The organism is Acidovorax sp. NPDC077693, from assembly GCF_044542805.1.
Lineage (GTDB): Bacteria > Pseudomonadota > Gammaproteobacteria > Burkholderiales > Burkholderiaceae_C > Acidovorax.
Window position 1 is genome coordinate 1 of sequence record NZ_JBITVD010000020.1, and the last position, 113,540, is coordinate 113,540.

93 protein-coding genes and 1 tRNA gene (1 of these 94 running past the window's edge) are annotated in these 113,540 nt (G+C 67.4%); 59 read left to right on the forward strand and 35 right to left on the reverse strand.

Features of this window, described 5'->3' with window-relative positions; genetic code table 11:
* Positions 1 to 509: 509 nt before the first annotated feature.
* From ACIGHN_RS23490 to ACIGHN_RS23505, 4 genes are all read right to left on the reverse strand, one after another.
* Positions 510 to 1,271 carry an SDR family oxidoreductase gene (locus ACIGHN_RS23490; protein WP_396506457.1) on the reverse strand — a complete coding sequence of 254 codons (762 nt, stop codon included), beginning with the start codon at positions 1,269 to 1,271 and terminating at the stop codon, positions 510 to 512.
* Between the two features lie 121 nt (positions 1,272 to 1,392).
* Positions 1,393 to 2,028, reverse strand: a complete 636-nt coding sequence (locus ACIGHN_RS23495; protein WP_396506459.1) for a DUF2889 domain-containing protein — start codon at positions 2,026 to 2,028, stop codon at positions 1,393 to 1,395.
* Positions 2,029 to 2,136: 108 nt separating this feature from the next.
* Positions 2,137 to 3,570 carry an aldehyde dehydrogenase family protein gene (locus tag ACIGHN_RS23500; protein WP_396506461.1) on the reverse strand — a complete coding sequence of 478 codons (1,434 nt, stop codon included), beginning with the start codon at positions 3,568 to 3,570 and terminating at the stop codon, positions 2,137 to 2,139.
* A gap of 105 nt (positions 3,571 to 3,675) precedes the next feature.
* Positions 3,676 to 4,380 carry a Crp/Fnr family transcriptional regulator gene (locus tag ACIGHN_RS23505; protein WP_396506462.1) on the reverse strand — a complete coding sequence of 235 codons (705 nt, stop codon included), beginning with the start codon at positions 4,378 to 4,380 and terminating at the stop codon, positions 3,676 to 3,678.
* 176 nt (positions 4,381 to 4,556) lie between these two features.
* Between ACIGHN_RS23505 and ACIGHN_RS23510 the strand changes: the two genes are divergently transcribed.
* Both ACIGHN_RS23510 and ACIGHN_RS23515 read left to right on the forward strand, forming a co-directional pair.
* On the forward strand, positions 4,557 to 5,081 hold the full coding sequence (locus ACIGHN_RS23510; protein ID WP_396506463.1) for a DUF962 domain-containing protein: 525 nt from the start codon (positions 4,557 to 4,559) through the stop codon (positions 5,079 to 5,081).
* Positions 5,082 to 5,269: 188 nt separating this feature from the next.
* Positions 5,270 to 6,142: a bile acid:sodium symporter family protein gene (locus tag ACIGHN_RS23515; protein WP_056417090.1), complete on the forward strand. Its 873-nt coding sequence runs from the start codon at positions 5,270 to 5,272 to the stop codon at positions 6,140 to 6,142.
* A 158-nt stretch (positions 6,143 to 6,300) separates the two neighbouring features.
* On the opposite strand, the gene ACIGHN_RS23520 is transcribed toward ACIGHN_RS23515, so the two are convergent.
* The 5 genes from ACIGHN_RS23520 to ACIGHN_RS23540 form a co-directional block, all read right to left on the reverse strand.
* Entirely contained in the window at positions 6,301 to 7,464 is a 1,164-nt protein-coding gene (locus ACIGHN_RS23520) for an ABC transporter permease (protein ID WP_396506465.1), read from the reverse strand.
* Positions 7,465 to 7,745: 281 nt separating this feature from the next.
* On the reverse strand, positions 7,746 to 8,918 hold the full coding sequence (locus ACIGHN_RS23525; protein WP_396506466.1) for an ABC transporter permease: 1,173 nt from the start codon (positions 8,916 to 8,918) through the stop codon (positions 7,746 to 7,748).
* A gap of 259 nt (positions 8,919 to 9,177) precedes the next feature.
* Entirely contained in the window at positions 9,178 to 10,344 is a 1,167-nt protein-coding gene (locus ACIGHN_RS23530) for an HlyD family secretion protein (RefSeq protein WP_396506467.1), read from the reverse strand.
* 8 nt (positions 10,345 to 10,352) lie between these two features.
* Positions 10,353 to 11,786, reverse strand: coding sequence for a TolC family protein (locus ACIGHN_RS23535; protein ID WP_396506468.1), 1,434 nt, complete (start codon positions 11,784 to 11,786; stop codon positions 10,353 to 10,355).
* Between the two features lie 138 nt (positions 11,787 to 11,924).
* Positions 11,925 to 12,746: a metal-dependent hydrolase gene (locus ACIGHN_RS23540; protein ID WP_396506469.1), complete on the reverse strand. Its 822-nt coding sequence runs from the start codon at positions 12,744 to 12,746 to the stop codon at positions 11,925 to 11,927.
* 149 nt (positions 12,747 to 12,895) lie between these two features.
* On the opposite strand from ACIGHN_RS23540, the gene ACIGHN_RS23545 reads away from it, so the two are divergent.
* The gene (locus ACIGHN_RS23545) at positions 12,896 to 13,516 is read left to right on the forward strand and encodes a TetR/AcrR family transcriptional regulator (protein ID WP_056167970.1); all 621 of its coding nucleotides are present in this window, start codon (positions 12,896 to 12,898) and stop codon (positions 13,514 to 13,516) included.
* Positions 13,517 to 13,594: 78 nt separating this feature from the next.
* Here ACIGHN_RS23545 and ACIGHN_RS23550 read toward each other — a convergent pair whose 3' ends face one another.
* The 3 genes from ACIGHN_RS23550 to ACIGHN_RS23560 all read right to left on the reverse strand — a co-directional run bounded on the left by ACIGHN_RS23550 (position 13,595) and on the right by ACIGHN_RS23560 (position 18,712).
* Positions 13,595 to 13,981, reverse strand: a complete 387-nt coding sequence (locus ACIGHN_RS23550) for a VOC family protein (protein WP_056167973.1) — start codon at positions 13,979 to 13,981, stop codon at positions 13,595 to 13,597.
* A gap of 156 nt (positions 13,982 to 14,137) precedes the next feature.
* Positions 14,138 to 16,513: a DUF1631 family protein gene (locus ACIGHN_RS23555; RefSeq protein WP_396506471.1), complete on the reverse strand. Its 2,376-nt coding sequence runs from the start codon at positions 16,511 to 16,513 to the stop codon at positions 14,138 to 14,140.
* A gap of 117 nt (positions 16,514 to 16,630) precedes the next feature.
* A complete protein-coding gene (locus ACIGHN_RS23560) occupies positions 16,631 to 18,712 on the reverse strand; it encodes a sodium-translocating pyrophosphatase (protein WP_056417106.1) in 2,082 nt (693 codons plus the stop codon).
* A 262-nt stretch (positions 18,713 to 18,974) separates the two neighbouring features.
* Here ACIGHN_RS23560 and ppa point away from each other — a divergent pair, with 262 nt between their 5' ends.
* From ppa to ACIGHN_RS23575, 3 genes are all read left to right on the forward strand, one after another.
* Positions 18,975 to 19,514 carry an inorganic diphosphatase gene (ppa, locus tag ACIGHN_RS23565; protein WP_056417109.1) on the forward strand — a complete coding sequence of 180 codons (540 nt, stop codon included), beginning with the start codon at positions 18,975 to 18,977 and terminating at the stop codon, positions 19,512 to 19,514.
* Positions 19,515 to 19,801: 287 nt separating this feature from the next.
* Complete coding sequence (locus ACIGHN_RS23570) at positions 19,802 to 20,971, forward strand: esterase-like activity of phytase family protein (RefSeq protein WP_396506474.1); 1,170 nt, start codon at positions 19,802 to 19,804, stop codon at positions 20,969 to 20,971.
* 241 nt (positions 20,972 to 21,212) lie between these two features.
* Complete coding sequence (locus tag ACIGHN_RS23575) at positions 21,213 to 23,108, forward strand: methyl-accepting chemotaxis protein (protein ID WP_396506476.1); 1,896 nt, start codon at positions 21,213 to 21,215, stop codon at positions 23,106 to 23,108.
* A gap of 218 nt (positions 23,109 to 23,326) precedes the next feature.
* Here ACIGHN_RS23575 and ACIGHN_RS23580 read toward each other — a convergent pair whose 3' ends face one another.
* A complete protein-coding gene (locus ACIGHN_RS23580; protein WP_056417159.1) occupies positions 23,327 to 24,133 on the reverse strand; it encodes an alpha/beta fold hydrolase in 807 nt (268 codons plus the stop codon).
* A 241-nt stretch (positions 24,134 to 24,374) separates the two neighbouring features.
* On the opposite strand from ACIGHN_RS23580, the gene ACIGHN_RS23585 reads away from it, so the two are divergent.
* Positions 24,375 to 26,255, forward strand: coding sequence for a methyl-accepting chemotaxis protein (locus ACIGHN_RS23585; protein ID WP_396506477.1), 1,881 nt, complete (start codon positions 24,375 to 24,377; stop codon positions 26,253 to 26,255).
* Between the two features lie 597 nt (positions 26,256 to 26,852).
* Positions 26,853 to 28,655 carry a methyl-accepting chemotaxis protein gene (locus ACIGHN_RS23590; protein ID WP_396506478.1) on the forward strand — a complete coding sequence of 601 codons (1,803 nt, stop codon included), beginning with the start codon at positions 26,853 to 26,855 and terminating at the stop codon, positions 28,653 to 28,655.
* A gap of 383 nt (positions 28,656 to 29,038) precedes the next feature.
* On the opposite strand, the gene ACIGHN_RS23595 is transcribed toward ACIGHN_RS23590, so the two are convergent.
* From ACIGHN_RS23595 to ACIGHN_RS23610, 4 genes are all read right to left on the reverse strand, one after another.
* A tRNA-Ser gene (locus ACIGHN_RS23595) sits at positions 29,039 to 29,128 on the reverse strand.
* Between the two features lie 63 nt (positions 29,129 to 29,191).
* Positions 29,192 to 30,412 carry a GGDEF domain-containing protein gene (locus ACIGHN_RS23600; protein WP_396506480.1) on the reverse strand — a complete coding sequence of 407 codons (1,221 nt, stop codon included), beginning with the start codon at positions 30,410 to 30,412 and terminating at the stop codon, positions 29,192 to 29,194.
* A 273-nt stretch (positions 30,413 to 30,685) separates the two neighbouring features.
* The gene (locus ACIGHN_RS23605) at positions 30,686 to 31,615 is read right to left on the reverse strand and encodes an SPFH domain-containing protein (protein ID WP_056414665.1); all 930 of its coding nucleotides are present in this window, start codon (positions 31,613 to 31,615) and stop codon (positions 30,686 to 30,688) included.
* A gap of 75 nt (positions 31,616 to 31,690) precedes the next feature.
* Positions 31,691 to 32,116, reverse strand: coding sequence for an NfeD family protein (locus ACIGHN_RS23610; protein WP_056414662.1), 426 nt, complete (start codon positions 32,114 to 32,116; stop codon positions 31,691 to 31,693).
* 146 nt (positions 32,117 to 32,262) lie between these two features.
* On the opposite strand from ACIGHN_RS23610, the gene ACIGHN_RS23615 reads away from it, so the two are divergent.
* Positions 32,263 to 34,629, forward strand: coding sequence for an arginine/lysine/ornithine decarboxylase (locus ACIGHN_RS23615; RefSeq protein WP_056414659.1), 2,367 nt, complete (start codon positions 32,263 to 32,265; stop codon positions 34,627 to 34,629).
* A gap of 242 nt (positions 34,630 to 34,871) precedes the next feature.
* Entirely contained in the window at positions 34,872 to 35,432 is a 561-nt protein-coding gene (locus ACIGHN_RS23620; protein WP_056414656.1) for a fasciclin domain-containing protein, read from the forward strand.
* 104 nt (positions 35,433 to 35,536) lie between these two features.
* Here the strand turns inward: ACIGHN_RS23620 and ACIGHN_RS23625 are convergent, their stop codons facing one another.
* On the reverse strand, positions 35,537 to 36,400 hold the full coding sequence (locus tag ACIGHN_RS23625; RefSeq protein WP_396506481.1) for a DNA ligase: 864 nt from the start codon (positions 36,398 to 36,400) through the stop codon (positions 35,537 to 35,539).
* Positions 36,401 to 36,488: 88 nt separating this feature from the next.
* Positions 36,489 to 37,289: an enoyl-ACP reductase FabI gene (gene fabI / locus ACIGHN_RS23630; protein ID WP_396506483.1), complete on the reverse strand. Its 801-nt coding sequence runs from the start codon at positions 37,287 to 37,289 to the stop codon at positions 36,489 to 36,491.
* A 117-nt stretch (positions 37,290 to 37,406) separates the two neighbouring features.
* Between fabI and ACIGHN_RS23635 the strand changes: the two genes are divergently transcribed.
* The 4 genes from ACIGHN_RS23635 (at position 37,407) to ACIGHN_RS23650 (ending at position 43,096) form a co-directional block, all read left to right on the forward strand.
* Positions 37,407 to 39,212, forward strand: a complete 1,806-nt coding sequence (locus ACIGHN_RS23635; protein ID WP_396506485.1) for an extracellular solute-binding protein — start codon at positions 37,407 to 37,409, stop codon at positions 39,210 to 39,212.
* Positions 39,213 to 39,316: 104 nt separating this feature from the next.
* A complete protein-coding gene (locus ACIGHN_RS23640) occupies positions 39,317 to 40,348 on the forward strand; it encodes a microcin C ABC transporter permease YejB (RefSeq protein ID WP_056414646.1) in 1,032 nt (343 codons plus the stop codon).
* A 13-nt stretch (positions 40,349 to 40,361) separates the two neighbouring features.
* Positions 40,362 to 41,414, forward strand: coding sequence for an ABC transporter permease (locus tag ACIGHN_RS23645; protein ID WP_056414644.1), 1,053 nt, complete (start codon positions 40,362 to 40,364; stop codon positions 41,412 to 41,414).
* Positions 41,411 to 43,096: an ABC transporter ATP-binding protein gene (locus tag ACIGHN_RS23650; protein ID WP_396506487.1), complete on the forward strand. Its 1,686-nt coding sequence runs from the start codon at positions 41,411 to 41,413 to the stop codon at positions 43,094 to 43,096. The genes ACIGHN_RS23645 and ACIGHN_RS23650 overlap by 4 nt, the downstream gene beginning before the upstream one ends.
* 240 nt (positions 43,097 to 43,336) lie before the next feature.
* Here the strand turns inward: ACIGHN_RS23650 and ACIGHN_RS23655 are convergent, their stop codons facing one another.
* Positions 43,337 to 43,933: a lipocalin family protein gene (locus tag ACIGHN_RS23655; protein ID WP_396506489.1), complete on the reverse strand. Its 597-nt coding sequence runs from the start codon at positions 43,931 to 43,933 to the stop codon at positions 43,337 to 43,339.
* A gap of 202 nt (positions 43,934 to 44,135) precedes the next feature.
* Here ACIGHN_RS23655 and ACIGHN_RS23660 point away from each other — a divergent pair, with 202 nt between their 5' ends.
* The 4 genes from ACIGHN_RS23660 to ACIGHN_RS23675 all read left to right on the forward strand — a co-directional run bounded on the left by ACIGHN_RS23660 (position 44,136) and on the right by ACIGHN_RS23675 (position 46,303).
* Complete coding sequence (locus ACIGHN_RS23660; RefSeq protein WP_396506491.1) at positions 44,136 to 44,291, forward strand: hypothetical protein; 156 nt, start codon at positions 44,136 to 44,138, stop codon at positions 44,289 to 44,291.
* Positions 44,292 to 44,395: 104 nt separating this feature from the next.
* Positions 44,396 to 44,863 carry a polymorphic toxin-type HINT domain-containing protein gene (locus ACIGHN_RS23665; protein ID WP_396506588.1) on the forward strand — a complete coding sequence of 156 codons (468 nt, stop codon included), beginning with the start codon at positions 44,396 to 44,398 and terminating at the stop codon, positions 44,861 to 44,863.
* Between the two features lie 197 nt (positions 44,864 to 45,060).
* Positions 45,061 to 45,483 (forward strand): hypothetical protein, encoded by a 423-nt coding sequence (locus ACIGHN_RS23670; protein WP_396506493.1) that lies wholly within the window; start codon positions 45,061 to 45,063, stop codon positions 45,481 to 45,483.
* Positions 45,484 to 45,778: 295 nt separating this feature from the next.
* Positions 45,779 to 46,303, forward strand: a complete 525-nt coding sequence (locus tag ACIGHN_RS23675) for an RHS repeat-associated core domain-containing protein (RefSeq protein ID WP_396506494.1) — start codon at positions 45,779 to 45,781, stop codon at positions 46,301 to 46,303.
* Between the two features lie 330 nt (positions 46,304 to 46,633).
* Here the strand turns inward: ACIGHN_RS23675 and ACIGHN_RS23680 are convergent, their stop codons facing one another.
* Positions 46,634 to 46,993, reverse strand: a complete 360-nt coding sequence (locus ACIGHN_RS23680; RefSeq protein ID WP_396506495.1) for a FlxA-like family protein — start codon at positions 46,991 to 46,993, stop codon at positions 46,634 to 46,636.
* Between the two features lie 29 nt (positions 46,994 to 47,022).
* The gene (locus ACIGHN_RS23685) at positions 47,023 to 47,961 is read right to left on the reverse strand and encodes a LysR family transcriptional regulator (protein ID WP_396506496.1); all 939 of its coding nucleotides are present in this window, start codon (positions 47,959 to 47,961) and stop codon (positions 47,023 to 47,025) included.
* 116 nt (positions 47,962 to 48,077) lie between these two features.
* Here ACIGHN_RS23685 and ACIGHN_RS23690 point away from each other — a divergent pair, with 116 nt between their 5' ends.
* The 5 genes from ACIGHN_RS23690 to ACIGHN_RS23710 all read left to right on the forward strand — a co-directional run bounded on the left by ACIGHN_RS23690 (position 48,078) and on the right by ACIGHN_RS23710 (position 52,911).
* Complete coding sequence (locus tag ACIGHN_RS23690) at positions 48,078 to 49,085, forward strand: tripartite tricarboxylate transporter substrate binding protein (protein WP_396506498.1); 1,008 nt, start codon at positions 48,078 to 48,080, stop codon at positions 49,083 to 49,085.
* Positions 49,086 to 49,110: 25 nt separating this feature from the next.
* On the forward strand, positions 49,111 to 50,016 hold the full coding sequence (locus tag ACIGHN_RS23695; protein WP_396506499.1) for an alpha/beta fold hydrolase: 906 nt from the start codon (positions 49,111 to 49,113) through the stop codon (positions 50,014 to 50,016).
* A gap of 69 nt (positions 50,017 to 50,085) precedes the next feature.
* Complete coding sequence (gene leuC, locus ACIGHN_RS23700) at positions 50,086 to 51,504, forward strand: 3-isopropylmalate dehydratase large subunit (RefSeq protein ID WP_396506500.1); 1,419 nt, start codon at positions 50,086 to 50,088, stop codon at positions 51,502 to 51,504.
* Positions 51,501 to 52,151, forward strand: a complete 651-nt coding sequence (leuD, locus tag ACIGHN_RS23705; RefSeq protein ID WP_396506501.1) for a 3-isopropylmalate dehydratase small subunit — start codon at positions 51,501 to 51,503, stop codon at positions 52,149 to 52,151. Before leuC ends, leuD begins: the two co-directional genes overlap by 4 nt.
* Before the next feature lie 193 nt (positions 52,152 to 52,344).
* Complete coding sequence (locus tag ACIGHN_RS23710; RefSeq protein WP_396506502.1) at positions 52,345 to 52,911, forward strand: YcxB family protein; 567 nt, start codon at positions 52,345 to 52,347, stop codon at positions 52,909 to 52,911.
* A gap of 39 nt (positions 52,912 to 52,950) precedes the next feature.
* Here the strand turns inward: ACIGHN_RS23710 and ACIGHN_RS23715 are convergent, their stop codons facing one another.
* Positions 52,951 to 53,970, reverse strand: a complete 1,020-nt coding sequence (locus ACIGHN_RS23715) for a PhnD/SsuA/transferrin family substrate-binding protein (protein WP_396506503.1) — start codon at positions 53,968 to 53,970, stop codon at positions 52,951 to 52,953.
* Between the two features lie 372 nt (positions 53,971 to 54,342).
* Between ACIGHN_RS23715 and ACIGHN_RS23720 the strand changes: the two genes are divergently transcribed.
* From ACIGHN_RS23720 to ACIGHN_RS23750, 7 genes are all read left to right on the forward strand, one after another.
* On the forward strand, positions 54,343 to 55,296 hold the full coding sequence (locus ACIGHN_RS23720) for a hypothetical protein (protein ID WP_396506505.1): 954 nt from the start codon (positions 54,343 to 54,345) through the stop codon (positions 55,294 to 55,296).
* A 39-nt stretch (positions 55,297 to 55,335) separates the two neighbouring features.
* Positions 55,336 to 55,842 carry a hypothetical protein gene (locus tag ACIGHN_RS23725; RefSeq protein WP_396506507.1) on the forward strand — a complete coding sequence of 169 codons (507 nt, stop codon included), beginning with the start codon at positions 55,336 to 55,338 and terminating at the stop codon, positions 55,840 to 55,842.
* 149 nt (positions 55,843 to 55,991) lie between these two features.
* Complete coding sequence (locus ACIGHN_RS23730) at positions 55,992 to 57,218, forward strand: hypothetical protein (protein ID WP_396506508.1); 1,227 nt, start codon at positions 55,992 to 55,994, stop codon at positions 57,216 to 57,218.
* Positions 57,215 to 59,413 (forward strand): ATP-binding protein, encoded by a 2,199-nt coding sequence (locus tag ACIGHN_RS23735; RefSeq protein WP_396506510.1) that lies wholly within the window; start codon positions 57,215 to 57,217, stop codon positions 59,411 to 59,413. Before ACIGHN_RS23730 ends, ACIGHN_RS23735 begins: the two co-directional genes overlap by 4 nt.
* Positions 59,414 to 59,474: 61 nt before the next feature.
* Positions 59,475 to 60,905 carry a hypothetical protein gene (locus ACIGHN_RS23740; RefSeq protein ID WP_396506512.1) on the forward strand — a complete coding sequence of 477 codons (1,431 nt, stop codon included), beginning with the start codon at positions 59,475 to 59,477 and terminating at the stop codon, positions 60,903 to 60,905.
* Between the two features lie 53 nt (positions 60,906 to 60,958).
* Positions 60,959 to 62,365, forward strand: a complete 1,407-nt coding sequence (locus ACIGHN_RS23745) for a leucine-rich repeat domain-containing protein (RefSeq protein WP_396506514.1) — start codon at positions 60,959 to 60,961, stop codon at positions 62,363 to 62,365.
* Positions 62,366 to 62,452: 87 nt separating this feature from the next.
* Positions 62,453 to 62,629 carry a hypothetical protein gene (locus tag ACIGHN_RS23750; RefSeq protein ID WP_396506516.1) on the forward strand — a complete coding sequence of 59 codons (177 nt, stop codon included), beginning with the start codon at positions 62,453 to 62,455 and terminating at the stop codon, positions 62,627 to 62,629.
* Here ACIGHN_RS23750 and ACIGHN_RS23755 read toward each other — a convergent pair.
* From ACIGHN_RS23755 to ACIGHN_RS23765, 3 genes are all read right to left on the reverse strand, one after another.
* Positions 62,618 to 63,262, reverse strand: coding sequence for a GNAT family N-acetyltransferase (locus tag ACIGHN_RS23755; protein ID WP_396506518.1), 645 nt, complete (start codon positions 63,260 to 63,262; stop codon positions 62,618 to 62,620). The two genes, ACIGHN_RS23750 and ACIGHN_RS23755, sit on opposite strands and share 12 nt — an antisense overlap.
* A 94-nt stretch (positions 63,263 to 63,356) precedes the next feature.
* Positions 63,357 to 65,978: an ATP-binding protein gene (locus ACIGHN_RS23760; protein ID WP_396506520.1), complete on the reverse strand. Its 2,622-nt coding sequence runs from the start codon at positions 65,976 to 65,978 to the stop codon at positions 63,357 to 63,359.
* 164 nt (positions 65,979 to 66,142) lie between these two features.
* Entirely contained in the window at positions 66,143 to 67,060 is a 918-nt protein-coding gene (locus ACIGHN_RS23765) for a LysR family transcriptional regulator (RefSeq protein WP_396506522.1), read from the reverse strand.
* 126 nt (positions 67,061 to 67,186) lie between these two features.
* Between ACIGHN_RS23765 and ACIGHN_RS23770 the strand changes: the two genes are divergently transcribed.
* From ACIGHN_RS23770 to ACIGHN_RS23785, 4 genes are all read left to right on the forward strand, one after another.
* Entirely contained in the window at positions 67,187 to 68,569 is a 1,383-nt protein-coding gene (locus ACIGHN_RS23770) for an acyclic terpene utilization AtuA family protein (protein ID WP_396506523.1), read from the forward strand.
* 13 nt (positions 68,570 to 68,582) lie between these two features.
* Positions 68,583 to 68,981 carry a hypothetical protein gene (locus tag ACIGHN_RS23775; RefSeq protein WP_396506525.1) on the forward strand — a complete coding sequence of 133 codons (399 nt, stop codon included), beginning with the start codon at positions 68,583 to 68,585 and terminating at the stop codon, positions 68,979 to 68,981.
* A gap of 68 nt (positions 68,982 to 69,049) precedes the next feature.
* A complete protein-coding gene (locus tag ACIGHN_RS23780; RefSeq protein ID WP_396506526.1) occupies positions 69,050 to 70,045 on the forward strand; it encodes a Bug family tripartite tricarboxylate transporter substrate binding protein in 996 nt (331 codons plus the stop codon).
* A 206-nt stretch (positions 70,046 to 70,251) separates the two neighbouring features.
* Positions 70,252 to 72,384, forward strand: a complete 2,133-nt coding sequence (locus ACIGHN_RS23785) for an alpha/beta hydrolase domain-containing protein (RefSeq protein WP_396506527.1) — start codon at positions 70,252 to 70,254, stop codon at positions 72,382 to 72,384.
* A 441-nt stretch (positions 72,385 to 72,825) separates the two neighbouring features.
* Here the strand turns inward: ACIGHN_RS23785 and ACIGHN_RS23790 are convergent, their stop codons facing one another.
* Positions 72,826 to 73,719 carry a LysR family transcriptional regulator gene (locus ACIGHN_RS23790; protein WP_396506528.1) on the reverse strand — a complete coding sequence of 298 codons (894 nt, stop codon included), beginning with the start codon at positions 73,717 to 73,719 and terminating at the stop codon, positions 72,826 to 72,828.
* Between the two features lie 128 nt (positions 73,720 to 73,847).
* On the opposite strand from ACIGHN_RS23790, the gene ACIGHN_RS23795 reads away from it, so the two are divergent.
* The 3 genes from ACIGHN_RS23795 to ACIGHN_RS23805 all read left to right on the forward strand — a co-directional run bounded on the left by ACIGHN_RS23795 (position 73,848) and on the right by ACIGHN_RS23805 (position 75,974).
* Entirely contained in the window at positions 73,848 to 74,714 is an 867-nt protein-coding gene (locus ACIGHN_RS23795) for an MBL fold metallo-hydrolase (RefSeq protein ID WP_396506530.1), read from the forward strand.
* Between the two features lie 312 nt (positions 74,715 to 75,026).
* Positions 75,027 to 75,320: a hypothetical protein gene (locus ACIGHN_RS23800; protein WP_396506531.1), complete on the forward strand. Its 294-nt coding sequence runs from the start codon at positions 75,027 to 75,029 to the stop codon at positions 75,318 to 75,320.
* 6 nt (positions 75,321 to 75,326) lie between these two features.
* Positions 75,327 to 75,974: a DsbA family protein gene (locus ACIGHN_RS23805; protein WP_396506533.1), complete on the forward strand. Its 648-nt coding sequence runs from the start codon at positions 75,327 to 75,329 to the stop codon at positions 75,972 to 75,974.
* Positions 75,975 to 76,357: 383 nt separating this feature from the next.
* Here the strand turns inward: ACIGHN_RS23805 and ACIGHN_RS23810 are convergent, their stop codons facing one another.
* Both ACIGHN_RS23810 and ACIGHN_RS23815 read right to left on the reverse strand, forming a co-directional pair.
* Positions 76,358 to 77,506, reverse strand: coding sequence for a zinc-binding dehydrogenase (locus tag ACIGHN_RS23810; RefSeq protein WP_396506534.1), 1,149 nt, complete (start codon positions 77,504 to 77,506; stop codon positions 76,358 to 76,360).
* Positions 77,507 to 77,679: 173 nt separating this feature from the next.
* A complete protein-coding gene (locus ACIGHN_RS23815; RefSeq protein ID WP_056172084.1) occupies positions 77,680 to 78,546 on the reverse strand; it encodes a LysR family transcriptional regulator in 867 nt (288 codons plus the stop codon).
* Between the two features lie 304 nt (positions 78,547 to 78,850).
* Between ACIGHN_RS23815 and ACIGHN_RS23820 the strand changes: the two genes are divergently transcribed.
* Together ACIGHN_RS23820 and ACIGHN_RS23825 are read left to right on the forward strand one after the other, a co-directional pair.
* Positions 78,851 to 79,813, forward strand: a complete 963-nt coding sequence (locus ACIGHN_RS23820) for a DMT family transporter (protein WP_396506536.1) — start codon at positions 78,851 to 78,853, stop codon at positions 79,811 to 79,813.
* Between the two features lie 152 nt (positions 79,814 to 79,965).
* The gene (locus ACIGHN_RS23825; RefSeq protein WP_396506538.1) at positions 79,966 to 80,343 is read left to right on the forward strand and encodes a hypothetical protein; all 378 of its coding nucleotides are present in this window, start codon (positions 79,966 to 79,968) and stop codon (positions 80,341 to 80,343) included.
* A 51-nt stretch (positions 80,344 to 80,394) separates the two neighbouring features.
* On the opposite strand, the gene ACIGHN_RS23830 is transcribed toward ACIGHN_RS23825, so the two are convergent.
* The 3 genes from ACIGHN_RS23830 to ACIGHN_RS23840 form a co-directional block, all read right to left on the reverse strand.
* On the reverse strand, positions 80,395 to 81,441 hold the full coding sequence (locus tag ACIGHN_RS23830; protein ID WP_396506540.1) for an alpha/beta hydrolase family protein: 1,047 nt from the start codon (positions 81,439 to 81,441) through the stop codon (positions 80,395 to 80,397).
* A gap of 325 nt (positions 81,442 to 81,766) precedes the next feature.
* The gene (locus ACIGHN_RS23835; RefSeq protein ID WP_396506541.1) at positions 81,767 to 82,726 is read right to left on the reverse strand and encodes an NAD(P)/FAD-dependent oxidoreductase; all 960 of its coding nucleotides are present in this window, start codon (positions 82,724 to 82,726) and stop codon (positions 81,767 to 81,769) included.
* Positions 82,689 to 83,177, reverse strand: a complete 489-nt coding sequence (locus ACIGHN_RS23840) for an Rrf2 family transcriptional regulator (protein WP_218338841.1) — start codon at positions 83,175 to 83,177, stop codon at positions 82,689 to 82,691. Before ACIGHN_RS23840 ends, ACIGHN_RS23835 begins: the two co-directional genes overlap by 38 nt.
* A 255-nt stretch (positions 83,178 to 83,432) precedes the next feature.
* Here ACIGHN_RS23840 and ACIGHN_RS23845 point away from each other — a divergent pair, with 255 nt between their 5' ends.
* The gene (locus ACIGHN_RS23845) at positions 83,433 to 84,188 is read left to right on the forward strand and encodes a class I SAM-dependent methyltransferase (RefSeq protein WP_396506543.1); all 756 of its coding nucleotides are present in this window, start codon (positions 83,433 to 83,435) and stop codon (positions 84,186 to 84,188) included.
* A 155-nt stretch (positions 84,189 to 84,343) separates the two neighbouring features.
* On the opposite strand, the gene ACIGHN_RS23850 is transcribed toward ACIGHN_RS23845, so the two are convergent.
* Positions 84,344 to 85,294 (reverse strand): LysR family transcriptional regulator, encoded by a 951-nt coding sequence (locus ACIGHN_RS23850; RefSeq protein WP_396506545.1) that lies wholly within the window; start codon positions 85,292 to 85,294, stop codon positions 84,344 to 84,346.
* Between the two features lie 117 nt (positions 85,295 to 85,411).
* Between ACIGHN_RS23850 and ACIGHN_RS23855 the strand changes: the two genes are divergently transcribed.
* From ACIGHN_RS23855 to ACIGHN_RS23905, 11 genes are all read left to right on the forward strand, one after another.
* Positions 85,412 to 85,810: a 4-oxalocrotonate tautomerase family protein gene (locus tag ACIGHN_RS23855; protein ID WP_396506546.1), complete on the forward strand. Its 399-nt coding sequence runs from the start codon at positions 85,412 to 85,414 to the stop codon at positions 85,808 to 85,810.
* A 69-nt stretch (positions 85,811 to 85,879) separates the two neighbouring features.
* Complete coding sequence (locus ACIGHN_RS23860) at positions 85,880 to 86,362, forward strand: cupin domain-containing protein (RefSeq protein ID WP_396506547.1); 483 nt, start codon at positions 85,880 to 85,882, stop codon at positions 86,360 to 86,362.
* A gap of 126 nt (positions 86,363 to 86,488) precedes the next feature.
* A complete protein-coding gene (locus tag ACIGHN_RS23865) occupies positions 86,489 to 87,199 on the forward strand; it encodes a class I SAM-dependent methyltransferase (protein WP_396506548.1) in 711 nt (236 codons plus the stop codon).
* 92 nt (positions 87,200 to 87,291) lie between these two features.
* On the forward strand, positions 87,292 to 90,507 hold the full coding sequence (locus ACIGHN_RS23870) for a hypothetical protein (protein WP_396506550.1): 3,216 nt from the start codon (positions 87,292 to 87,294) through the stop codon (positions 90,505 to 90,507).
* A 146-nt stretch (positions 90,508 to 90,653) separates the two neighbouring features.
* Positions 90,654 to 91,901 carry an ROK family transcriptional regulator gene (locus tag ACIGHN_RS23875; protein ID WP_396506551.1) on the forward strand — a complete coding sequence of 416 codons (1,248 nt, stop codon included), beginning with the start codon at positions 90,654 to 90,656 and terminating at the stop codon, positions 91,899 to 91,901.
* Positions 91,898 to 93,388 (forward strand): sugar ABC transporter ATP-binding protein, encoded by a 1,491-nt coding sequence (locus ACIGHN_RS23880; protein WP_396506553.1) that lies wholly within the window; start codon positions 91,898 to 91,900, stop codon positions 93,386 to 93,388. The genes ACIGHN_RS23875 and ACIGHN_RS23880 overlap by 4 nt, the downstream gene beginning before the upstream one ends.
* Positions 93,369 to 94,385, forward strand: coding sequence for an ABC transporter permease (locus ACIGHN_RS23885; RefSeq protein ID WP_396506555.1), 1,017 nt, complete (start codon positions 93,369 to 93,371; stop codon positions 94,383 to 94,385). Before ACIGHN_RS23880 ends, ACIGHN_RS23885 begins: the two co-directional genes overlap by 20 nt.
* 424 nt (positions 94,386 to 94,809) lie before the next feature.
* The gene (locus ACIGHN_RS23890; RefSeq protein WP_396506557.1) at positions 94,810 to 95,799 is read left to right on the forward strand and encodes a substrate-binding domain-containing protein; all 990 of its coding nucleotides are present in this window, start codon (positions 94,810 to 94,812) and stop codon (positions 95,797 to 95,799) included.
* A gap of 430 nt (positions 95,800 to 96,229) precedes the next feature.
* Entirely contained in the window at positions 96,230 to 97,243 is a 1,014-nt protein-coding gene (locus ACIGHN_RS23895; RefSeq protein ID WP_396506559.1) for a sugar phosphate isomerase/epimerase family protein, read from the forward strand.
* Positions 97,244 to 97,415: 172 nt separating this feature from the next.
* Positions 97,416 to 98,582: a Gfo/Idh/MocA family protein gene (locus ACIGHN_RS23900; protein WP_396506560.1), complete on the forward strand. Its 1,167-nt coding sequence runs from the start codon at positions 97,416 to 97,418 to the stop codon at positions 98,580 to 98,582.
* A gap of 39 nt (positions 98,583 to 98,621) precedes the next feature.
* Positions 98,622 to 99,191 (forward strand): sugar O-acetyltransferase, encoded by a 570-nt coding sequence (locus ACIGHN_RS23905; RefSeq protein WP_396506562.1) that lies wholly within the window; start codon positions 98,622 to 98,624, stop codon positions 99,189 to 99,191.
* A gap of 218 nt (positions 99,192 to 99,409) precedes the next feature.
* On the opposite strand, the gene ACIGHN_RS23910 is transcribed toward ACIGHN_RS23905, so the two are convergent.
* On the reverse strand, positions 99,410 to 99,763 hold the full coding sequence (locus tag ACIGHN_RS23910) for a hypothetical protein (RefSeq protein WP_056172054.1): 354 nt from the start codon (positions 99,761 to 99,763) through the stop codon (positions 99,410 to 99,412).
* A 243-nt stretch (positions 99,764 to 100,006) separates the two neighbouring features.
* Positions 100,007 to 101,485 (reverse strand): PLP-dependent aminotransferase family protein, encoded by a 1,479-nt coding sequence (locus ACIGHN_RS23915; RefSeq protein WP_396506564.1) that lies wholly within the window; start codon positions 101,483 to 101,485, stop codon positions 100,007 to 100,009.
* A gap of 201 nt (positions 101,486 to 101,686) precedes the next feature.
* On the opposite strand from ACIGHN_RS23915, the gene ACIGHN_RS23920 reads away from it, so the two are divergent.
* The 8 genes from ACIGHN_RS23920 to rbfA all read left to right on the forward strand — a co-directional run.
* Positions 101,687 to 102,526, forward strand: coding sequence for a c-type cytochrome (locus ACIGHN_RS23920; RefSeq protein WP_396506565.1), 840 nt, complete (start codon positions 101,687 to 101,689; stop codon positions 102,524 to 102,526).
* A 13-nt stretch (positions 102,527 to 102,539) separates the two neighbouring features.
* Positions 102,540 to 103,835, forward strand: coding sequence for a c-type cytochrome (locus ACIGHN_RS23925; RefSeq protein ID WP_396506567.1), 1,296 nt, complete (start codon positions 102,540 to 102,542; stop codon positions 103,833 to 103,835).
* A gap of 82 nt (positions 103,836 to 103,917) precedes the next feature.
* Positions 103,918 to 104,337 (forward strand): thioredoxin family protein, encoded by a 420-nt coding sequence (locus tag ACIGHN_RS23930; RefSeq protein ID WP_396506569.1) that lies wholly within the window; start codon positions 103,918 to 103,920, stop codon positions 104,335 to 104,337.
* Positions 104,338 to 104,571: 234 nt separating this feature from the next.
* Entirely contained in the window at positions 104,572 to 107,922 is a 3,351-nt protein-coding gene (locus ACIGHN_RS23935; RefSeq protein ID WP_396506589.1) for an SNF2-related protein, read from the forward strand.
* A 313-nt stretch (positions 107,923 to 108,235) separates the two neighbouring features.
* Positions 108,236 to 108,829, forward strand: coding sequence for a ribosome maturation factor RimP (rimP, locus tag ACIGHN_RS23940; protein ID WP_056414514.1), 594 nt, complete (start codon positions 108,236 to 108,238; stop codon positions 108,827 to 108,829).
* A gap of 74 nt (positions 108,830 to 108,903) precedes the next feature.
* Positions 108,904 to 110,391, forward strand: a complete 1,488-nt coding sequence (gene nusA, locus ACIGHN_RS23945; RefSeq protein WP_056414511.1) for a transcription termination factor NusA — start codon at positions 108,904 to 108,906, stop codon at positions 110,389 to 110,391.
* Positions 110,392 to 110,415: 24 nt separating this feature from the next.
* On the forward strand, positions 110,416 to 113,280 hold the full coding sequence (gene infB / locus ACIGHN_RS23950; RefSeq protein ID WP_056414508.1) for a translation initiation factor IF-2: 2,865 nt from the start codon (positions 110,416 to 110,418) through the stop codon (positions 113,278 to 113,280).
* 180 nt (positions 113,281 to 113,460) lie between these two features.
* Positions 113,461 to 113,540, forward strand: partial view of a 30S ribosome-binding factor RbfA gene (gene rbfA / locus ACIGHN_RS23955; protein WP_056172037.1) — the 5' end (the start) only. 295 nt of this gene lie beyond the right edge of the window; the window shows 80 of its 375 coding nt (coding positions 1-80); the start codon lies at positions 113,461 to 113,463; the stop codon falls past the right edge of the window.

A 113,540-nucleotide genomic window follows, 5' to 3' on the forward strand; every position in this document is an offset into this window, starting at 1 on the left:
GAGCAGGCAATCCCGCCTTGCGAGCCGATCAGCACGGTCAGCGATCCCTGCGTGATCGGCCCTCCGGATTCCGTCAGATCTCCCAGCCTTGCTGCGGGCTTGCCCATGGTGATTCCCTCTTCATATCATTTGTTGTGGCGACGGCCCCCTCTGGAAGGGGGCTTCAAATCGCCGCGCATGATAGGTTCGAGGGAGTGCAAAACAGCTGCCGGGGCGTGCTTGTTTTGTCGTCCGATACAACTCTTACTGGGTCATTGGAGACCTGTCGAAAAGACGTTGTAGTTCAGTGCTTCATTGGGATTTTCGAGGTGCATACGCATTCAAAGATCTTGATGGCGAGGGAGGTACGCCGGGCTGGCTACACCTGCTGCTGAAGGCGCGCAGACGTCGGCTGTGTTGCCAACATTGCTGCCAGCTCTGCGGCAGGCCGCACGCGGCCTGAAAAAACCGAGCGTTGCGCGGCGCGCCGGCAAGCGCACCCTGCACTGACAGGCGCCGCCACGGCGCCATCACACGCAGCGCGCGCCGTCCACCTCGATGCACACGCCGCTGATGAACGCGCCTTCGTCGCTGGCCAGGTACAGCGCGGCGTTGGCCACGTCCAGCGCGGTGGAGAAGCGGCCCAGCGGGATGGTGGCCAGAAACTTGGCGCGGCGGGCCTCGTCCACCGGGCCGCCCGCGAATTCGGCGGCCAGGCCGGTGTCGGGGTTGAACACGGGGTTGATGCAGTTCACGCGGATGTTGTCGGGGCCCAGTTCGGCGGCCATGGACTTGCTGGTGATGATGACGGCGCCCTTGGAGCCGTTGTACCAGGTCAGGCCCGGGCGAGGGCGCAGGCCGGCGGTGGAGGCGATGTTGATGATGCTGCCGCCGCCCGCCTTGCGCAGTTCGGGCACGGTGTGGATGGCCGACAAGTAGATGCTTTTCATGTTGATGGCATAGACCTTGTCGAAGTCTTCTTCGCTCACTTCCAGCATGGGGCGGTTGCGGTGTGTCCAGCCGGCGTTGTTCACCACCACGTCCAGGCGGCCGTACAGGCGCACCGTTTCGGCCACCAGGGCTTTCACTTCCGCAGAGCTGGTGACGTCGGCCTTCACGAACGCCGCGGTGCCGCCAGCGGCGGTGATCTCGGACACCACGCGCTGGCCGCCGGCTTCGTTGATGTCGTTCACGATGACCTTGCCGCCTTCAGCGGCCAGGCGCTTGGCGATGCCTTCGCCGATGCCGTTGCCGGCGCCGGTGACGATGATGGATTTGTTCAACACGCGCATGGAAAGGCTCCTCGATTCAGTCAATCAGATACAACAATAAAAACGTGAACAATCAAATTCGATAGCAGCTGACGCCTGTGTAGACAGCGGTAGCGGCATTTTTGAATGCGATAGCAGGGGGTCACGCGGGTGGCGCCGTCGCGGTGGCCGTCTCGGTAGGGCGGTCGGCGTCGGGCGCGGCCTGTAGCGCAGCCTGCACCGCGCCTGCGACCTGGGGCGCGCGCCGGTAGAACTGCGGAAAGTATTCCTTCACGCCGTCGCCGTTGAAGTCCCAGCCCGTGCATTGCCCCAGGTGGCGGGGTGGCTCGTCGGGGTGGGCCGATGCGAACACGGCGGGCACCGACTGGAACGCCGCGGTCGCCAGGTTGAACAGCAACTCGCGCAGGTGCGTGCAGCTTTCCACGCCGCCCAGGTGCTTCTGGATGGACTGGCGCCAGCCGCGCGCCATGCTGCAGCCGACCATGCGCTGCAGTGCGGGCTGGGCGGCGGTGCAGTCCTTGAGCGGGTGCGCGTCCATGGCGACGTCGATGGCCTGCACCACGAGCTGGCGGTTCACCGTCACGCGCAGCCACATGTGGTGGATCGGCTCGCCGGCCCGGCGCGTGCCCGTGGGGTCGCGGAAGGAGGGTGCGTCGTAGGCCTTGCTGTCGTGCAGCTCGCCTTCGATGTCCCACAGGCCGTCTTCACGCTCGAAGCCCTGGTAGTTCACCCGGCGGACGTGCTTCAAGGTGCGGGGTGCGGGGGGGCTCAGCGGCATGTGGTTTGGGGCGTCGACAACAAGAAGAAGCACAGGTTAGGGCCGGCGGGCCGCGCCGTCGCGCGCGAACGCGACAGGCCAAGGGCGGAAGGGCCGGCCGCGCAGCGATCAGCCGTACTTGATGGCGACCGTCTTCAGCGTGGTGAAGCCGTACAGCGCCTCGAAGCCCTTCTCGCGGCCGTAGCCGCTCGACTTGACGCCGCCAAACGGCAGCTCCACACCACCTGCGGCGCCGTAGTTGTTGATGAACACCTGGCCGCTGTGCACGCGCTTGGCCATGCGGAACTGGCGGGCGCCGTCGCGGGTCCAGATGCCGGCCACCAGGCCGAATTCCGTCGCGTTGGCCAGCTCTACCGCGTGGTCTTCGTCCTGGAAGGCCATGGCCGACAGCACGGGGCCGAAGACTTCTTCCTGTGCCAGGCGGTGGTTCACCGGCACATCGCGCAGCAGCACGGGGGCCTGGTAGTAGCCGGTGTCGGGGGCGTCGGGCACCACGATGCCCTGGCCCACCATGGGGATGCCGGCCACCTGGGCGTCCGACAGGAAGTCCCACACGCGTTGCTGCTGTGTCTGGCGGATCAGCGGGCCCAGGTCCAGGTCCATGGCGGCGGGGCCCACGCGCAGCTTGTCAAACGCTTTGCCCAGGCGCTCGAGCAGGGGCTCGTAGATCAGCGAGTCGATCAGCACGCGCGAGCCGGCCGAGCAGGTCTGGCCGGAGTTCTGCACGATGGCGTTGATGACCACGGGAATGGCGGCGTCGAGGTCGGCGTCCGCAAAGATGATCTGCGGGCTCTTGCCGCCCAGCTCCAGCGTCACGGGGCAGTGGCGCTCTGCGGCCACCTGCTGGATCAGCGTGCCGATCTTGGGGCTGCCGGTGAAGCTGATGTGGTCGATGCCGGGGTGGCGCGCCAGTGCGTCGCCCACCTCGTGGCCGTAGCCGGTGACGATGTTCAACGCGCCCGACGGAAAGCCCACCTCGGCCGCCAGTTGCGCCACGCGGATCAGCGACAGGCAGGCGTCTTCGGCCGGCTTGACCACGCACACGTTGCCCGCCGCCAGGGCGCCGCCCACGCTGCGGCCGAAGATCTGCATGGGGTAGTTCCAGGGGATGACGTGGCCCGTCACGCCGTGGGGCTCGCGCCAGGTGAGCACGCTGTAGCCGTCGGGGTAGGGGATGGTCTCGCCGTGGAACTTGTCGCAGGCGCCGGCATAGAACTCGAAGTAGCGCGCCAGCGCGATCGCATCGGCCCGCGCCTGCTTGGTGGGCTTGCCGCAGTCGCGCTGCTCCAGCGCGGTGAGCTCGTCGGCATGCTCCAGGATCTTGGCCGAGAGCTTTTGCAGCAGCCGGCCGCGCTCCACGGGGGCCACCTTGTGCCACACCGCGTTGTAGCACTGGCGCGCCGCATGCACCGCCGCGTCGATGTCTTCGGCATTGCTGCGCTGGATCTCGTCGAAGGGCTGGCCGTCGGACGGGTCGATCACGGGAATGGTGCGGCCCGAGGCGGACGCCAGGGAGGCGTTGGCAATGTAGTTCAGTTGCATGGCCGCCATTTTGCCCGGAAATGGAATGTGTGCTTAGTATTTGTGTGCAAAGCGCTGCTGCCGCCCTGCCAGCAGGCGCAGCGCGCTATGAGTATGAGAGCAAATTCAGTGGCAGGACGCGCGCAATGCGGCCAGGTCCAGGATCTCGACCTCGCCGCGCTGCACGCGCACCAGGTGGCGCTGCTCCAGGTCCTTGAGGATCTGGTTGGTGGTCTGGCGCGAGATGGCCAGCATCAGCGACAGCTGTTCCTGCGAGATGGACAGCACGCGGCGCGACTGGCCCTCGGCCGTCCACTGGCCGTAGCCCTCGGCCATCATCACCAGGCGCCGCGCCAGGCGCTGCGGCGCGGGCAGCAGCGCCAGCTCTTCGATGGCGACGAAGGCGGTGCGCAGCTTGTCGGTCAGCAGCAGCGCCAGCGCATGCCAGTGCACCGGGTGGGCCTTCAGCCAGGCCTGCAGCCGCTCGTGGGGCACCTGCAGCAGCGTGCTGGCCTCGGTGGCATGCGCATCGTGCGTGCGAGCCGAACCGTCGAACACCGAGATCTCGCCAAACCAGTGCGGCGGCTCCAGCCGCGTGAGCAGCGCCGAGCGCGCCTCGTTGGCGCGCCCGCCCGTGCCCGAGATGCTGATGGCGCCACGCACCACCGCATACAGCCCGCAGGGCGCATCGCCGCGCAGGAACAGCACCTCGCCCGCGTGCAGCTGGCGCAGGTGCGCCATGTCGATCAGGGGCTGGGCGAAGTCGGGCGGCAGGTGCGAAAACCAGCGGCCGGACGCAAGGATGGGCAGGTAGGCGGCAGGGTCGGTCATGCGGTCTGGATGGGGTCTGGATGGGGTCTGAACGCGGCGCGGTGTGGGAGTGTGTGGGTGACGGAGGGCGGGGGGAAGCCGGTGCCAGTGTGCCTTTTTTGTCGTGTGCACGACAGACGCTGGCGGGGCCGCGGCGCGAGTATCGATGCTGCTCAAAACAATAGCCGGAGACACCCATGAAAACCCTGATCGACCACCTGGCCCAGTACGCCGACTACCACCGCGACCCGCGCAACATCCATACCCATTTTGTGGGCGTGCCGATGATCATGTTCGCGGTGGTGGTGTTGCTGTCGCGCCCCGCGTGGATGGTGGGCGATCTGCCGCTGACGCCGGCGCTGCTGTGCGCGCTGGCCGCCAGCATCTTCTACATGCGGCTGGACACGCGTTTCGGCCTGACCATGGCCGCGATTTTGGCGGCCATGCTGGCCGTGGCGCAATGGCTGGCCTTGCAGAGCCTGGCCGTGTGGCTGGGTGCAGGCATCGGCCTCTTCGCAGTGGGCTGGGTGATCCAGTTCGTGGGCCACTACTACGAAGGCCGCAAGCCGGCGTTCGTGGACGACCTCATGGGGTTGCTGGTGGGGCCGCTCTTCGTGGTGGCCGAGTGGGCCTTTGCGCTGGGCCTGCGCAAGGACGTGCAGGCCGCCATCGAAGCGCGCAGCGGCCCGGTGCGCCTGCGCACGGGGCAGGCCGCGGCATAACGCGCGCCGCAGTCTCGCTGCACGCGCTTGCTCGTTTCTTTTCTCCTCTTCTCCTCTTTTCCCCTTCTCCTTTTCTTTGTCTTTGTTGGCGGGATCGCGGCACGCGGCCCACAGCGCCTGGTGGCGTTGTGCGCTGCCGTGGTTGCACGCCTTGAACGGAGCGCGGCCCCCGCTGGCCGCGTGCGCCCATGAGTTTCGTTGCCATCCTGCCCACGCTGCTGTTCATCGCGCTGGGCCTTGTCATGTTCGGCCTGGGGTTGTCGCTCACGGTGGGCGACTTCACGCGGCTGGCGCAGCACCCGCGCGCCGTGGTGCTGGCCCTGGTGCTGCAGGTGCTGGTGCTGCCCGCGGCGTGTTATGCGCTCATCGTGCTGCTGGGCGTGGCGCCGCTCTACGCCGTGGGGCTGATGCTGCTGGCCGCGTCGCCCGGCGGCGTGTCGGCCAATCTGTTCAGCCATTTGTTCGGCGGCAATGTGGCGATGAACATCTCGCTCACGGCCATCAATACCGTGCTGTCCATCGTGAGCCTGCCGCTCATCACCAACTGGGCCATCGGCACCTTTGCGCACACGGGGCAGGTGGTACCGCTGCAGTTCGGCAAGGTGGTGGAGGTGATCGTCATCGTGCTGGTGCCGGTGGTGCTGGGGATGTGGGTGCACCGGCGCGCACCGGCTTTCAGCGCGCGCATGGAAAAGCCGATGAAGATCTTCAGCGCCGTGGTGCTGGCCGCGTTCGCGCTGATCGCCATCGCCAAGGAATGGACGGCGCTGGTGGAGTCCTTCGCGGGGATCGGCCCGGCGGTGCTGTTGTTCAACGCCATCAGCCTTGCGTCGGGCTACTACCTGGCGCGTGCGGCGGGGCTTGCCAAGTCGATGGCCACGGCCATCAGCTTCGAGATCGGCATCCACAACTCCACGCTCGCGATCTTCATCGCGCTGTCGGTGCTGGAGAACTTTCAGCTCGCGCTGCCGGCGGCCATTTACTCGGTCAGCATGTATGTGATGGCGACGCTGTTCGGCATGGTGGTGCTGCGGCGGCGCGGCGCGACCCCTGCCACGTGATCTGCGTGCGGCGTGGGCGTGATGAGGTTGTGAGCCGCGGCCGCCGTTCGGGCTGAGCCTGTCGAAGCCTTGCGCAGCGCTTCGACAGGCTCAGCGTGAACGGCGATGGGCGGTTCGGTGCAGGCATCACGGCATCACGGCATCACGGCATCACGGCATCACGGCAGGCGTTCGCCTGCCACGGGCCGCGCCCGGTACAGCACCCCGGCCGTGCACACCGCACACAGCGCCACCAGCGCACACAGGTAGGGCAGGGCGGCTGACAGCGGCGCGCCCAGCTGGTTGAGCCGCAGCGACGCCTGTACGCCCGAGGTGCTGGGCAGCAGCCAGCGCAGCCACTGCAGCGGCCCGGGCAGCGCCTCCACAGGCCAGGAGAAGCCAGCGACAAAGGCGATGGGCAGGGTGGTGAACAGCAGCACCTGCAGCGCGCGTTCGCGGTTGCCGAACCACAGCCCCAGCAGCGCGCCCAGCGCCGCGATGGCGGGCACGTAGCAGGCCAGCAGGGCCAGCGCGCCCAGCGGGTTGCCGCCGCGCGGGTAGTCGTGCAGCACGAAGATCCAGCCAAAGTAGAACAGCCCGCTGGCCCAGCCCAGCGTGCACAGCGCCAGCAGGCGCCCCAGCCAGGTGGTGGCATCGGCGCGGTGCTGCCCGGCCTCCACCCAGGTGCCGGCCAGCAGGGCCGCGCCCATGAGCAGCGTCTGCTGCAGGATGAGCAGCGCCACGGCGGGCACCACGAAGCTGCCGTAGCCCTCGGTGGGGTTGAACAGCGCCACCATCTGCAATTGCACGGGCGCGCGGCTCGCACGGGCCTGCTGCACGCTCTGGCCGCCGGCCTGCAGCTTGCGGATCTCGACCCCGGCGGACACGGTGCCCACGGCCTCGGCAAAGCCGTACTGCACGGCCTTGTTGAGCAGCGCGTAGGCCCCGTTGGCCTCGATGCTGACCACGGCGTTCTCGCCGCGCACCACGCTCCGCTTGAGGCCTGCGGGGATGACCGCATAGCCTTCGATCTCGCCGCGCCACAGGGCCTCCTGCGCCTCACGCTCGCTGCCGGTGACCAGGCGCACCTCGATGCGCGGGTCGGCATCGGCAAAGCGCGTGATCTGGCGCGACAGGCTGCTGCGGTCCATGTCCACCACGGCCACGGGCACGCGGGTGAGCACCTCGTCGGCGTAGAACCAGGGGTAGAAGAAACCGTAGAGCACGGGCGCGCCGATCAACAGCAGCAGCACGCCCTTGTCGCGGGCCACGGTGGCCAGGGCCAGCAGCCAGGCGTGCAGCAGGTTGCGGGGGGCGGTGGGTGGTGGGGGCAGGGCTGTCATGTCAGATGGAGGCGGCGGCGCTGTGCCGCCGGCGATGTGTAGGGCGCGCAGGTATTGCTCCCTCTCCCCTTGCGGGAGAGGGCTGGGGAGAGGGGGAGGTGGTTGCGGGCACTCTGCCACTTGCTAAGGCCCCCTCTCCCCAACCCCTCCCCCGCGAGGGGGGAGGGGCTCTGTGGGCGTGGCAGCCGCTGGCGAGGTGCACAGGCATTGCTCCCTCTCCCCCCGCGGGAGAGGGCGGGGGAGAGGGGGTTGCAGCCGCATGCCCGTCGCCGCACTTCATCTCACCGACCTCCCCACGTCTCGGGCCGCTGCACTGCGCGATGCAGCCCCGCCGTGCCCACCAGCCACAGCACCACGGTGGCCACCAGCAGCGCCACCACGGTCGACACGCTGGTGGCCAGCGGCGCGCCCATCTGCAACTGCTCGATCTGCAGGCGGATGTAGTGCGTGAAGGGCATGGCCTCGGCCCAGGCGCGGGCGCTGGCAGGCATGCCGGCCAGTGGAAACGCCACGCCGCTGAAAGCAAAGGCCGGTGCGGCAAAGAAACCCGCGCCCGACAGCGCCGTGCGCAGCGATAGTGTGACCGCCGCCAGTGCCGCGCCCGCAGCGAGCGACACGGCCATCAGCAGCGCCAGCGCGCCTGCCACCCACCACAGGCTGCCCGGCGGGTGCCAGCCCCGGCCCCAGGTGATGCCCACCAGCGCGAGCAGCCCCACCAGCGTGAGCGAAGCCCAGGGCAGCGCCAGCTTGCCGATCAACGCGCCTGCGGTGCCGAAGAATGGACCCGTGCCCAGCCATTCCCCCACGCTGCGGTCGCGCAGCTCGCGGCCCACGGCCCAGGCGCCGGCCGTCATGGCCAGGATGTGCAGCAGCGCGGGGATGAGCGCCGCGCCCAGAAACTGCTCGTAGTTGCTGGACACATTGAACAGCGCCACCATCTGCGTGTGGATGGGCTCCATGCTCACCCGCACGGCCCGGGCCGGTTCGCCGCGCTTGTTGCGCGCGGCCATCTCGATGCCGGCCGACAGCGTGCCCACCGCCGTGCGCACGTCGCGCTGCAGCAGGCCCGAGTGCGTGCCCATCTGCGCGTTGTGCAGCAGCGTGACCTGCGCAGCGCGGCCTTCCTTCACGGTGCGTGCAAAGTCGCGGGGAATGATCACCACGGCATACACGTCGATGCTGCGCAGCCCGCGCTCGGCCTCGGCCCCGTTGGTGTAGTGCTGGGTGATCTGCACGCCCGGCGTGGCGTCCAGCATGCGCACCAGTTGGCGCGACAGGCTGGAGTGGTCCTCGTCGACCACGCCCACGGCCAGGTGGCGCGGCAGCCCGGCCGAGAAGATCCACCACAGCAGAGCCACGCCCAGCAGCGGCACCCAGGTGACCATGGCCAGGTCCCACGGGTCAGCCCAGAGGCGGCGGGCTTCGCGGCAAAAGCTGTTTACTATCGAATTCATAGCTGCTCGCGCTTGTTAGACAAGCGGTAGAGGCATTTTTCTCTTGAATTCCCACTGCTGGGCAAGGCCCGAGCCCGAGCACGAGTCCCCATCGGAGTCCGTCGAGTCGATGCGCAAAGCCGCACCCCGCCCCCGTCCGTTCGGGCTGAGCCCGCCGAAGCCAGGGCGCCTGTGCCGCGCAGTCTTGCGGCCATCACGTGCCGAAGGGCGCGGCGCAGCCGCAGGGGGCTGAGGAAGCACATCGAAGCCACCACGCCCGTCACTGCACCAGCACCGTCATGCCCGGCCGCGCGCCTTCGATGGGGGCTGCGGGCCGCGCCCGCACTTCGAACGTGCGCACGTCGAACCCCTGGCCCGCACGCGTGGCGCGCCAGGTGGCGAAGTCGGGCAGGGCGGCGGTGTGGTAGACCTTGAACTTCACGGTCTTGCTGCCGTCCTTGCCGTCCTTGCCGTTCAGGGCCGGCAGCGTGGCGTCGAATTCCTGGCCGATGGCAAAGCGCTGCAGGCGGTCCTCGCGCACGTTCAGCACCACCCACTGGTCCTTCAGGTCCACCACCGTGACCACGGCCACGCCCTGGGGCGACAGCTCGCCGGTGCGGGCCAGCACCTTGGCCACTTCGCCGGCCACGGGGCTCTTGAGTTCAGTCTCGGCCTGCGCGGCCTGCACCTCGGCCACCACGCCGGCCACCTGGCGCGCCTGGGCGCTGGCGGCCGAGCGGTCTTCGGGGCGGGCGCCGGCGCGGGCCAGGTCGTACTGCGCCTTGGAGGCCAGCGCCTGGTCGCGCGATGCCTTGAAGTTGGCCTCGGCCTCGTCGCGCTTTTGCGCGGCCACCAGGCCCTCGCGGGCCAGGCCGTCCACGCGTTTGAAGGACGACTCGGCCAGGTCCGCGGCGGCCACGGCGCGCTGCCAGTTCAGGCGGGCCATCTCCACCTCCTGCGGGCGGGCGCCATGCTGGGCCTTGTCGGCCACGGCCTGGGCGGCCTCTTGCGCGGCGGTGGCCTGGGCCAGCTTGGCCTGCACCTCGGGGCTGTCCATGCGGATCAGCGGCGCGCCCACGGCGATCTGGTCGCCTTCCTTCACCAGGATCTGTGCAATGCGCGCGGTGACCTTGGGGGCGATGTCGGCCTCCTGCGCTTCCATCTGGCCCTGAAAGACCTCGGGCGCGGGCTGCGAGGCCTTCCACAGGCCGAAGCCCACGAAGCCCGCCACAGCCACCACGGCGACCGTGCCGATCACCGCGGCCTTCTTGCCGTTGCTTTTGTTGTGGGTGGGGCCGGACGTGTGGGCCGCGGGGGCCGTGGTGGCCTTGGTCGCATTGGTCGCATTGGCGGCGGCGCTGGCCGTGCTGGCGGTCGGGGGCACGCCGGCGGGCGTGCGGGCGCCGGTGTCGGTCGGCTCGGCGGGGGTGTTCGTGTGGTTGCTCATGGGGGGGCTCACTCTACTTTCAGGGCGTCGGCGCGCGCCATGTATTTGCCAAAGTCTTCCGACAGGCCGCAGCTCTCCAGCAGGTCGGCCAGGGCCTTCACGTAGTCGTGGGCGGCCTGGGCGCGCTCGGTCTGGGCCTTGGCCTGGTTCACCTGCGCGTCGATCAGATCGAGCGTGGTGCTGGTGCCGGCCTTCAGGCCCGCAGCGCGCAGGCGCAGCACTTCGTCGGCCAGCTCCAGGCTGGGGGCCATGGCCCGGAACTGGCGGCGCGCCTGCTCCACGCCCAGCCAGCGCTTTTCCACCAGCAGGGCGATGTCGTTTTGCGCCTGTGCGCCGGTGCGCTCGGCCTGCGCGATCTGGCGGTTGGAGGATTCGGCCAGCGCGTTGCGGTCGATGGAGTCCCAAAGCGTCCAGCGCACGCCCACGCCCGCCACCCAGTCGGCTTCCTTGCCGGTCTTGAGCTGGCGCTGGCCGAAGGCGAACACCTGGGGCTTGCGCAGCGCCTCCTGCGCGGCGTGCAGCTGCGTGGCCTGCTCCTTCTTGGCCGCCACCTTGGACAGGCCCGGGTGGCGCGCAAGCGCGGTGTCGATGAACTGCGGCAGCGGCGGCAGCGGCTCGCCCAGCACGAACAACGGGCTGGTGGGCGTGACGCGCTCGCTGGCCTTGAGCGTGCGGGTGAGGGCGGTGGCGGCCAGTTCGGCATCGTCGCGCGCCTTGCGGGCGTTGCGGCGGGCTTCTTCCAGGGCAGAGCGGGCCTGCAGGCGCTCGACGCGGGCGATCACGCCGGCGTCCAGCATCTTCTGGGCGGCTGCATCGTGCTGCTCGATGGTGGCCAGGGCCGATTCGCGCAGCACGGCCGCGCGCTCGGCCAGCTGGGTGCCGAAGTAGCGCTGCACCAGCAGCGTGGTCGCCTCGTGGCCGGTCTTGGCGGCGTCGGCTTCGGCCTCGTGCGTCATCGCGTCCAGCAGGCCGCGCGCCGCGTTGCTGGCGCCGCCCATGTAGATGGGCCACACGGCCGAGACGGACGATGTGGTGTCGGTCTTGTGGCGGTTGAGCGTGTAGCTCGATGGCAGGTGCGGCAACTGGGCCAACGGTGCGGCCAACTGCGGCGGCAACTGCGACAGCACGCCGGGCAGCACGCGGTTGAGCGGGTTCAGGTCCACGTCCAGGTTGGCGTTGTAGGCGTAGGCTGCGCCGGTCAGGTTGACCACCGGGCCGCCCAGGCGCTGCATCGCGTCGCGGCGCAACTGGGCGCTTTCGACGGCATTCTTGGATGCTGCGAGCTGGTCGGAGCGCTGGCCCAGTTGCTGCAGCGCGGTGTCGAAGGCCATCGGCTCGGCCCGCGCGGGCAGCGCGGCGAGTGCCAGCGGGGCGGTGGCGATCAGGCACAGCAAAGCTTCGCCTGCCCGGCGCGTGCGCCGGTGCGGTCGGGTAAGGGTCATGGTGTCAGCTCTTGGGGGTCAGGCCCGGCGTGGAGGGCGCAGGGCCGGTGGTGCATTGCCAAGCAGGTGGGTGGAGTTGTAGCAGCACAGGGCTTGCGGGTCAAAGGGGCGGTGCGCAATGTGTTGCGGCAGGGGCCGTCAGCGTGCACCCACGGGCGTGAAGGCATCGCTGTGCTCGGTCAGCCAGCGCAACGAAAGGTCGCTGCCGTGCTGGCTGGGGTGGAAGTCGCGCCGCAGGTACGCGCGCCAGGGCTTCCAGGTCTCGCGCACCAGGCCGCCATGGCCCAGCAGCGTGCGTGCCGCGCTGGCCCAGGTGCTCCACTTCCACAGCGTGCCGTCCTGGCGCAGGTTGGCCACGGTCTGGCGCAGCGCATCGGCCAGGAACACCACGGTGATGCGGCGAAACCAGGTGATGCGCCAGTCGTGGTTGCCGCCCAGCGCCTGGTACAGGTCGAACGCCGTGTTGCGGTGCTCGGACTCTTCGGCGCAGTGCCACTGCCACATGGTGGCCAGGCGGGGCTCTGCGCCCTCCAGCATCTCGGGGTGGGCCAGCAGCCATTCGGCCAGCAGCGCGGTGAAGTGCTCGTTGGCGGCGGTGACGGCCAGCGGGTGGCGCGGGTCGGCGCCTTCAAAGAGTTTCATGCGCTCTTGCGCGCGCGGGGCCCATGCGTTGACGAAGCCCTGCTTTTCAAGGTGGCCGTTGAACAGCGCATGGATGCGGCGGTGCGTGGCCTCCTGGCCGATGAAGCCGCGCACCTCGTCGGCAAAGCGGGCCTGCAGGTCCGGCGGCAGCGCCTTGTGGCCGCCCTTCACCGAGTCGATGAAGAACTGTTCGCCCACCGGAAAGCTCATCGACAGCGCATTGAAGAAGGCCGAGCGGAACGCGTCGCCGCCGCACCAGTGGCGCGCAAACGGCGTTTCAAGATCGATCAGCAGGCGGCGGACAACAAGCTCGGTCATGGACAATACTCCCTGGATATCCCGGCGAGGCGGTGTGGTACTGATGTGTACCAGTGATTCGCATCATGCCTTCCGGGTGTGGTACTGTCAAGTACCGGTCCATGCCGCCCCCCATTTCCGCTTTCAGGACTTCTGCCGCCGCAGTACGCATGACGCCCCTTGACGCCCCGGCCTCCGCCCCGCTCGCCACCCCCGCCCCGGAACCCCGCGCCCGCCTGCTCGAAGGCATGGCCCGCGCGGTCGCATCCAAGGGCTACGCCGACACCACCATCGCCGACATCGTGCGCGAGGCCAGCGTGTCGCGCCGCACCTTTTATGAACACTTTGCCGACAAGGCCGAGTGCCTGATCGCGCTGTACGAGCTGGCCAGCGGTAATGCCATCGGCGTGCTGCGTGCCGCCATCGACCCGCACAGTGACTGGCAGGCGCAGGTGGAGCAGGCCATGGGCGCGTACTTCGGCGTGCTGATGCGCAACCCGGTGCTGCTGCGCACGCTGTTCATCGAGATCCTGGGCCTGGGCGCACCGGGCCTGGCCGCGCGGCGGCGCGCCAACCAGCAACTGGCCGACCTGATGCTGGACGTGGTGAACAACCGCACCGGCGAGCGCCTGCGCAAGACGCCGCTGCAGCCCACCATGGCGATGGCGGTGGTGGGCGGCATCAACGAAATGGTGCTGCAGTCCATCGAGCAAGGGCGCGCCGGCGAACTGCAGGAGCTGGTGGCCCCTGCGGCCGCGCTGCTGCGGGCGGCGGTGTTTGTGGAGTTCTAAGCGGCTCTGCGAGGCACGGAATCGTTGGCCTGCTGGTGAAGGGCCGCTGCCATTACGGAGCGTCTCCCCGCTGCGCGTTCAGACCTCGTTGGCGATCTCGATCAGATTCTCGTCCGGGTCGTAGATGTAGACCGAGCGCAGCCGTTGGCGCGCCCCCGTGGCTCCCACCGGCCCCTGTACCACCGCGATGCCCTGCGCCTGCAGGTGTGCCAGTACATCCTCGATGGGCGTGAGGGTGATGAAGCAAAGGTCGCCCGAGCCTGCGGTGGCGTGGCGCACATTGGGGTCCACCACCGTGCCCACTTCGTGCAGATTGATCTTCTGGTCGCCGAAGTGCAGCGCGTGGCGCCCGGGCTTGAACTCGCGCGCGGCCATGCCCAGGACGCGTTCGTAGAACGCAATGGTCGCCGGGATGCTGGCGACGGTCAGGACCAGATGGTCCAGGGATTGCACGGTGATGGGCATGGGGCTCCTGGAAGCGGTGGTTCAATGGTGCAGGCCTGCGAAAGGCCCGCGTGCGGATGCGGGCCGAGGCCCGGAGACAGTGCCTGGATGCCGCTGGTGCAAAGCCGGGGCAGCCTGGGGTGGCCAGCCGGCATCAACCCCCCAGGCACGGCGCAGTCACAGCCTGCTCTCCACGCTGTTGCGCATGGCCGCCTGCGCCACGGCATCGAGCGCGCCGTCCACCACCGTCTGCTGCGCCAGCACGTGCATGGCGCCTTGCTGGATGAGCCGGTCCACCAGCCGCAAGGTCATGGACTGGGTGCGGCCGGACGCGCTGGTGAAGAGGAAGAAGGTGCCGTTGGAGCCGATCCACGACAGCTGCGTGCGCTCCCAGCGGCCGGCCACCAGCAGGTTCACCCAGCTGCCGACGGCCAGCGCCGGCGTGCCGGGCTCGCCTTCTGCAGGGGCTGCCAACGCAGGCAACGGGCTCTCGGACTCGGGTGCCTGCGAGGCCTCCATGAAGCCCGATTCCTTGGCCTCGGAGGGCGCCACCCAGGGCTCGTCGTCTTCGTCCGGGGCGGGTGGTGGCGGCGGCGGCGCAGGCGCTGCCGACACTGCGGCCGGCGTGCCGGCTGGCGCCGCCGTTCGGGGCGTGGCGGGCCGTGGGCCCGGCTTGAAAGCCTGCTGGTGCAGCTGCATCAGCAGCTCGAAGACGGCCTCGGTGCGGTCCGGCGGGTAGTCGATGGAGGCCAGGCCTTCGCGCAGCTTGGGCAGCAGCTTGGGCAGCAGGCGCGCCAGGCGGCCGGTGTTCATGCGTGTCAGCTCGGGCTGGGCGCTCCAGATGAGGGCCTCCACTAGCTCCTGGTAGCGGCCCGGGTCGGTGCTGCCGCTGGTGTCGGTCAGGCGCGCCTGGGCCACGACCTTGGCCCACGGGCCCAGCAGAAAGCGCAGGATGGGGTCGGGCACCTTGTCGATGTCGGGCAGCAGCCAGATGTCGCGCGACACCTTGGCGGCCAGCAGGTGGCGCTGCTCGGCGTGCTGCAGGGCCTCGATGGCGCGCTGGCGTTCCTGCTTGCGCGCCTTTTCGCTCTCGGCCCATTTGGCGTGCAACTGCTGCAGCACCTGCTCGAAGTCGTCGGGCCCTTCGATGGTGGCGGTGGACAGCGGGCCTGCGATGTTCATGAGCGACCGCATGAAGCTCTGAAAGCCCGCCGCCTCGACGCTGTCAAACGCCTGGCTGCGGTCGGTGATGTCCTGCAGCAGGCGGCGCGCGGGGTGCTCCTTGTGGCTGAAAAAGCGCGGGTCGGCGAGCGCCAGTTGCAGCAGGGCCGGCTCCATCGCCCGCACGAACTGCTGCACGGGCCACAGCAGCCGGGCGTCGCGTGCGATGTTGTCCACCATCAGCGCCACCACCTCCATGCTCAGCGTCTGGCCCAGGCCGCTGGCATGCTGGCGCGCGGCCGCGGCAGGGGGGCTGTCCACGCCGCTGGCAGCGGGCGCGCGCGGGGTGCCCAGGCGCTCCATCATCTGGCCGACCTGGTTCATCTCCTGCAGCGCCTCGAAGGCGGCAGGCACGGTCATGGCGAAATCCGTGGCCGGCGGGTCCACGCGGGGCAGCGGGTCCAGCCCGTCGAACTCCCGCGCAAAGCGCTCGGCGAAGTCCTCCTGCACCTCGCCAAGGGCGCTGGACCCCGGCGCGGGCGCCGGTGCCACGGGCTCGTTCAGTTCGCCCAGCAGCAGGCGGCGCAGCCGGTCGAGCGTGAGCAGGGAGTCGGCGGGCACCGACGCCGCGGTGGCGAATTCGTTGTCGGCCGCAAAGCCCTGCGCGGCACCGGCCCCGGCGGGCGCGGCATACACCACCTGGCCGTCGGCCTGCCGCCTGGCATAGCCCACGGGCTGCACGCCGGTGTGCCTGAGCTTGTCGGTCTGCGCCAGGTACAGCGCGCGCAGCTCACTGCCCAGCGCCTGGGCCATCGGGCCGATCCAGTCGTGGCGCACCTGGTCGGAAACCTGCATCTGCGACACCACGGCTTGCAGTGCCTGCAGGAAGACGTCGGGGCGCAAGGGGTTCTGGTCGGGCTGCACGCTGGGCAGCCCCTGGGCTGCGCACACCAGCGCGTCCAGGTCGGCCAGGGGCCCGTCCACCGCGGAGATCAGGATCTGCCGCGCGCGGGCGCGCTCCACGCTGTCGCTGATCTGCGACTCGTCCATGAGTTCGAGTTCATCGAAATGCACGGTGAACAGCGAGCGCTTGGCTTTCTCGGGCCCGCGTGTGGCCGACTGCTCCAGCGCCTTGCGCAGCGCCTCGGGGTAGCGGTCGCTCATCACGTTGGCCAGCCGCGTGATCTGTTGCCGCGCCTCGTGCATGGCCTGGTGCTCGCCCGCGGTGCGCACCGCGTCCTGGCGCGCCTGCAGCGACATGCGCGTGGCCTCGGCGATGCGCTCCATCATGGGTTGCGCGCCTGCCACCACGCCCTGGACCAGGCGCTGGTACGCCTCGCCGTGGCCGTCGGCAGGGGCGGGGGCGGAAGCTGTGGTGTGGTTCAAGGCCATCTTCGGGAGGTAAGTATTGGTTACCGGTGGCCGTCATGGTACGCGGCAAAAAGGGGGCGCGGCGCCCCCTTGTTGCATTTTCCCGGCGGGCCTGTCCCGGGCCCGCCCGGGGTGCGCTCACCCCCCGTGAAACTTCACCACCAGCGGCACGATCAGCAGCGCCACGATGTTGATGATCTTGATCAGCGGGTTGATGGCCGGGCCGGCCGTGTCCTTGTAGGGATCGCCCACGGTGTCGCCGGTCACGGCCGCCTTGTGGGCCTCGCTGCCCTTGCCGCCATGGTGGCCGTCCTCGATGTACTTCTTGGCGTTGTCCCAGGCGCCGCCGCCGGTGCACATGCTGATGGCGACGAACAGGCCGGTGACGATGGTGCCCATCAGCAGGCCGCCCAGTGCCTTGGGCCCCAGGGCCAGGCCCACCACGATGGGCACCACCACGGGCAGCAGGCTGGGAATCACCATCTCCTTGATGGCGGCGGTGGTCAGCATGTCCACCGCCTTGCCGTATTCGGGCTTGGCCGTGCCTTCCATGATGCCGGGGATGTCGCGGAACTGGCGGCGCACCTCCACCACCACGGCGCCCGCGGCGCGGCCCACGGCCTCCATGGCCATCGCGCCGAAGAGGTAGGGGATCAGCCCGCCGATGAACAGGCCCACGATGACCAGCGGGTCCGACAGGTCGAACGTGATGGCGCGGCCGTAGCTCTCGAGCTTGTGCGTGTAGTCGGCAAACAGCACCAGCGCGGCCAGGCCGGCCGAGCCGATGGCGTAGCCCTTGGTCACTGCCTTGGTGGTGTTGCCGACGGCGTCGAGCGGGTCGGTGATGTCGCGCACGCTGCTGGGCAGCTCGGCCATCTCGGCAATGCCGCCGGCGTTGTCGGTGATGGGGCCGTAGGCGTCCAGCGCCACCACGATGCCCGCCATGGACAGCATGGACATGGCCGCCACCGCAATGCCGTACAGGCCCGCCAGCTGGTAGGCCGCCAGGATGGCCAGGCACACGAAGATCACCGGCCAGGCGGTGGAGCGCATCGACACGCCCAGGCCCGCGATGATGTTGGTGCCGTGCCCGGTGGTGGAGGCCTGCGCGATGTGCTGCACGGGCGAGTACTGCGTGCCGGTGTAGAACTCGGTGATCCACACCAGCGCGGCCGTCAGCACCAGGCCGGTGGCGCAGGCGCCGAACAGGCGCATCTGGCTGCCGCTGGCCATGATGGCGTTGTCCGGCATGATCCACACCGTGACGAAGTAGAAGGCGATGAGCGACAGCACGCCCGCGATCGCCAGGCCCTTGTACAGCGCGGGCATCACGTTCTTCATGCCGGGCGAGGCCTTGACGAAGAAGCAGCCGATGATCGACGCCACGATGGACACGGCGCCCAGCGCCAGCGGGTACACCACCGCATTGACCGGGGCGGCCGCCACCAGCAGCGCGCCCAGCACCATGGTGGCGATCAGCGTCACCGCATAGGTCTCGAACAGGTCGGCCGCCATGCCGGCGCAGTCGCCCACGTTGTCGCCCACGTTGTCGGCGATCACCGCGGGGTTGCGCGGGTCGTCTTCAGGGATGCCGGCCTCCACCTTGCCCACCAGGTCGGCGCCCACGTCGGCGCCCTTGGTGAAGATGCCGCCACCGAGCCGCGCGAAGATGGAAATCAGCGACGAGCCGAACGCAAACCCGATCAGCGGGTTGAGCAGCGTGGCCAGGCTGGCGGTGGGCGTGAGGTTGCCGTTGCCCGCCAGAAACCAGTAAAAGCCCGTGACGCCCAGCAGCCCCAGGCCCACCACCAGCATGCCGGTGATCGCCCCGCCGCGAAACGCCACGTCGAGCGCCGGGCCGATGCCGTGCGTGGCGGCCTGCGCGGTGCGCACGTTGGCCTTGACCGACACGTTCATGCCGATGAATCCGCAGGCGCCCGAGAGCACCGCGCCCACCACGAAGCCGATGGCCGTGGTGCCGTCCAGGAAGATGCCGATGAGCACGGCCAGCACCACGCCGACGATGGCGATGGTCTTGTACTGGCGGGCGAGGTAGGCGGCGGCGCCCGCCTGGATGGCGGCGGCGATCTCCTGCATGCGGGCATTGCCCGGGTCCTTGGCGAGGATCCATCCCCGCGCCCAGATGCCGTAGGCCACCGCAATCAATCCGCAAACCAGAGCCAGTATCAGGGGGGCAGTCAGCGCTGTAGTTCCAGCCATTGGTCGCTCCTTTCAATCTTTTCAGTTGCACGGAAGGAAACATCACAACGCAGGTCGGTGGTGCTTCCGCTGCGTTGCTTCCTCGTGCTACCGGGCCCGCCAGGGGGCAAGGAGTCGATTGGCCAACAGACCCAATTTACAGGCAAACGCGGGTTTGCAAGCGGGCAGAAAGGGGCGTGCGCCTAAAATCAGGGTTAATCCCGACGCTGCGCGACTTGCCGCACGCATCGCGGGTTACGTTCAGCAACCACCATTCAAAGACATGTCCCTCAACAAAGTCACCCCCGGCAAGAACATTCCTGAAGCCTTCAACGTCGTCATCGAAATCCCGATGAACGCCGACCCGATCAAGTACGAAGTGGACAAGGAATCCGGCGCGATCTTCGTGGACCGTTTCATGACCACGGCCATGCACTACCCCACCAACTACGGCTACGTGCCGCAGACGCTGTCGGGCGACGGCGACCCGGTGGACGTGCTGGTGATCACGCCGTACCCGCTGCACTCCGGCGTGGTGGTGCCCTGCCGCCCCCTGGGCATCCTGATGATGGAAGACGAGGCCGGTGTCGACGGCAAGGTTATCGCCGTGCCCACGTCCAAGATCCTGCCCATGTACGACCACTGGAAGACCATCGACGACGTGAACGCCATGCGCCGCAATGCCATCGCCCACTTCTTCGAGCACTACAAGGACCTGGAAAAGGGCAAGTGGGTCAAGGTGCTGGGCTGGGAAGGCATCGACTCCGCCAAGAAGGAAGTCACCGACGGCATCGCGGCCTACCAGAAGGCCAACAACGTCTGATGTCCGCACCCGGCTGATCGCGCAGGGTTGGAGGGTATTTGGCCTCCAGCGCTTGATAGAAAAGCGCTGGCAGCTATCAAAATTGAAGCGATCAATGAAAGCGCACAGGTCTTGGCCTGTGCGCTTTTTTCATGGCGTCGCGCAGACTGCACATCCACCCACACCCACCCACCTGTCACGCACCCGCCACACGGGCGCCCTAGGCTCGGGCGCTTTCGTGGGTCTTTGATTCTCTTCTTCCTTCATCCATCTATTCAACAGGCCCGGCAGGGCAGGGAGCGGCAGCAATGGCAATGGCAGTGGCACTGGTGCATTCATGGCGGCGCATGGCCGTGGGCGTGGCAACCGCGGTGGCAATGGCCGCCGCACTGGCAGGCTGTGGCGGCAGCGATGACGATGGCCGCGCGCAGCCCATTGCGTCGCTGCGGCTGCTGGGCAGCACGTCGCTGCCCACCGGCACGATGTTCGAGGGGGTCGAGTTCGGCGGCATCTCGGGCCTGGACCGGGCGGCCGACGGCAGCTACTGGGCCATCTCCGACGACCGGGGCGGCGAGCGGGGCACGCCGCGCTTTTACAACCTGGGCATCGACTACGACGCCGGCGGCAGCGTCAAGGTCAGGATCAACCGCCAGACGAACATGCTGCGCGAGGACGGCACCCCGTTCCCGGCCACCGCCCGCACGGTGGACCCCGAAGCCATCCGCACCGCGCCGGACGGCAGCCTGTACTGGGCCTCGGAAGGCAACTGGAGCGCCACGGCCGCCAGCCGCTTTCAGCCCTTCGTGCGGCAGATGACGCGCGAAGGCCGCTTCGTGCGCGAGTTCTCGCTGCCCGCCATGTACCAATACGTGGACAACGCCACCGATGGCGCGCGCAGCAACAAGGTGTTCGAGGCCCTGGCCGTGGCGCCGGACGGCACCGTGTACGCGGCCAACGAGGACGCGCTGATCCAGGACGGCCCCCTCACCAGCCTGCAGGGCGGCAGCGTGGTGCGCGTGACGGCGCTCGACCCCGCCACCGGCAAGGCCAAGGGGCAGTACGCCTACCCGTTGCCCAGGATCCCGGTGGACGCCGCGCCGGGCGCGCCGTTCGGGCCCGACAACGGCCTGTCGGACATGCTGGCCGTGGGCAACGGCCAGTTCATCGCGGTGGAGCGCGCCTTTGCCTCGGGCGTGGGCAACACCATCCGCCTGGTGTGGACCGAGATCACCAGCGCCACCACCGACGTGATCGGCACCGCGCGCCTGGCGGGCGCCACCTACACCCCCATGACGCGCCGGGTGCTGCTGGAGATGCCGCTCACCTGGCAGGGCGTGAAGCTGGACAACATCGAGGCCATCACCTGGGGCCACACGCTGCCCAACGGCCACCGCACCCTGGTGCTGGCGGCGGACAACAACTTCACTGCAGACACGCAGGCCAACCAGTTCATCGTGCTGGAGGTGGTGCCGCAGTAGCGCAGCCAACTGCGCCCGCCGCCTGCTGTGAGCCAATGAGGCTGCACCGCGGGTCTACAGGGCGCCAGGCGCTATCAAAATTGGAGCTTTCGACACTGCAAGCGATCCCTGCCGCAGGACGGTTGGTTGCGCAAACCGTGGAAACACCTGAGAGGAAATGCTGCGTCTCGCTGATAGACTGAGACAGCATTTTGTTACATATGGCGGGCGCATCGCGGCACCGCTGTCTGAAGGGTGATTCATGAAAGTTTCCGATCTGCGTATCGGTGTCAAGCTGGGATTGGGGTTTCTGGTGCTGGTGCTGCTGACGGCTTTGCTCGGCGCCATTGCGCTGGTGCAGATGTCGCGCATTCACGCCAATGCCGAAGCGATCGCCACCAACCTGCTGCCCAGCGTCACGCAGACTGGCGAGCTGCGTGTGTTGCTCAACCGCATGCGGCGGGCCGAGGCGGGCGTGGTCACTGCGCGCAACGTGGCGGAGGTCAAGGCGTTCTCCGAACAGGTGGCCGCACGCCACAAGGACCTGGACCGTGTCGAAGCCACGTACGAAGCCTTGATCGACATCCCCAGGGAGCGCGAGGTCTATGCCGACTACAAGAAGCGCAAGCTCGCGTACGTCGAGCTGCAGGCCAAGCTGATGGACATCGCCAAGAGCGTGGACTTCAGCACCACCGAGACGCTGGAGCTCACCGGCGACGCCATGGCCATGCTGTACGCCGGCGAGTCCGAGGCGGCTTTCGTCGCCACGGCGGAGACGCTGGGCGAGCTGCAGAAAATCAACACCGAGGCCGCGCAGCAGGCAGAGGTCGATGCGCTGCAGGTCTTCAACCTGGCCCGCATCTGGGTGCTGGCCACGCTGGCGGTGTGCGTGGTGCTGGCCGCGGTGCTGGGTATCGGCATCACCCGCGCGGTAACGCGCCCCGCGCACCACGCGGTGCAGGCCGCCCGCGCCATCGCTGGGGGCGACCTGACGTCCGAAGTACCGCCCGGCGGCAAGGATGAAATGGGCCAGTTGCTGTCGGCGCTGGGCGAGATGCGGCAAAGCCTGGTGAACACCGTGAGCACGGTGCGCGGCAGCGCAGAAGGCGTGGCGTCGGCCAGCTCGCAGATCGCCTCGGGCAACAACGACCTGTCGGCGCGCACCGAGCAGCAGGCGTCGGCACTGGAAGAAACCGCAGCGTCGATGGAAGAGCTGGGCTCCACCGTGCGCCAGAACGCAGACAACGCGCGCCAGGCCAACCAGCTGGCGATGAGCGCATCCACCGTGGCCGTGCAGGGCGGGGACGTGGTGGCCGAAGTGGTGGAGACCATGAAAGGCATCAACGACAGCAGCAAGAAGATCGCGGACATCATCAGCGTGATCGACGGCATCGCCTTCCAGACCAACATCCTGGCGCTGAACGCGGCGGTGGAAGCGGCCCGGGCCGGCGAGCAGGGCCGGGGCTTTGCGGTGGTGGCCGGTGAAGTGCGCAGCCTGGCCGGGCGCAGCGCCGAAGCCGCCAAGGAAATCAAGGCCCTGATCACCGCCAGCGTGGAGCGCGTGGAACAAGGCACGGCCCTGGTGGACAAGGCGGGGGCCACGATGACCGAAGTGGTCAGCTCCATCCGCCGGGTGACGGACATCATGGGAGAGATCAGCGCGGCCAGCAGCGAGCAAAGCGCGGGCGTGGGCCAGGTGGGCGAAGCCGTCACGCAGATGGACCAGGCCACGCAGCAGAACGCGGCGCTGGTGGAAGAAATGGCGGCCGCGGCGAGCGCGCTGAACGCGCAGGCGGGCGACCTGGTGAACGCGGTGGCGGTGTTCAAGCTGGAGGTGGGGGGGCAGCAGCGCAGCGCGGCTTCGCCATCGACATCGTCATCGACACCACCAGCGCGCCATGACACCGCTGCGTCCCCCGTGCCCGCACCCGCGGCCCGCAAGACCCTGTCGAGCACGGCAGCCGCAGCGCCTGCAGCGCCCAAGCTGGCCGCCCGCAGCAGCAGCAGCAGCCCGGCCAAGCCTGCGGGCGGCGCATCACCTGCCGCCAGCCTGCCTGCACCCAAGCCCGCGGCCAAGGCGGGACCGAAGCCAGCGGCCGCACCGGCCAGGGCGCCCGCGCCGGCAGCGGGTGGGGACGATGACTGGGAGCGCTTTTGAGGGGCCGGCCCAGCAGGCCCGCCCCAAAGGCTCACCCTGAAATCCAGGAAAAATAGCTGCTGCCGCTTGCTGGACAAGCGGTAGCAGCTATGAAAAAAGAAGCACGCGAGAGAAGGTTCTCCGCGTGCTTTTTGTTTTTTGCTTTTTGTTTTTTGTTTTTCAGAACGGTGGCGTCAGGAATATGGGGGGCTTCGGGTCCATGCTGCCTGCCCCACGCCTCACCGCTCGGGGTCGGGGTAGACCAGCTGCAGCCCCGGCAGGGTGGGGCGCTGGAACCGTTGCCATGCACCCTCTTGCGGCTGGGCCAGGCGGTCGGCCACGGCCCACCAGGCGCTGGGGTTCAGGCCGATGCCGAAGTGGCTGGCCACCACCTCGATGTTCTCGGTGTGCGGGTTGTGCGCGGCCGGCGCCTGGATGCTGCCGCGCCAGGCCACCACGCCATCGCTGCGCGAGTAGATGCTGGTGGTGGGCACCGGGGGGGCTTCAGGCAGGTTGTAGTTCTCGGTCTCGCGTTCGATGTCGCGGCCGCTGGCGAACTGGTAGATGCGCCAGGCGTTGGTGGACCGATGGTGGCCGGCAAACGGCGTGCCCAGCGTGATCACGCAGCGCACCCGGTCCGGCATTTCCTTGGCCAGTTCGCGGGCGTACACGCCGCCCAGGCTCCAGCCCACCAGGCTCACCTTGCGGCCGCTGGCGTCGCTGGCCGCCTGCAGTTGGCGCTTGGCGTTGTCCAGCACGCCGTCGCGCGGGCCCAGGTTCAGGCCCTGGCCCCATCCTTGCGTGCCGTAGTTGCGCGAATCGAGGTAGCGGCGCAGCGGGATGGTGGTGGCGTCGCCCGCCGTGAGCCCCGGGAACACGATGACCGTGTGGCCGTCGCCCCGCGGGGCCCGCTGCAGCACGGGCCAGGCGGGCAGCACGGCACCGAATTCCCACGGCGCGCGCAGCTCCAGGGCCAGCAAGGGCAGCCCGGGTGGCGGCAGGTGGGCGGGGTCGCCGGACTCTTGGTTCTTGCTGAAAAATGGCATCGGGTGGTGCTTGCGAAGGGGTGGGGCGGCGGGTGCGAGGACGGCCGTGACGGTAGCATTTTTTTGTGCCGAGACGGGCCGCGCGCATGGAGCCAGCTCTCCAAACGCACACCGGCCATTGGGTGCGCCAGCGAGACGTGTTCAGGCAGTTATGCCAAATAGTGCTGGCTGATGAGTGTTCGCCGCTATATGGTGGGGCAACAACATTTCAATCCTTGCTTTCACCGAGGAGTACCCGAAGATGCACCGCTTGAACATTTCCACCCGCCTTGCGGCAGCATTTGCTGCCATGGTGCTGCTGCTCGCAATCCTGGGGGGTGTGGCGTTGGCACATTCGGCCAGCCAGCGCGCGTCGCTCAACGACATCGTCACCATGCGCATTCCCATCACCAAGACGATGGGCACGCTAACCGATGGGGTGAATGTGCAGGCCATCCAGTTCCGCAACCTGGCGCTGTTCGCGTCCGAAGACATCATCAAGCAGTCGCTCGAGCGCGTGGCCGCAGCGCGGGCGTCGATCGCCAAGGAAATGCCGGTCATCGTCAGCCTGATCCGCTCTGACAAGGGCAAGGAGATCCTGGCACGCATACAGCAAAACCGCAGCAGCTTCCTGGCGCTGGGCGACGAGTACATCGGCCTTGTGCAAAAGGGGCAAAAGGACGAGGCCCTGAAACTGCTGGAGGAGCGCCTGCGCCCCACCCAGCGGGCCTACCAGGCCACCATCCAGGAGCAGGTCGACTTCCAGGCCCAGGTCACCGCCGATGCGGGCGAGCGGGCCGAAGCCGCCGCCAGCGCACTGCAGCGCGATGTGCTCATCGCCGGGGCTGCGGCCATTGCGCTGGCGATCTTTCTGGCCATCACCATCATCCGGTCCATCACCCGCCCGCTGGCCCAGGCGGTAGAGGCCGCCGACCGCGTAGCCAGCGGCGACCTGAGCGGCCACATCCACGCGCAGTCCCAGGACGAAACCGGCCAATTGCTCAGCGCGCTGCAGCGCATGCAGCAAAGCCTGGTGAACACCGTGAGCACGGTGCGCGGCAGCGCAGAAGGCGTGGCGTCGGCCAGCTCGCAGATCGCCTCGGGCAACAACGACCTGTCGGCGCGCACCGAGCAGCAGGCGTCGGCACTGGAAGAAACCGCAGCGTCGATGGAAGAGCTGGGCTCCACCGTGCGCCAGAACGCAGACAACGCGCGCCAGGCCAACCAGCTGGCGATGAGCGCATCCACCGTGGCCGTGCAGGGCGGGGACGTGGTGGCCGAAGTGGTGGAGACCATGAAAGGCATCAACGACAGCAGCAAGAAGATCGCGGACATCATCAGCGTGATCGACGGCATCGCCTTCCAGACCAACATCCTGGCGCTGAACGCGGCGGTGGAAGCGGCCCGGGCCGGCGAGCAGGGCCGGGGCTTTGCGGTGGTGGCCGGTGAAGTGCGCAGCCTGGCCGGGCGCAGCGCCGAAGCCGCCAAGGAAATCAAGGCCCTGATCACCGCCAGCGTGGAGCGCGTGGAACAAGGCACGGCCCTGGTGGACAAGGCGGGGGCCACGATGACCGAAGTGGTCAGCTCCATCCGCCGGGTGACGGACATCATGGGAGAGATCAGCGCGGCCAGCAGCGAGCAAAGCGCGGGCGTGGGCCAGGTGGGCGAAGCCGTCACGCAGATGGACCAGGCCACGCAGCAGAACGCGGCGCTGGTGGAAGAAATGGCGGCCGCGGCGAGCGCACTGAACGCGCAGGCGGGCGACCTGGTGAACGCGGTGGCGGTGTTCAAGCTGGAGGCGGGGGCGCAGCAGCGCAGCGCGGCCCCGCCATCGACATCCTCATCGTCATCGTCATCGTCATCGTCATCGACACCACCAGCGCGCCATTACACCGCTGCGCCCGCCGCTGCGCGCAAGGCCCTGTCGACCCCGGCACCCCACCTGGCTGCACACAGCGCCCGCACGTCAGCCAAGCCCGCAGGCGCCGCACCTGGGAGCAAGGCAGCTGCAGCCAGCCTGCCGGCGCCCAGGCAGGCCGTCAAACCAGCGGCCACACCTGCGGCAGCACCGGCCAAGGCCGCTGCGTCTCCCAGGGCGCCCGCCCCGGCAGCGGGTGGAGACGATGACTGGGAAAGCTTCTGACGACACGCATCCCACGAGGTTAAGGTTAAAAAACGGCGCTACCGCTCGCTGGATAAGCGGTAGAAGCTATTCAATTGATAGCATCGCAAGGTGCCCACTCAGACGTCTGAGTGGGCACCTTGCGCCTGCCTGAAGCGGCCTGGCTTGCCGGGCCAGCATTTTGCCCGCCGCCCTGGCATGCCCAGCCAAGGCGCTCAGGCCCACGCCGCGCGTACGTTCCGCCCGCCATGGCTGGATGATTTATCGCGCGCAAATGTACGCAAACGTAACGGAACGCGCTATGCTCGAAGGGCAGTTCCGCCCCCATCTCTCTCGGCTGAGGCCGCGGCTGCGGTCCTTGGATGCGCTGGTCTGTTGCCGGGAGTTCTTTCATGGCTCATGGCGTTGGCTCTGCAAGTGCGCCCGGCTTTGCGGGCCGTGCTGCCGGCAGCCCTCCTGGCGCGCATCGTGCATGTCCTCTTGTGCCCCCTTCCACGTCGATGTTCCCCGGGTGTTCGCCACCGGGGCGCAGACCGGTGTGGTCGTGGCGCATGCCGTTGCCGCCCTTCCTTGTTTCTTTTTTTCTTTCTATTTGGTCATTACTCCAGGAGCACTGCCATGAGCCAGTTCAAGATATCCACGCGCCTAGCCGGCCTGCTCACGGCCCTGTGCCTGCTCGTTTTGCTGGTGGGCGCGGCGGGGTTGTTTGGCATGGGGCAATCGAATGCCGGACTCAAGTCCGTCTACGACGACCGGGTGGTGCCCCTCAAGCAGATCAAGGTGGTGGCAGACATGTATGCCGTCAACGTGGTCGATGCGGCGCACAAGGTGCGTGACGGGGCCATGACGCCCGCCCAGGGCCTGCAGTCGGTGGCCGATGCACGCAAGGCCATCGAGTCCAACTGGAAGGCCTACCTGGCAACCCAGCTCGTGCCCGAGGAAACGAAGCTCGTCGAGCGCTTCAAGCCCTTGCAGGTCAAAGCCGAGGCGGCGGCCGATGCGCTCAACGGGCATTTCAGGTCGGCCGACATGGCCGCGCTCACCGCGTTCGCCGCCAAGGAGATGTACCCCGCCATCGACCCGCTGCAGGACGTGCTGGGCCAGCTGATGCAGGTGCAGCTCGACCGCGCCAAGGCCGAGTACGACCGGGCCGACGCGAGTTTTCAGACCATCCGCGCGACGGCCCTCACCGCCGTGGTGCTGGGCATTGCGCTGGCGGTGCTGATGGGCGGGGCGATGATCCGGCAGATCTCGCGGTCGCTGGACAACGCGGTGCAGATCACGGATTCGGTCGCGCAGGGTGACCTCACGGTGCCGATCCATGCGCGTGGCAAGGACGAGATCGCGCAACTGCTGGGCGGCCTGACGGCCATGCGCGACAACCTGGCGCACGTGGTATCCGGCGTGCGCGGCAATGCGCAGGGCGTGGCCTCGGCCAGCGCAGAGATCGCCTCGGGCAACAACGACCTGTCCATCCGCACCGAACAGCAGGCCAGCGCGCTGCAGGAGACGGCAGCGTCGATGGAAGAGCTCAGCTCCACCGTCAAGCAGAACGCCGACAACGCGCGCCAGGCGAACCAGCTGGCCATGAGCGCATCGACCGTGGCAGGGCAGGGGGGCGAGGTCGTGGCCGAAGTGGTGGAGACCATGAAGGGCATCAACGACAGCAGCAAGAAGATCGCGGACATCATCAGCGTGATCGACGGTATCGCCTTCCAGACCAACATCCTGGCGCTGAACGCGGCGGTGGAAGCGGCCCGCGCCGGAGAGCAGGGCCGGGGCTTTGCGGTGGTGGCCGGTGAAGTGCGCAGCCTGGCTGGCCGCAGCGCCGAAGCCGCCAAGGAGATCAAGGCCCTGATCACCGCCAGCGTCGAGCGCGTGGAGCAAGGCTCCGTGCTGGTGGACAAAGCCGGCGTGACGATGACCGAGGTCGTGTCGTCCATCCGCCGCGTGACTGACATCATGGGCGAGATCAGCGCCGCCAGCAGCGAGCAGAGCACGGGCGTGTCGCAAGTCGGCGAGGCCGTCACGCAGATGGACCAGGTCACGCAGCAAAACGCCGCCCTGGTGGAAGAAATGGCCGCTGCAGCCAGCAGCCTGAACCACCAGGCGCAAGCCCTCGTCGGCGCTGTGGAGGTGTTCAAGCTCTCGGCCGATCAGTCGCAGCCGCCCGCAGCCGCCCAGGCGGTGCGCACGGCCAGCTCCCGAGCCAAACTGGCTTCCGCGCCGTCGCCCAAGCGGGTACCCACCCCCGCCCACCGCCCAGGCTCCGGCAAGCCACCCGCTACTCAGGCTACTCAGGCAACCCAGCCAGCCAAGGCCCCCGGCGCCCGGCCACCGGCCATTGCGGTGAACAAGCCGAAGGCGCCAGCACCCCAGGCGGTGGCGGCGGGGGCCGAGGATGACTGGGAGAGCTTTTGAGCGGCCACTGTGAGCCGAAGATGCCAAGACTGGCGCAACTGCAAGGCTGCATCCCGAGAAATCGCCCTCCAGGCAACCGCAATGGTTGGAACGCAAACGGTGCGAGCACCCCATTGTGAGTTGGTGCAGCACGGCAGGCCCGGCGCGGGGTCCTGGGTGTGGTCGACTCTGGTGGATGGCACCGTGGGCACAGGTAGCGCCGGGCGCCTGGGCCCAGGTTGCGCGTTGACATGCGCATCGGGAAACCTGGAATCGAAACGCCGCCAGCAAAAAGCCACCCGAGGGTGGCTTTTGCGTTTCAAGCTGTACGTGAACTTGCCATGGTGGAGAGAGTCATCACCAAAGAAAAAACCCTAAGTGATTCAATCACTTAGGGTTGCATATGGCGGAGAGGGCGGGATTCGAACCCGCGGTGGGGATTAGCCCACACACGCTTTCCAGGCGTGCGACTTAAACCGCTCATCCACCTCTCCGAAGCCCACGATTGTAGCAGTGGTTTGGAGCGTTTTTGCCGTCGATCGATGGATCGGCGGTTTTTAGTGCGCAGCCCGGGCTGCGTGCAGGGCTGATTCCATGGCGGAGCCTGCCTGTGCGGCGGCGTCGCTGGCCTCGACGCGGTTGCGGCCTGCGTGTTTGCCGCGGTACAGCGCTGCATCGGCTTCCTGCAGGGCGCGGTCCAGCTCCTGCGGGGCGGCAAAGTCGGCGGAGATGCCGATGGTCACGGTGCAGCGGATGGGGCTGCCTGGGGCCGTGGCGGCTGCAACGTCGCTGTTCTCGATGGCGGTGCGTGCGCGGCTTGCCAGGCGCAGAGCGCCCTCTGCGTCGGTGTCCAGGCAGATGACGACGAATTCCTCTCCCCCCAGGCGGCAGGTGAGGTCGCCCTGCCGGGCGGTGTCGCGCAGCAGATCGGCCACGTGGCACAGCACGGTGTCGCCGACCTGGTGGCCGTGGCTGTCGTTGATGCGCTTGAAATGGTCGATGTCCACGATCAGCAGGTGCGCAGGGCCCGCCTTGCGGGAGCGCAAGTGCGCCTGCAACCCGTCGAGCAGGCCGCGGCGGTTGAGCAGCCGCGTCAGCGGGTCGTGGGCGGCGGTCGCCCGCAGTTCCTCGGTGAGCCTGCGCAGCACCAGCCAGATGATGGACGGTGCCAGCACGGTCGCCAGAAACGACATGTACAGGTAGAACACGGTCTGGAAACGGCTGTCCATGTCCAGGGCTTCCAGTCCGTTCTGGAGAATGAACACGAACTTCATCGCGTTCAGCGCGAAGATGCCGCCAATCAGGGCGGCGAACAGCACCATTTCCACGCGCAGGTCTTTGGCAAAGCTGCGGGCGCCCTGTATCACGGTGGCCGTCATCGCCGCAAAGAGCAGAGCAGATGCGCCCGCCAGCATGGCGTACCGCGCTGCCGTTCCGAGCGTCCATTGCGCCACCACCTGCGCGGCGGTGTAGGCCACCGCCAGGGTGAGCAGGGGGCGCCACAGAGGTGCGGCGCGGCCAAAGAACCGCATGGCACCCACCGCGTAGACGGCCGGTGCGCACAGGGTCAGCGTATGGTTGACCACGCTCATCGCGTTCCACCCTGGCGCGCCGCCCGCCAGCTGCAGCACGTACGCGCAGCCCAGCAGGAAGTTGCCGATGGCGAACACTTCCATCCCCATCTTCCTGCCATGCAGGCGGGTGCTGATCAGCAGGAACATGGCGCCAAAGCACAGCAGGTGCACGCACAGCATGCCGACGATGAGGGTGGCGCCCATGGGTTCTTGCACGTGAAGGTGTCTGGGTGGGGGCGAAATGGCCGCTCATCCTAGCCGACGCCGTGGCCGCTTGACGCCTTGGCGCCTTGGCGCACCGTCGGCGCTGATCGCCCAGCGAAGGAATCGGGCCCGTGGCCGGCGGCAGGGCCCGTGTCCATGCCCAGAGTCAAAAAAAGAACCGGCTCCGGACGCGGGGCTGGTGCCCTGCAGCGTGTCCGGTGAGCCGGCAAGGTGGCGTGACCGGCGCCGATGGAGCCGGTTTGCCTGGCGGTGTCAGAGGCGCGGCGTGCTGGTGGTGGTTTGCACCATCTTCATCGCCGAGGCGATGAGCGCCGAGACTTCGGTCATGTTGCTGGGCACGATGAGGGTCGTGGTCGCATCCGATGCCACCTGGCTGTAGGCCTCGACGGCTTTTTCGGCCACCTTGAGCTGCACGGCCTGCTCGCCGCCCGGCTGGCGGATGGCGGACGCGACGCGTTCGATGGCCTGTGCATTGGCTTCGGCCACGGCCTTGATGGATTCGGCCTCGCCCTGCGCCTTGTTGATGACGGCCTGCTTTTCGCCTTCGGAGCGGGCGATGAAGGCCTCACGTTCACCCGTGGCGATGTTGATCTGCTCCTGGCGGCGGCCTTCGGACGCTGCGATGAGCGCGCGCTTTTCGCGCTCGGCGGTGATCTGGGCCTGCATGGCGTGCAGGATTTCCTTAGGGGGCGTCAGGTCCTTGATCTCGTAGCGCAGCACCTTCACGCCCCAGTTCAGCGCGGCCTCGTCGATGGCCTGCACGATCTGTGCATTGATGATGTCGCGTTCCTCGAAGGTCTTGTCCAGCTCCAGCTTGCCGATCACGGACCGCAGGGAGGTCTGCGCCAGCTGGGTGACGGCCATGATGTAGTTGCTCGACCCGTAGCTCGCGCGCATGGGGTCGGTGACCTGGAAGTACAGGATACCGTCCACCTGCAGCTGCGTGTTGTCGCGCGTGATGCAGATCTGGCTGGGTACGTCGAGCGGGATTTCCTTCAGGCTGTGCTTGTAGGCGACCTTGTCGATGAAGGGCACCAGCAGGTTCAGGCCGGGCGCCAGCGTGCCCGCATATTTGCCCAGGCGCTCCTTGACCCAGGCGTTCTGCTGGGGCACGACCTTGACGGAGCGCGCGATGAAGATCACGGCGATGATGAGTATGACGACGGCAACGGCAAGTTCCATGGGACAGCCTTTCTGGATGGTGAATGAACAGGAGAGACGGAAAAACGGGCAGCCGCAATGCGGGCCGGGGCCGGCTTACAGCGGGTCCACCAGCAGGCGGTTGCCCACGAGCTCAGCGACGCGGTGCATGCCGGTCGACGGGGTGATGCCGGGGCGGTGGATGGCCGTCCACTGCGCGCCGCGGTACTTGACGGTGGTGGTGCCGTCGATGTTCCAGCTGTCGATGAGCACCGTCTCGCCCACGTCCATGTTCACGCTGCGGTCCGCACGTGCAGACGGGTCCCCGGGGCGCCGCTTCTTGAGCTGGTAGGACGCCACGACGGCGCCACCGCCCACGACCGCAGCCGCCACGATCTGCAATGCGAACGACAGCCCCAGGTGCGCGCCCAGGGCCGCTGCAGCCAGGCCGACGGCCACCATGAGCAGATAGAAAGTGCCGGTGAGCAGTTCTGCCACGACCAGTGCCCCTGCTGCCAGCCACCAGATGGTGGATTCCTCCATAGCGAACCTCCTCGTTGTGGTTGTGTTTGTTGCACCACATTCTGGGTCAAAAGCATGGCAGTTCAAAGGCGCGTCAACGTTATTCCTTACACTTCGCGCCTATTTCGTTTTTTGGCCGGCAGGGCACGGTTGCACGGAGGCTGCGCATGAAGTTTCGTTTTCCCATCATCATCATCGATGAGGACTATCGTTCCGAGAACACCTCGGGCCTGGGCATTCGCGCGCTGGCGCAGGCCATCGAGGCCGAGGGTTTCGAGGTCGTGGGGGTCACCAGCTACGGTGACCTGTCGCAGTTCGCGCAGCAGCAAAGCCGCGCCAGTGCGTTCATCCTGTCCATCGACGATGAGGAATTCACCGTCGGCGAGGGGCTGGACCCCATCGTGCTGAGCCTGCGCAACTTCATTGGCGAAGTGCGCCGCAAGAACACCGAAGTGCCGATCTACGTGCACGGCGAGACCAAGACCAGCCGCCACCTGCCCAACGACATCCTGCGCGAGCTGCACGGCTTCATCCACATGTTCGAGGACACCCCCGAATTCGTGGCGCGCCACATCATCCGCGAGGCCAAGAGCTACCTGGAGAGCGTGCAGCCGCCGTTCTTCAAGGCGCTGCTCGACTACGCCGAAGACGGCTCGTACAGCTGGCACTGCCCCGGGCATTCGGGCGGCGTGGCCTTCCTGAAAAGCCCCGTGGGCCAGATGTACCACCAGTTCTACGGCGAGAACATGCTGCGCGCCGACGTCTGCAACGCGGTGGAAGAACTGGGCCAACTGCTGGACCACAACGGCGCCATCGGCGAATCTGAGCGCAACGCCGCGCGCATCTTCAATGCCGACCACTGCTTCTTCGTGACCAATGGCACGTCCACATCCAACAAGATGGTGTGGCACCACACCGTGGCCCCGGGCGACGTGGTGGTGGTGGACCGCAACTGCCACAAGTCCATCCTGCACAGCATCATCATGACCGGGGCCATCCCCGTGTTCATGAAGCCCACGCGCAACCACTTCGGCATCATCGGCCCCATCCCGCAAAGCGAGTTCGAGCCGGCAGCCATCCAGGCCAAGATCAAGGCCAACCCGCTGCTCAAGGGCGTGGACGCCAAGAAGGTCAAGCCGCGCGTGCTCACGCTCACGCAGTCCACCTACGACGGCGTGCTGTACAACACCGAGACCATCAAGGGCATGCTCGACGGCTACGTCGACAACCTGCACTTCGACGAGGCCTGGCTGCCGCACGCGGCCTTCCACCCGTTCTACGGCACCTACCACGCCATGGGCAAGAAGCGCACGCGCCCCAAGCACTCGGTGACCTACGCCACGCAGTCCATCCACAAGCTCCTGGCCGGTATCAGCCAGGCCAGCCATGTGCTGGTGCAGGACTCGCAGACCACCAAGCTGGACCGCCACCTCTTCAACGAGGCCTACCTGATGCACACCAGCACCAGCCCGCAGTACAGCATCATCGCCAGCTGCGATGTGGCCGCTGCCATGATGGAGCCGCCCGGCGGCACCGCGCTGGTGGAAGAAAGCATCCTGGAGGCCCTGGACTTTCGCCGCGCCATGCGCCAGATCGAGCATGACTTCGGCAAGAACGACTGGTGGTTCAAGGTCTGGGGCCCGGACAAGCTGGTGGACGAGGGCATCGGCCGGGCCGAGGACTGGATCATCCGCAGCGATGCCAAGGGCAAGAAGGCCGGCACCAAGTGGCACGGCTTCGGCCAGCTGGCCGACGGCTTCAACATGCTGGACCCGATCAAGTCCACCATCGTCACGCCGGGCCTGAACCTGGACGGCAAGTTCGACAAGAAGGGCATCCCCGCGTCCATCGTCACCAAGTACCTGGCCGAGCACGGCGTGGTGGTGGAGAAGACCGGCCTGTACAGCTTCTTCGTGATGTTCACCATCGGCATCACCAAGGGCCGCTGGAACACGCTGCTCACGGCGCTGCAGCAGTTCAAGGACGACTACGAGAAGAACCAGCCCATGTGGCGCATCCTTCCGGAGTTCTGCCAGCAGCACAAGCGCTACGAGCGCATGGGCCTGCAGGACCTGTGCCAGCACGTGCACGAGATGTACGCCAAGTACGACATCGCGCGCCTGACCACCGAGATGTACCTATCGGACCTGACGCCCGCCATGAAGCCGTCGGATGCGTACGCGCACATCGCGCACCGCAAGACCGAGCGCGTGGAGATCGATGCACTCGAAGGCCGCATCACCGTCGGCCTGGTCACGCCGTACCCACCGGGCATTCCGCTGCTGATCCCGGGCGAGGTCTTCAACAAGAAGATCGTGGACTACCTCAAGTTCGCGCGTGAATTCGCCAAGCTGTGCCCCGGCTTCGAGACCGACATCCACGGCCTGGTCGAGGTGGAGGACGAGAACGGACAGGTGCGCTACTACGCCGACTGCGTGGCCGACGAGAAGACCACCAAGAACCCCAAGCCCTTGGCCACGGCCAAGAACCTGGTGCAGGTGGGTGGCGACGGCCCCTACGGACGCACGATCTGATCTGGCGCTCCACCTGCTGCAAGGTTGAACCGCTGAAACGGTGACCGGCTACGCACCTGCCGGTGCCAAGGCCGCTCACCCCCTCATCGCCCCCCGGCCCACGCCGCGGGGCGATTTTTTTTTGTATCCGCGCTGTTGCAAATCTTTTTGAATCCGGCGGGCCAGGCCCGGCGTATTGACTGGTAGCCGCGTGCATTTCATGCGGTGTGAGACACCCCCTTTCATACTTTCAGGAGATCCCCATGCGCACTTCTTTCAATGCCCGTATCGCTGCCGGTCTGTTCGTTGCCTTGTCTGCCGGTGCAGTGCCTGCGTTCGCTGCCGATGTCATGGTGGGCGGCGCCCCCATGCTGGCCAGCAAGGACATCATCGACAACGCGGTGAACTCCAAGGACCACACCACGCTGGTCGCTGCCGTGAAGGCCGCCGGGCTGGTGGAGACGCTCAAGGGACCAGGTCCCTTCACCGTGTTCGCACCCACCAACGCCGCCTTTGCCGCGCTGCCCGCCGGCACGGTCGACACCCTGCTCAAGCCAGAAAACAAGCCCACGCTGACCAAGGTGCTGACCTACCACGTGGTGGCTGGCAAGTGGGACGCCGCAGCACTGTCCAAGATGATTGCCGACGGCAAGGGCATGGCCAGCATCAAGACCGTGGCGGGCGGCACGCTCACCGCCAAGGCCAGCGGCAAGGCCATCATGCTGACCGATGAAAAGGGTGGCACGGCCAATGTGACCATCGCCGACGTGTACCAGTCCAACGGCGTGATCCACGTGGTGGACAAGGTCCTGCTGCCCAACTGATCGCTGATCCTTTCGTGAGCCTCTGAGGACACGAAGGACCCCCAGGCGCCACGCCGTGCAGTGATGTGCGGCGTGGCGTTGTGCTTTCAGTGGCGACAGTGGCCTCAGCGGCTCGGCGGCAGGTCGTCGCGCACGCGCACGAAGCTGGCAAAGCGCGGGAGCCCACCGTCGTGCGTACCGCGAAACCGGTAGGTGACCCAGCTGCCGATGGGCGGCGGATCGGCCCGCTGCGCGTCGCTGAACCCGGCGCCCAGTTTGAATCGCTGCCCTGATGGCATCTCGACCAGCAGCGCGCCCAGGCGGCCCTCCAGACGGCCCTTGCCGGGCACATGGGCCACCACACGGGCTTCGGTGTCCTCGTGGGTCTTGACCTTGACGAGGTCATCGCTGCGCCCGCCCTGGTACAGCGAAGCGCCCCGGTGCAGCATCAGGCCTTCGCCGCCCGCGCGCACCGTGCGCTGCAGCAGCGCCTGCAGTGCGGCGTCCGTCGCCACGCGGTGCTGCTGCACGGCCTGCACCCAGGGCTGGCCGATGGTTGCGACCACGGCATTGAGTGCGGGAATGCGGTCGTCGAAGGTGCCGGGGCTTTGCGGCAGGTCGAACACCATGAACCGCATCTGCCGCCACGCGGCATCGTCGGCATGCTGCTGCCGGGTGGTGGACTGCGCATGGGCAAAGCGCCCGCGCCCGGCCCACAGCTCGCCATCGATCGGCGTGTCGGGCCAGCCTGCGGTGAACCACGCCGGCGCAGCCACCGTCTCGCCACCGCGGGTGCGCAGCGTGCGGCCATCCCAGTAGCCACGCACGCCGTCGTACTTTTCGCTGACCCAGTAGTCCGCCAGGGGCATGCCCGGGCGGTACACGTTGGCCAGCAGCAGCGCCGGTGCGTCGCCTGCGCGGGCGGGCGCACCGATGGCGGTGGCTGTGCCCGCCAAGGCCAGCCAGGCCAGCCAACGTCTGCGAAGCATTTGCTATTGAATTGATAGCTGCTACCGCTTGACTATCCAGCGGTAGCGCTTGTTTTTGCTTGAAGACCCGTGGTCAGGTCTGAGCCAATCAGACCTGGTCGGCGCTCAGGCCCGCGGTCTGGCTGAAGCCGCCGTCCACGTAGGTGATCTCGGCGGTCAGGCCCGAGGCCAGGTCGGACAGCATGAAAGCGGCCACGTTGCCCACGTCCTCGATCGTCACGTTGCGGCGCAGGGGCGATGCGTCGGCCACGCGGGACAGCAGCTTGCCGAAGTCCTTGATGCCGCTGGCCGCCAGCGTCTTGATGGGGCCGGCGCTGATGCCGTTGGCGCGGATGGCGCGGCCGTCTTCGGTGCGGCCCACGGCTTCTGCCAGGTAGCGCACGCTGGCTTCCAGGCTGGCCTTGGCCAGGCCCATGGTGTTGTAGTTGGGGATGGAACGCAGCGCGCCCAGGTACGACAGCGTGAGCAGCGACGACTTGTCGTTCAGGTAGGGCAGGGCGGCCTTGGCCATGGCCGGAAAGCTGTACGCGCTGATGTCGTGCGCGATGCGAAAGCCTTCGCGCGACAGGCCTTCAAGAAAGTTGCCCGCAATGGCCTCGCGCGGTGCGAAGCCGATGCTGTGCACGAAGCCGTCGAACTTCGGCCAGGTCTGCGCCAGATCGGCGAACATGCGCTCGATCTGCTCGTCGCTGGCCACGTCGCAGTCAAAGATCAACTTGGAGTCGAACTCGGCGGCAAAGTCGGTGATGCGGTCCTTGAAGCGCTCGCCCACATAGCTGAAGGCCAGTTCGGCGCCTTGTGCGTGGCAGGCCTTGGCGATGCCGTAGGCGATGGAGCGGTTGGACAGCACGCCCGTGATGAGCAGCTTCTTGCCGGTCAGAAAACCCATTGTTGTTCTCCTGTGGAATGCGTGAAAAAAGAGGGCGCCCTGGTGCCACCGGACGGGTCTCCGGGGAATACCCACAGCCTGTGCGGCGGCAGGGCCGACGTAGTGCAGAATTGTCGCATGCGGTTTTGGCTCACTTTCTTGCTGACGGTATGCGCGGCTCCGGCCTGGGCTGCCCACGGCTATGCGCTGTGGGGGGACCTCAAGTACCCCGAGGGCTTCTCACATTTCGACTACGTGAACCCCGACGCCCCCAAGGGCGGCGAGCTGCGCATGGTGAGCAACCTGCGCTACTCCACCTTCGACAAGTACAACCCCTTCACCATGAAGGGCTCGGTACCCGCGTACCTGAGCGAGCTCATCTTCGAATCCCTGCTCACCGGCTCCATGGACGAGACCGCCTCGGCTTATGGTCTGCTGGCCGAAGACGTGCAGGTGGCCGACGACCGGCTCAGCGCCACCTTCCGCCTGCGGGCCGAGGCACGCTTTCACAATGGCGACACGGTGGAGGCCGCGGACGTCAAGCACAGCTACGACATGCTGATCAGCCCGCAGGCGTCGCCCAGCTACGCCACGCTGCTGCAGGAAGTGGCCGGCGTCGACGTGCTGGACAAGCGCACCGTGCGCTTTCGCTTCAAGCAGCCCAACCGCGAGCTGCCGCTCACCGTGGGCAGCCTGCCGGTCTTCAGCCGGGCCTGGGGGCGCGGCCCGGACGGCAAGGCCAAGCCGTTCGACCAGATCGTGACCGACATACCGATCGGCAGCGGCGCGTACCGCATCGGCGATGTGAAGTTCGGGCGCGATGTCACCTACCAGCGGGACACGCAGTACTGGGGCCGTGATCTCAATGTCAACCGGGGTGCGCACAACTTCGACCGCATCACTGTCAAGATCTACAAGGACAACACCGCGCGCCTGGAGGCCATGAAGGCCGGTGAGTTCGACTTCATGACCATCTATTCAGCCGGCGACTGGGCCCGCCGCATCGACGGCAAGCTCTTCAAGCAGGGCGTGCTGGTCAAGAAGGACATGAAGCACCGCCTGCCCTCGGGCTTTCAGAGCTACGTGCTCAACACCCGCCGCCCGCTGCTGCAGGATGTGCGCGTGCGCGAGGCGCTGGGCCTGGCCATCGACTACGAGTGGATGAACCGCCAGATGTTCTATGGCGGCTATCCCCGCGTGAAGGACCTGTTCGGCAACACCAGTTGCCAGGCCAAGGGCACGCCCGGGCCAGAGGAGTTGGCGTTGCTCGAACGTTGGCGCGGCAAGGTGCCCGACACGGTGTTCGGCCCCATGTACACGCCGCCCAGCACCGAGGGCGAGGGCCATTCGCTGCGCGACAACCTGCGCCGCGCGCGGCAACTGCTGGTCGATGCGGGCTGGACCTACCGCGACGGCGCGCTGCGCAATGCCGAGGGCAAGGCGATGGAGATCGAGTTCCTGGACAGCAAGGAAGCCGGCGCCCGTACCGTGACCCCATGGATTCGCAATCTGGAGAAGCTCGGCATCACGCTGCGTTTCACCACGGTGGACTTTGCGCTGTACCTGCAGCGCCTGGACAAGTTCGACTTCGACATGATCAGCCTGGCCTACCCGGGTACCTACAACCCCGGCCAGGCGATGAAAGAGCTGTTCGGCAGCCAGGGCGTGAAGGTCGAAGGCTCCAGCAACCACGCGGGGGTGAACAGCCCGGCGGTGGATGCCCTGGTGACCGCGCTCACCCGCGCCACCAGCCAGGCCGAGATGCTGCCCGCCTGCCGTGCGCTTGACCGCGTGATCATGCACAGTCACTACCTCATCCCGCAGTGGACGCTCGAGTCGCACCGGGTGGTCTACAACCAGAAGCGCCTGGCCTACAAGGAACCGATGCCCCCCTACGCCAAGGCGGAAGAGTGGTTGATGTTCTCGTGGTGGACAAAGCCGTGAACGAGCGCTCGCCCGATTCGCTGCCCACCCGCGGACTGCCTTTGCCTATGCCTTTGCCTTTGCCTTTGCCCGTGCGCGGTGCCCCGTTTCATCGATAACCGAACATGCTCGCCTACATCGCCAAACGCCTGTTGTTGATGCTGCCCACGTTGCTGGGGGTGCTGCTGTTGACCTTTGCGGTGATCCAGTTCGTGCCGGGCGGGCCGGTGGAGCAGTACCTGGCGGAAGCACGTACCGCTGGTGGCAAGGGCGGCGTGGAATCCGGCGGCATGGCCTACCGTGGCGACCAGGGCGTGGACCCCAAGCGGCTGGAGCAGATCAAGGCGCTGTACGGGTTCGACAAGCCCGCGCACGAGCGGTTCTTTCAGATGCTGGGCCAGTTTGCGCGGTTCGACCTGGGCAAGAGCTTTTTCCAGAACAAGGACGTGTGGAGCCTGGTGAAAGAAAAACTGCCGGTGTCCATCAGCCTGGGCCTGTGGACCTTTTTCATCAGCTACCTGGTGGCCGTGCCGCTGGGCGTGGCCAAGGCCGTGCGGGCGGGCTCGCGGTTCGATCTGATCACCACGCTGCTCGTGCTGGTGGGCTACGCGATACCGGGCTTCGTGCTGGGCGTGGCGCTGCTCGTGATCTTCGGGGGGCAATTGCAGTGGTTTCCCCTGCGCGGGCTGACCTCGTCCAACTGGGACGAACTCAGCTGGGGTGCGCGCATCGTCGACTACCTGTGGCACATCACGCTGCCTGTCACGGCAATGGTGCTGGGCAGTTTCGCGGTCACGGCCATGCTGACCAAGAACGCGTTCCTGGAAGAGATTCGCAAGCAGTACGTGCTCACGGCCCGCGCCAAGGGGCTGAGCGAGCGTCAGGTGCTGTGGAAGCACGTGTTTCGCAACGCTTTGATTCCCATCGTCACCGGCTTTCCGGCGGCGTTCATCGGCGCGTTTTTCACAGGCTCGCTGCTCATCGAGACGCTGTTCTCGCTCGACGGCCTGGGCCTGCTCAGCTACGAAAGCGTGATCCGCCGGGACTACCCCGTCGTGCTGGGCACGCTGTATCTCTTCACCCTGATCGGCCTGGTGACCAAGCTCGTCAGCGACCTGTGCTACGTGTGGGTGGACCCGCGCGTGAAGTTTGATTGACCCCCGCCACGGCATGAGCACCGCTTCTTCTTCGCCATCGCCTTCGCTGTCTCCATCTCGCCGGGCCTGGCTGCGCTTCAAGCGCAACCGGCTGGGCTACTGGAGCCTGCTGATCTTCAGCACGCTGGTGCTCGTCAGCCTGTGTGCCGAGCTGATCAGCAACGACAAGCCGATCATCGTGCGCTACGAGGGGCAGACGTACTTCCCCATGCTCAAGGACTACCCCGAGACCACCTTCGGCGGAGACTTCGAGACGCCGACCGACTACCTTGATCCGTTCATCAAGGAGCGGCTGAGCCAGGGCAGCAACTGGGCGGTCTACACGCTCAACACCTACGGTCCCAACACCCTCAACTACTTCGCCAAGTCCCCCAACCCTTCGGCGCCCACCACCGACAACTGGCTGGGCACCGACGACCGGGGCCGCGACCTGCTGGCGCAGTTGCTGTACGGCTTTCGGGTGAGCGTGCTGTTCGGCCTGGCGCTCACCGTCACGGGGGTGCTGCTGGGGGTGCTCACCGGCGCGATCCAGGGCTTCTTCGGCGGCAAGGTGGACCTGGCGTTCCAGCGCTTCATCGAGATCTGGGGCTCCATGCCCGAGCTGTACCTGCTCATCATCTTCAGCGCCGTGTTCGCGCCCAGCGTGTCGCTGCTGCTCATCCTGCTGTCGCTGTTCGGCTGGATGGGCCTGTCGGACTACGTGCGCGCCGAGTTCCTGCGCAACCGCCAACTCGACTACGTGAAGGCCGCACGCGCCCTGGGCGTGGGCAACGGCCAGATCATCTGGCGCCACATCCTGCCCAACAGCATGACGCCGGTGGTGACCTTCCTGCCGTTTCGCATGAGTGCGGCCATCCTGGCGCTGACCTCGCTCGACTTCCTGGGCCTGGGCGTGCCGCCCGGCACACCGTCGCTGGGCGAGTTGCTGAGCCAGGGCAAGAACAGCATCGATGCGTGGTGGATCTCGCTGTCCACCTTCGCCGTGCTGGTGACCACTTTGCTGCTGCTCACCTTCATGGGTGACGCGTTGCGGGATGCTCTCGACCCCCGAAAGGCCGACCAATGAACGCCTCCACGCCCGGCACTGGTGGCTCATCACCGTCATCGCGCGGCAACGCTGCTGCAGCCCCCCTGCTCGACGTGCGCGACCTGCACGTGCGCTTCGGCGCCAAGGAAGTCGTGCGCGGCGTCAGCTTCACCATCGCCCCTGGCGAGAAGCTCGCGCTGGTCGGCGAATCCGGTTCTGGCAAGACCATCACCGCGCTCAGCCTGCTGCGTCTGGCGGGCAACGCTGCCATCACCGGGCAGGCCCATCTGCGCGGGCAGCGCGACCTGCTGGCGCTGACCGAGCGCGAGATGCGCGGCGTGCGCGGCGGCGAGATCGCCATGGTGTTCCAGGAACCCATGACCGCGCTCAATCCGCTGATGACCATCGGCGTTCAGATCGCCGAGATATTGCAGCTCAAGAAGGGCCTCACGGGCGCGCAGTGCGCCCAGGCCGCCATCGAGCTGCTGGCCAAGACCGGCATCCCCGAGCCCGCGCGGCGCGCCAACAGCTTTCCGCACCAGCTCTCGGGCGGGCAGCGCCAGCGCGCCATGATCGCGATGGCGCTGGCCAGCGAGCCGCAACTGCTGCTGGCCGACGAGCCGACCACCGCGCTGGACGTGACCCTGCGCGGCCAGATCCTGGACCTGCTGTCCGACCTGCAGCGAGCCAACGGCATGGCCGTGCTGCTCATCACGCACGACCTGAACCTGGTGCGCCGCTTTGCCGACCGCGTGGCCGTGATGGAGCAGGGCGTGCTGGTAGAGCAGGGGCCCGTGGCCGAAGTGTTCGGCGCGCCGCAGCATGCCTACACCCGCCGCCTGATCGCCAGCCAGCCGCGCCGCGACGTGTCGCCCGCCGATTCGCCGGCCGGCACGCCGCCCGTGGTGCACACGCAGGACCTGCGCGTGGTCTACCCCACGCCGTTGCCGGGCATCCGCGGTTGGTTCAAAAAAGGCGAGTTCGTGGCCGTGCAGGGCGCCACGCTGTCGCTGCTGCCCGGTGAAACGCTGGGCGTGGTGGGCGAGTCTGGTTCCGGCAAGTCGACCCTGGCGCAGGCCATTCTGGGCCTGCTGCCGCACACGGGGCAGCTGCAGGTGGGCGGGCAGGCATGGCAACTGCCCGCCATGCGCAACACGCCCGCCAACCAGCAACTGCGCCGCCGCGTGCAGGTGGTGTTCCAGGACCCGTTCTCATCGCTGTCGCCGCGCCTCACCGTCGAAGAGATTGTGGGCGAGGGCCTCAAGGTGCACGAGCCGGCCCTGAACACCGCCGAGCGGCGCACCCGCGTGGAGGCCGTGCTGTCGGAGGTGGGGCTGACCGAAGCGCAGTACCCCCGCTTGCTCGAGCGCTACCCGCACGAGTTCTCCGGCGGTCAGCGCCAGCGCCTGGCCATTGCCCGCGCGCTCATCGTGCAGCCGCAGGTGCTGGTGCTCGACGAGCCCACCAGCGCGCTCGACGTCACCATCCAGCAGCAGGTGCTGGGCCTGCTGCAACGGCTGCAAAAGGAGAAGGGCTTGAGCTACCTGCTCATCACCCACGACGTGGACGTGATCCGCGCCATGGCGCACAACGTTCTGGTGATGAAGGACGGTGCCGTCCTGGAGCACGGCGTGGTGGACCAGGTGCTCGACGCGCCGCAGCACCCCTACACCCAGCGCCTGGTGGCGGCCGCCACGGTGCCCGATGGCGCGTCGGCGTAGAACGCCGCGTTGATGATGTGTTGACGACGCGCTGTGCCTGCTGCCGCTTGTCAATCAAACGGCGGATGCTATTGGAAATGTAGCGTCAGATGCAGGTTGGAAGTGCGGTGCTGTACATCGCTTCTGTGGCAGAGGCTGTTGGCAGGGGTGGTCGGAGTCGGACTGCTTCAAGCTGCCCAATGCAGCCTGGACGTGGATGTCGCGATGCCTCCCGCGCAGCCCACCGTCAACCCAAAGCCGTCACGTCATCACGGCGCGCTTGGCGTGCTGCTCGCCCGCGGCGGGTGCCCACAGGATTTTGCGCACATCGATGCCCATGGTCTGGGCGCGCTCCAGCAGGTGCTCGCGCACATGGCCGGGCAGGGTCGGTGTGCGCGACAAGATCCACAGGTAGTCCTTGCTGGAGCCCACTACCATGGCCCACTGGTAGTTCTCGTCCAGCGCCACCACGTTGTAGCCGCCGTAGAACGGGCCGAAGAACGACACCTTCAACGCCGCCCGCGTGGGCTCGCCCACAAAGCTGGCCGTGCCCTCGGCCTCTTTCCATTCCTTGCGCACCGGGTCATAGCCGCGGTTGACCACCTTCACGGTGTCGTCGTCATTGCGGGTGTAGGTAGCGCTGGTCTGCGTCAGGCCGCGTTCGAACGAATGGTCGATGCGCGCCACCTCATGCCAGTGGCCGGTGTAGCGGTTCACATCGAAACCGGTCACTGGCTGGATGCCCTCCGGGCTGCGTGGCGTGGAGCAGGCCGAGAGCGCCAGCACAGCTAACAGCGCTGCCGCGCCCACGACAAGGGGCCATGGCGACCGGCGGCTGGGAAGTGTGTGGATGGGCATGGTTTTCTCCTGCAAGGTGTATGTAGTGGGGCGCTGCCGATGAAGGTACAAGCTGCAAGGTTGTGCTTTTTTCTACGATGTAATTTAGATTGCGTCTCTAGGCGGCTCATGTAGGTCCAAGCTGGCACGGAATGTCGGCCGTGCCAGCACCTACAGCTACGACGCCAACAGCAACCGCACAGGCAGCACGACGACCGAATCGTTGAGCGCATCCAACCGTAGCGCCAGTCTGAGCGCGACCCTTCCAGGCGGCGCCAACCAGGGCAGCTACAGCCGGACGCGCACAGAAAGCTGGACCTACGACGCGCAAGACCGCCTCACAGGCCACACCACGCCAGAGCGCATCACCACTTGGTAACTGGACGCCGGTGGCAGGCGCATCCAGCAGACCGTAGTGGCCACGGCAGGGGCCACGGGGCCATCCGGCATGACCGACCCATCCTGCGCTTAAGCGTGGAGGAGGTGCGAGAAGCAGGTGAGCAACGCGAACAAACTGTCGCCACTGCGCTCCGGGGCGTAGTCCGCAGTGAAGATCTGCTGGTCACTCCGGGCCATCCGTTTTACGTGCCAGAGCGTGGCTTCGTGAGCGTAGAGGAACTACAGCCAGGAGATGAACTGGTCTCGTTGGCGACACAGACAAGGCTGCCGGTCAAGGTAATCGTGCTGGAAGCACCGCAAGGCACCACGCACAACCTGACGGTAGAGGCAGGTCATACCTTCTTTGTGGGAGGATTGGGCACCTGGGTACATAACGTTGGGCCTTGCAATACGTGTCCAGCTGGAATTCGTGGTAACGCAAGCCCTGCTGATACAAAAAATGTCGGCGGTACATTTTTTGATAACCTCCACTTCCGTAGTAAAGTAGATTTCGATACCTCTTCGTTTCAAGGTAGCACTGGTTTTAAATATAAAGTTATCCAGCGTGAATAACGTGCGATTGGCCCATTATTTGAAGCATCTACTAGATATCATAGTATTCGCAACATTCAGAAAGCGCCGTTGCATCCTCATGGAAGCAATCAAAACCCTGATTTTCCCCTCGGGCGTGGCCCTGGATCATTGCGTGAATCATTTCAACGGGTGGATTCTCCAGAATATTGGAGGTGGAGCGGGAAGCAGGAATTAAAATGAGTAAAATACCTGAAATTGTAAATTCAAAATTAATTGATGCCCGATATGTTAGAAATTATTCTAATTTGGTAGGTAATCAGTTGCGAATGCTTGGGGTTACGCATGAGCTTCTTCAGAGTTTTTATGAGAAATATGTGGGGCCATTTTGGAGTGAGCGAATAGGTTGCGAATTGCTTGATATTGTTGAAGGTGCCGATAATATTTCTGCAATGACCCTCGTTTGTAGGGATGAATTTAATTTTTTTTCAAAATATTTGGTTATTAGTCAGCTTGCGGCGGGTCAGGTAGTAGTTCTTGATACTCACACTGACGAGGTTTATGAGGTTGACTTTGAAGGGGGCGAAAGAATGCTTATGGCTGGCACCCTCAAGCCCCGATGGAATAGCTTCGAGAAGTTCTTAATGGACTACTTTTTTTAGGTGTTGCATGCCAGTCGAGCGGTAGCACTTAAAATACTTTCGGATTTCTTTGCGCACTCTTTAGTAGTTCCGCTAACATTCTCTATCTGGTACTGATTGTGGTCGTTGATATAATGGAGAAATATTATTTTCTCGTAGAGAACCCCCTCGTCAACCGATTGCAACCTGATTTTCCAGCATTCTGCCCATTCAGCAGACCAAGGACGCTGACGGCCACGTTAATCAACTCCGCGAAGGCTGACAGCCTGCTGCACTACAGCCCCTACGCCAGGCCAGCGGCAACGCGGGCACGGGCTTGAGGAGCAACGGCAATGCGTTCGGCAGCTACTACGCGGACCCGGAGGCGGGGCTGCTGTACGCACGGGCGCGGTACTTTGGTCCGATCAGCGGACAGTTTGTGAGCCGGGACCCGGTGGAGGGCGAGGCCAATCTGCCGATCACGTGGGGGGCTTACCAGTATGGTCGGAGCAACCCTTACCGTTATTCCGATTCCAATGGCAAATGCGACAACCACAGCACGCTCGATGACTGTGCGACCGAGATATCGGGTGGATTGGTGGGGAGCATAGGCCTAACCACCTTCAAGGCGATCGAAGGCGTCACTGGTACGCTGCAGTTCACGGCTGACTTTTATCTCGAAGGGTTTGGCAACAAAGCCGCGAAAGAAGAAAACGACAACGCCGCGCATGACCGCCTCACAGGCTCGTACTACGCCAAAGCGCATCACCATCTGGCAACCGGAGCTGGCAACTGCTGCATCTGGCAGACGGTGGTGGCCACGGAAAGGTACGGCCACGGGCCGGGCTGCTGGCCACACTGATGGACTTAAGGCTCGGGCAAGCGCTGCCCCGGGATTGCGCCTGGTCCGGCGCGGATGCTGCCGCTCGACACTATGGCGTGCTGTTCAATTGCCTGCCGCCGTGTCCAAACGTCGCCCCGCCGTACGGCCTTAGCGGCTAGCTTGCTGGCCTTGCTGGAGTAGGCGTAGCATGTGCGGTCCAATGCGGTCATGCTGTTGGTTGGAGTCGGGCAGCCCGCATGCGTGGGATGTTGAACTTGACGCTGACGCTCGATGGGGCACCTCCAACCGCTATGCATTTGGAGGTGCACTGGGCGTCTGTCTTTGTCCGCCACCCGGCGCTCTAGGCCTTCAGACGTAGGTATCGACAGACTCACCTAGCCCGGGTGTGCGGTGCGATGTGGCAGGGCCCGCGTTGGTGCTCGCCGATCCCTCCCTGCCCGCCTTGGCCTGCTGCTGCGCCTGCACCCAGTCCATCTGCTCCTGCTGGCTCTGGCGCTGGATGGCGGCGATCTGCTGCTGCACCATCTGGATCTGCGCCTGCAGCAGCTTGATCTTCTCGGCCTTGGCTTTGGCTTCCATGTTCTGGCCGGCCACGCCGCGCAGTTCGTCGGTCAGCTCGCGCAACTGCTTTTGCAGCTTGTTGATGTTGCTGGCGGCGTTGGCGCTGGATGCTGCGCCCGAGGAAGAGGTGGCACTGGAGATCTGCATGCCGTGTTATCGGCAGATTCGCGCCCATCTCAAGGGGTTTCTTCCGGATGGCCGCGATCCAGGCGCTGCCCGCTGCGCAGCGGTGCGGCAAACCAGTCGCGCAAAAAATCCGCCAGCGCGCGCGTCTTGGCCGACATGTCGCTGCGCGTGGGATAGACCAGCGTGACGTCCGCCGCCGGCAGCGACCATGCGGGCAGCACGCGCAGCAGGCGGCCCGTGGCCATGGGGTCGGCCACGTCCCAGGCAGAGCGCATCAGCACCCCGTGGCCTTCCAGCGCCCAGGTGGTGGCGGCGGCGCCGTCGTTGGTGCTGAGCATGCCGCGCACCTTCACTGTCTCTTGCCGGGCGCCTTGGTGCAGGTGCCAGGTGCCGTAGGTCTCGTCGCTCTCGCGGATCACGATGCACTGGTGCGCCAGAAGGTCGGCCGGCTGCGCGGGCTCGCCGGCCTGGGCCAGGTAGGCGGGCGATGCGCACAGCACGCGCTGGTTGGCCAGCAGTCGGCGGGCGGTCAGGCGCGAGTCGGGCAGGTCGCCAAAACGCACGGCGGCGTCGAAGCCTTGCTCCACCAGATTCACCGGGCGGTCGGTCAGGTGCAATTGCACCTCGACCTCGGGGTAGGCGCGGGCAAAGGCCGACAGCGCCGGCGCAATGTGCACGCGGCCAAAGCCCAGCGTGGCGGCCAGCTTGATCAGCCCCCGGGGCGAGCTGCGGGCGCCGGCCACCGTGCGCTCCAGCGCGTCCAGGTCGGACAGGATGCGCGCGCCGTCGAGCAGGTAGGCCTCGCCCTCGGGCGTCAAGCTCATGCGGCGCGTGGTGCGGTGCAGCAGCCGCACGCCCAGGCGGTGCTCCAGCTGCGCCAGGCGCCGGCTGGCAGCCGGCGGGGTGATGCCCATCTGCTGCGCGGCCGCCGCCAGGCTGCCTTCCTTCATGAGCAGGGCAAAGAAGCGCAGGTCCGAAAAGCCGTCCATGGAGGTGCCTGATTCGTGTGTTGGATGTATGAATGAAGTAATTTTGACGGTATTTATGGCTTTGAACATCACTCCTAAGATCCCAACCACAACAAATACCCGCAGGAGACAAACCCATGACCGCTGCTTTCACCATTCCCCTCCGATCGCGTCGCCTGGCAGCCAGCGCCGCCGCACTGGCCGCGCTGGCCCTGCTGTCGCCCGCCGCGGCCCTGGCGCAATCGGCCGGCTATCCCAACAAGGCGATCAAGCTCGTGGTCCCTTACGCCCCGGGCGGCAGCGCCGACATCGCGGCGCGCCTGGTGACGGACGAATGGGGCAAGGCGCTGGGCGGCTCGCTGTTCATCGAGAACAAGGGCGGCGCAGGTGGCAACATCGGCGTGGACATGGTCGCCAAGGCCGCGGCGGATGGCTACACCATCGGCCTGCAGACCGTGTCCCTGGCCATCAACCCCAGCCTGACGGCCAAGATGCCGTACGACACCCTGAAGGACCTGGCGCCCATCGGCATGGTGGCCAGCTCGCAGCACGTGCTGGTGGTCAACAACGCCTTGCCGGCCAAGACCGTCAAGGAACTGGTGGCGCTGCTCAAGGCGCAGCCGGGCAGGTACTCCTACGGCTCCGCGGGTGCGGGCAGCACCTTCCACATGTCGGCCGAGCTGTTCAAGGCGGTGGCAGGCACGCCCATCGTGCACATCCCGTACCGCGGCGGCGGCCCGGCCATGATCGACACCATGTCGGGCCAAGTGGCGATGAGCTTCCCAGTGCTGTCGGCCGCGCAGCCGCATGTGCAGGCGGGCAAGCTGCGGGCGCTGGGCGTGACCGGCACCCAACGCTCCGCGCTCATGCCCGACGTGCCCACCATTGCCGAGGCCGGCCTGCAGGGCTACGCTTTTGAAACCTGGTTCATCGTGTTCGCTCCGGCGGGCACACCCCGGCCCATCATCGACAAGCTCAACACCACGCTGAACCAGGCATTGAGCACGCCTGCGCTCAAGGAGCGCATGGCCAAGGACGGGTTCGACCCCATTCCATCGACCCCCGAGCAGGCCCGTGCGCGGCTCGAGAAGGAGATGCCGCAGTGGGCCAAGTTGATCAAGGAGCGGGGCATCACTGCCGAATAGGCCCCGCCGCCATTCCAACGACACCATGACCACGACGACTCCGCTTTTCCCTGGCTTCAACGCCCACCGCGTGCCCACGCCCGACGGCCAGCACATCCACGCGCTGGTCGGCGGCACGGGCCCGGGCCTGCTGCTGCTGCACGGCCACCCGCAGACCTCGGCCATCTGGCACAAAGTGGCGCCGGTGCTGGCCCAGCACTTCACGCTGGTGCTCGCGGACCTGCGGGGCTATGGCGACTCGGCCAAACCCGCCGGCGATGCGGAGCATGCGCTCTACAGCAAGCGCACCATGGCCGCCGACATGCTGGCCGTGATGCAGCACCTGGGCCACCCGCGCTTCACCGTGCTGGCCCACGACCGGGGCGCGCGCGTGGCGCACCGCCTGGCGGTGGACCACCCGGCGGCCGTGCAGCGTTTGGCGCTGCTGGACATCGCGCCCACGCTGGCCATGTACGAGCAGACCAGCAACGCCTTTGCCCGCGCCTACTGGCACTGGTTCTTCTTGATCCAGCCCGCGCCGCTGCCCGAGCGGCTGATCGAAGCCGACCCCGCCGCCTATGTGCGCGACGTGATGGGCCGGCGCAGCGCGGGCCTGGCACCGTTCGACCCCCGGGCCCTGGCCGAGTACGTGCGCTGCCTGGGCCTGCCCGGTACTGCCCACGGAATCTGCGAGGACTACCGCGCCGCCGCCGGCATCGACCTGGTGCACGACCGGGCCGATCGCGACGCGGGCTGCCAACTGGCCGTGCCGCTGCTGGCCCTGTGGGGCGAGCAGGGCGTGGTGCACCAGTGCTTTGAGCCGCTCAAGGAGTGGCAGCGCGTGGCGGCCGACGTGCGCGGCCATGCGCTGCCCTGCGGCCACTACATCGCCGAAGAGGCCCCCGGTGCGCTGCTCGACGCGGCGCTGCCTTTCCTGCTGGCTGGCCGATAGTCCGCACCCACACCCACACCCACACCCACACCCACACCCACACCCACACCCACACCCACCACGATGACCATGACCACCCCCTCCACGCTCTACCAGAAGCTGGTCGCATCGCACACCGTGGCCGTTCTCGACGAACAGAATGTGCTGCTCTTTTGCGACCTGCACCTGATGAACGAATACACCAGCCCCCAGGCCTTCGCCGGCCTGCACGAGGCCGGGCGCGGCGTGACCGTGCCAGGGCAGAACGTGGCGGTGGTGAGCCACATCATCCCCACGCACTCGGTGCGCTGGCGCACCATCCAAGACCCGCCCTCGGCCCTGCAGGCCAGCAACCTCAAGGCCAACTGCGACCGCCACGGCATCCCGCTGTTCGACACCAACGACCCGCTGCAGGGCATCGAGCACGTGATCGCGCCCGAGCACGGCATGGTGCGCCCGGGCATGGTCATCATCTGCGGCGACAGCCACACCACCACGTACGGCGCTCTGGGCGCCTTGGGCTTCGGCATCGGCACGTCCGAGGTCGAGCACGTGCTGGCCACGCAGACCCTGGTCTACCGCCTCGCCAAGGACATGCGCATCCGCGTGGACGGTGTGCTGCCCATGGGCACCACGGCCAAGGACCTGATCCTCATGGTCATCAGCCGCATCGGCGCGCAAGGCGCACGCGGCTACGTGGTGGAGTTCTGCGGCAGCGCCATCAGCGCGCTGTCGGTGGAGGCGCGCTTCACGCTGTGCAACATGGCGGTGGAGGCGGGTGCGCGCGGCGCGCTGATCGCACCCGACGCCACCGCCATCGACTACGTGCTGGCCAAGGCCCCCGACATCACCGGCGACGTGCGCACGCAGGCCCTGGCCCACTGGGCCACGCTGCGCAGCGACGCGGGCGCCGCGTTCGACGTGGAGCATGTGTTCGACGCGGCCGAGGTGGCCCCGTTCGTCACCTGGGGCACCAGCCCCGACCAGGCCATGGCCATCCACACCACCGTGCCACGGCCCGAAGACATCGCCGATGCCGTGCAGCGCAGCAGTGCCGAGCAGGCCCTGCGCTACACGGCGCTGTCGGCCGGCCAGCCGCTGGCGGGCGTGCCGGTGCAGCATGTGTTCATCGGCTCGTGCACCAACGCCCGCATCGAGGATTTGCGCGAGGTGGACCGCGTTGTCGGCCACCGCCATGTGGCCCACGGCGTGCGCGCCATGGTCGTGCCCGGCTCGGGTGCGGTGAAGGCCCAGGCCGAGGCCGAAGGCATCGCCGCGCGCCTGGTGGCCGCGGGCTTCGAGTGGCGCCAGCCCGGCTGCTCCATGTGCCTGGCGATGAACGACGACGTGCTGGCCCCCGGCCAGCGCTGCGCCTCCACCACCAACCGCAATTTCGAGGGCCGCCAGGGCAGGGGGGCCATCACCCACCTGATGAGCCCGGCCATGGCCGCCGCCGCTGCCGTCACCGGCTGCATCACCGACGTCAGAACCCTGGAGGTGACCGCATGACCGCCGACAACAACGCCACCGTGCGCGGCTACGCCGCCGTGCTCGACATCGCCAACCTCGACACCGACCAGATCATGCCCAAGCAGTTCCTGCGCGGCATCGACAAGTCGGGCCTGGCGCCGGGCCTGCTGTACGACCTGCGCTTTGACGGCGCCGGGCAGCCACGAGAAGACTTCGTGCTCAACCAGCCAGCGTTTGCCGGCACCGACGTGCTGCTCGCCGGCAGCAACTACGGCTGCGGCTCCAGCCGCGAGCACGCCGTGTGGGGCATGCAGCAGTACGGCTTCCAGGCCGTGGTCGCGTCGAGCTTTGGCGAGATCTTCTACTCCAACGCCATGAACAACCGCTTGCTGCTGGCCATGGTGACCGAGGCCGACGCACAGGTCTTCATGCACGAGGCACGCGCCGCGGCAGGGCCGCTGGCCATCGAGATCGACGTGGCGCAGCGCCAGGTGCGCACGGCGGGCCACAGCGCGCCGTTCACCATCTCCGAGCGGCACCGGCGCATGTTCCTCGACGGGCTGGATGTGATCGGCGCGTCGCTCACCTACCGGGACCGGATCGACGCCTTTGCCGCGCAGCACTGGGCCGCCCAGCCCTGGGTGCGCGATGTGGCGCGGTTGACGCGGGACCGCCTGGGGGCATGACCACCCAGCGCGGGCGCTGCCCGCCGCTGTGATCTGGTGTCGGTGTGCGCGGGTGCACGCCGGTAGGCGCCGGGTGTGGGGCGCTGCAAGATGGCGTGATGTGGTGCCGGGTGCTGTGCCGATGGCGCCGCCTGCACCGGTGCGCCGTGGGCGCCCCCTATAGTGGCGGCTCCTCAGGCCTTCATCCCCACCCATGCCCTCCTTTTCCCTTACCCGTGGCGACTACGCCGATCTGCAAAAACGCATCGTCGCCCAGGCCAAGGCCCAACTGCGGCGCGGTGATGGCGCTCGCGCTGGCGGCAAAGGGGGTCCATCCAACGACGATCCCGGACGGTGGTGGCTGCCGCTGGTGCTGTGGGGCGTCTCCGTGGTGCCGCTGGTGTTCCTGTTCCGCTGGCTGGAGTCCATGCCCGACATGGGTACCCATCTGGCCATGGGGGCCGTGGGCATCGTGGTCGGCGCGTTGGCATTCTGGGCGCTGGTCCGCAGCGGTAGCGGCTCCCTGCAGCAGGCCATGTTCGAAGACGATGGCTACTGCCTCGCGCCCCAGACGCTGGATGTGCGGAAGGACTGCATCGAGCAGCGGTCCTACGCGGCCCATACCCTGTGGCAATGGGCCGGGTTCAAGCACCGGCAGGAGAGCGAGACCTTGGTGTTCCTGTTCGTGGACAACGCCGTGTGCCTCATGGTCCCCAAGTCCATCCTCACGCCCGAGGCCCGCGCGCTCATCGAGCAGCGCGTGCCACTGCAGGCGCCGTGAAGCGCCGGTTGCGCCGCGCAGCGCACCGGGCTGGCTGACTCAGGGCTTGGGTGCCGGCGCTGCGGCGGGCTTGCCGGCCTGCGCCGCCTTCGCGGTCTTGCTGTAGACCTCCATCACGGTGGCGAAGTCGCGCTCGAAGTTGATGGGCAAAAAGGTGTCGTTGCCCGGCAGCAGCTGGCGCAGCTTGGGCGAGAAGCTGTAGCCGTACGAGCACTTCTTCACCCGCGCCTGCAGCTCGGGCGACACGTCCTTGCCCAGGGTCCAGGTCTCGGTCATGAAGGGCGGGCTCTCCCACAGCGTGCGAATGCTCGACCCCTTCACATCGCCCTTGACCACCATGCGCTGGTACAGGTCGCTGGCCACCGCAGCGGCGGGGTAGAAGCCGTGCATCACCCCGGTCACCGAGCGCTCGTGGCCGTTGGAGAACACCACCTCGTAGTTCTGGTCCGGCACCAGGCCGATGGCCGGGAACAGCGCGCGCGGCGCCAGGTTGCCCGAGTTGGACGTGGGCGTGGTGTGCGCGATCTTCTTGCCCACCAGGTCCTGCGGCTTGGTGAACGGGCTGTCCACCCGCGCGATCAGGATCAGCTTGTACGAATTGCGCTGCCCGCTGGCCTTGTTGCCCGGCACGCCGAACGGCGCGGGCTGGCCGGCTGCGATGAGCTGCGGCACCAGGCCCGGGTTGACCTGGGCCAGTTGGGCCTTGCCCGCGATCAGGTTGTCGATGAGGTCCTTTTCGGGCAGCACGTCGATGTTGGTGCTGCGCTCCAGCGACTCGCCCTGCAGGTTCTGCAGGTCGATGTTGCCGCACCGCGCCAGGTGGTTGAAGTAGTCGCCCCACAGCAGCATCGTCTCGCTCTTGGCATAGGTCTTGGGCATGGCCACCACCAGCTTTTCGCGCGGGCCGCTGAAGGCGGGGGCCGGGGCTGCCGCGGCGCGGGCAGCGGCTGCGCGGGCCTGGGGCGTGGTGGCAGCGTCGGTCTGGGCCTGCACGGCCACCGGGCCGAGCGTGAGCGTGGTGCACAGCCAAAGTGCGCCGGAGCGGGCGTGGGAACGCATGGTGAATCTCCCTCAGTGTTTTGTGGTGGTGCAGGCCCGGAGCCCGGCGTCTGGCGCCGGATCGTCGCAGCCCGCGCTGGTCGCAGCCTGCGGCCGCATGGCCGGTCAGGCTGGCCGCGGCGGGCAGCCGTCGAGTATGCATGACGCAGCGGCTGGCGCGGGCCCACGGCGGCACGCTTGGGTAACGCGCGGGACTCCGTGGGCGCATGGCATCGGCCTGGGCCGGCGGCTCGCCGGGCAGGGCGGTTGACACCGCGTCAAGTGCCCGGTGGTCGTCATGGACAAGACCGAGAGGGACGGGGGCTCCAGAGCCTGTAACAATTCGTGCACTCCAACGCGAACCTTTCATCGACTGCCTGCATCCGCCGAACCATGTCGCAAAACGCCCATACCCTGCACCTGTTCTTCGAAGACCCGATCAAGCTCAAGACCTTTCAACTGGTCTACCAGTACCTGGTGGCCGACAACACCGAGCAGGCCGAGCGCTGGGCCGACAAGCTGGGCGGCGTGGACCTGGGCGCGCTGTGGGATGCGCAATGGTTCAACCAGCAGGTGTCGGCCGAGCGCACCCACCTGCTGCTGCGCTTTGACACCGGCACCCACGACGACCTGCCCCTGCGCGCCCTGGAAGCCCTCTTCGCGCACGGCCTGCAGTCGGCGGTGCTGGAGGTGTTCTACGACCAGGTGGGCGAGACCGAGCGCATGCACTTCCACCAGGGCCAGTGGGTATCACGCGCGGCGTTTTTCAAAGCGTGCCCGCAGTGGCGGGTGGTGGCGGAGCCGGCGGATGAACGCGACGGCGCAATCGAGGCCGGCAGTGCGCAGGACAGCGGCGACGACGCGTACTGCCACTCCAAGGACCCGGCCAAACCCGTCAGCGTCAGCAAGCTGCGCCAGCAGGAGGCCGAGCGCAAGCAGGAAGCGCAAGAGGCCGCGCAGGCCTTCATCGACATGGCCCGCTCCATGGGCAAGAACGGCAAGTCACCGGTGGAGGGCCTCATCGGCGTGCTGCTGCTGCGCGCCGGATTCAAGGGCCTGCTGCAGGCCATCTCCTTCACGGTGGTCACCGTGCTGCTGTTCAAGGGCCTGTGGCTGTGGCTGGGCTTGGGCCTGGTGCTGGCCATCGTGCTGCCGCTGTACTACATCCTGAGCGAATACAACGACATCCACGGGGATGACGATGACAGCGATGCCGAGGGTGGCGATGGAGATGGCGACGGTGAGGGCGACGGCGGGGCGCAGCAGACCGTGCCGCTGGCCGGCGACGATGGGGCCATCACCCCGCAGGCCCCCAAGGACTCGGGCGCTCCGCTGCTCGCGCACTGAACACAACACAACGACTGACGACGAGGGAGCGATTCCAACATGCTGACAAACATCGAATGGTGGGGCGGGCTGATCTTCGTGCTGGGTGCCATCACCTACCGGCTGGTCATGGGCGCGCTGGAGAAGAACGAAGACGGCATCCACTGGTACCGCGGGCTGATGCACGCGTTCTTCCTGCTGCCCGCCGTGGTGCTGGCCGGGTACTTCTACCCCCTGCCGCGCGCCGGATGGCAGTACGGCTACCTGGCTGTCCTGGGCGCGTCGCTGGCCGTCGTGCTGGTGATGCTGGTGCAAGAGATCACCGGAGACAGCCCCGCGCAGGCAGAGAAGAAAAAGGCCGACAAGGCGAAGACGAAGGGGGAGGGCGCGGAAGAAAATCCGCAAGCCAAGAAGCAGCCGCCCGACGCCGCTGGCGGTGACGAAGATGGCGACGAGCCAGGCTGGCTGATGACCGTGGTGGGCGCGCTGGCGCTGTACAGCCCGGTGCTGGTGGCCTGCGGCCTGGGCTGCCACAAGGCCTGGCCCATGGTGCAGCGGCTGCTGTGATGCATGCCGCCCCGGGGTGTGCCTGGGGCGCATTGCAGGGCCGGCCGGCTGCGGCGCCCATCACAATCGGCAGGGGCCGGCCGGCCCCTTCATCTACTTATCCATGACCCTTTGCCCCGCGCCCATGTGCGCCCACGCCTTTTCCGTCCATGGCCCAAGATTCCTTCGCTGAGCTTTTGTCGCTCTACATGCGGCGCATCCGCGCCAGCGCCTCCGGCGTCGCCACCGAGATCGGCCTGAGCCGCGAGGCGGTCAACAACTGGCGCAACGGCCTGTCCGCACCCAACCCGCGCTCGCGCGACAAGGTGGTGGCCTGCACCCGCTACCTGCGCCTGACCGAGGCCGAGGCCAACCGCCTGCTCAGCGCGGCGGGCTTGCAGCCCGAGTTTCCGCTGCAGGCCGGGCCGGCCGGCGCAGCGCAGCCGTTTGCCGCCTTTCAAGACCGGCTGTTCGCGCAACTGGCGCAGGCCGTGCCCTATGCCATCGCACTGCTGCTGTCGCCCGCACACTGGGGCCAGCCGCCGTTCCGGCAAGAGCTGCTGCAGCGCGCCAAGGCGCAGTATGGAGACGGTGCGGTGCTGCACATCCAGCCGCCCTACAGCGTGAGCACCGTGCCGGCCGAATACTTTGCCGCCATCGGCCGCCAGTGCGGTCTGGGCGATGTGGCCACCGACTATGAATTCGAATCCGCCCTGGAGCGCCGGCTGGTCGCGGGCGAGCGCCTGTTCTGCCTGGTCAGCCGGTTCGAGCAGGGCACGCCCGCACTGCGCGAGACCCTGGCGGGCATCCTGCGCAGCCTGAGCGAGATGCACAGCGGCCGCCTGCACCTGCTGCTGTGCGGCGGCGAGGCACTGGCCGACCTCAAGTACCGCAGCGGCGACCTGTCGCTGCTCAACATCGCGCAGGTCCACCATTGGCCCGACCCGTCGCTCGAAGACCTCACGCTGCTGGCCCGCCACCGCTGGCCCGACCAGGCCTGGCCGCAGTCCGTGCTGGCGGCCTTGCAGGACGTGAGCGGCGGCCACCCCGCGCTGTTCGAAGAAGGCCTGCAATGGCTGGTGGACCACGGCGTGTATGAGGCGCAGGCCCGCTCTGCCGCCTTGCGCAGCCACCTGGCCGGCAGCCCGCGCCTGTGGCAGACCCTGCTGCCGCTGGCACAGGCCCCTGCCACGCGCCAGCGCCTGGCCCAGCTGCTGCAGGCCGACGAACTGGGCCGCGCGCGCCCGTACCTGCAGGACGACGAACTGCGCCGCCTGTTCTGGGGCAACCTCATCCATGTGCGGGGCACGGGCGATGCCGCGCGGCTGCACTGGCGCAGCCCGGCCATCCGCGAGGCGGGCCTGATGGTCGTGGAATCCGCGTCCGGCGCCGCATGAGCCCGCTGCTGTCCAAGGCGCTGGTGCGCGCGGTGGTCGTCGCGGCCATCACCCTCTTCGTGGGCAGCGCGCTGCTCACGCCCAAGCTCAACCCGGTCACGCGCGGCTCGGTGCTGGGCGCCGAGAACGCAGGCATCGTCTGGGGCGAACTGGTGCAGTGGCGCGTGGCCATGGTGCAGGCCCACAACGAGCTGGATGCGTGGCCGCAGGACATCCAGAAATACGCGCCCCCCATCGGCAACCCGCAGCTGCGCGTTACCTCGCCCCAGCCCTACGTGCTGCAGGCCGACATCGCCGCCAACCCCGAGCTGGGCAAGCTCGCAGGCACCCAGGTGGTCGTGCAACTCAAGCCCGGCACCACCACCTGGAGCTGCCGCCCCGGGCGCCCGCCCATCCCCAGCGGCTACCTGCCCATCAACTGCCTGGAAGGGCAGGGGGACGACTTCACGCCCGTGCCGGCATCCGAGCGCGACCCGTTCGCGGGCCTGCGCCAGCTCATCTACTGGTGCGTCGGCATCTTCCTGGCCGGCGCCGTGGTCTGGGTGGCGCGGCACCCGCTGCTCGGGCCCGCGCAGTTGCAGCCCGCACGCCTGCGCCGCACGCCGCTGGCGCGGCTGCCCCGGCTCGACCGCCTGCTGGGCTGGACGGGCCGGCGCGAGTCCACGCTGCTCGCGGCCGACATCCGCATGGTGGACTGGCGCCGTGCGGTGCAGTGCGCGCAGCCGGGCTCGCCCGACGCGGCGAACGCACGCGCGGAGGGCCTGGTCCGTGCGCTGGCCGAGCGCGTGTCCGCCCGCAGCCAGCCCAGCAGCGACTGGGCGCTGCCGGGGCCGGTGTTCGAGTGGCAGTTTCCGCCGGACCTGCCGGTGTCGCTGGACCGCTGCCTGGTATTCGTGCCCACGCCCGGCGTGGACGAGGCCACCGTGCTGCGCCAGTTGCGCGCCGCGCAGACGGGCAGCGACGTGCTGCTGGTGCTCAGCGCGCACAGCGCTGACTTCCCCATGCCCCTGCTGCAGGCGCACGCGGCCGACCACGCCAACCTGCACGTGATGGTGGACAGCGCCAGCCAGACCGAATGGCTGGTGGGCGGCGAGGCCCTGCAGGTGCTGCTGCGCCTGCTGGCGGCCCAGCTGCGCATCACGCGCATCTCGCCATACCAGACGCGGGGCGGCATCACGCGCGAAGGCTCGTTCTTCGGCCGGGCCCAGCTGCTGGCCCGCGTGATCAACCGCGAGCCCGCCAACTACCTGGTGGTGGGCGGCCGCCAGCTGGGCAAGAGCAGCCTGCTCAAGGCCGTGCAGCGCCGCCTGCAGGGCCACCCGCACACCGTGTGCCACTACGTGTCGCTGCGCGACCACCGCCTGGCGCCGCGCATGGCGCTGCAGTTCGGCCTGCCGGCCGACACCCCGCTCGAGGCCATCGTGGACCACCTGCAGGCGCAGTACCAGGGCAAGCGTCTTTACCTGCTGATCGACGAGGCTGACCTGTTCTTTCGCGACGAGTCGCACAACGGCTACCCGCAGCTGTCCACCCTGCGGGCGCTGAGCGAAGAAGGGCGCTGCTGGTTCATGCTCGCAGGCTTCTGGGACCTGTACGCCACCGCCGTGCTCGACTACCAAAGCCCGCTGCGCAACTTCGGCGAGGTGCTGGCCATCGGCGGCCTGGAGCGCGCCGCCTGCCGCGACCTCGCCACCGAGCCCTTGCGCCGCCTGCGCCTGGGTTTTGCGAGCGACACGCTGGTGGAAAAGCTGGTGGACGCCAGCGGCCAGCGTGCCAACCTGGTCGCCATCCTGTGCCAGGAATGCCTGGAGGCGCTGCAACCCAGCGAGCGCGCCATCGAGGCGCACCACCTCGCGCAGGCCCTGGCCTCGCAGCCGGTGCAGGACGCCCTGGCCGGCTGGGGGCGCCTGAGCCACGACGAGGCCGCCTGCCGCCTGGACCGCGTGGTGGTCTACCACACCGCCCAGGCCGGGCACAGCAGCCTGGTCACCCTGGCCCAGCTGCTGCAAGGCCACGGCGTCCTGGCCGACGCCCAGGCCCTGCGCCAGTCGCTGGCCCGCCTGCAGCTGGCCTATGTGCTGCGCAAGCACGACGCCGAGTACCGCTTCGCCATCCCGCTGCTGCAAGACCAGTTCGAATCCGCCGAGCTGGAGTTGCTGCTGCACCAGGAGCTGGCGGTGATGTCCAAGGCCTGAGGCCGCCCGCATCTTTCACCCTGACCTATTCATAGCCCTTCATAGCCCTTCATAGCCCTCCATGGCCACTTCCTCCTCCTCTGTCACCCTGGACTATGACATCGGCTTCGATGCCATCGTTGCCGAACTCGATCGCCTGGTCCGTGCGGGCGTGCACCCGGACCGCATCAGCGTGTCCCACTATGCCGCCGTGCAATGGGTCTGCGAGGCCCACTGGGTGTACTCCGATGGCCCGGACGCCGCCTGTGCCGCCCGGCGCGTGGACGCCCAGCTCGCCCTGCTGCGCTTGATGCTGGAGCGTGGGGCGGATCCCAACAAGCGCAAGAACCGCAATTCCACGCCGCTGGCTGTTTGCTGCCGGCAGTTCGCCACCTATTTCCAGGAGCGTGCCCTGGAGAGACTGGGCCTCGTGTTGGCCGCAGGCGGCGACCCGCGCCAGACCAAGGACCCCGCGCTGTGTATTGCCTTGGGCCTGCGCGAGATGCGGGGTGAGGTTTTCGACATGGCGTTCCGCGAGGATGCGTCTCCAGGCCATGCCGATGCGGTTTTCCAAGCGGTCGACATGCTGCTGCAGGCAGGCGCCGACATGGAGGCGCTGGAGCACCGTGCGATGTACCGGCCGTTCCTGATGGCGGCGTACATCGGCAGCGTGTCGCTGCTGCGGTGGTTGAAGGACCGGGGCGCCGATGTGCAGGCCACCAACCCCGATGGGTCCAATGCGCTGATGTACGCCGCAGGCGACGTGGACGGCCTGGCCCGCAGCCGCGCGGGGTTCTCGACCACCTGGCATCGGATGGGCGACCCTGTCGCCAGCACGCGCCAACTGCTCGATTGGGGCCTGGACCCGGCCGCCGCCAACGCGCGCGGCCGTATGCCGCTGCGCCTGGCCGTCAGCGCCGGCAACCTCGATGTGGCCGCTGTGCTGGCCGAGGCGCTCGCAGGCCAGGGCAAGCTCTTGGCGGCCGATGTGCGCTTGTTCAGGGGCACCGACCACGAGCCCCGCGTGGCAGCGTTGACCACCTCGGCGCCAGCCAGAAAGCCTGCCAAGCCCAAAGCCGCGCCCGATGGTGTCGCCCAGCGCGCCACCTGGGACCGTGCCCCTGCACTCATCGACGGGCCCACCGACTGGCAGCCCAGCCAGTACCCCGAGTGGCTGCGCACCTGTCTCAAGGACGTGATCGCACGGCTGGGATCGGGCGCGGACCCGCGCGTGCCGTCAGGCACGTTGTACCTGGAGTACGACGACTACTCTCGCAGCCTGCGGCTGTCTCGCACCAAGTCGTACCTCAGCCGCAGCGGCGCGGTGGAAATGGGCGTCCACGTGTTCGATTGGTCGATCATGCGCGTGCGCTTCTCGCAGGTGGAGGGCGACGACTGGGTGCTCCGCGAAGCCATCGATCTGCCCATGGCGCCCGGCGCGCCGCCCGCCACCGACGTGCTGTGCGACGCCATCGGGCAGCTGTGCGCCCGCTACCTCAACACCTCGGCTTGAGCACAAGCGCCCGTTCGCCTTCCGGCACCTTCCCACCGTCACCACCCGACCCCATGACCACCAAGCCCAAATGGACCGACCGTCTCTACAGCCCTGTCCGCGTGCTGAACCATGCCGACAAACTGCATATCGAGAAATTCAGCGACGCCGATCTGGACCAGATCGCGGGCTGCGATGACGTCCTGGACATGGACCTGCGCAGCAACCGCACCGCGCAGCCGGTGGATTTGTCGCGCCTGGCGCACATCCAGGGACTTCGGCGGTTGAGCCTGGAGCGCATGCAGTTCACCAATCTGCAGGCACTCAAGGCGCTGCCTCATCTCAACTCCCTGACCATTGCGCATTGCGACTTCAACGACTTCGACGCGCTCAATGGCCTGAACGTTGAGACGCTGTTCTTGTGGAACAACAAGCTCGCCCGCTTCCCGGCAGGGCTCGACCTGCCCAGGCTGGAGAACCTGTACCTGTCGAGCAACCGCATCACCGACCTGTCCTTCGTCGCCAGCTATCCCGCCCTCAGGTGCCTGCATGCAGACGGCAACCGGATCACTGATGTGTCACCCTTGGCAAGTTGCACGGCCTTGGAGTCCCTGTGGATCGATGACAACCCGCTGGCCACGCTGGCGCCGCTGGCGGGCAGGCGCTACCAGCGCATGCATGTCAGCAATGAGCTGAGCGCCGAGCGAGCGGCCCTTGGGCTGGAGTTGCCCGAGGAGCCGTATGTGCGCGACGCGGCAGGCATCGAAGCCTCGCGCATCGCGCAGCTGATGGAGGCCAAGGACTGGCCGCAGCTCTACGCCGTCACCGATGTGGCCTTGTTGGGTGACGCATTCTCCAATCTCGTGCACGGGCACTTCGACGAGGACATGGTGCGCGGCGCGCTGGCACACCCGGCCCCTGGCGCGTTCGATGCGATGGTGACCCACGGCCTGCGTCCGCACTATTGGGACGAGTCCCAACTGTTGGTGACCGTACTGAGCAGCTTTGGCGAGCGCCTGGTGACCCCGCTGACCCAGAGCTTTCACGCCGAGCTGGCGTTTTACCCGGAGTACGAACCGTTCTACGCGGGCAAATTGAAGCACGAGCATGCCACCATCGCACGCATCCTGGTAGAGGCACCCCTGCCAGTGTTTGCCGAGCTGTTCCTGGCGTTCTTCAACCAGCGCGGGGACTTCTCCGAGGCCCACCTGCACCACTACAAGCGCTTGCTCGATGTGGTGGGCAAGGTGAATTCACCGCAATTGGTGGACCCCATCATCGACCTGCTGCGGTTTGAAAAGCACATCCTGGGTGGTGACGCGGCTTTCATGAAAAAAGTCTTCAAGGCCATTGGCCAGTTGGGCGCCAAGGCCGATGCCGCCGTGCTGGCCAGCCGCTTTGACGTGTCCGCTGAAACCCGGCCTGATGTGGCGGAGGCCTTCGAGACCACCCTCAAAAAGCTGCAAAAGAAGAAGAGCTGATGCGCCGCAGGTGGCGACCGCCGCTCACCGGGCAGACAATGCGGCCCACAGCAGCCTGTGTACTGCGCACCCCTGCGGAGGTCTCCCATGCCCATCGAGCTCGATCACCTTCTGGTCCCCGCGCGGGACAAGATCGCCGCCGCGCGGTTGCTGGCGGGGCTGCTGGGCGTGCTGTGGTCGGAGACTGGCGTGGGGCCCTTTGCGCCGGTGTTCGTGAACGACGGCCTCACCTTTGACTTTGACGGATGGAGATCAGGCCGATGAATACCCGGTGCTGTGGTACCCCGGCAGCCTGGTGGTGTAGAAGTCGGGGTGGATCCAGGTGTAGTGCCCCAGGACGAACGCGCATTTGTCGATGTCCGCCGTCGATAGCTTCACGGCATAGTATTTTCGCAGGTAGTCGGGCGTGGCTTGCTGGGAGTCCTGGTAGGCAAACCCGAACCGGCCATAGAAGGTTTCAGAGCCCCCCACGGTCGTGATGTGCACCTGCGCCGGCGTGGCGTTCTGCCGCAGCAGGGCCATGCGCGACAGCAGCAGCAAGGTGCCCAACCCTTTTTGCTGGTGCGCGGGGTGCACCATGCCGAACGAGAGGGTGACAAACTGCTGGCCTTCAACGGGATCGGCCGTCATGCCACCCACGGCCACCACCGCATTGTCCTGCTCGATCACCACGATCAGCACTTTTCCGTCACGCAGCCATTGCGCGAACATCGGATAGAACCCGGCCGGGAAGTGCAGCGGTTCGTTGAGCTGGTAGATCTGCTCGCACTGCGCAATGTCTTCGGGCTGCAGCAGCCGAACCTTGCACAGGGGCAAGGCGCCGACGAATCCCATCTGGAATTCACCCTCTTTCCGTGCAAAGAAGCGCCGGATCTTTTGAATTGTTCCAGTCATCATTCAAGACGCCCCGTCGCTGATGGTGGCCCGGCGCGGGTGCATTCGATGGCGCTGCAGCGCCATCGCACCCTGCGCGCCGCCACCACCGATACCGCTACCGCTCGATCATCTCCTGCACCTTGGCCGCCAGCGCCGCCACGTCGAACGGCTTGGTGATCACCTCCATGCCGAACGCCAGCAGCCCGTTGCCCACCGCCGCGTTCTCGGCGTAGCCGGTGATGAACAGCACCTTCAGGTCCGGGCGCGTCACCCGGCCGGCGTCGGCCACCTGGCGGCCGTTGAGGCCGCCGGGCAGGCCCACGTCGGTCAGCAGCAGGTCGATGCGGCGTTCGGACTGCAGCACGTGCAGGCCTGCGGGGCCGTCGCCGACCGAGATCACGTTGTAGCCCAGGTCTTCCAGCTCTTCGGCGATCAGGCCGCGGATGGTGGCCTCGTCCTCGATCACCAGCACCACCTCGCCATCGGCGCGGTGGTCGAAGGTGGGCTGCACGTGCGGGTTCTCCTGGTCGGCCTCGCCCATGTAGCGCGGCAGGTACAGGCACATGGTGGTGCCTTCGCCGGGCACCGAATAGATGCGCACCTGCCCGCCCGACTGCCGCACGAAGCCGTACACCATCGACAAGCCCAGCCCCGTGCCCTGGCCCATGGGCTTGGTGGTGAAGAACGGGTCGAACGCGCGGGCGATCACCTCGGGCGTCATGCCCACGCCGGTATCGGTCACGCACAGCGATATGTACTGGCCGGGCGGCAGCTCGCGCTCGGCCGCGGCGCGGTCGTCCAGCCACTTGTTGGCCGTCTCGATGGTCAGGCGGCCCCCGTTGGGGGCCATGGCGTCGCGCGCGTTGATGCACAGGTTGAGCACCGCGTTCTCCAGCTGCGACGGGTCCACCTGCGTGAGCCACAGGCCGCCCGCGCCCACCACCTCCACCTCGACCGACGGGCCCACCGTGCGGCGCACCATTTCCTCGATGCCGCCCACCAGGCGGTTCACGTCGGTGGGGCGCGGGTCCAGCGTCTGGCGGCGTGAAAACGCCAGCAGCCGCTGGGTGAGCGCGGCTGCGCGCCGCACCGCGCCCTGCGCCATGCCGATGTAGCGCTCGGTGTTGTCGAAGTTCCGGGCGTTCAGGCGCTTTTCCAGCACCTGCAGGCTGGCGCTCATGCCCGCCAGCAGGTTGTTGAAGTCGTGCGCGATGCCGCCGGTGAGTTGGCCGATGGCCTCCATCTTCTGCGACTGGCGGAACTTGGCTTCCACCTCCATCAGCTCGTTCGTGCGCTCGGTCACCTTGCGCTCCAGCGACTCGTTCATCTCGCGCAGCTGGGCTTCGTTGGTGCGCAGCTCGGCCTCGGAGCGCGCGCGCTCGGCGGCGGTGCGGGTGCGGGCCGCGATCTCGCGCATGAACTCGCACTCCTCATGGGTCCACTGGCGCACGTCGTCCTGGTTGACGAAGAGCACCGCCACCAGGCGCCCGTGCTCCACCACCGGAATGTTCATGAAGGCGCGGCCGCTGAGCGCATCCAGGGCGTCGGCGGCCATGGCGGTGCGGGTGTCCAGCCGCGCATCGGTCACGCGCACGAACTCGTCCCGCTTGAGCTCGTCGACAAAGGTGCCGAAGTCCCGCAGGCAGAGGCTGCCCTGCAGCGTCTGCACCCCGGGGGCCGTCCAGTCGCACTGCACATGCAGGGTGTCGGATTCGTGGTCCACGCGGCCGTAGCCCGCGCGGCTGACCTTGAGCGTGTGGCCCAGGATGCGGGCGGCGGCCAGGCTGATGTCGTCCACGTCGTCCAAGCCGCGCAACTGGCTGGTGAACTCGATCAGCGCGTCGCGCTTGGCCTCGGCCGCCACGCGCTCGGTCACGTCCAGGCCTTCCACGAAGATGCCGGTCACGGTGCCCGAGGTGTCGCGGATCGGCTGGTACACGAAGTCCATGTACCGCTCGCTCACCGCTTCGCCCGCATGCTGCCGGATGTCGAAGCGGGCGCCGTAGGCCGTGGCCGCCTTGCCGCTGGAGTACACGCCGTCGAGCATGGCCACATAGCCCTGTTCGGCCGCTTCGGGCAGTGCGTCGGCCACCGTGCGGCCCAGCAGGCTGCGGTCGCCCACCATCTCCAGGTACTTGGGGTTGGCCAGCTCGATGCGGTGGGTGGGGCCCTGCAGCAGCACCATGAAGCTGGGCGACTGCTCGAACAGCGTGGCAAAGCGCTCGCGCTCCATCAGCAGGCGCCGGTCGGCCAGCACCTTGTCGGTGGTCTCCACCACCAGCGCCTGGGCGCCCACCGGCGTGCCCTGGTCGTCCACCAGGGGGGAGTAGTTCAGGTCCACCCACAGCGGGCGGTACACGCCGTCGCGGTTCAGGCTCAGTTCCTGGTCGTCGTAATGCAGCGTGCCGCCGGCCAGGCAGACCTTGAGCACGCGGTCGTTCAGGTCGGCGGCCTCGGGCCAGGCCTCGCGGATGTTCATGCCCAGCAGGCCGGGGTGGCGCCCGCCCGCAAAGCCGGCGTACGGGTCGTTGTAGATCAGCACGCCCGGCTCGCCCCACAGCGTGGCAATCGGCATGGGGCAGCGCAGCATGTTGACCAGCGCGCCGGTCAGGTGGGGCGGCCACTGCTCGATGGGGCCCAGGTCGGTGGTGCTCCAGTCAAAGTCGGCAATGAGCCCGGCCATCTCGCCGCCGGCTGACAAAATGAAATTCTTGACGTGGGATGTGCCGTTGGCCATGCGTGCCAGTTCCTGTGATGGGTTTGTGCGCTGGGCGGTGGTCTGGCACCGTTGATTCCGCGCAATGATAAAGACACCGGCTTCCCGGTTTGTAGGCCAGTTGCCTATAGCCCCATCGGAGACAGCAACTTCTGGATACACCTGTGCTATCGGTGCTGCTGGTGCTAGTGGTGCTCCAGCTGCGCCGTTACGGGCGCATGCGCCATCACCAGGGCGTACAGCGCCTGCGCCGCCACCGACAGGCTCTCGTCGCGCCGCCGCACCAGGTAGATCTGCCGCGTGAGGCCTGCCAGCGCCAGGGGGCGTGTGACGAGCCCCGGCTGCTCGAAGTGGAACAGCGTGAGCGCCGGCACCACGCTGATGCCCAGGCCCGCGCGCACCATGCCCATCACGGTGGCCAGTTGCTCCACCTCCATCAGCGTGTGCATGGCCTGCGGGTGCAGGGCGGCCTCCAGGTACTGGCGCACGCTGCTGGTGCGCGCCAGGTGGATGAAGGGCCAGGCCGCCAGGTCCTGCGCGGTGACAGCCTTGCGCCGGCGCGCCAGCGGGTGGTCTGCAGGGCACACCAGATAAAAGCCGTCGCTGCAAAAAGGCTCGGCCTGCAGCGCAGGGGTGTCGGCGCGGATGGCGGCCAGTGCAAAGTCGGCATGGCCGCTGGCCACGCGCTCGATGCAGGGCTCGGACAGCACGTCGGCGATGTCGATCTCGATGCCGGGGTGCGCTGCGCGGTACTGCGCCAGCACGGCGGGCAGCCAGCCCGCGGCCAGCGACGGCAGCAGCGCCACGGCCACCCGCCCGCGCTGCAGCGTGGCGGCATCGCGCACGGCCGACAGCGCGTTGGTGATCTCTGCGCGGATGCGGCGGGCCGATTCCAGAAAGTTGTGCCCCTCGGGCGTCAAGTCCACATGCCGCGTGCTGCGGTCGAACAGCCGCAGGCCCAGGTCGTCCTCCAGCGCGCGGATCAGCGCGCTGAACGCAGGCTGCGACAGGTGGCACAGGGCTGCCGCGCGGGTGAAGCTGCGCTGCTCGGCCAGCGCGATGAAGGCGTCGATCTGGCGGCTGGAGAGGTGGGCGGTGCTCATGGGTGACGGCGAGGGCAGAAAAGCCCGCAAGGGCTATTTATCTGCAATGCAGATGGATTCATCATAAATATCGATTTCACAGAATACCGCAGTGTTTCTACAGTGCGGCCCAGGAGACACACATTCATGGCGAACAACACCCATCTGCGGGTCGGCTGCGCCGCCGGCTTTTCGGGCGACCGCACGGACGCGGCCTTGCCCGTGGTGCAGGCGCTCATCGCCAGCGGCCAGCCGTCGGTGCTCATCTTCGAGACTTTGGCCGAGCGCACGCTGGCCCTGGCGCAACTGGCCCGCCGCACCGACCCCGATGCGGGCTACGAGCCGCTGCTGGCCGACCTGCTGCGCCCCGTGCTCGGGCTGTGCCTGGCGCACGGCGTGCGCATCGTCAGCAACTTCGGCGCGGCCAACCCGCACGGCGCCGCACGCCGCATCCAAGCGCTGGCGGCCGAGCTGGGCCTGGCCCGCCCGCGCATCGCCGTGCTGCAGGGCGACGACCTGAGCGGCCCGGCCCACCGCGCGCTGCTGCAGGACGCCCTGGGCAGCGCCATGCCCACCGAGCCCATCGTGAGCGCCAACGCCTACATCGGCGCACAGGCCATTGCCGATGCGCTGCGCGCCGGGGCCGACATCGTGGTCTGCGGCCGCGTGGCCGACCCGTCGCTCGTGCTGGGCCCGGCGCTCGCGCACTACGGCTGGGCGCTGGACGACTGGGACCGCCTGGCCCGCGCCACCATGGCCGGGCACCTGCTCGAATGCGGCGCTCAGGTCACGGGCGGCTACTTTGCCGACCCCGGCTACAAGGACGTGCCGGGCCTGGCGCACCTGGGCTACCCCATCGCCGAGATCGACGCCGACGGCCACTGCACCATCACCAAGCCGCCCGGCACCGGCGGGCGCATCGACGAGCGCACCGTCAAGGAGCAGTTGCTGTACGAGTTGCACGACCCCGCGGCCTACCTCACGCCCGACGTGGTGGCCGACATCACCCGGGCCCGCGTGCAGGCCGTGGGCCCCGACGCCGTGCGCCTCACCGGCGTGCAGGGCCACGCGCAGCCCGCCACGCTCAAGGTCAACGTGTGCTTTGAATCCGGCTGGTTCGCCGAGGGCGAAATCTCCTACGCCGGCCCGCGCGCCCAAGCCCGCGCGCGCCTGGCGGGCGAGGTGCTGCGCGAGCGGCTGGCCGGCCTGGGCCCGCTGCGCATCGACCTGATCGGCGTGACCAGCATCTTCGGCGACGACACCAGCCGGTGGCTAGATGCGCCCGCCAGCGATAGCAACAGCAACAGCGGCGACGCCCGCAACGACGTGCGTGATGTGCGCCTGCGCGTGGCCCTGCAGCACCGCGACCACGCCAGCGCCCAGCGCCTGGTGCGCGAGGTGACCGCGCTCTACACCTGCGGGCCCGCGGGCGGCGGCGGCGTGCGCACCGCCATGCGGCCACGCCTGGGCACCGTGTCGTGCCTGGTGCCGCGCGATGCGGTGGCCGTGCGCTTCGAGATGGTTGATTGAGGGACCACACACCATGACTTCTGCAACCCCGGCCGCAACCCAGCCCGCCACCACGGCAACCATCACTGTTCCGCTTTATCGCCTGGCCCACAGCCGCACCGGCGACAAAGGCAACCGCTCCAACATCAGCGTCATCGCGTGGCACCCCGCGCTGTGGGATGTGCTGGTCGAGCAGGTCACCGAAGCCGCCGTGGCCCGCCAGTTCGCGCTGCGCCAGCCACGCCAAGTCACGCGCTACCTGCTGCCGCAGCTGCAGGCCATGAACATCGTGCTGGACGATGTGCTGGACGGCGGCGTGAACGATTCGCTCAACCTCGACAGCCACGGCAAGGCGCTGAGCTACCTGCTGCTGGACATGCCCGTCACCGTGCCTGCCGCGCTGGCACCGCACCTGGGCGGGCCGCCGCCGTAGCCGTCGCTTGTTTGACGGGTTCCCGATTCCCTTTCCGCTTTTCCATATCTATACACAAGGAGACAACCATGAACCGATCCACTTCGCTGTTGAACCAGGGCCGACGCCACGCGATGGCCGCCGCCGTGCTGGCGCTGGGCGCGCTGCAGGGCGGGGCTGCCCATGCGCAGGCCTACCCCGCCAAGCCCATCACCTTCGTCGTGCCGTTCGCGGCCGGCAGCGCCACCGACCAACTGGCGCGCGCGCTGGGGCAGTCCATCACCAACGACACCAAGCAGGCGGTGGTCATCGACAACAAGGCCGGTGCCAGCGGCATGATCGCGGCGTCGGCCGTGGCCAAGTCCGCAGCCGACGGCTACAGCGTGCTCATCACCACCAACACCACGCACGCGGCCAACGAGCATCTGTACAAGAAGCTCTCGTACGACCCGGTGAAGGACTTTGTGCCGGTGACCGGCCTGGGCAAGGGCGGGCAGGTGCTGGTGGTCAACGCCACCGCGCCGTACAAGAACGTGGGCGAGCTGCTGGCCTTTGCCAAGAAGAACCCCGGCAAGCTCAGCTTCGGCAGCGGCAGCTCGTCGAGCCGCATGGCCGGCGAGATGCTCAAGCAACTGGCCAGCGTGGACATCCTTCACGTGCCCTACAAGAGCAACCCGCTGGCCATCACCGACCTGCTGGGCGGGCAGATCGACCTGATGATCACCGACACCTCCACCGGCGTGCCCCAGGTCAAGGCGGGCAAGCTGCGTGCGCTGGGCTACTCCACCCAAAAGCGCAGCGCCCAGCTGCCCGACGTGCCCACGCTCGACGAAGCCGGCGTGAAGGGCTACGACATGGGCTACTGGTTTGCGGCCTACGTGCCGGCCGGCACCCCCGCACCGGTGGTGGCGCGCCTGAACGAGCTGCTCACGGCGGCCACCAAGAGCGCTGCGGCCAAGAGCTTCTACGACAACGCGGGCTCCGAGGCATGGACGACCACGCCCGATGAACTCGCCAAGTTCCAGGCCGCTGAAACCCAGAAGTGGGGCAAGGTGATCAAGGCCGCCGGGATCGAGGCCGAGTAAGCCAGCAGGCCAGCCAAGCCAGCCCACAAGCCGCAGCCCCCGCGCCGGGCCGCGGCTTTTTCCAACCCTGTTTTCCGTTCCGCCCGCGCCTGCCGTCCCCGGCAGGCGCGGGCGGAGCCTTGCCGCGCGCAGCGCACCAGACGCTGCCGTTTTTCTCTCAGAGCCGCTAGAGCGGCCACCACCCACTATCCATCCCAGGAGACACCATGCAACCCCTTCACGCACTCGGAAAACTCGCCCTCACGGCCGCCGCCGCAGCAGCCCTGGCCGCTTGTGGCGGCAGCGGCAGCAGCAATGGGGACGACGTCCCCAAAGGCCCGGCCCTGAAGCTCCAGATCACTGCCACCGAGGCCTTCCCCGGCAGCTATGGCGACGTGGGCGAGTACGAGCGCCTCACAGGCACCATCAGCGGCGAGGTCGACCCCAAGGACCCCAAGAACGCCACCATCCAGGACCTGGCGCTTGCGCCCACCAACGCCAACGGCACGGTCGAGTACCAGGCCGACTTCGTCATGCTCAAGCCCAAGAACATGGCCAAGGCCAGCGGCGTGCTGCGCTACGACGCACCCAACCGCGGCAACATCCTCACAATGCTCAACCCCACGGCCACGCCCAGCGATGCGGTGTACCTGGAGCGTGGCTACGTGATGCTGTACTCCGCCTGGCAGGGCGACGTGCCCAAGACCACCCCGGCGCGCCTCACGGTGACCGTGCCCGTGGCGAAGAACAAGGACGGCAGCAGCATCACCGGCCCTTACCGTGCCGAGCTGGTGCCCACTGTGGCCAGCGCATCAATGACGCTGCCCGGCGGCGTCTTCAACGGCACCATGATCCCGTACGAGCCCGCCAGCCTGGACAACACCCAGCCCGGCTACTCGCTCACCCGCCGCGCCAACGAGACGGATGCACGCGTGCCGGTGCCCGCAGCCGACTGGAAGTTCGCCACCTGCGATGCGGGCACCAATGCCTTCCCCGGCACCGCCAGCCCCACCAGCGTGTGCCTCAAAGGCGGGTTCGACCCGGCCTACCTGTACGAGCTGGTCTACGTCGCCAAGGACCCCAAGGTCATGGGCGTGGGCCTGGCCGCGCTGCGCGACACGGTGAGCTTCTTTCGCGGCAAGGCGGCCGACTCGTCGGGCACGCCCAACCCGCTGGCGGGCCGCATCCAGTACACGCTGGGGCAGGGCACCTCGCAGTCGGGCAACGCGATGAAGACGTTCCTGCACCTGGGCTTCAACCAGGCGCTCGACGGCGGCAAGGTGTTCGACGGCATCTTCGCCCACGTGGCCGCGCGCCAGACCCACATCAACACCCGCTTTGCCGTGCCCGGCGGCGGCGGGGGCCTGCGCACCGACCACACGGCCTTCGGCCAGACGGCGCCGCGCGGGCTGGACAAGGACTACAACGACGACATCAGCGGCCGCCAGGGCGGCGTGATGAAACGCTGCGCCGCCACCAGCACCTGCCCCAAGTTCTTTCTGGGCCTGTCGGGCACCGAGTTCTGGCAACTGCAGGGCTCGCCCGTGCTGACCGATGCCCGCGGCACCAAGGACCTGGCCCAGCCCGACAACGCGCGCATTTATTACTACGCCAGCACCCAGCACGGCGGGGCAGGGGGCACGGCCAGCATCGCGTACGCGCCCACGCGCGCTACCTACCCCACGGGCACGGTGGTGCACTTCAACGACACCTTCCGCGCGCTGTTCCTGAACCTGGAAGACTGGGTGGTGCGCGGCACGCAGCCGCCCGCCAGCCAGGTGCCACGCATCGACAATGGCACGCTGGTGCGGCCCGAGGCGCTGGCCTTTCCGGCCATGAAGGGGCTGACCTGGGCGGTGGGCGGCGTGCAGACGGCCATTCCTGAGTTCAGCTACCGGGGCCTGTACAACAACTTCCCGCTGTTCGACTTTGGCCCGCAGTACATCCCGCAGGACGAATCGGGCATCGCCACCATCCTGCCCCCGCGCAACCTGGGCCGCGACTACGCGATCATGGTGCCGCAGGTCGATGCGTCCACCGGCCTCACCCGCGCCGGCATCCGCAGCGTGGAAGCGCGCGCGCCTCTGGGCACCAGCATCGAGTTCAACTACGTCGCCACGCCCGGCATCACCGACCTGGCCAACCTCACCGGCAGCTTCATCCCCTTCCACAAGACGCGCGCCGCGCGGCTGGCGGCGGGCGATGCGCGGCCGTCGCTGGAAGAGCTGTACGGCACGCAAGACGGCTACGTGGCGGCCGTGACCGAGGCCGCCAACGCACTGGTGGCGCAGCGCCTGCTGCTGCAGCGCGACGCGGACCTGCAGATTGCGCGGGCCAAGGTGGCGGCGGTGTTGCCGTGAGGTGACTGGGTATTTGGGGTGGGGCTGAGGTTTTGGTGCCGTTGTGCTTCTTGGCGGTGGCCCCCCTCTCCCCAACCCCTCTCCCGCGAGGGGCGAGGGGCTAAGGTCCGCAGGGGCGCATGGCGTTAGGGGCTTAAGCAGACGGCGCCACATGCAGGGCGGGGCGCAGTCCCCTTCGCCGACGCTCCTGCATTCACACCCTCTCCCCTCGCGGGAGAGGGCGGGGGAGAGGGGGTGGTGGATCAAGCATTCATGCATCCTTGCCCACAGCTCCCTCTCCCCAACCCCTCTCCCGCAAGGGGCGAGGGGCCAGGGCGCCGGGGTGCTGTTGATCGCCTTTCCAACATCAAGCAAAAAACAGCCTCTACCGCTGGATCAGAAAGCGCTACCAGCTATCGAAAAGATAGCGTTTCACTCATCTGCCACGCCTACCCGCGCCAACTACCAAGGCACCCCTTCAAACCGCTGCACCAAAAAATCCAGCAGCGCCCGCACTGCCGGCGACAAATGCCGGCGTGACGGGTACAGCGCGTAGATCGTCATCACTGGCAAATCCCACGCGGGCAGCACGGCCTGCAGCTCGCCACTGCGCAGCAACGGGTTGACCAGGTACGTCGGCTGCATCGCAATGCCGCCCCCCGCCAGCGCCGCGCGCATCAGCGTGGTGGCCTCGTTGGCGCTGAAGTGGCCCGACACGCCCACGCGCTCGGTCTCTGCGTCCCGGGTCAGCGTCCATACGCTTTTGCCAAAGTTGGCATAGCTCAGGCAGCGGTGCTGCGCCAGATCGGCCGGCACCTGGGGCGTGCCGTGCGTGGTCAGGTAGGCGGGTGATGCCACCAGCACCGAGTCACACCGCGCCAGCGGCCGGCCGATGAGCAGCGGGTCGGGCTCGGCGCTGATGCGGATGGCCAGGTCGATGCGGCGCTCCACCAGGTTCAGCGACCCCTCGCTCGCGTCCAGGTCGATCTTGAGCTGCGGGTGTTGCGCCAGAAAGTCCGCAATCGCCGCGCCCATCTGCGCGAACGCGAACGACACGCTGCAGGTCAGCCGCAACTGGCCGCGCAGCTCGCCCTCGGTGGTGCTGGCGGTTTCTTCCTCCAGGTCTTGCGACAGCGCCAGCATCTGCTGGCAGCGGCGCAGGCAGTGCTCGCCGGCATCCGTCAGCGTCACGCTGCGGGTGGTGCGCTGCAACAGCCGCGCCTGCAGCCATTGCTCCATCTCGCCCACATAGCGCGTGACCATGGCGCGCGACATCTCCAGCCGCTCGGCCGTGGCGCTGAAGCTGCCGCTGGTGGCCACTTCCACAAACACCCGCATGGCCGTCAGGCGGTCCATATTTGCTCTATTGGTGCAACAAATATGCGCATTTTATGGGGTTTATTGGATCGATTGGCGCAAATAAACTTCGCTTCGACATCGACGCCAAGCCCTGACAACCCCTTCAACTTTCTGGAAAAACCACCATGTTCCGCACCACCCTCATCGCCGCCACCCTCGCCGTCGCCTTCACCGGTGCCCAGGCTGCCCAGCCGCTGCAAGTCAAGGTCTACAACGCCGACGGCAACAGCTTCAACGTCAACTCCACCGTGGTCTACGGCGACAAGGAAGCCATGGTCATCGACGCCGGCTTCACCCGTGCCGACGCACTGCGCATTGCCGCCAACGTGCTCGACACCGGCAAGGAGCTCAAAACCATCTACGTGAGCCAGGCCGACCCCGACTACTACTTCGGCGTGGAAACGCTCAAGGAAATCTTCCCCAAGGCCGACGTGGTGACCACCCCCGCCGTGCTGGAGAAGATCAACGCCAAGCTGGCGACCAAGCTCTCGTTCTGGGGCCCCAAGATGGGTGCCAACGCACCGCGCACGCCTGTGCTGCCCAAGGCCATCAGCGGCAACACGCTGAGCGTGGACGGCCAGGTGGTCGAGATCCGCGGCACCACCGGCATGTTGGCGCACCGCCCGTATGCGTGGATCCCGTCCATCAAGGCCATCGTGGGCAACATCGCGGTGTCGGGCACCAACACCCATGTGTGGACGGCCGACACGCAAACCGTGGCCGAGCGCAGCGCCTGGGTGGCCCAGCTCGACGAGATGGCCGCACTGCAGCCCGCCGTCGTCGTGCCCGGCCACATGCCTGCCGGCGGCACGCTCGATGCTGCCAACATCACCTACACCAAGGGCTACCTGCAAGCGTTCGAGAAGAATGCCGCCGCCACCAAGACCAGCGCCGAACTCATCGACGCGATGAAGAAGGCCTACCCCGCAGCGCCCATGGGCCTGTCGCTGGACATCGGCGCCAAGGTCAACAAGGGCGAGATGAAGTGGTAAATCGCTGAATTCTGGAAAGGCCGGCGGCGAACCTGCGGTTCATCCATCGCTGCCGTTCGGGCTGGTGCCGCCGTTCAGGCTCCCACAACCGCTCGGGCTCTCACAACCGTTTAGCCTCCAACAACCGTTCGGGCTGAGCTTGTCGAAGCCCCGCGCGGCGCTTCGACAAGCCTGCCCTGAGCCTGTCGAAGGGCTCAGCGTGAACGGGTGGAAGATGATCGAACGCAGATAGAAAGTTAGTCCCATAGATAGCTATAAGACTTCGTTCTGCAGCGCCACCGCCCGCCATCCGTTTTTCACAAGGAGCCCCCCATGTCCACGCACCCACTCCAGCAAGTCCTGCAGCACCTGCACGCCGGTCGCTGGAACGCGGCGCACGACCTGGTGCAGCACGACGGCTCCATGCTCGCGGCCTGGCTGCACGGCATCTTGCATGTGCAGGAAGGCGACCTCGAGGACGCCGAAAACTGGTACGACCGCGCCGGCCGCCACTTCCGCAGCCGGGGCACGCTGGTAGAAGAGCTCGCACTTTTCGAAGCCGCACTTGCTGCATCAGCACCCCCTGCCGCATCCCCCTCAGCATCCCCTGATCCTGAAAGCCCCTGACCCACCATGTCCTCCATCTCCCTCACCTATCTGTTCGACCCCCTGTGCGGCTGGTGCTACGCCGCCGCCCCCGCGCTAAAACACCTGCAGGGCGTGGAAGGCATCCATGTCTCGCTGGCGCCCACGGGCCTGTTCGCAGGCGCAGGCGCGCGGCCCATGGATGCGGAATTTGCCGCCTATGCGTGGAGTAACGACCAGCGCATCCAGCAGCTCACGGGCCAGCCCTTCACGCAGGTCTACCGCGACCAGATTCTGGGTGCGCCGTCTGGCCGCTTCGACTCAGGCCCTGCCACGCTGGCGCTGACTGCGGTGGCCCACACTGCGCCCGAGCGTGAGTTGGATGCCCTGCATGCGCTGCAGCATGCCCGCTATGTGGATGGGCGCGACACTGCAGAGCCTGCCGTGCTGGCCGGTGTGCTCAACACCCTGGGCCTGGTCGACGCCGCAGCGCTCACGCTGGCGCCCGATGCAGCGCTGCGCACGCTGCTGGCTGAACGTGTGGCCCACGCACAGTCCACGCTGCGCGCCGTGGGTGCACGGGGTGTGCCGCAACTGGTGGTGACAGGGCAGGGCGGCGCGCTGCGGCTGTTGGGGGGCGATGCGCTGCTGGGGCCGCGCGAGCAGTTGGTGGCGCTGGTGCGGGCAGCGGCCTAACGGACAGCCACTCGCAGTCAACGAAAAAACAATCACCGTTCACGCGCAGCTCGCCGAAGAGCGGTGAAAGGCTTCGACAGGCTCAGCCCGAACGGTTTTTGAGGGGCTCAGCCCGAACGGTGTGGGGCGAGTGAAGATGCAGCCACAACTACCCGTTCACGCTGAGCCCTTCGGCAGGCTCAGGACAGGCTTGTCGAAGCGCCGCGCAAGGCTTCGACAGGCTCAGCCCGAACGGTGTTTGAGAGCTCAGCCCGAACGGTGTGGGGGTGAGTGAAATGGAATCCCCAATATCCGTTCACGCTGAGCCCTTCGACAGACTCAGGACAGGCTCGTCGAAGCGCCGCACAACGCTCCGACAGACTGTGACCTGCACCGACCCCCGCTCACTCCATCGACGGATCGATCAACACCTTCGCACCCGTATTCCGCGCACCATAAAACGCGATCGCATCGGCGCTCACAGCCCCGGCCAGCGACACCGTGCGCGCGTAGTGGCTGGCAAACGTGGTCTTCAACTCCGCCGCCACGCGCGCGCGCAGCGCCTGGGCCGCGGCATCACCGATCTTGGCCAGGAACGGAAACAGCAGCCAGCCGCCAATGCCCCAGGCCATGCCGAACGTGCGGTGGATCTCGGTCGGCCGCGTGTCCAGGTGGCCGTACAAGTACACCTGCTTGTGCACCGCCGATCCATACCGGCTGTACTCCTGCGCCTTGCGGTTGATGGCCGCTTCCATGCACTGCAGGATCTGCCCGGCCAGCGTGCCGCCGCCGGTGGCGTCGAACGCGATGGTCGCGCCCGTGGCCACCAGCGCCTCGGTCAGGTCGGCCACGAAAGTGGGCGCGCTGGTGTCGCACACATACTGCGCGCCGATGCCGCGCAGCAGCGCTGCCTGCTCGGGCTTGCGCACGATGTTGACCAGGCCGATGCCGTCCTTCTGGCAGATCTTGTTCAGCATCTGGCCCAGGTTGCTGGCCGCGGCGGTGTGCACCAGCGCGGTGTGGCCCTCGCGCTTCATGGCCTCCACCATGCTCAGCGCGGTCAGCGGGTTGACGAAGCACGATGCGCCCTCGGCCGCCGTGGTGCCTGCGGGCAGCGGCAGGCACTGCGCCGCCGGCATGGCGCGGTACTGCGCGTACATGGCGCCGCCAATGACCGCCACCGTGCGGCCCAGCAGCGCCTGCGCGGCGGGCGACGCGCCCGCAGCCACCACCAGGCCCGCGCCCTCGTTGCCCACGGGCATGCTCTGGCCCAAACGTGCGGCCATGCCGGGCATGGCGCGCTCGGGGATGCGGGCCGTGGCCACCGGGCGCTCGGCCGTGCCGGTGACCTGCACCGTGGACAAATCGGCGGGGCCCAGCAGCAGGCCGATGTCCGACGGGTTGATGGGCGTGGCCTGCACCTGGATCAGCACCTCGTCGGGCCCCGGCGTGGGCACGGGCGTGGGCTCCAGGCTGATCTGCAAGGTGCCGTCGGGCTGGACGAGCGAGCGCAGTTGCAGTGCGGTGGTGGGAATGTCGGTGGTGGTGGTCATGCTTGGCTTTCGGTAGGAAGAAGGGCGCGCCGTTGGTTCAATTGCGCGCCCCGGTGCCAAACATTAGAACTGGATTGCGCCGCAGCCACGGTCGCGCAAGTGCCTTGCGGCGGCAGGGTTGCTGTCGTGGTCCGCAGTGCCGGCCGGCACGCAGGCCGTGTCGCCACGCACCATCAACTCCCCAGCGTGCGCAGCATCTGCTCGTACATCGCATCCACCGCTGGCGAGCGCAGCGACACCTTGCTGCGCAGCACCGCCACCTCCATCGAATCGAGCAGCGGCAGGTCAAACTCTGCCGGCAGGTCCTGCAGTATCTGCAGATGCGCGGGCACGCTGCAGCGCGTCAGCACCGCCACGGCCAGGCCGCTTTCCACCGCGGCCAGCTGCCCCGCCAGGCTGGAGCTGTGGTACACGATGCGGTGCGCACGCCGCCGCGCCGCCAGCGCCTTCATCGTGGCGATGCGGGCCAGGCTGGCCGACTCGTACACCGCAATCGGCAGCGGGTCGCGCCGCCACACCTCGTGCTGCGGCGAGCCCACCCATACCAGCGGCTCATCAAACAAAAAGTGCCCGCGCTGCGGCTTGTCGCGCGAGACCAGCGCCAGGTCCAGTTCGCCCCGCCCCAGGCGCGGGATCAGTGACGTGGACTGCTCGCACGTCAGCTCGATCTCCACCCCGTGGTAGCGGTGCGCAAAGCTGCGCAGCACCGGCGTGAGGTAGGCGCTGGCATAGTCGTCCGGCACACCCAGCCGCACGCGCCCGGCCAGCTGCGGGCCGAACAGCGCCGTGTGCGCCTCGGCCTGCAGGTCCAGCACGCGGCGCGCGTACGACAGCAGCTCGGCCCCGGCCGGCGTCACCTCCAGGTGGCGCGGCCCGCGCAGCAGCACCGGGCGGCCCAGCGCGGCCTCCAGCTTCTTGATCTGCATGCTGACTGCGGATTGGGAGCGGTGCACCAGCGGCGCCGCGCCCGAGAGCGAGCCTGCGTCCACCACGGCCACAAAGGCGCGCAGCCAGTCGATCTGAAAGTCCGGGTGGTTCATGGTGGTGACAGGGCCTCGGTGGGTGTGTGCAGTGGTGTGATCTGGCGTCTTGCCGTGTGGCTGGCGCCTGCGCAGATTCTCTGGTCCGTCGCACAGGGATTGGGGCGGGCTTCGACAGGCTCAGCCTGAACGGTCGGTGTGAACGTGAGTGCGGGTGCGTGAGTGTGGATGGGTATGGGTGCGTGTGGAGACGTTGGATGCCGGGCTCTGTCAAACGCCATCTTTAAAGGCATTCGTTTATCGAATGTTAGTCGTTCGAATTATCCGTTTTACACCACAACGCTAAACCCCGAGCATCAGCCCCATGAATCTCAAAGCCGGCATCGCAGCGTCCCTATCCCCCGCAGAGCCATCGCAACCACCTGTCCAGCGCGAGCGCGACGGCCAGTGGCTGCTCATCGCCGGGGGCGTGCTGCTGGGCACCATCGGCGTGTTTGTGGAAGAGGCGGGCCAGCACCCGCTGGTGACGGTGTGGTTCCGCTGCGCATTCGGTGCGCTGGCGCTGCTGGCCTGGTGCCTGGCCACGGGCCGGGGGCGCGAGCTGCTGCTCAGCGGCCGCGCCCGCTGGGTGGCGTGCGCCACCGGCGTGCTCATGGTGTTCAACTGGGCGCTGTTCTTCGCGGCCATCCCGCGCACGTCCATCGCCGTGGCGACGGTGATCTTTCACATCCAGCCCATCTGGGTCATCGTGTTCGGGGCCCTGTTCCTGCGCGAGGCCGTCTCGCCCACGCAGTGGCTGGCGACCCTGGCCGCATTGAGCGGCCTGGTGCTGACCACCGGCCTGCTGGACGGCACCGCAGCGGCTGCGGCCGCCAGCAGCAGCGGTGGCAGCGGCAGCTACATGGCCGGCGTGCTGATGTGCCTGGGCGGCTCGCTGTGCTACGCGGGCGTCACGCTGCTGGCCAACACGCAAAAGGCCATCAGCCCCTTTGCGATGGCGCTGTGGCAGTGCCTGGTGGGCGCCGTGGCGCTGGTGTGGGCGCCGTTCGTGCTGGGCTGGCCGCAGCAGGGCGCTGCATGGGCCTGGCTGCTGGGCCTGGGCGTGGTGCATACGGGGCTGGCGTATGTGGTGCTGTTCGCCGGCATGGCCCGCCTGGCGCTGGGGCGCATCGCCGTGCTGCAGTTTGTGTACCCGCTCACCGCGGTGCTGGTGGACTGGGCGGTGTATGGGCGCACGCTCAGCGCCGTGCAACTGGCGGGTGTGGGGCTGATGGCGGGGGCGTTGTGGACGATCCGGCGGCCCCAGTTGTCCGCCAAGCAGGCCTGACGCTGCGCGGGGCGCTTTAGCAGAACGCCGCTGTAATTTCCTGTAATCGCCAAGCCGTCCGGTCGGCGCCACGATGGGCTCGCTTCCTCAACAAGTGGTGAAGCCGAGGGCGCCGAAAATCGTCAAAGAGTAGGCATTCAGGAGAGCGGAAAATGAAAAAAATCATGACTGCAGCGCTTGCTGTGCTGCTGTGCGGGACGGCCTTGGCCAGGCCCACGTATGTGTTCCAGCCTGACTGGAATGAAGAAATCAACAACGACGTGAACAATCCCGCCACCGCAAAGCCCTACACGCAAACTCAGGTCCAGACATTTCTGGAAAACGTCAAAAACCGAGGTGCCGACGAATCCAAGGCCGCCCAGGTTCTGCGCGCGTGTGGGCAGGTCCAGATAAAGAAGGGGTGTCATCAGGCCTCCGAGCCCCACATCACGATCTGGGTGGATGGCCGGGTCAAATCCAACCAGGTCAAAGCCTGCCAGAAGGTCGACCCTGACAGCGCCGTGCATGTGAACGGCTGCGATGCGCGCTGAGCGGCACCATGTTGTCAGCGGGGCAGACTTGCCGCCGCTGACGAAAACCGCTCAGGGCGCCTTGCCCGCCGCGATGCCTGCCGTTGCAGACGCCGGAATGTGCCGCTGAAAGAACTGCACCACCTGCGCATTGAACACCTGGTGAAACGCCACCCGGTCGAACCCCGGCGCATCGCGGCAAATGTCCGGCGCCACCTCGGCCAACGCCGGCGAGCAGGGCGCCAGAAAGGCATAGTGCCCCGCGTTGGCGGCCAGATGCCAGTCGGGCGCGCGGGGCAGGCCCTGGCGCACGGTTTCCACGCTGTTCAACGTGACGCCGTCGCCACCCAGCGCCGACGCCCACAACTGCACCGGCACGCCGACCTGCCGGAGGCCCTTGGCGTCGAACACGCTCAAGGGGTCGACGATGACCGCCGCCTTGATGCGCGCATCCGGCGCGGGTGTGGCCGGTATCTCGTTGCGCCGGATCTCGCCGCACAGAGGCCGGTTGGACAGCGGTGGGCACAGGTCTGGCCGCAGCGTCCAGGCCGGCACCGCGCCAGTGGCCACCAGCCCCGTGTAGCCCCCGCGTGAAAAACCGAAGAAGCCGACCTTGCCCGCGTCCAGCTGCGCGCGCTGCGGCCATGCGCCCAGCATGTAATCCGTCAGACGCTTCATGTCCACGGGCCGCGTGGCAAAGGCCGACAGGTGGCCCTGGCGGCTCATGTCCTGAAAGTTGTCGCCCGGGTGGTGGATGGCGGCCACCACATAGCCCGCATCGGCCAGCGCTGCCGCCGTGTCGTGGTGCCCCAGGGCCGATCCGCCCGCGCCGTGCGACACCACCACCAGCGGCAGACCTGGGCCGGTGACAGGGCAGTCCCGCGTGCCTTGCAGCACCAGCGGCGCCAGGTCGATGCGGCCCGGCGGTGTGCTGCACGGCGACCACACGGCGCCGCGCAGCGCGGGCCCGTCCTGGTCGGCGGGCACCTCGATGAAGGCAAAGCCTGCGGCCTGGGCCAGGGTGGCGGCGCTGCAGAGCGCCGCGGTGGACAGCCAGCGAAAGGCAATGCCAAAGCCAGGGCGGGCATGGAGGCGGGAGATGAATCCAGTGGAGGTCATGGTGATGGATGGCCGGGGGCGGTTGGGAACTGGCAGGCCGTGCGCAGGTCGGCGTGCGCGGCGTTGCGCCGCACAGTGTGCCGCAGCCTGCGCGCCGGGACCGGGCCGATCTTGCGGCCTTGCAGCATGGCTGCATCGGTGGGTGGCTCGGCAGTCATCCCTGTGAACCGGTCACGCAGAGCCCTGTGGCTGGTGATGGCGGGGCTGCCGACGTGCGGCGCAGGGCTTCGACAGGCTCAGCCCGAACGGTTGGTGGCGCTCAAAGAACGGCAGCCAAAACCTCAGTCAAGGCCCGCTGCCGTCGGCGCCCACCCATGCTGCCTCGTTATGGCCCGAACACCATCGCCTGGTGCGCCCCCACGCCCGCCAGCACGCCTTCGGCCGACGCCAGCGTGGCGTTGTGCCGCATCAGCGTGGCGTCGCCCGCGGCGTACACGCCGGGCACCGTGGTCATCTTGTTCGCATCGGTGCGGATGCACGGGCCCATGGGGCCGTCGTCCATGGCGCAGCCCAGTTGCTCGGCCAGCGGGCTGGCGGGGCGGGTGGTGGCCGCTACGTACAGGGCGTCCAGCGGCAGCAGGCGCGCGCCGCTGTCGCCATGGGCCTGCAGGCGCACGCCGTGCAATGCCCCGCCGTCGCCTTCCAGCGCCGCAATGCGCGCAGGCTCCACCGCAATGCCCAGCGCCAGCAGCCGCTCGCGCTCGGCGGGCTCCAGCGTGGACTCGCCGTTCAGGAAGAGGGTGGTGGGGCCCCAGTCGGCAATCAGCTGCGCGTGCATGCCCGACTGCGGCGAGTGGTACAGCACGCCCAGGCGCTGGCCCGCAAACTCGTAGCCGTGGCAATAGGGGCAGTGCAGCACGCTGGTGCCCCAGCGCTCGCGCAGGCCAGCGATGTCGGGCAGGCCATCTTGCACGCCAAAGGCCAGTACCAGCTTGTGAGCCTCCAGGTGCGTGCCATCGTCCAGCACCACGGCAAAGCCGCTCTCCGGTGACCCCGTGCTTTGCTGCGCCGTGGCGGACACGGCCGTGCCCTGGCGCAGCGCCACCGTGGGGTAGGCCAGCAGCTTGCGGCGCGCCTGCTCGATCATCGCCAGCGGCGGCTCGCCGTCTTGCCCGAAGAAGCCGTGCGACGCGGCGGCAAACCGGTTGCGCGGCTGGCCCGCATCCACCACGCACACGCGCCGCCGGGCCCGCGCCAGCTGCATCGCGGCCGACAGGCCGGCAAAGCTGCCGCCTATCACGATCACCTCACACGCCTGGGTGGTTGTCATTGCTGCTGCCGCCATGAGAAATCTCCTTGTGACCGTGGCACCCTGCCACCATGCGTTGATGAAACTCGGCCGACAACTGCGCCAGCGTCACCTCGCCCAGGCGGGCCAGCAGCACCTCTTCGGCGGCCTGGTACGCGTCCGTCAGCGCGCGGTTGACGGCCTGCTCGACGATGCAGCCCGGGCTCTCCACCCTGTTGCCCACCGCCAGCAGCGTGGGCGCGCCCAGCGCTTCGTGGATGTCGCGCAGGGTCACTTCGGACAGCGGGCACGACAGCACCCACCCTCCGCCATGCCCCTTGGCCGACGAGACAAAACCCGCATACCGCAGCCCCGCCATCAGGCGGCGGACCACGACCGGGTTGGTCTGCATGGCCTGCGCCAGCGACTCGGACGTGGCGGGGCCATCCATCTCTGCCATGTGCAGCAGCGCGTGGAGGACGTTGGAAAGGCGGCTATCTCGTTTCATGCAACATTCAAAGTTGCGTGATGTTAGCATGGGCCCAGAAGGAGCGCTGGCGGGTTCACCGGATACTACTGAATTGATAGCTGCTAGCGCTTGATAGACAAGCGGTAGGGGCCAATTTGGCTTGATTTTCTGGCCCCTGTGGTGCACCCCCACCCGTTCGGGTTGAGCCTGTCGAAACCATGCGCCCGCCTTGCCAGCCCCTGGCTCACCCCACCGCAAAACGCCATACCCACCGCATCCACCGCACACCACACCATGCCCCATCCCACCACCACGACCCCCTTCACCGACCCCGCCGCCGTCGCCCGCTACGCCGAAGGCCCCCGCCGCAACGTGCCCGGCTACGACAGCCTGCTGCCCATGGTCCGCATCCTGCTGGCCGAGCGCGTGCCCGCCGACGGCCGCGTGCTGGTGGTGGGCGCAGGCGGCGGGCTGGAGCTGGAGGACATGGCGCGCGCGCACCCCGGCTGGCGCTTCGACGGTGTGGACCCGAGCCAGCCCATGCTGGACCTGGCCGCGCAGCGGCTGCAGAGCGCGGGCGTGTCGGGCGACCGCGTGGCGCTGCACCACGGCTATGTGCAGAGCGCACCGGCCGGGCCGTTCGATGGCGCGACGTGTTTGCTGACTTTTCACTTTGTGCCGCGCGAGGAGCGTGCGGCCATGGTGGCCGAGATCCGGCGGCGGCTGGAGCCCGGGGCGCCGTTCGTTGCGGTGCACCTGAGCGTGGCCGATGGTGATGCTGGTGGTGCTGGCCGCGAACGCGGGGCAGGGGAGCGCGACCTGTGGCTGTCGCGCTATGCGGCGTTTCAGGTGGCGTCCGGCATGGCGCCGGAGATGGCGGACCGCGGGCGTGCCAAGGTGGCGGCCGAGCTGGCGGTGCTGACGCCGCAGGAGGACGAGGCGATCCTGCGTGAGGCCGGGTTCGGCGATGTGCGCATGTTCTACATGGGGTTCGCGTTCAGGGGCTGGGTGGCAACGGCCTCCAGTGAACGCGGCGCTCACTCGCCCTGAAACCGTTCACGTTGACTGAGCCCATCCACAGGCTCAGGACACGCTCAGGACAGGCTTGCCGAAGCGCCGCCGCGCAAGGCTTCGACAGGCTCAGCCCGAACGGTTGCTCAACTTCAGGAGCCCCAGGCCAGCCAGCCGCTGGTGCAAGAAAACCCTCAACGCACAGGCGCCAGTGCCCATCGGTCCTTGGCCGCCTTCACCAGAAAATCAATCACCGCCTTCACCCTGGCCGCATTGCGCCGGCCCGGTGACGACACCGCGTACAGCGTGTGCACCGTGCGGGACGCAAAAGGCGCCAGCACCTCCACCAACCGGCCTTGCGCCACGTCGGCCGCCGCGAGCGGGCACGACAGCATGCCAATGCCCGCGCCGCCCACCAGCGCGTGGTGCACCAGGGCCGAACTGCTGGCGGCCAGGCGCGAGCGCACGGTCACCTCCAGCGGCTTGCCCTGTGCGTTGCCGCGTGGATTGAGAAATGTCCAGGTCACCGCCGGCCCCTGTGAGGTGTGCGTGACGGTGTGGTGCTGCTGCAGATCGCTGGGGTCGGCGGGCGTGCCGTGCAGGCGCAAATATTCCGGAGCCGCGTACAGGCGCCGCTCGAACCGGCCCAGCGCGCGCGCCACCACCAGATCGCTGTGGCCCACGGTGGTGCGCAGCGCCACGTCGATGCCCTCCGTCACCAGGTCGGCCACGCGGTCATCGGCCAGCAGCTCCACCCGCAGGGCGGGGTAGCGCGCCTGCAGGTCCGCCATGTGGGGCAGCACCAGCGCCTCGCAAATCTCCTGGCTGGAGGCCAGGCGCAAGGTGCCCGCCACGCGGCTGCGCTGGTCCGACAGCGATGCCCCGATGTCCTCCAGCTGCGCCAGCAAGGCACGCGCTTCCTGCGCCAGCTCTGCGCCCTCGGGCGTGGCCGACAGGCCGTGCGTGGACCGGCGCAGCAAGCGCACGCCGTAGCCGGCCTCCAGCCGGTCCACCCCACGCGCGACCACCGACACCGCCACATCCATCTCGCGCGCCGCCGCAGAAAACGAGCGCAGGTCGAGCGACCGCACCAGCCACCGCAGGTCGGCCGGGTCGGGGAGGAAGGAGCGGGGTTCTTGTTTCATCGTGCGCGCCTTTGCGTGCGGAGCAAAAGCCATTATCGCCACGGGCGGTTTCCGTGGCGGAGCGCAATTTCTACAGTGAAGGCTCGTTCAACCCCATGCATTCAACAGGAGCTCTCCATGCCCATCCTCAACGTCAAAGTGTCCGCCCAACGCACGCCCGAACTGTCTGCCCGCATTGCAGAAACCCTGCTGGACCTGACCACCCGCGTGCTCGGCAAGCGGCGCGACCTGACCGCCGTGGTCATCACCTTTGTGGACCCGGCCGACTGGTACATCGCCGGCCGGTCGCTGGCCGAGCTGAAACAGTCGAGCTTCTACTTCGACGTCAAGGTGGTGGACGAGACCAACACCAAGGCCGAAAAGGCGCGCTACATCGCCGAGGCGTTTGAAGCCTTCGAGGGCCTGCTGGGCACCTTGCACCCCGAGAGCTACGTCTACGTGCAGGACGTGCGCGCCGCCGCCTACGGCTTTGGCGGCCGCACGCAGGAATACCGCCACCAGCACCCCGAGCAATAAGCAACCGAGCCATCAATCAAGCAAGCAACCCACCAATCCATCAACGGCGACCTACCCAGGAGCACCGACATGACGATGACAACAACGACGACGCACAACAACCATCTCGCAGATGTGATCGTGGCCCGTGCGATGGAGCGTGCGGGCCTGGCGGGCTGGATCCCCGAAGGCGAAGGCAAGTGGTCCCTGCCCATCCAGTTCCTGCCCGACGATGCTGGCTGGGTGGAACTGATGCGCCTGTCCCCCGGCACGCGGCTGGGCCTGCACCGGCACACGGGCGAAGTGCACGCCCTGACGCTGGCGGGCGAGCGCCGCCTGAACGACGGCCGCGTGGTGCGGCCGGGCGACTACATCCACGAGCCCGCTGGCAATGTGGATTGGTGGGAGGCGATGGGGACCGAAGTGCTGCTGGTGCATGTGGTGGTGAAGGGCCGCGTGGAGTACCTGGGGCCGCACCATGCGGTGTTGCAGCGGATTACTACGGCGGATCGTCGGGAGGATTACCAACGCTGGTGTGAGGCGGAGGAGTTGGTGCCACGAGATTTGGGTTGATGACGTTTTTCACGCATCGCGCTCGAGGGTGCGCTGCGGTCCGGGGCGGGCTACAGGAGAAATATGGATGAAACCAGGCTCCACCGCTTTATGGTCAAGCGCTGGTAGCTCTCAAAACAAGAGCATATGTGCCTGCCGACGGCCGAGTTCTGGTGGTGGACGCAGCGCTGCGCTGCACTCGATCTGAAGGAGATGGCGCGCGCGCACCCCGGCTGGCGCTTCGACGGCGTGGACCCCAGCCAGCCCATGCTGGACCTGGCCGCGCAGCGGCTGCAGAGCGCGGAACTGTCGGGCGACCGCGTGGCGCTGCACCACGGCTATGTGCAGAGCGCGCCGGCCGGGCCGTTCGATGGCGCGACGTGTTTGCTGACTTTTCACTTTGTGCCGCGCGAGGAGCGTGCGGCCATGGTGGCCGAGATCCGGCGGCGGCTGAAGCCCGGGGCGCCGTTCGTTGCGGTGCACCTGAGCGTGGCCGATGGTGATGCTGTTGGTGACGGCGATGACGGGGCAGGGGAGCGCGACCTGTGGCTGTCGCGCTATGCGGCGTTTCAGGTGGCGTCCGGCATGGCGCCGGAGATGGCGGACCGCGGGCGTGCCAAGGTGGCGGCCGAGCTGGCGGTGCTGACGCCGCAGGAGGACGAGGCGATCCTGCGCGAGGCCGGGTTCGGCGATGTGCGGATGTTCTACATGGGGTTTGCGTTCAGGGGGTGGGTGGCGTTGGGCTCAGCTTCCCAGGCTCGGCGCTGTCCGCGGGGATCTCAAACCGGCCTTGGTCAATGTCTGTTGGCGAGATCGTTTGTGTTGAGTGCAGCATCACCGCAGCAGGCAGGACATTGAAAATGTTGACACAGAAAATCTAGACACATTCTTCAGATCCTGCTCAGAATCCGCCCGGCTGTTAGTTCATGCAAATCAGAGGGGAGGGCGGAATGTGGCCGTTTGATGAGATTGCGCGTGCAGCACGCACGGTGGTTGAGAAGGCGAAAGAAGTTGTCACCGCCGTAGTCGAAACTGCTGTGGATGCAGCCGCGGCCGCGGGTGATGCCATTGCTGGTGCGGCTGGCGTAGTAGGCGGTGCCATCAGAACCGTGGCGGGTGTTGTCGGAGGTTTTCTGAGAGGCCGCCTGGGACTCATCCGGCGATGGGTGGTGAATAACTGGGGTGACACTTGGTATGGACATGCAGCACAGGGCTTGATCGATCTCGTCCGGATCGGGGTGGGAGCGGTGGAGCTTGGCGTCAAGGTGCTAGGCGCCGTCATCGTTTTGGGTGGACAGGTCATCGGCGACGTCCTGAAGGGCGACTGGTCGGAAATTCCTGGACGCTTTGACGAGTTCAACGAAACCGTGCGTTCTGACTGGGAAGAGATGAACCTGGCGTTGGGCGAGTGGGTGATCGACGAGAGCGTGATTGGACGCAAGGTCACAGGCGCTCCACGCACGCGGGCCGTTGCGTGGAGTGTGGCGGCTGGGCTGGAGATCAACGAGTTTGGAACGCGTGATCCTCGTACTTATCGAGACACAGGCATTCGCTACGAATTCGAGTTGCGCGATGGCGAGGTGTTCTTCCGTGCGTGCACCATGACAGATAGCGATCCGGCGTGGCAAAAGCTGGTGTTCCAGCCCAATGACAGCCAGGGAAGCATGATCGGTTTCGACCATCGACGGATGGGAGATCTCACTGTGGAGGTTGGCAGCAACCCTCCGAATGTGCAGGGCCCCGTCATGCCCGCGCCGCGATTCGAGAGCATCAGCGCAAACGCGGACCGAGTGTTTGCCAAAGAGGAAGGCAAGGACAACTTCTACTTCTTGCTTATGGATGAGCTTTTCTGGGGGCCGACGACGCTGTCGGGCGCTGACCCCTATGACTCCCCAATGCTTGAGATGCCGAGCAACTATTTCAAGATCGATCCCGAACAGAACAAACCCTCCGCAGACCTGGAGGATATCGAGGCGCCGCTGCTCGGACCTTTGCCAAAAATTCCGCAGTCAGAGCGGCACGGTTTGTTCAGGGAGGTACTGAAGCAAGGTGCCCTCGGCATGGTTGTCAAAGTGAAGCCTAGGCTTTGGTATCGCATCGATTGCCGCCCGCCGCTTGACAGTGGCGAGCCCCCAGAGATCCTTCCGATGTCGGCTGGTGTTAACGGCATTTCTGTGCCGACGTATGGGCATGTCACCCGTCGCTCTATCACGAAGTTCATCGGTGGTGCGCAGTCTCCCCAAATAGAGCAATCCATCGACTTCCAGCAAGTGCTGGATATCGGCGTAGGCAACACGCACTACCACGAGCCGTGGACCAATATTTATGGTGGTGAGCTGCGCAATACCCGGCTGGAGTACTTCCAGAGGCTGGCACTCGGCGAGCTGACCTATTCTTTTCTCAATGGCCCCTTGACAGATGGCGATCACTTTGCGGATGGCACTTGCAATTTCTATGTGCTGGTGCGGTTGTATGACAGTGATAACTATGTCGTGCTCTATTGCGACGAGCAGACCTTCTTCACACAGCGTTGGCGACTGGCCAATCCGGCGGATGGCGCTCCGGTGGAGATGACCTCCATGAATTTCTCCATCGCTGGTGCGTTGGATGGAACCCGTGACAGAGGCATGTACGCATTCGAGCCGGGGCAGTTCTGGTCACCTTTTGGCTCGCGCTACCTCAATCAAAACTCACGCATGGCGGTGTCGCGTACCGTGGTCATGCTCAGCGGAGCCGACCCGCACAGTGGGCACGCAGAGTTGTACTCGGCCAACGTCGGCTACGGAGTCTTTGACCGTACCTGGCGCTTTCGCGACCTGAATGCTGCGGGATTTCACATTGCTCCGGCGTTCACCAGTTCGGATGAATGCCGCATGGCCGATGCGTCGCTTCCTGTGGAATCGCTTGCCAGTCGAACAGCCAAGGATGGGCGTGTTGAGGGGATTGCCCCCAAGACTGTCTGGCCCCAGACCGTGAGGTTGCGTGAGGACATGCAAATTGTCCTTGTCGGGACGGGCGCGGGAGTGGTCCCAGGCGAGGTGTTCGCCGGTGTCTGGACACAGTCTTTGCTCCCGGCAGACTGCGAGGTCCACCCTTCAAAAGAGATACATGCCCAGGGCCCTATCGCTGGTGCAGGTCAGCTGCCGCCCAAGCCCCGCCGAGGCTTCAGCCATCCGTGGAATTTCTGGAGTGAGTCGGTCTTTGTGTTGGCGGATCGGTTCAGCCATCTGGGTGTTTATGCCCCTGTGAACGCGCGCACTCAGTTCTATGTTCTGGATGTTCTCGATGGCTCAGACGTGGAAGAACTGCCGGGCACCTGGACCTTCATCGACGACCCACTCAGCACAGGCCCCCAACCGGGCCAGCTGTACATCAAAGCACTCAAGCTGCACTGGGGTGTTGCCGCACGGCACGCCAAGACTTTGATGCAGGACTTCTACAGCCAGGTGTGGGGGCTGGTCCTTCCCATCACGCGGTTGATAGCGTCCGTCCTATCTGCTGTGGAGCCTGTCTTGCGCGATGGCCTTTTGCGCTGGGAGGTGCCGCCACGCGATGCCGTACAGGCCGAAGAGCAGCTTCGCGCTTCACGTCGATCCATGTATCTGCGCGACGGTGTCTTCGACTTGGCCTGGAGAGGACCGCTCGGGCTCATCGCCACATGGCACGACAAGCGCGACGACGACCTCATGCCGCTGTCCGACCTGCCGATGGAAACCACATTGGTGACAGCTGGTGCCGGTGGCCGCCGCCTGCGCGTGCGTTTCAGGCAGCACTACCGCGCCACACAACCGCCTGTGGTGCAGTGGGCGCGGGTTGTGTTGCTGGAAGGGCGCCATGGGCCTGCGGTGGAAGTCCGTTATCGCAGCAATCGAACGCCGCACGACCTGCAATTGCAGTTGCACAGCCTCCACCTTGCGGCGCTTGACAGCCGACGTGAAGCTGGCGGCTTTGTGGTCGATCTGCTGAGCGGCCTTCAGCACCAGTCCATGTCGGCCGTAGCTGGCCGCGATGGCGAGTGGGTTGGGCAGTTTCCAGTCACCACAGCATGGGTGGCTGATCATGCCCGCTACCTAGGTCCGCAGGGGCGGCTGGCCTATGGAACCAGTCTGTGGTTCATGGGACCGACAGGGTTGGTTGCAATACCGGAAGCTACTGAGTTCGACTGATCCTCGGCCCGTACCGAAAATCGAATACTTTCTTTGGACTGAATTAGGTCAAAGTTAAGTCTTGCCCGGCCAAAGTAGACCGCATAGCATCCCTGTCAAGCACCCACCCCCATGAGGTGCTGCACAACAATGACAGGAGACAAGCCTTGCCATCCACCCGCTGGAGTCACTGCGGCACCGAAGACCTGGACGTCTTGCAGACCATCTTCTGGTCTGCAGGCGCGTCGCGCAATGCACTCGCGCAGCGTCTGGCCTATTCCAAGAGCAAGGCCAACGCCATGGTCGCGGCGCTGCTCGATGAAGGCCTGCTGGACGAGGTGGGCCTGCAAGAATCCTCCGGCGGCCGGCGGGCCGAAACCCTTCGATTGAGCGAAACCCTGGGCGTGGTCATTGGCGCCGACCTGGGCGCGACGAGCATGCAGGTGGCCATCATGCGGCCCGACATGACGGTGCTGGCGCGGCACCGCGAGCCCATCGATGTGCGCCAGGGGCCGGGCGTGATCCTGGCGCGGTTGCGCGGGTTGATGCGGGAGCTGATGGCGCGCTGCGGGCTGGCGGCGTCGCAGGTCATTGCCATCGGCATGGGCCTGCCGGGGCCGGTGGATTTTGAAAGCGGGCAGCTCGTCAACCCGCCGCTGATGCCCGACTGGGACGGCTTCTCGATCCGCGACTACCTGCGCGAGGCGTTTGCCGCGCCGGTGTTCGTGGACAACGACGTGAACCTGATGGCGCTGGGCGAGCTGTGGCGGCTGCAGCGCAATCTGCCCAACTTCCTCGTCATCAAGGTGGGCACGGGCATTGGCTGCGGCATCGTGTGCCACGGGCAGGTGTACCGGGGTGCCAATGGGTCGGCCGGTGACGTGGGCCACATCTGCGTGGACCAGAGCGGGCCGCGCTGCCACTGCGGCAACCAGGGCTGTGTGGAGGCGATGGCCGCCGCACCCGCCATGGCGCGCATGGCGATGGAGGCCGTGGAGCGGGGCGAGAGCGCGATGCTGGCCGAGCGCCTGCAGGCCACCGGCACGCTGACCACCGAGGACGTGGCCCAGGCCAGCCGGGCGGGCGATGTGGCGGCCAACGCCATCATCCAGCGCGCGGGCAGCCTGGTGGGGCAGATGCTGGCGTCCATCGTGAATTTCTTCAACCCGTCGCATGTGTTCATTGCAGGGCGGGTGACGGACATGGGGCCGCTGTTCCTGGCGTCGGTGCGGCAGAGCGTGTACCACCGGTCGCTGGCGCTGTCCACGCGGCACCTGGAGATTCAATACGCGCCGCTGGCCGACGATGCGGGCGTGGTGGGCGCGGGCGTGCTGGCCATGCAGCAGAGCTTGGCGCTGTCGCCGCGTGCCTCTTCTTCTGCGACCAAAGCCAATGCCGTGGGGGCCGCACGATGAGCGTCGCTGTCGAGTTTCGCAATGTGACCAAGGAGTTCGGCCCGGTGCGCGTGCTGCACGGCGTGGGCTTTGCGCTGCAGCCGGGCCGGGTGTACGGCCTGCTGGGCGAGAACGGCGCGGGCAAGTCCACGCTGATGAAGATTCTGGCGGGGTACGAGAGCCCCACCACCGGCGAGGTGGTGGTGGACGGCGCGGTGCGCGCCCCGGGCGGTGGATCGCGCGCGGCCGAGGCACAGGGCATTGTGCTCATCCACCAGGAGTTCAACCTGGCGGACGACCTGACGATTGCGCAGAACATCTTTCTGGGCCATGAGATCAAGCGTGGTCCCTTCCTGGATGACAAGGCGATGCGCGAGAAAACGCGCGCTGCCCTTGCACAGGTGGGTTTGCCACTGGACCCGGACACGCGGGTGCGCAAGCTCATCGTGGCCGAAAAGCAGCTGGTGGAGATTGCCCGCGCGCTGGCCCGCAATGCGCGCCTGCTCATCATGGACGAGCCCACCGCCACGCTGACCCCGGGCGAGACGGAGCGCCTGTTTGCGCTGATGGCCGGGCTCAAGGCCGCGGGCGTGACCATCATCTACATATCGCACAAGCTCGACGAAGTGGAGCGCACCACCGACGAGGTGGTGGTGATGCGCGACGGCCTGCTGGTGGCGCGCGAGGCCACGGCCAGCGTGACGCGGCGGCAGATGGCCAACTTGATGGTGGGCCGCGAGCTGGCGGATTTGTTCCCGCCCAAGCTGCCCGCGCCTGCGGGTGGAGAGCCCGCCATCAAGGTGCGGGGCCTCTCGGTGCCGGGCTGGGCCGAGGACGTGAACTTTGACGTGCGGCGCGGCGAGATTCTGGGCTTTGCCGGGCTGGTGGGCGCGGGGCGCACGGAGCTGTTCGAGGGTCTGCTGGGCCTGCGCCCGCGCTCGGCCGGCACGGTGGAGCTGGCGGGCAAGCCGGTGAATTTGAAAAGCCCGCGCGATGCGGCGCGCCATGGCCTCACGTACCTGAGCGAAGACCGCAAGGGCAAGGGCCTGCACGTGCACTTCAGCCTGCGGCCCAACCTGACGCTGATGGCGCTGGAGCGCTACGCCCAGCCCTGGCTCGACCCGGCGGCCGAGCAGGCTGCGCTGCGCGATGTGGTGCAGGAGTTCGGCATCCGCACCGGGTCGCTGGAGGTGCGCGCGTCGTCGCTGTCGGGCGGCAACCAGCAAAAGCTGGCGCTGGCCAAGGTGCTGCACCCCGGCCCCAGCGTGGTGGTGCTGGACGAGCCCACGCGCGGCGTGGACGTGGGCGCCAAGCGCGAGATCTATCACCTGGTGCAGCGCCTGGCAGAGCAGGGGCTGGCGGTGGTGGTGATTTCTTCCGAACTGATGGAGCTGATCGGCCTGTGCCACCGCGTGGCGGTGATGCGCGCCGGGCGGCTGCAGACCACGCTGCAAGAACCACATTTGACCGAAGAGGAGTTGATCGCCCATGCCACAGGTACCCGCTGAAAACGCCACCACCCCAGCGGGCCGCCACGGCGGCGCCACGGCCTGGTGGGGCAAGCTGCACGGGCTGGGCCCGGTCATCGGGCTGGTGCTGCTGTGCATTGCCGGCACGCTGCTCAACAGCAATTTCGCCACCTACGACAACGTGATGAACGTGCTCACGCGCACGGCCTTCATCGGCATCATCGCGGTGGGCATGTGCTTTGTGATCATCTCGGGCGGCATCGATTTGTCGGTGGGGTCGATGGCAGCGCTGATCGCGGGCTCGGTGATTTTGTTCATGAACGCGATGGCGCCCGTGCTGGGCTCGCCCCTGGCGGCCGTGGTGGTGGGCATGCTGCTGGCGGTGGTGCTGGGCGCGGTGTTCGGGCTGGTGCATGGTTTGCTCATCACCAAGGGGCGCATCGAGCCCTTCATCGTGACGCTGGGCACGCTGGGCATCTTCCGCGCGTACCTCACGTATTTTTCGAACGGCGGGGCCATCACGCTGGAGAACGATCTGTCGGACATCTACAGCCCGGTGTACTACGCCAACCTGCTGGGGGTGCCGATTCCGGTCTGGGTCTTTTTGCTGGTGGCTGTCATCGGCGGCGTCATCCTGAACCGCACGGCCTATGGCCGCTATGTGCAGGCCATCGGCTCCAACGAGCAGGTGGCGCAGTACGCGGCGGTGGACGTGCACAAGATCAAGATCCTGACGTACATGCTGCTGGGGGTGTGCGTGGGCATTGCCACGCTGCTGTACGTGCCGCGCCTGGGGTCCGCATCGCCCACCACGGGGCTGCTGTGGGAGCTGGAGGCCATCGCTGCGGTGATCGTGGGCGGAACGGTGCTCAAGGGTGGGGCGGGCAGCATCACCGGCACGGTGGTGGGCGCGATCCTGCTGTCGGTGATCAGCAATATCTTGAACCTGACCAGCATCATCAGCGTGTATTTGAACGCGGCGGTGCAGGGGTTCGTGATCATCGCGGTGGCGTTCATGCAGCGTGGAAAGAGGTGATGGCCGTGTCGCCACTTCTTTCCTTTCATTCGCCCCGCGAGGCCGCCCCGACCCCCGAACCGTGCGGGCTGAGCCCTTCGACGGGGCTCAGGACAGGCCTGTCGAAGCCTGGGCACTCGCGCCCCATGGTGGCAGCCCTTCGACAGGCTCAGGGCGAACGGGGCAGGGCGAGCGCACTGCGCTGGATTCCGGCAATCCCCCAACCGTTCGGGCTGAGCCCGTCGAAGCCTGGGCACTCGCGCCCCATGGTGACAGCCCTTCGACAGGCTCAGGGCGAACGGGGTAGTGGCGCAGGCCCAAGGTGCTTGCACCCGTTTCGAAGCGCCTCCACCGGTTTTTGATTTCGTCAGTGTTCCCCAGTCGGCCAGGCTTTCATGGCCATTTTCAGCAAAGCAACAGCAACAGCAACAGGAGACAACGCATCATGAACAGCAAGACATCTACTTCGTCCTTCACCCGCCGCCTGGCCCTATCGGCCGTGGGTGCCGCAGCCGCGCTGGCGCTGGCCGGCCCGGCGGTGGCGCAGGCCAACAAGACGGTGGTGGGCGTGGCCATTCCGTCGGCCACGCACGGCTTCACCGGCGGCATCGTGTACTGGGCCAACCAGGCCAAGAAGGACCTGGAGAAGGCCCACCCCGGCCTGCAGGTCATCGTGAAGACCGCAGGCGGCGCGCCCGAGCAGGCCAACCAGCTGCAGGACCTGGTCACGGTGAACAAGATCAACGCACTGGTCATCTTCCCGTTCGAATCGGCCGCGCTGACCAAGCCCGTGGCCCAGGTCAAGGCCAAGGGTGTGTACGTGACGGTGGTGGACCGCGGCCTGACGGACACCAGCGCGCAGGACGCGTATGTGGCCGGTGACAACACCGCGTTTGGCAAGATTCCGGCCGAGTACATCGCCAAGGCGCTGAACGGCAAGGGCAACGTGGTGGCCATGCGCGGCATTGCGACCACGCTGGACAACGAACGCATGGACGCGTTCAACGCGGTGCTCAAGAACCACCCCGACATCAAGCTGCTGGACGCCAAGTACGCCAACTGGAACCGTGACGACGCCTTCAAGGTGATGCAGGACTACCTGACGCGCTTTCCGCAGATCGACGCGGTGTGGGCCGCCGACGACGACATGGCCGTGGGCGTGCTCAAGGCCATCGAGCAGGCCAAGCGCAAGGACATCAAGCTGGTGTTCGGCGGTGCCGGGGCCAAGGGCATGATCAAGACGCTGGCCGATGGCAGCAACCCGCTGATCCAGGCCAATGTGTCGTACAGCCCCAAGTTCATTTATGACTCGATCAAGCTCACGGCCGAGGCGCGCATCAAGGGCGAGAAGCTGCCTGCGACGACGATCATCCCGTCGGTGCTGATCACCAAAGAGAACGCGAAGAACTTCTACTTCCCCGACTCGCCGTTCTGATGGTGGTTTTGAGATAAAAAAAGGCCTCTACCGCTTGTCTGGTAAGCGCAAGCAGCTACTAAAAATATAGCAGTGACTGCTTGCTGGGCAAGTGGAGGCCATGGCTCTCAACCCATCCAGCCCGCACCCGAACCCGAACCCGAACCCACCCCCGCCCGTTCGGGCTGAGCTTGTCGAAGCCGCACCCAGCCGTGCCCGGCCTTCGACAAGCTCAGGCTGAACGGATTTGGGAGGTTGGGAGGTTGGGAGGTTCGGATGTTGGGATTCAACGATTGCCAGAAAAAAGCCATGGCAGTCACCACGACCCGAATGGCTCAACACCACCCCCGCCCGTTCGGGCTGAGCCTGTCGAAGCCACACCCTGCGTGCCCGGCCTTCGACAAGCTCAGGCTGAACGGTGGGTGGACCGAATAACCAGGACGCACGCACCATGCCAAGACCCGTCACCCTTTTCACCGGCCAGTGGGCCGACATGCCGCTGGCAGAACTCGCGCCCCTGGCCAAGAGCATGGGCTATGACGGCCTGGAGCTGGCCTGCTGGGGCGACCATTTCAACGTGCAGGAGGCGCTGTCGTCGCCCCAGTACGTGAAGGACAAGCACGCGCTGCTGGCCCAGCACGGCCTCTCGTGTTTTGCCATCGGCAACCACCTGGTGGGCCAGGCCGTGTGCGACCTGATCGACGAGCGCCACCATGCCATCTTGCCGCCCCACGTGTGGGGCAACGGCGAGCCCGAGGGCGTGCGCCAGCGCGCTGCTGAAGAACTGGCCGACACGGCGCGCGCGGCTGCGCAGTTCGGCGTGAAGACGGTCACCGGCTTCACCGGCTCGTCGGTGTGGCATTCGATCTACGCGTTTCCGCCCACCACGCAGGCGTATTGGGACAAGGGGTTCGTGGACTTCGCAGACCGCTTCGGCCCCATCCTCGATGTGTTCGAAGAGCACGACATCAACTTCGCGCTGGAGGTGCACCCCACCGAGATCGCGTTCGACATCGCCTCGGCCGAGCGTGCGGTTGCGGCGGTCAACCAGCACCGGCGCTTCGGCTTCAACTACGACCCGAGCCACCTGGCCTACCAGGGCGTGGACTACGTCAAGTTCATCCGCCGGTTTGCCGACCGCATCTACAACGCCCACATGAAGGACGTGTGGTGGGGAAAGGGCGACGGCACGGTGGGCACCTTCGGCGGGCACACCAGCTTTGGCGATGCGCGGCGCACCTGGGACTTTCGCAGCGTGGGGCGCGGGATGATCGATTTCGAATCCATCATCGTCGCGCTCAACGACATCGGCTACCAGGGCCCGCTCTCGGTGGAGTGGGAGGACAGCCGCATGGACCGCGTGCACGGCGCCACCGAGAGCGCGGCGTTCTGCAAGCGGCTCGACTTCAAGCCCGCGGCGGGCGCGTTCGACGCGGTGTTTGCGCGCGACCAGCAGAAGGTGTGAATGCTCTCCAGCCACCGCCACCATTCCACCGCCATCCACCACTCCCTCACCGTTCGGGCTGAGCCTGTCGAAGCCGGGGCAGGGTGCTCGACATCCCTTCGACAAGCTCAGGGCGAACGGCCGGGTGGTGACGGCAACAGCGAACCAAGAACAACAAACAAAGGCCTTCCGTATGTCCAGTGAAGTCAGAAAGCTCCGCTACGCCATGGTGGGCGGCGGCCACGGCGCCTTCATCGGTGCGGTGCACCGCAAGGCCATGGCGCTCGACGGCCAGTTCGCGCTGGTGGCCGGTGCGCTCTCGTCATCGCCCGAGCGGGCCCGCGCATCCGGCACCGAGCTGGGCCTGGCGGACGACCGCAACCACGGCAGCTGGCAGGACCTGCTGGCCGACGAGCTGCGCCGCAGCCCCGATGAGCGCATCGACCTGGTGAGCATCGTCACCCCCAACCACGTGCACCACCCGGTGGCCCTGGCGTTTGTGCAGGCGGGCTTTCATGTGGTGTGCGACAAGCCGCTGGTGCACACCAGCGCGCAGGCCGAGGAGCTGGTGGCGGCGGTGAAGCAGGCCGGCACCGTGTTCGGCGTGACCTACAACTACACCGGCTACCCGATGGTGCGCGAGGCCCGCCACCTGGTGCACAGCGGCGCCCTGGGCACGCTGCGCAAGGTCACCGTGGAATACAACCAGGGCTGGCTGGCCACGGCGGTGGAGCAGGGCGGCGGCAACAAGCAGGCCGACTGGCGGCTGGACCCGGCCCGCAGCGGCGCGGTGGGCACCATGGGCGACATCGGGTCGCACGCCGAGAACCTGGCCGCCACCGTCACCGGCCTGAGGCCGGAGGCGCTGTGCGCCGACCTCACCACCTTCGGCGCCGGCCGGCGGCTGGACGACGATGCGCAACTGCTGCTGCGCTATGCGGGCGGCGCACGCGGCGTGATCGTCGCGTCGCAGGTGGCCGCGGGGCTGGAGAACGATGTGCGCCTGCAGGTGTCCGGCACGCTCGGCACGCTGGTGTGGCGGCAGGAGGACCCCAACCACCTGGTGCATTCGCCGGTGGACGGGCCGCGCCGCATCCTCACCCGTGGCTCGCCGTGGCTCAGCGAATCGGCGCTGCGCGCAGGGCGCATTCCTGCCGGGCACCCGGAGGCTTTCATCGAAGCGTTTGCCAACGTCTACCTGGGCGTGGCGGCGGACATCCGGGCGCGGGCCGCAGGGCGCACCGCCACGGCGCTGGAGGCCGACTACCCGCGCGTGGAAGACGGGGCCGAGGGCGTGCGCTTCATCGAAAAGGTGGTGGAGTCCGCCGCGAGCGAGCGCAAGTGGACGCCCTTGGGCTGACCCGTCCGGACTGGCGTGGCAGGGCTGGGACAATGGCCCATGACCTCTGAAAAATCCAAGATGATCGCCGGCGAGCTCTACAACGCCGCCGACCCCGAGTTGGCCGCCGACCGCCTGCGCGCGCGCCAGCTGTGCCACGACATCAACACCACCCGCCCCGACACGGCGGGCACGGTGAAGGCGCTGGTCGCGCAACTGGTGCCGGGCGTGCCGGCCAGCGTGGCGATCACGCCGCCTTTTCAGTGCGACTACGGCTACAACATCACGCTGGGCGAGGGCGTGTACATCAACGTGAACTGCGTGGTGCTGGACGTGGCACCGGTGCACATCGGCGCGCGCACGATGATGGGGCCGGGCGTGCAGATCTTCACCGCATCGCACCCCATGTCGCCCGAGGAGCGTGCGGGCGGGCTGGAACTGGGTGTCGCGATCACCATCGGCGCGGACGTGTGGATCGGCGGTGGGGCGATCGTCTGCCCCGGTGTGACCATTGGCGATGGCGCGGTGATTGGTGCAGGCAGCGTGGTCACGCGCGATGTGCCGGCGCGGGTGTTTGCGGCGGGGAATCCGTGCCGGGTGGTGAAGCCGTTGGATCCGCTGGTGGTGTGAATGCGGTGGGTGGCGGGTGAGGCCGCGGTGCTTGCAAACCCGTGACGGGATGGTCGGCGCGCTGCGCTTGCCTGACCCCGTTCGCCCTGAGCCTGTCGAAGGGCTGCCAATTCGGGGCGCGTGTGCCCTGGCTTCGACAAGCTCAGCCCGAACGGTCGGGGGTTGAGAGATGGGGTGTGCAGGCGCTCGAGCGCTGCCCAGGTGTCACCAGCGCGAACTCACGCATTCGCCAACTGAAACCGCTGATCGAAATTCATCTTCCCCAGCACCCGCAGCGCCGCCGCACGCGTGGCGCTGTCTACCTTGCTGATGTCCAGGCTGTAGCGCTTGGCGGTGGACACCACGTCCACGCATTTGTGGCCCCATTGCACGGCCACGAGCAGGGTGGGGCGCTGGCCGGCCTCCACACCGCCCACGGAGACGCCGCGCTGCTCGGGCCGCAGCATGAATTCGAGATGCGGCGTGCGCGTGAGCGTGAGGCGGCTGGCACCGAGCGGGCCCAGGGCGAACGAGACGACCCAGTCGTCTTCGTCTTCCACGGTCAGAAACGGGACATGCTGGGGTGCTGCCATGGTGGGGCGTCGGGTGGGTGGTGGATGCTGGCGGGTTGCCAGACTGGTAGCGCTGCCCGGGTTGCGGGCGGCGGTCAGTATGCCGTTGCAAAAGCCGTGCCGAGGTCGGGAGAACCCGAGGTTGGGCCTTTCCAACGCCGCGGGGTTTCGTCAGGTGGCTGCAAGCCAAAACGTGCTGCGGTGGCGCGGTGCGGGCGGGTCCGCACGGCCTGCCGCGGTTCAACTATTGGTTGATTCATCGATTCAATCAGCGGTTGAATCGCCGTGCTCGCCCGGCCCTGGGCTACTTTGGGCCAGGGCCGTCGCCAGCTCGCCCACCGTCTGCAGCGCGGCTTCCAGGCGGCTTTGCGCCGGGTGCCCGTAGTTGATGCGCACGCAGTGGGCAAAGCGCCGGTCGGCCGAAAAGATCTGCCCCGGCGCCAGGCTGATGCCCTGCTGCAGTGCCTGGCGGTGCAGTTGCAGGGCATCGACCTGCTGCGGCAGCTCCACCCACACAAAGTACCCGCCCTCGGGCTGCGACACCCGCGTGCCCGGCGGGAAATGCCGGGCCACCGCGCCCAGCGCGATGGCCTGCTGCTGCGCCAGGCTGCGGCGCAGCTGGCGCAGGTGCCGGTCGTAGCCGCCCTGGGCCAGGTATTCGGACAGCGCCTGCTGCGACGGCGTGGCGGCCGAGAGGGTGGTCATGAGCTTCAAGCGCTGCACCGCCGTGGCAAACCGGCCCGCCGCCACCCAGCCCACGCGGTAGCCGGGCGCCAAGCTCTTGCTGAACGAGCTGCAGTGCATCACCAGGCCTTGGGTATCGAACGCCTTGGCCGGGGGCGGGCGGTGCGGGGCGAAGTGCAGCTCGCCGTACACGTCGTCTTCGATCAAGGGCACCTGGTGGCGGGCCAGCAGGGCGACCAGCTCGCGCTTCTTGCATTCGGGCATCAGGCTGCCCAGCGGGTTCTGAAAGCTGGGCATGAGCCAGCAGGCCTTGACCCGCTGGTGGGCGGGCTGGCGCTCCAGCGCCTCGGCCAGGGCGGCCAGGTCGATGCCGTCGCGCGGGTGGGTGGCAATCTCCAGCGCCTGCAGGTTCAGCCGCTCCAGCGCCTGCAGCGCGGCGTAGAAGGTGGGGGATTCGACCACCACGATGTCGCCCGGCTGGGTGACGGCCTCCAGGCACAGGTTCAGGGCCTCCATCGCGCCGTTGGTGATGATGATTTCTTCCACATCGACCGCGCTGCCGTGCAGGCCGTAGCGCAGCGCGATCTGCTGGCGCAGGCGTTCGTCGCCGGGCGGCAGGCTTTGCACGATGTTCCAGGGGTCGAGCTTGCGCATGCCGCTGGCCAGGCAGCGCGCCAGCCGGTCCAGCGGAAACAGCTCCAGCCCCGGAAACGCCGAGCCCAGCGGCACCAGGTCGCGGTCGCGCGCCAGGCCCAGCACTTCGAACACCAGGTCGCTGATGGCCACGCCGGTGGAGGTGTGCGCGGGCTGCGAGGGCAGGGGCTCTGCGGGGCGCGACCCGGTGGCGGGCAGCCGCGCGCTGACGTAGTAGCCCGAGCGCGGCCGGGCATGGATCAGGCCCTGGGCTTCCAGCAGGTAGTAGGCCTCGAACACGGTGGACGGGCTGATGCCGCGCGTGCGGCTGGCCTCGCGCACCGACGGCACGCGGTCGCCCGGGCGCAGGGCGCCGCTGTGGATGAGCTGGGCGATGGCGTCGGCGTGGCGTTCGTAGCGTTTCATGGGGGCGGGCTGACGGGGTGGGCCCTTGGGCCATGGGGGCCTGGGAGCGGATGCAGTGCAAACTGATCTGTATTTTTAACTGGAAACTGAATCTGTACTGTTTTGGGGGTTGGGCGTAGAGTGCCGTGGTGCGCTGGTGCGGGCGGTGATGAACGCCCGGCCCAGTTGGCGACCCTGTCGATCCCCACCCGAATAAAACCCATGATTGATTGCCTGCGCAGCCTGCTGCGCCCTGTTTCTGGCTGGCCTGCTGCTGCGGTGGCGGCGGCCTCGGTAGCGGCGGCTTTCAGCGCCAGCGCGCTGGCCGCGCCTGCTGCTCCCACCCCGCCACCCACGGCGTCGGCCACGATGCCCGCATCTGCCACGGCTGCAGCAGCGCCCACGGTGCCTGCCGCCGCCATGGCCTCGCGCGTGCTGGCTTGCACCGCCTGCCACGGCAAGGAAGGGCGGGCCACGCAGGAGGGTTACTTCCCGCGCATCGCCGGCAAGCCGGCGGGCTACCTGGCCAACCAGTTGCTCAACTTTCGCGACGGGCGGCGCAGCTACCCGCAGATGACCTACCTCATCGAGCACCTGACGGACGACTACCTGCGTGAAATGGCCGATCACTTTGCCGCGCAAGACGTGCCGTACCCGCCGCCGCCCGCACCCCAGGCGCCGGCCGCCGCGCTGGAGCAGGGGCGAGCGCTGGTGCACCAGGGCGACGCTGTGCGCCGCATCCCCGCCTGCGTGTCGTGCCACGGCAGCGCCATGACGGGCGTGGCGCCGTCCATCCCGGGCCTGCTGGGTCTGCCGCGCGACTACCTCAACAGCCAGCTGGGTGCCTGGAAGACCGGCCAGCGCCGCGCCCATGCGCCCGACTGCATGGCCGACATCGCCCGGCAGTTGACGCCCGACGATGTGAGCGCCGTGTCGGCCTGGCTGGCGGCCCAGCCCGTGGCAGCGGGCGGCAAGCCCGCGCGCACCCTGCCGGCCGCCATGCCCGCCCGCTGCGGCGGCGTGGCCGAGGTGCCGGTGGCCGCAGCGGTTTCAGCACGTTGAGAAGGATGCACCCATGAAACGCATCCTCTGGACCCTTTCTTCCGTGCTGGCAGCCGTGGGCATCGTGGCCGCTGCGCTGGTCACCCTGAACCTGCGCGGCGAAGAGCCGCTGCCCGCGGCCGAGACGCTGCAGAGCACGCCCGCGCTGGTGGCGCGCGGCGAGTACCTGGCGCGCATCGGCAACTGCATGGCCTGCCACACCACGCAGGGCGGCGCGCCGTTTGCGGGCGGGCGCGGCATCGAGACGCCGTTCGGCGTGGTGCACAGCTCCAACCTCACGCCCGACCCGGCGCAGGGCATCGGCAGCTGGACGTCCGCCGAGTTCTGGCGCGCCATGCACCATGGCCGCAGCAAGGACGGGCGCCTGCTGTACCCCGCCTTTCCGTACCCCAACTACACCCAGGTGACGCGCGCGGATTCGGACGCCATCTTTGCGTACCTGCGCAGCGTGCCCCCCGCCAGCGAGCCCAACCGCGCACACGCGCTGCGCTTTCCGTACAGCACGCAGGCGGCGCTGGGGGTGTGGCGTGCGCTGTTCTTTGCCCCGGGTGCTGCCAGCACCGCTGGCGACGCCGCGCCCACGAAGACGGCGGAATACGACCGCGGCGCCTACCTGGTCAACGGCCTGGGCCACTGCACGGCCTGCCACACGCCGCGCAACGCGCTGGGCGCCACGGCCGACGCCAAGGCCTTCAACGGCGGGCTGATCCCGGTGCAGAACTGGTATGCCCCTGCGCTCAACGCGGCGGCCGAGGCGGGCGTGAAGGACTGGGCCACCGACGACGTGGCGGCCTTGCTGAAAACCGGCGTGGCCCCGCACGGGTCGGTGCTGGGCCCCATGGCCGAGGTGGTGTTCCGCAGCACGCAGTACCTGACCGATGCCGACGCCCGTGCCATGGCCGTGTACCTGCAGGCGCTGCCGCAGCAGGCCGCCCGCGCCACCCCGGCGCCCTACACCGCGCCACCCGCCGCCGCCATGGCGCGGGGCGGCAAGGTGTACGAGCAGCAGTGCGCGCAATGCCACGGCGATGCCGGGCAGGGCCAGGCGGGCGCCTTCCCGGCGCTGGCGGGCAACCGCGCCGTGCTGCTGGCCGACCCGACCAACACGGTGCGCGTGGTGCTGCAGGGCGGCTACCTGCCCGCCACGGCCGGCAACCCGCGCCCGCACGGCATGCCGCCGTTTCAGCAATCGCTGGGCGACGAGGACGTGGCGGCGGTGACCACCTTTGTGCGCAACAGCTGGGGCAACCGGGCGCCCGGTGTGGGTACCATCGAGGTTTACCGCGCCCGCGAACGGCGCGGCATGTAAAGGCGCGGTGGTGCGGTGGTGCGGTGGCAGGGTCTGCCGGCAGCGCCCGCCGCGCCGCCCACCCCCGAAGGAGCCCCCGTCGATGCAAAGCCCGGCCCAGTTGCCAGACCCCACGCCGCAGAGCCCGGCCGCCGCCACCCCGGGCGGCTGGTGGGCCGTGTGCCTGTGCGCTGCCTGGTGCGGCACCTGCGGCGTGTACCGCCCCCTGTTCGACGAACTGGCCCGCGCGCACCCGGACGTGCGCTTCGAATGGGTGGACATCGAGGACGACGCGGAGATCGCCGGGGATCTGGATGTGGAAACCTTCCCCACGCTGCTGATCGCCGATGGCGAGCGCGCGCTGTTCCTCGGGCCGCTGCTGCCGCAGGCGCCGGTACTGGGGCGGCTGCTGGCCAGCCTGCAGGCGTCGTCGCCCCAGGCGGGCGGTGCGGGCAGTACAGGCGGTACGGGGGGTGAGGCGCAAGAAGTCTTCGAGCGCGTGCGCGCGGCGCGCAGCCGGTAGGCGCTGCGGCGGCCTTCTCTTCTGTTGGTGCGAAATGCTCCTGTTTTTATAGCTGCTGGCGCTTGATAGACAAGCGGTAGAGCCGTTTTTTGCTTGGATTTTGTGCCTACACCCCGTCCCCCCTGGTTCCAGATCGGCTCATTGCAGGCCCAGTGCGACAAAGGCACCTGGTCGCGCGGGGCAGCGCTGCACCGCCAAGGGGCCGTGCTGCGCATCGCCGTCAAGCCGGACGGCATGGCCGGGTGGGCGCTGGACGGCGAGGTGCTGGGCAGCCAGCCGGTGCCGTATGCCGTGCGCGTCCAGCTCACCCTGTCCGACGCCGGCGTGGTCCAGTCGTGGTGGGGCGAGTGCAGCTGCCCGGTGGGCGCCGACTGCAAACACGCGGTGGCGCTGGCGCTCAAATCCGTGCACCTGGGGGGCGAGCCGCCGGCCACGGCCACGCAGGCCACCCAGGCTGCGGACGCGCTGAAAGCCCTGCAAGAGCGCAAGGAAGCGCTGGCCCGCACCGAGGCCGAGGCGCGGCTGGTGCACTGGCTGCGCGAATGGGACCGCGCGGCGGGTGCGTCGGCCACCGCACCCTCCGATCCGCAGGTGGACCGGCCCGAGCAGTACCTGTATCTGGTCTCCACCGTGGGGCTCCCCCGCGCCACGCTGCAGCAAATGCAGCTCGAAGCCGTGGTCTCCTACCCCAAGCTGACCGGCGGCTGGGCCAAGCCCAAGCCGGTGCGCACCCAGCCCGCGCCAGGGCAGGCGGTGTACGACCGCGCAAGCGACGCCGACCGTCAGGTACTGCAGCTGCTGCGCGCCATGCCGCGCGGGCTGGGCTACTACTCGGCCTACAGCGCCGGGCCGGTGGCGGTGCTGGAGGGCTCGGTGGGCGTGCTGGCGCTGCAGCAGGCGGCCAGCACCGGCCGGCTGTTCGCGGATGCGGGCGGCTCCATGGTGGGCACGCCCCTGGCCTGGGGGCCACCGCTGGCTATCGCGTGGGCCTGGCACGAGTCAAGCGCCCCGGCTGCGGCCGGTGGCGACACCACCTGGGCGCTGCGCCCCGGCCTGCCCGGCACCACGGCCACGCTGTGCAGCAACAGCCCGCCTTTGTACGTGGACGCTGCCAACGGCCTGTGCGGCACGGTCGACTTGCAGGGCCTGAGCGCGGCGCAACTGGCCATGCTGCTCAAGGCGCCGGCGCTGAGCACCGCGGCGCTGCAAAAGCACCAGGCCGAGCTGGCCACCCGCCTGGGCGGCGTGCTGCCGCTGCCGCCGGTGGGGGCGCCCTTCGCCCGGGTGCAGGGCGTGAAGCCCCTGGCGCGGCTGTTTCTGGCGCCCACACCGCCTGCAGACATGCCCGACATGGGCCTCATCACCGCGCAATTGCAGTTCGACTACCAGGGCCACGTGGGCTGGTGGGCGGGGCAGGACCTGGCCTTGATGGTCCCGGGGGCCGACGGCGTCCAGGTGCTGCTGCAGCGCAATGCAGTGGCCGAGCTGTCGGCCATCGAACGCCTGCTTCACCTGGGCCTGCTGGGCACCGACGACGGCCTGTTCGGCATTCCCGGCGAGCAGCCGCAAACCGCCTGGATGCACTGGGCAGACAACGGTTTTGCGGTGCTGCGCGACGCAGGCTTTGCCGTCACGGTGGATGCGGCGCTCAACGGCTGGATCACCCATGCCGACACGCTGGCCGTGGCGCTGCAGCCAGAGGGTGCGGGCGATGGCGATGGCAAGGGAGGAGAAGGCGCAGGCGCAGGCGATGAGGCCACGTCCCCCTGGTTCGCGCTGTCGCTGGGCATGGAGGTGAACGGCGTGCGCCACAACATCCTGCCCTGGCTGCCCGACCTGATCGCCGCCGCGGCCGACCAGCCGCTGGATGCCGCCACCGGCCTGCCCCAACTGCCGCCCTATGTCTACCTGCCATCGCTGCAGGGCCCGGGCTTCGTGCGCCTGCCGACCGACACCCTGCGCCCCTGGATGGCTGCGCTGCTGGACCTGGTGGGCGACCGGGCGCACGACTTCACCGCCGACAGCCTGAAGCTGTCGCGCCTGGACGCCCTGCGCACCAGCGCCGCGCTGGGCCAGGGCGTGCCGTGGCAGGGCGCCCACGCGCTGCGCGCCGTGGTGGACCAGCTGCAGGGCGCCAGTGCCTTGCCCCAGGTGCCGCTGCCCGCCGGCGTGCGCGCCACCCTGCGGCCATACCAGCAGCAGGGCCTGAACTGGCTGCAGTTCTTGCGCGCCCACGGCCTGGCCGGGGTGCTGGCCGACGACATGGGCCTGGGCAAGACGCTGCAGACCCTGGCCCACATCCAGGTCGAAAAAGACGCCGGGCGCCTGACCGACCCCGCGCTCGTCATTGCACCCGTGAGCCTGATGGGCAACTGGCAGCGCGAGGCGGCGCGCTTTTGCCCCGGCCTGCGCTGCCTGGTGCTGCATGGCGCGGGCCGCCATGCGGTGGCCGACGCGGTGGCCGAGCACGACCTCGTGATCGCCCCGTATTCGCTGCTGCAGCGCGACCGCGACCGGTGGCTGGCCCAGCCGTGGCACCTGGTGGTGCTGGACGAGGCGCAGAACATCAAGAACGCCAGCACCCAGGCCGCGCAGGTGGTGGGCGCGCTCAACGCGCGCCACCGCCTGTGCCTGTCGGGCACGCCCATGGAAAACCACCTGGGCGAGATCTGGAGCCTGTTCCACTTTTTGATGCCGGGGTTTCTGGGCAGCCAGCAGCGCTTCAAGCAGGTGTTTCGCACGCCCATCGAAAAGCAGGGCGACGGCGCGCGCATGGCGCAGTTGCGCGCGCGCATCACGCCGTTCATGCTGCGGCGGACCAAGGCGCTGGTGGCCGGCGAGCTGCCGCCCAAGGTCGAGACTGTGATGCCGGTGGAGCTTGCCGGTGCGCAGGCCGACCTGTACGAGACCATCCGCCTGGGCATGGAGAAAACCGTGCGCGAGGCCCTGCACACCAAGGGGCTGGCCAAGTCGCAGATCACCGTGCTGGATGCATTGCTCAAGCTGCGCCAGGTGTGCTGCCACCCGCAGCTGTTGCCGCTCGAGGCCGCCCGGGGCGTGAGCGCATCGGCCAAGCTGGAGCAGCTGATGGCGCTGCTGCCCGAAATGCTGGCCGAGGGGCGGCGGGTGCTGCTGTTCTCGCAGTTCACCAGCATGCTCACGCTGATCGAGGCCGAGCTGAAAAAGCGCGGCCTGCCCTGGGTCAAGCTCACCGGGCAGAGCCAAAAGCGTGACGCGGTCATCGCGCAGTTCACCAGCGGGCAGGTGCCGCTGTTCCTCATCAGCCTGAAAGCGGGCGGAGTGGGGCTGAACCTGCCGCAGGCCGACACCGTGATCCACTTCGACCCCTGGTGGAACCCCGCGGCCGAGGCCCAGGCCACCGACCGCGCCCACCGCATCGGCCAGACGCAGAGCGTGTGGGTGATCAAGCTCGTGGCGCAGGGCACCATCGAAGAGCGCATCCTGGCGCTGCAGGACAGGAAGGCGCAGCTGGCCGGCAGCCTGTACAGCGGCGCCGCCGCGCGCAAGGAGCCGCTGTTCACCGAGGGCGACCTGGCCGAGCTGCTGGCGCCGCTATCGCAGTGATAGCGGCTGGCGCGTGTGGGGCGCGCGCCACGTGCCGTTTTGGCTGTGGGTATTTGTCGCCCATGGCGTGCACCCCGCTCGCAGCCGCATGAATGCTGGTTTTCGCCGGATTCGGGGTGCGTTCACAACAGTTTTGCGAGTGCGCGCCTTTGCAAATCAACACTTTGCGCGCTACAATACGACTCTCACGACCAAACGGGCGGGTACCAACCGCCCGTTTTTTTTGGTCGAACGCTTTTGGAGCTCGAAGCTGTCGGAGAAGAGTCTCCGGGGGTTATCGGGTTTTTTGTTTTTCCGGGATTGAACTGAACACGTGGCATTGCAGCAAGTCGTTGAACAAATAGTGACGGGCCTGGGGTATGACCTGGTGGAGATCGAGCGCTCCGCCGGTGGTCTGCTGCGCATCACCATCGACTTGCCCTGGGTGCAGCCGGCCGCCGACGCGCCCGCGCCCCTGCTCGATCAGTTCGTCACGGTCGAGGATTGCGAGAAGGTCACCCGCCAGCTGCAGTTTGCGCTGGAGGTCGACGGCGTCGAGTACAAGCGCCTTGAGGTGTCCTCACCCGGCATCGACCGCCCCCTGCGGCACGAACAGGACTTCGTGCGTTTTGCGGGCTCGGTCATCGACATCACTTTGAAGGCGCCCATCGGCGCCGCAGCGGGCGGCCAGGTCAACGCCACCCGCAAGAAATTTCGCGGCACGCTGGAGCGGGCCGAGGCAGGGGGCTGGCAGATCGTCTGGAGCGAAGAGCCCGCCGTGAAGCCCGGTGCCAAGGTCAGCAAGAAGCGCGTGCCCGCGCCGCTGCAGGCGCTGGGTTTTGCCCTGGATGAAATCAAGGATGCCCGCCTGGCGCCCATCGTGGACTTCAAGGGGCGTGCAGGCAAGGCCGGGCCAACGCCCGCCTGAGCCGCTGAACAAACGGGGTGGGGCTGCGGTGCGCAGCCACTGCCCTCAGGTGATTGAAATAGGAGAGTCGTCGCATGAATCGCGAATTGTTGATGTTGGTTGAGGCCATTTCACGCGAGAAGAACGTGGAGCTGGACGTGGTCCTGGGCGCCGTGGAGTCGGCCCTGGCCCAGGCTACCAAGAAGCTGTACCAGGGCGAGGTGGACATTCGCGTGTCCGTCGATCGCGACAGCGGCAACTACGAGACTTTCCGCCGCTGGCTGGTGGTGCCCGACGATGCCGGCCTGCAGAACCCTGAAGCCGAAGAGCTGCTGATGGACGCGAAGGATCGCATCCCGGACATCGAAGTCGGCGAATACATCGAAGAAGGCGTCGAGTCCGTGCCCATCGGCCGCATCGGCGCCATGGCGGCCAAGCAGGTCATCCTGCAGAAGATCCGCGACGCAGAGCGCGAAATGCTGCTCAACGACTTCATGTCGCGCGGCGAACGCATCTTCACCGGCACCGTCAAGCGCATGGACAAGGGCGACATCATTGTCGAGTCCGGCCGTGTGGAAGGCCGCCTGCGCCGCAGCGAGATGATCCCCAAGGAAAACCTGCGCAGCGGCGACCGCGTGCGGGCCATGATCATGGAGGTGGACCTCACGCTGCGTGGCGCACCCATCATCCTGTCGCGCTCGGCCCCCGAGTTCATGATCGAGCTCTTCCGCCAGGAAGTGCCCGAGATCGAGCAGGGCCTGCTCGAGATCAAGTCCTGCGCCCGTGACTCCGGCTCCCGCGCCAAGATCGCCGTGCTGTCGCACGACAAGCGCGTGGACCCCATCGGCACCTGCGTCGGCGTGCGCGGCACCCGGGTGAACGCCGTGACCAACGAGCTCGCCGGCGAGCGCGTGGACATCGTGCTGTGGTCCGAAGACCCCGCCCAGTTCGTGATCGGCGCGCTGGCCCCGGCCAACGTGTCCTCCATCGTGGTCGATGAGGAAAAGCACGCGATGGACGTGGTGGTGGACGAGGAAAACCTCGCCATCGCCATCGGCCGCGGCGGCCAGAACGTGCGCCTGGCGTCCGATCTGACCGGCTGGAAGATCAACATCATGGACGCCGCCGAAAGCGCGCAAAAGCAGGCCACCGAGACCGACACGGCCCGCAAGCTGTTCATGGAAAAGCTGGATGTGGACGAGGAAATCGCCGACATCCTGATCTCCGAAGGCTTCAACAGCCTGGAAGAAGTGGCCTATGTGCCGCTGCAGGAAATGCTGGAGATCGAAAGCTTCGACGAAGACACCGTCAACGAGCTGCGCGCCCGTGCCAAGGATGCGCTGCTCACGATGGAAATCGCCCGCGAGGAAAGCGTGGATGAGGTCTCCCAGGACCTGCGCGACCTTGAAGGCCTCACCCCCGAGTTGATTGCCAAGCTGGCCGACGGCGGTGTGCATACACGTGACGACCTGGCCGATTTGGGCCTAGATGAACTGACCGACCTGACCGGACAGTCTGAAGAAGATGCCAAAGCCTTGATCCTGAAGGCGCGCGAACATTGGTTCGCGGGGCAGCAAGAGTAAAGGTCAGGGAGGCACGAACCATATATGTCCAGTAATACTGTCGCCGAGTTCGCTAACGAGCTCAAGAAATCGCCTGAAACCCTGCTCGACCAGCTCAAGGCTGCTGGCGTGGGCAAGGCTGCCCCGTCGGATGCACTGACCGAGTCGGACAAGCAAAAGCTGCTGGCCTACCTGCAGGCCAGCCACGGCACGGCTTCGGCCGACCGCAAGAAGATCACGCTGGTGAAGAAATCCACCAGCGAGATCAAGCAGGCCGATGCCACCGGCAAGGCGCGCACCATCCAGGTGGAAGTGCGCAAGAAGCGCACCTTCATCCAGCGCGATGAAGATGTCGGGGCCGCGGCTGAATCCGCAGCGCCCGCCGTCGAGGAAGCCGCTGCCTCCAGCGAGGACATCGAACTGGCCCGCCGCGAGGAAGAAGCCCGCAGCCAGGCCGAGCTGATCCGCCGCCAGGAGACCGAGCTGGCCGAAAAGCGTGCCGAGCGCGAAGCCCGCGAAAAGCGCGAGCGCGAAGCCGAAGAGCGCGCCGCCGCCTACGCAGCCCAGGAAGCCGAGAAGAAGGCGCAGGCCTCTGCCGTCAAGCAGGAAGCCACCCGCGAACAGGCGGCCGAAGCTGCTGCGCGCAATGCCGCCCAGACCGAAGCCCGTGAAAAGGCCGCCGCAGAATCCAAGGCCCGCGCCGACGAGGAAACCGCGCGCGCTGCCGACCTGGACGCCCGCCGCCGCAAGGCCGAGGCCGAAGCTGCCGCCATCCGCTCCATGATGGCCACGCCCAAGAAGGCGGTCATGGTCGCCAAGAAGCCCGAAGAACCCAAGCCAGTGGCCAAGCCCGCTGCCGTGGGCGACGCGAAGAAGGGCACGCTGCACAAGCCGGCCGTCGGCACGGGTGTGGCCCGTGCGGGCGCCCCTGCCGCAGCAGGCGCTGGTGCGCCCGGTGCAGGCAAGGAAGTCAAGTCGGCCAAGCTGTCCTCCAGCTGGGCGGGCGACGCTGCCAAGAAGAAGGAAATCAAGACCCGCGGCGACAGCAGCGGCGGTGTCGGCCGCAACAACTGGCGCGGAGGCCCGCGCGGCCGCCGTGGCGACAACCGCGACCACCGTGACGACCACCAGCAGTCCGCCCCGGTCGAGGCACGCATCATCGAAGTGCACGTTCCCGAAACCATCACGGTGGCGGAGCTGGCACACAAGATGTCGATCAAGGCCAACGAAGTCATCAAGGCCCTGATGAAGATGGGCCAGATGGTCACCATCAACCAGCCGCTGGACCAGGACACCGCCATGATCATGGTGGAAGAAATGGGCCACAAGGCGGTGGTGGCTGCGCTGGACGATCCGGAAGCCTTCACCGACGACGATTCGAGCCAGAAGGACGTCGAGCTGTTGCCGCGCGCCCCTGTGGTCACCGTCATGGGCCACGTGGACCATGGCAAGACCTCGCTGCTCGACTACATCCGCCGTGCCAAGGTGGCCGCGGGCGAAGCCGGCGGCATCACGCAGCACATCGGTGCCTACCACGTGGAAACCCCACGCGGCATGGTGTCGTTCCTCGATACCCCCGGTCACGAGGCCTTCACGGCCATGCGTGCCCGCGGTGCCCAGGCCACCGACATCGTGATCCTGGTGGTGGCCGCCGATGACGGCGTCATGCCCCAGACCAAGGAAGCCATCAAGCACGCCAAGGCGGCTGGTGTTCCCATCGTGGTGGCCATCACCAAGGCCGACAAGCCCGATGCCAACCCCGACCGCGTCAAGCAGGAGCTGGTGGTCGAAGAGGTGGTGCCGGAAGAATACGGTGGCGATTCGCCGTTCGTGCCCGTGTCCTCCAAGACCGGCATGGGCATCGACACCCTGCTCGAGCAAGTGCTGCTGCAGGCCGAAGTGCTGGAACTGAAGGCACCGGTCGACTCGCTGGCCAAGGGCCTCGTGATCGAAGCGCAGCTCGACAAGGGCCGTGGCCCTGTGGCGACCGTGCTGGTGCAGTCCGGTACCCTCAAGGTCGGCGACATCGTGCTGGCAGGCCAGACCTATGGCCGCGTGCGTGCCATGCTGGACGAAAACGGCCGCGTGGCCAAGACGGCAGGTCCGTCGATCCCGGTGGAAATCCAGGGTCTGACGGAAGTGCCGCAGGCGGGCGACGAATTCATGGTGCTCACGGACGAACGCCGTGCCCGCGAAATCGCCACCTACCGTGCCGGCAAATTCCGCAACACCAAGCTGGCCAAGCAGCAGGCTGCGAAGCTCGAGAACATGTTCGCCGACATGACGGCGGGCGAAGTCAAGATGCTGCCCATCATCGTCAAGGCCGACGTGCAGGGTTCGCAGGAAGCGCTGGCGCAGTCGCTGCTCAAGCTGTCGACCGACGAAGTCAAGGTGCAGCTGGTGTACGCCGCAGTGGGCGCCATCAGCGAGTCGGACATCAACCTGGCGATCGCCTCCAAGGCCATCGTGATCGGCTTCAACGTGCGGGCAGATGCCGGTGCACGCAAGCTGGCCGAGGGCAATGGCGTCGATCTGCACTACTACAGCATCATTTACGACGCTGTGGACGAGCTGCGGGTGGCGATGTCGGGCATGCTGGCTCCGGAGCAGCGCGAGGAAATCATCGGTACGGCCGAGATCCGCACGGTGTTCGTGGCGACCAAGATCGGCACGATTGCCGGTTCGTACATCACCTCGGGCATGGTCCATCGCAACGCACGCTTCCGCCTGCTGCGCGACAACGTGGTGGTCTACACGGGCGAAGTCGATTCGATCAAGCGCCTCAAGGACGATGTCAAGGATGTCAAGGAAGGCTTTGAGTGCGGTATCAAGCTCAAGAACTACAACGACATCAAGGAAGGCGATCACCTCGAATTCTTCGACATCAAGGAAATCGCCCGGACACTGTGATGCACGTTTGCACTACCAACCACTGCCAGCGCCCTGCAGGCGCGGTGATGCACGCAGGCCTTCAACAGGCTGCGGAGCACACCGTGCTGGCAGGCGCCATGGAACTGGCTTCGCCAGGCCATGGGCGTCGCCCCCCGGAAGGGGGAGGGCGCCACGCGACACAGGGGAGGTATTGACACTATGGCTGCCAAGAAGAAATCTGCCACCCCCAACCGCGCCTTCAAGGTCGCCGATCAGATCCAGCGCGATCTGACGGAGCT

Bases quoted from the DNA above. Each gene is read 5' to 3' on its own strand.
- ACIGHN_RS23490 (WP_396506457.1), bottom strand. From the start codon at position 1,271: ATGCGCGTGTTGAACAAATCCATCATCGTCACCGGCGCCGGCAACGGC.
- ACIGHN_RS23495 (WP_396506459.1), bottom strand. From the start codon at position 2,028: ATGCCGCTGAGCCCCCCCGCACCCCGCACCTTGAAGCACGTCCGCCGG.
- ACIGHN_RS23500 (WP_396506461.1), bottom strand. From the start codon at position 3,570: ATGCAACTGAACTACATTGCCAACGCCTCCCTGGCGTCCGCCTCGGGC.
- ACIGHN_RS23505 (WP_396506462.1), bottom strand. From the start codon at position 4,380: ATGACCGACCCTGCCGCCTACCTGCCCATCCTTGCGTCCGGCCGCTGG.
- ACIGHN_RS23510 (WP_396506463.1), top strand. From the start codon at position 4,557: ATGAAAACCCTGATCGACCACCTGGCCCAGTACGCCGACTACCACCGC.
- ACIGHN_RS23515 (WP_056417090.1), top strand. From the start codon at position 5,270: ATGAGTTTCGTTGCCATCCTGCCCACGCTGCTGTTCATCGCGCTGGGC.
- ACIGHN_RS23520 (WP_396506465.1), bottom strand. From the start codon at position 7,464: ATGACAGCCCTGCCCCCACCACCCACCGCCCCCCGCAACCTGCTGCAC.
- ACIGHN_RS23525 (WP_396506466.1), bottom strand. From the start codon at position 8,918: ATGAATTCGATAGTAAACAGCTTTTGCCGCGAAGCCCGCCGCCTCTGG.
- ACIGHN_RS23530 (WP_396506467.1), bottom strand. From the start codon at position 10,344: ATGAGCAACCACACGAACACCCCCGCCGAGCCGACCGACACCGGCGCC.
- ACIGHN_RS23535 (WP_396506468.1), bottom strand. From the start codon at position 11,786: ATGACCCTTACCCGACCGCACCGGCGCACGCGCCGGGCAGGCGAAGCT.
- ACIGHN_RS23540 (WP_396506469.1), bottom strand. From the start codon at position 12,746: ATGACCGAGCTTGTTGTCCGCCGCCTGCTGATCGATCTTGAAACGCCG.
- ACIGHN_RS23545 (WP_056167970.1), top strand. From the start codon at position 12,896: ATGACGCCCCTTGACGCCCCGGCCTCCGCCCCGCTCGCCACCCCCGCC.
- ACIGHN_RS23550 (WP_056167973.1), bottom strand. From the start codon at position 13,981: ATGCCCATCACCGTGCAATCCCTGGACCATCTGGTCCTGACCGTCGCC.
- ACIGHN_RS23555 (WP_396506471.1), bottom strand. From the start codon at position 16,513: ATGGCCTTGAACCACACCACAGCTTCCGCCCCCGCCCCTGCCGACGGC.
- ACIGHN_RS23560 (WP_056417106.1), bottom strand. From the start codon at position 18,712: ATGGCTGGAACTACAGCGCTGACTGCCCCCCTGATACTGGCTCTGGTT.
- ppa (WP_056417109.1), top strand. From the start codon at position 18,975: ATGTCCCTCAACAAAGTCACCCCCGGCAAGAACATTCCTGAAGCCTTC.
- ACIGHN_RS23570 (WP_396506474.1), top strand. From the start codon at position 19,802: ATGGCAATGGCAGTGGCACTGGTGCATTCATGGCGGCGCATGGCCGTG.
- ACIGHN_RS23575 (WP_396506476.1), top strand. From the start codon at position 21,213: ATGAAAGTTTCCGATCTGCGTATCGGTGTCAAGCTGGGATTGGGGTTT.
- ACIGHN_RS23580 (WP_056417159.1), bottom strand. From the start codon at position 24,133: ATGCCATTTTTCAGCAAGAACCAAGAGTCCGGCGACCCCGCCCACCTG.
- ACIGHN_RS23585 (WP_396506477.1), top strand. From the start codon at position 24,375: ATGCACCGCTTGAACATTTCCACCCGCCTTGCGGCAGCATTTGCTGCC.
- ACIGHN_RS23590 (WP_396506478.1), top strand. From the start codon at position 26,853: ATGAGCCAGTTCAAGATATCCACGCGCCTAGCCGGCCTGCTCACGGCC.
- ACIGHN_RS23600 (WP_396506480.1), bottom strand. From the start codon at position 30,412: ATGGGCGCCACCCTCATCGTCGGCATGCTGTGCGTGCACCTGCTGTGC.
- ACIGHN_RS23605 (WP_056414665.1), bottom strand. From the start codon at position 31,615: ATGGAACTTGCCGTTGCCGTCGTCATACTCATCATCGCCGTGATCTTC.
- ACIGHN_RS23610 (WP_056414662.1), bottom strand. From the start codon at position 32,116: ATGGAGGAATCCACCATCTGGTGGCTGGCAGCAGGGGCACTGGTCGTG.
- ACIGHN_RS23615 (WP_056414659.1), top strand. From the start codon at position 32,263: ATGAAGTTTCGTTTTCCCATCATCATCATCGATGAGGACTATCGTTCC.
- ACIGHN_RS23620 (WP_056414656.1), top strand. From the start codon at position 34,872: ATGCGCACTTCTTTCAATGCCCGTATCGCTGCCGGTCTGTTCGTTGCC.
- ACIGHN_RS23625 (WP_396506481.1), bottom strand. From the start codon at position 36,400: ATGCTTCGCAGACGTTGGCTGGCCTGGCTGGCCTTGGCGGGCACAGCC.
- fabI (WP_396506483.1), bottom strand. From the start codon at position 37,289: ATGGGTTTTCTGACCGGCAAGAAGCTGCTCATCACGGGCGTGCTGTCC.
- ACIGHN_RS23635 (WP_396506485.1), top strand. From the start codon at position 37,407: ATGCGGTTTTGGCTCACTTTCTTGCTGACGGTATGCGCGGCTCCGGCC.
- ACIGHN_RS23640 (WP_056414646.1), top strand. From the start codon at position 39,317: ATGCTCGCCTACATCGCCAAACGCCTGTTGTTGATGCTGCCCACGTTG.
- ACIGHN_RS23645 (WP_056414644.1), top strand. From the start codon at position 40,362: ATGAGCACCGCTTCTTCTTCGCCATCGCCTTCGCTGTCTCCATCTCGC.
- ACIGHN_RS23650 (WP_396506487.1), top strand. From the start codon at position 41,411: ATGAACGCCTCCACGCCCGGCACTGGTGGCTCATCACCGTCATCGCGC.
- ACIGHN_RS23655 (WP_396506489.1), bottom strand. From the start codon at position 43,933: ATGCCCATCCACACACTTCCCAGCCGCCGGTCGCCATGGCCCCTTGTC.
- ACIGHN_RS23670 (WP_396506493.1), top strand. From the start codon at position 45,061: ATGAGTAAAATACCTGAAATTGTAAATTCAAAATTAATTGATGCCCGA.
- ACIGHN_RS23680 (WP_396506495.1), bottom strand. From the start codon at position 46,993: ATGCAGATCTCCAGTGCCACCTCTTCCTCGGGCGCAGCATCCAGCGCC.
- ACIGHN_RS23685 (WP_396506496.1), bottom strand. From the start codon at position 47,961: ATGGACGGCTTTTCGGACCTGCGCTTCTTTGCCCTGCTCATGAAGGAA.
- ACIGHN_RS23690 (WP_396506498.1), top strand. From the start codon at position 48,078: ATGACCGCTGCTTTCACCATTCCCCTCCGATCGCGTCGCCTGGCAGCC.
- ACIGHN_RS23695 (WP_396506499.1), top strand. From the start codon at position 49,111: ATGACCACGACGACTCCGCTTTTCCCTGGCTTCAACGCCCACCGCGTG.
- leuC (WP_396506500.1), top strand. From the start codon at position 50,086: ATGACCACCCCCTCCACGCTCTACCAGAAGCTGGTCGCATCGCACACC.
- leuD (WP_396506501.1), top strand. From the start codon at position 51,501: ATGACCGCCGACAACAACGCCACCGTGCGCGGCTACGCCGCCGTGCTC.
- ACIGHN_RS23710 (WP_396506502.1), top strand. From the start codon at position 52,345: ATGCCCTCCTTTTCCCTTACCCGTGGCGACTACGCCGATCTGCAAAAA.
- ACIGHN_RS23715 (WP_396506503.1), bottom strand. From the start codon at position 53,970: ATGCGTTCCCACGCCCGCTCCGGCGCACTTTGGCTGTGCACCACGCTC.
- ACIGHN_RS23720 (WP_396506505.1), top strand. From the start codon at position 54,343: ATGTCGCAAAACGCCCATACCCTGCACCTGTTCTTCGAAGACCCGATC.
- ACIGHN_RS23725 (WP_396506507.1), top strand. From the start codon at position 55,336: ATGCTGACAAACATCGAATGGTGGGGCGGGCTGATCTTCGTGCTGGGT.
- ACIGHN_RS23730 (WP_396506508.1), top strand. From the start codon at position 55,992: ATGGCCCAAGATTCCTTCGCTGAGCTTTTGTCGCTCTACATGCGGCGC.
- ACIGHN_RS23735 (WP_396506510.1), top strand. From the start codon at position 57,215: ATGAGCCCGCTGCTGTCCAAGGCGCTGGTGCGCGCGGTGGTCGTCGCG.
- ACIGHN_RS23740 (WP_396506512.1), top strand. From the start codon at position 59,475: ATGGCCACTTCCTCCTCCTCTGTCACCCTGGACTATGACATCGGCTTC.
- ACIGHN_RS23745 (WP_396506514.1), top strand. From the start codon at position 60,959: ATGACCACCAAGCCCAAATGGACCGACCGTCTCTACAGCCCTGTCCGC.
- ACIGHN_RS23750 (WP_396506516.1), top strand. From the start codon at position 62,453: ATGCCCATCGAGCTCGATCACCTTCTGGTCCCCGCGCGGGACAAGATC.
- ACIGHN_RS23755 (WP_396506518.1), bottom strand. From the start codon at position 63,262: ATGATGACTGGAACAATTCAAAAGATCCGGCGCTTCTTTGCACGGAAA.
- ACIGHN_RS23760 (WP_396506520.1), bottom strand. From the start codon at position 65,978: ATGGCCAACGGCACATCCCACGTCAAGAATTTCATTTTGTCAGCCGGC.
- ACIGHN_RS23765 (WP_396506522.1), bottom strand. From the start codon at position 67,060: ATGAGCACCGCCCACCTCTCCAGCCGCCAGATCGACGCCTTCATCGCG.
- ACIGHN_RS23770 (WP_396506523.1), top strand. From the start codon at position 67,187: ATGGCGAACAACACCCATCTGCGGGTCGGCTGCGCCGCCGGCTTTTCG.
- ACIGHN_RS23775 (WP_396506525.1), top strand. From the start codon at position 68,583: ATGACTTCTGCAACCCCGGCCGCAACCCAGCCCGCCACCACGGCAACC.
- ACIGHN_RS23780 (WP_396506526.1), top strand. From the start codon at position 69,050: ATGAACCGATCCACTTCGCTGTTGAACCAGGGCCGACGCCACGCGATG.
- ACIGHN_RS23785 (WP_396506527.1), top strand. From the start codon at position 70,252: ATGCAACCCCTTCACGCACTCGGAAAACTCGCCCTCACGGCCGCCGCC.
- ACIGHN_RS23790 (WP_396506528.1), bottom strand. From the start codon at position 73,719: ATGGACCGCCTGACGGCCATGCGGGTGTTTGTGGAAGTGGCCACCAGC.
- ACIGHN_RS23795 (WP_396506530.1), top strand. From the start codon at position 73,848: ATGTTCCGCACCACCCTCATCGCCGCCACCCTCGCCGTCGCCTTCACC.
- ACIGHN_RS23800 (WP_396506531.1), top strand. From the start codon at position 75,027: ATGTCCACGCACCCACTCCAGCAAGTCCTGCAGCACCTGCACGCCGGT.
- ACIGHN_RS23805 (WP_396506533.1), top strand. From the start codon at position 75,327: ATGTCCTCCATCTCCCTCACCTATCTGTTCGACCCCCTGTGCGGCTGG.
- ACIGHN_RS23810 (WP_396506534.1), bottom strand. From the start codon at position 77,506: ATGACCACCACCACCGACATTCCCACCACCGCACTGCAACTGCGCTCG.
- ACIGHN_RS23815 (WP_056172084.1), bottom strand. From the start codon at position 78,546: ATGAACCACCCGGACTTTCAGATCGACTGGCTGCGCGCCTTTGTGGCC.
- ACIGHN_RS23820 (WP_396506536.1), top strand. From the start codon at position 78,851: ATGAATCTCAAAGCCGGCATCGCAGCGTCCCTATCCCCCGCAGAGCCA.
- ACIGHN_RS23825 (WP_396506538.1), top strand. From the start codon at position 79,966: ATGAAAAAAATCATGACTGCAGCGCTTGCTGTGCTGCTGTGCGGGACG.
- ACIGHN_RS23830 (WP_396506540.1), bottom strand. From the start codon at position 81,441: ATGACCTCCACTGGATTCATCTCCCGCCTCCATGCCCGCCCTGGCTTT.
- ACIGHN_RS23835 (WP_396506541.1), bottom strand. From the start codon at position 82,726: ATGGCGGCAGCAGCAATGACAACCACCCAGGCGTGTGAGGTGATCGTG.
- ACIGHN_RS23840 (WP_218338841.1), bottom strand. From the start codon at position 83,177: ATGAAACGAGATAGCCGCCTTTCCAACGTCCTCCACGCGCTGCTGCAC.
- ACIGHN_RS23845 (WP_396506543.1), top strand. From the start codon at position 83,433: ATGCCCCATCCCACCACCACGACCCCCTTCACCGACCCCGCCGCCGTC.
- ACIGHN_RS23850 (WP_396506545.1), bottom strand. From the start codon at position 85,294: ATGAAACAAGAACCCCGCTCCTTCCTCCCCGACCCGGCCGACCTGCGG.
- ACIGHN_RS23855 (WP_396506546.1), top strand. From the start codon at position 85,412: ATGCCCATCCTCAACGTCAAAGTGTCCGCCCAACGCACGCCCGAACTG.
- ACIGHN_RS23860 (WP_396506547.1), top strand. From the start codon at position 85,880: ATGACGATGACAACAACGACGACGCACAACAACCATCTCGCAGATGTG.
- ACIGHN_RS23865 (WP_396506548.1), top strand. From the start codon at position 86,489: ATGTGCCTGCCGACGGCCGAGTTCTGGTGGTGGACGCAGCGCTGCGCT.
- ACIGHN_RS23870 (WP_396506550.1), top strand. From the start codon at position 87,292: ATGTGGCCGTTTGATGAGATTGCGCGTGCAGCACGCACGGTGGTTGAG.
- ACIGHN_RS23880 (WP_396506553.1), top strand. From the start codon at position 91,898: ATGAGCGTCGCTGTCGAGTTTCGCAATGTGACCAAGGAGTTCGGCCCG.
- ACIGHN_RS23885 (WP_396506555.1), top strand. From the start codon at position 93,369: ATGCCACAGGTACCCGCTGAAAACGCCACCACCCCAGCGGGCCGCCAC.
- ACIGHN_RS23890 (WP_396506557.1), top strand. From the start codon at position 94,810: ATGAACAGCAAGACATCTACTTCGTCCTTCACCCGCCGCCTGGCCCTA.
- ACIGHN_RS23895 (WP_396506559.1), top strand. From the start codon at position 96,230: ATGCCAAGACCCGTCACCCTTTTCACCGGCCAGTGGGCCGACATGCCG.
- ACIGHN_RS23900 (WP_396506560.1), top strand. From the start codon at position 97,416: ATGTCCAGTGAAGTCAGAAAGCTCCGCTACGCCATGGTGGGCGGCGGC.
- ACIGHN_RS23905 (WP_396506562.1), top strand. From the start codon at position 98,622: ATGACCTCTGAAAAATCCAAGATGATCGCCGGCGAGCTCTACAACGCC.
- ACIGHN_RS23910 (WP_056172054.1), bottom strand. From the start codon at position 99,763: ATGGCAGCACCCCAGCATGTCCCGTTTCTGACCGTGGAAGACGAAGAC.
- ACIGHN_RS23915 (WP_396506564.1), bottom strand. From the start codon at position 101,485: ATGAAACGCTACGAACGCCACGCCGACGCCATCGCCCAGCTCATCCAC.
- ACIGHN_RS23920 (WP_396506565.1), top strand. From the start codon at position 101,687: ATGATTGATTGCCTGCGCAGCCTGCTGCGCCCTGTTTCTGGCTGGCCT.
- ACIGHN_RS23925 (WP_396506567.1), top strand. From the start codon at position 102,540: ATGAAACGCATCCTCTGGACCCTTTCTTCCGTGCTGGCAGCCGTGGGC.
- ACIGHN_RS23930 (WP_396506569.1), top strand. From the start codon at position 103,918: ATGCAAAGCCCGGCCCAGTTGCCAGACCCCACGCCGCAGAGCCCGGCC.
- ACIGHN_RS23935 (WP_396506589.1), top strand. From the start codon at position 104,572: ATGGCCGGGTGGGCGCTGGACGGCGAGGTGCTGGGCAGCCAGCCGGTG.
- nusA (WP_056414511.1), top strand. From the start codon at position 108,904: ATGAATCGCGAATTGTTGATGTTGGTTGAGGCCATTTCACGCGAGAAG.
- infB (WP_056414508.1), top strand. From the start codon at position 110,416: ATGTCCAGTAATACTGTCGCCGAGTTCGCTAACGAGCTCAAGAAATCG.